This window comes from Glycomyces albidus (assembly GCF_009451885.1).
Taxonomy (GTDB): domain Bacteria; phylum Actinomycetota; class Actinomycetes; order Mycobacteriales; family Micromonosporaceae; genus Glycomyces; species Glycomyces albidus.
Genome location: NZ_WIAO01000005.1, coordinates 114,925 through 227,812 on the forward strand (window position 1 = coordinate 114,925; position 112,888 = coordinate 227,812).

Here is a 112,888-nt window from a genome sequence, read left to right on the forward strand (position 1 = left end):
TCTGGCGGTCGCAGGAGCCGGCCGAGCCGTGGACCTTGAGGACGGACTCTTCGGCGTTCACGACCACGGCGGAGGCGGCGAGGGCGGGGTCGGGCGGGTCGACGTCGCGGACCTGGGTCGGGTCGATGCCGTAGAAGATGTTGGGCATCCCCGAGGTGTTCAAGGACTCCTGGAGCCGGTCGTAGACGCCGCGGACCGCTTCGGGCATGTTGTCGTCGATACCGCCGACGATGCTGGAGTTGCGGATCGCGGCCGAGATCGCCGGCAGCGGCAGGCTCGCCAGGGGCGCGGCCGACATCCACGTCACGAGCAGGACCGCGGCGACGGAGATGATCGGGCCCAGGAAGCGGTCGATCCGCCTGGAGCCGTTGGTCTTGAGCCGCTTGCGCATCCGGTAGCCGATCGCGGTCATGAGGGCCTGGCCGCCGAGGGCGAGCGCGAAGACGATGACGAGCGCGACGACGAGCTTCGCGATCGGCTCGCGGTAGAAGTCGGCGGCCCACGGGGCGATCTGGATGCCCAGGAGCGCGCCGCCGAGGAAGCCGAGGAACGTCGCGGCCGAGAGGATGAAGCCCTGGCGGTAGCCGTTGATGGCGAACAGAAGTGCCAGCAGCACGATGACGACGTCGACCAGGAGTCCCGCACCACTCGCGCTCATCCGCCACACCCCGCAATCGGTCGAGAGCCGCCGGCGCCGTCCGCGTCTTCCTTAGCGCCCTTCGAGTTTCATCGTGCGGCCGCGGTCCCAGGGGCGGGACCAGCCGCCCAGGTCCAGTAGCCAAGACAGTACCCCGGCGGTGAAGCCCCAAATCAGGGGTACGCCGGCGACTTCGAAGCCCGGGCCGCTGCGCCCGGACGGGTAGTCGACGGTGCCGCGCGAGGCGGGGTCGGCGAGGACCGGCAGCGGGACCTGGTGCGCGGCGGCGACTTCGGAGGCGGCCTGCGGGGCGACCGTGTGCGGGCGCGTCCACAGGGCGAGCACCGGCGTGACCGCGAAGCCGGACACCGGGATCCACAGGGGCGGGAGGGTCGCGCCGACCGCGACCGAGCCCGGGTCGACCGCGAGTTCCTCGGCGGCCTCGCGCAGGGCGGTGGCGGGCGCGTCGGCGTCGCCGGGTTCGGTGGCGCCGCCGGGGAACGCGACCTCGCCGGGGTGGTGGCGCAGGGTCGCGGCCCGCTGCTGGAGCAGGACCGACGGGCCGGATTCGGTGTCGCACAACAGGACCAGGACGGCCGCGGTCCGGGCGTCCTCTTCGGCGTACGGGAGGAGGTGGCCGCTGACGACGCGTTCGGCCATCGGGCCCTCCGCTTCGGCGGCCGCCTTCAGGAGCGGGCCCCACCAGGCCGGCCGGTCGCCGTTCACGCGAGCTCCAGACCGAACGCGGCCTCGGCGGCCTCGGTCAGGCTCTCGGTGGTGACGCCGGGTTCGACGATGAGCCGCTCGACGGCGCCGTCCGGTGCGACGAGCGCGATCCCGGGGAGGGCCGGGACGCCGAGGCCGGTCCGGACCGCCTCGTCGGGGTCGGCCACGGAGGGGAAGGTCATGCCGAAGTCGTCGGCGAACCAGCGGCCGCGGTCGTCGGTGTCGGCGGTGTCGACGCCGAGGACGTCGACCTGGTCGCCGTGGGCGGTGTGGAACGCCTCGATCTCGGGGGCCTCGGCCTGGCAGGGGACGCACCAGCTCGCCCACAGGACGACGACGAGGGGCTTCCCGGTGGTGCCGACGGCGGTCGCGGCGCCGTCGCCGAGGCAGTCGAGTTCGAGGCCGCCGACGCCTTCGATCGGGGTGGAGCCGGCGGTGCACGGGACCGACCAGGTCGGTTCGCCGGCGTCGCGCGGGGTCTGGGCGTCCGTCGACTGGCCCGAGCAGGCCGCCAGGGCCAGGAGCGGCAGCGCCGCCAGGAGCCGCCTCATGCGCCCACCGCCGGCTCGCCGAGCCCGTCCCGGCCGCCGCCGGCGGCGGCCGCCAGGCGGATCAGCTCCTCGACGTTGTCGCCCTTGAGGAGTTTCGCGGCCTCGGCCGGGTCGGTCGGGCCCTCGCCGAACGAGGGGCAGAGCGGGGCGAGCGTGCAGGCGCCGCACGCAGGCTTGCGGGCGATGCAGACGCGGCGGCCGTGGAAGATGATCCGGTGGGAGAACATGGTCCACTCGCGCGGCTCGATGAGCCGCTGGAGCTGGAACTCGAGCTTGACCGGGTCTTTGCCGTCGGTGAGCCCGAGCCGGTTCGTGATCCGGATCATGTGGGTGTCGACGGTGATGCCGGGGACGCCGAACGCGTTGCCGCGGATGACGTTCGCGGTCTTGCGGCCGATGCCCGGGAGCTTCACGAGCGCGTCCATGTCCTCGGGGAGCCTGCCGTCGTGGTCGGCGACGAGGGCCTTGCCGAGGCCGATGATCGATCGGGCCTTGTTGCGGTAGAAGCCGGTGGGCCGGATGATCTCCTCGACGTCCTCGGGATTCGCCTCGGCGTAGTCGCCGGCGTCGCGGTACTTCGCGAACAGCGCGGGAGTGGTGAGGTTGACGCGGACGTCGGTGCACTGCGCGGAGAGGATCGTGGCGACGGCCAGTTCGAGCGGGTTCCCGTAGTCGAGTTCGCAGTGGGCGTCGGGGTGGGCCGCGGCGAGGAGCCGGTTGATCCGGCGGGCCCGGCGCTTCTTGGCGAGGTCGCTCTCGGTGCCGTCTCGGCGGGACTTGCGAGCCATCAATTGATCCTGCGGGCGTCGGCGGCGTTCACCCCGCCATGGTACGCGGACCGGCCGGTCCGGCCGCCTCGGCCGCGGAGCGCCTCGGGCCGGTCGCGGCGCCGCCAGGAGCGGGGGTCCGCGGGCCCGGTTCGCACGTCATCGCCACGGTTGCGCGGCGGCGCGCCTGCGGCCGCGCATGAGCAGGGCGGTGACGCCGATCAGGCCGCCGCCGGCCGCGGTCGCCGCGGCGCTCCAGGCGGCCGGCACCGGTTCGGCCGCCTCGGTCGGCGCGATGTCGGCGGCCACGGCCGCGCCGGCGTCGACGATCCCGGCCCCGAGGTCCCCGCCCCCCGGGGAGGCGGTCGAGACCAGGGCCCGCCGGACCTGGTCGGCGGACCAGTCCGGGTGCGCGGAGCGGACCAGGGCCGCCGCGCCCGAGACGAGCGCCGACGCGAACGAGGTGCCGGTCACGGTCTTGTGGCCGCCGCGGGCGTCGGCCGCGGTCAGCTCCGCGCCCGGTGCGGCGAGGTCGGTGCCCTCGCCGGCGACCGCGGTGCGCCACCGCTCGCCGTCCCGGTCGGTGCCGGTGACCGCAAGGACCTCGTCCATGCGGGCGGGGAACCACACCTCTTCATCTTCGCTGCCCTGCGCACCGTCGCGGCTCCGGTTGCCCGTGCAGGCCACCACGACCACGTCGTGGTGCTCGGCGTAGGCGATCGCCTCGGCGAACGGCGCGGAGTCGTACTGGCCGCCGAGTGAGAGATTGACGACGTCGGCGCCGTTGTCGACGGCCCAGCGGACGGCCGCGCCGACCATCGCCGAATCGTGGTACCGGTTGTCGTCGTCGAGGACGCGGATCGGGAGGATCTGGGCCTCCGGGGCCATGCCGGGATGGCCGCCGCCGGGGCGGCCGGCGATGAGGCTCGCCACGGCCGTGCCGTGGCCGACCGGGTCGGCCTGTCCGAACGCCCGCTCGTAGACCGGGCCCTCCTCGGCGCCGACGGCGAGCAGGCGCGGCTCGGCGCCCGAGTCGGGGTCGACGTAGCTGCGGCCGGGGAGCACGGCTCCGCGGAGGTCCGGGTGGTCGGCGTCGACCCCGGAGTCGATCACCGCGACGACGACCCCCTCGCCGGAGGCGACCGGCCAGGCCCGAGGCGCCCCGGCCGCGGACACGTGCCACGGGACCGGCGCGGCGGCCTGGCCGGGCGCGGACAGCAAGAGCGCCAACAGCGTCGAGCAGACGCAGGCCATCATGAATCGAGCAGCGCGGTTCCCCATAAGAGCGGGATCGTTACACAGCGACAGGTCCGCAGTGTGGGAACGACACGCGTTCTCCTTTATGATTTCGTTATTGTCAGCCTACTGAACGAAGCTTGACAACGCCCTCGCGTTACGGTGACCATCGCGAGGGGACGCCGCGTTCGCTCGACACCGCCCCATCCAAGACCGGTAGGGGGGAAGGGCTGAGTGGGATCGATGTGGGAACCCAGTAACGAGATCGAGCACCGCCTCCGAGAAGCGCTGCGAGCCGAGGACCAGGACGGATACTTCCGCATCCTGGCGCAGATCGAACTCGTGCTCCCACTGTCCTATGAGGGCGTGAACGGCACGGGGGCGGACACGTGGGCCACGTGGACCACGGACGACCGCACTCATATCCTCGCGTTCACGTCGGAGTCGGCGCTGCAGATCTGCCTTCGGGACAACGCCGGATCGTCGCGCCGGGTGACGTTCCAGTCGCTCGCCGAGGCGTGGCCCGACGAGGAGTGGTGGCTCGCGGTCAACCCGGGCCTCCCGATCGAGGGCTACCTGCCGGCGTGGTTCGTGCTGCAGGTCGCGCAGGGCATGACGACCGTGCCGGCCGACCCGGCGCCCGCGGAGCCGTACCAGGACGACCGCTTCGCGTCGGCGACCCGCAGCGACCCGTTCGCCGAGGGCCAGTCCGACCCGTTCGCGAACCCGATGGCGCAGTCCGCGCCCCCGCAGCGGGAGAGCTTCATGCCCCCGCCGCCGCCGGTCCCCGACGTCCCGCCCGCGCCGCGCCGGTCCTCGGACCTCAACGGCTCGTCGTCCCTCAACAGCTCGTCCCTCAACGGCTCGTCGTCGACCGTCGCCGGGACGACCCCCGCGGGCCTGCCGCTGCGCCAGCCGCCGCGCGAGGACGCCGAGCCGCAGGGCTTCGGCGACCAGTTCCAGTCGCAGCCGCCGGCGCAGTCGTACCAGCCCGAGCAGTCGTTCCAGCCGCCGCAGGGCTTCACGCCCCAGCGGGGCCTCGGATCCCAGTCGCAGGGGTTCGGTTCGCAGCCGCAGGGCTTCGGGTCCCAGCCGCGGCACCAGTCGCAGCCGCAGGGATACGGCACTCCGCCGCAGGCCCACGACTCGCAGCCGCAGGGCTTCGGGTCGCAGCCGGGCGCGGCGGCCTTCCCGGCCGAGCCGAACTGGCCGTCCCCGCAGGACCAGTGGCCCGACGCCCCGGACTGGCTGCGCGAGCAGCAGTCCGACCCGATGGTGCTCCCGACCCGCGAGCCGGGCCCGGTGGCCGACCCGGGCGGCTACACGTCCGGCGACGCGTTCGGCACGCCGCCGGCGCAGGAGGAGCCCCCGCGCACGGCCGAGGCGTTCGCGTCCATGTCGAGCGCGTTCGGGCGCCGGCCCACCGGCGGGGCCGAGCCCGAGCCGGTCAGGTCCGCGCCCCAGCCGGTGGAGCTCACCGGCGAGGAGGCCGAGCCGCTCCTGGCCGAGGCCGCGTCCCGCGGCGACACCGCCGGGTTCCTCCAGACGCTGCTCTGCGCCAGCGTCGTCCTCCCGGTCGGCGACCCGGCCGCCGCGCACATCCGCGTGGGCGACCCGGCGTTCCGCTGGGCAGACGACGTCGTCGACGGGAACATCGGGATCACGGTGTACACCACCGAGGCCCGGATGGCCGCGCGCGCCGGCGAGGACACCCCGCACACGACCGTCCCGTTCGGCTGGCTCATCCAGCACTGGCCGTCCCCGGACTACGCGCTCTACGTCAACCCCGGCACCGAGGTCGGCGCGAACATGTCCGGTCCCGAGATCGAGCCGCTCCTGAAGTGGGCCGAGGCCAAGGACCTGCTCGTGTTCGCCCGCGAGATGGAGAAGCGCCACGCCGCCGCCGCGCGGGCGGCCTCGCCCGCGCACCGCGTGCAGCCGATCCTGTGGCAGAAGACCATCCCGCACCACCAGGTGTCGTTCTACCTCGAACGCGGCTACGACCGGGTCGGCGGCTTCGTCCACCCGGCCGAGGCCGTCGACCACCTGCGCACGCCCGCGCAGCTCTACCTCGCGCTCGGGCTCATCCGCTCCAGCGAGGACTTCAGCCCCACCGACGACTCGGTGCACGTGCTCCGCTGGATCGGGTACCGCACCGACCTGTACCCGGCCGCGATCGGCGGGAACGACTTCCCGAGCGCCGAGGCCCGCGGCGGCACCGTCGTCGAGCCCGGACCGTTCCGCGGGGACGGCTTCGCGCCGTCGGAGTCCCCCGACGAGCGGATCCCCGAGCACAAGGTCCACTCGGTGCGCCTCCCGCACGGCGCGAAGATCCTCCGGATCGACTCGCGCGGCGAGGTCGCCGAGATCGCCGTGTACGACTCGGACACCCGCGAGTGGACGCCGGTCGACGGCGCCTACGGCGGCCCGGCCGCGATCGAGGCGCCCTCCACGCCGGCGCTGCCGCCCGCGCCGCCGGCCGACGGGCCCCCGCCGGCCGGACCGATGGGCGAGGCGTTCGGGTACGACAGCGCGCTCGGCGACGCCTGGGGCGACGCCGACGGCCACTACGACCTGGTGCGGCCCAACCCCGAGGACCGGGCCGCGTCCGTCCTCGACCACCGCACGAGCGATTGGAAGGACGCCTGATGCGCGACGGCTACATCGCCCGCTGGAAGGGCGCCGAATACGACTCCAGCCCCGACGGCGCCCACGTGCGGCTCTACTCGCCCACCGGCGGCGACGGGTTCGTGCAGGTCGCCGAGGGGCGGTACCGCCGCGGCGTGCCGATCGGCGAGCTCGAGGACTTCTTCTACGTGCGCACCGTCTGCACCTGGCGCGGGCAGCCGTTCCTGCTGCTCGGCGCCTCCGGCGAGTGGTACCGGCTCGAGTACAGCGGCGGGCGCTCCGACGTGGCCCGCTCGCTGGGCCTGGAGCCGTACGACAACGGGGTGTACCAGATCTGGGCCCCGGCCGAAGAGGTCACCGACATCAGCGAGCAGTACCTCTAGGCACGCGAGCGGACCCCGGCCCGGGCGGCCGGGGTCTCGTGCTGTCCGGACGCTGGACGGGACGCATTCACGTGTGTAAATCTGTTTAGGAACCGCTTTCAAACCAGTGCGCGTGTGCTGTATGCTTCACAAGACTGTATGAAAGCGCTTGCCTAATCACCTGGAGCAGATCCCTATGGCAGAGAGAATCACCGTCGGCATCGCCCTCAACGGGGTGACCGGGCGCATGGGCTACCGCCAGCACCTCGTGCGCTCGCTCCTGGCCATCCGCGCGCAGGGCGGCGTCGAGCGCGCCGACGGCAGCGTCATCTGGCCCGAGCTGACCCTGGTCGGCCGCAGCGCCGACAAGCTCGCCGCGGTCGCCGAGCGCCACGGCCTCGACAAGTACACGACCAGCCTCGACGAGGCCCTGGGCGACGAGTCGATCGACGTCTACTTCGACGCGCTCACCACCCAGCACCGCCTCGCCGCCGTCAACGCCGCCATCAAGGCCGGCAAGCACGTGTACACCGAGAAGCCCATCGCGACCAACCTCGAGGACGCGCTCGCCCTCGCCCGGACCGCCCGCGACGCCGGCGTCAAGAACGGCGCGGTCGCCGACAAGCTCTACCTGCCCGGCCTGCGCAAGCTCAAGCGCCTCGTCGACTCCGGCTTCTTCGGCCGGGTCCTGTCCGTGCGCGGCGAGTTCGGCTACTGGGTCTTCGAAGGCGACTGGCAGGAGGCCCAGCGCCCCTCGTGGAACTACCGCGCCGAAGACGGCGGCGGCATGGTCCTGGACATGTTCCCCCACTGGTCCTACCTGCTCGAAGGCACGTTCGGGTCCCCGATCACCTCGGTCATCGCGAACGTCGTCACCCACATCCCCGAGCGCTTCGACGAGCAGGGCCGGCCGTACGCGGCGACCGCCGACGACGCCGCGTACGCGATCTTCGAACTCCAGGACGGCACCGTCGTCCAGATGAACTCCTCCTGGGCCACCCGCGTCGACCGCGAGGAGCTCGTCGAGTTCCACGTCGACGGCGTCGAGGGCTCGGCCATCGCCGGGCTCCGCAAGGCCCGCGCCCAGCACCGCGCCCACACCCCCAAGCCGGTCTGGAACCCCGACATCGACCAGCCGATCCCGTTCCGGCAGCAGTGGCACGAGGTCCCCGACAACGAGGTGTTCGACAACGGCTTCAAGCTGCAGTGGGAGGAGTTCCTCCGCCACGTGGTGGACGACGAGCCGTGGCACCATGACTTCATGGCCGCCGCCCGCGGCGTCCAGCTCGCCGAGGCCGGCTACCGGTCGGCCCGCGAGGGCCGCCGCATCGAACTCGAGGAGCTGGTCCTGTGAGCCGGGAGTTCACCTCACGCGTCATCTACTCCGCCGCGCACGTCGTCGCCGACCCCCTCGCGGACAACGGCCCCGGGCGCCCGGCCGCGGTCGACTGGGATGCCACCATCGCGTTCCGCCGCCACCTGTGGGACCTCGGCCTCGGGGTCGCCGACGCCATGGACACCGCCCAGCGCGGCATGGGCCTCGACTGGGAGGCCACCAAGCAGCTCATCCGCCGCTCGGCCGAGGCCGCCGGGCCGGACGACCTGCTCGCGTGCGGCGTCGGCACGGACCAGCTCGGCGCCGGCCCCGCGACGCTCGACGAGATCCGCGCGACCTACCTGGAGCAGCTCGCCGTCGTCGAGGACGCGGGCGCGGGAACGATCCTCATGTGCTCGCGCGCGCTCGCCGCGAGCGCGAAGGGCCCCGACGAGTACAAGGCGCTGTACGCCGAACTCCTCGGCGAGGTCAGCGGCAAGGCGATCCTGCACTGGCTCGGTCCGATGTTCGACCCGGCGCTCGAGGGCTACTGGGGCTCGTCGGACCTCGAGGAGGCCGCCGACACGTTCGTCGAGATCATCGCTGAGAACGCCTCCAAGGTGGACGGCATCAAGATGAGCCTGCTCGACGCCGAGGCCGAGATCGCCCTACGCCGCAGGCTCCCTGAAGGGGTCCGCTGCTACACCGGCGACGACTTCAACTACCCGCGCCTCATCGCCGGCGACGAGTTCGGCTACTCCGACGCGCTGCTGGGGATCTTCGACCCGCTGGCGCCGCTGGCCTCGCAGGCGGCCAAGCGCCTCGACGACGGCGACGTGGCCGGGTTCCACGCGATCCTCGACCCGACGGTGCCGCTGGCGCGCAAGGTGTTCGAGGCGCCGACGTTCAACTACAAGACCGGCGTGGTGTTCCTGGCGTGGCTCTCGGGCTACCAGGACCACTTCAAGATGGTCGGGGGCCTCGAGTCGGCCCGGTCGATCGAGCACTTCGGGCAGATCGTCGACCTCGCGCTCGAAGTGCGGCTCTTCCCCGACGAGAACCTCGCCATCGACCGGTTCAACGCCCTGCTCAAGACCGCGGGCCAGCCGCCGAGGACGCTCGCATGAGGGCCGCGGACCGCTTCTCGTTCAACCATGCGACCGCGAAGTTCTGGGACCAGCGCGAAGCCGTCGAGGCGTGCGCGCGCGCCGGCGTCGGGATCGGGCTGTGGCGCGAACCGGTGCAGGAGATGGGACTCGAGGCGAGCGCGAAGCTCGTGCAGGACGCGGGCGTGGCGGTGACGAGCCTGTGCCGGGGCGGCTTCTTCACCGACCCGACGCCGGCCGCGATCGACGACAACCGGAGGGCGATCGACGAGGCGGCCGCGCTCGGTGCGCCCGCGCTCGTGCTCGTGTCGGGCGGGATCCCGGCGGGCGGCACCATCGACGGCGCCCGCGAAGGCGTCCAGGAGGCCCTGTCGGTCCTTGCGCCGTACGCGGGGGAGCGGGGCGTGACGCTGGCGATCGAGCCGCTGCACCCGATGTTCGCGAGCGACCGGTGCGTCGTGACGACCATCGGCGAGGCGCTCGACCTGGCCGCGCCGTTCCCGGCCGAGCAGGTCGGCGTCGTGGTCGACACCTACCACATCTGGTGGGACCCCCAGGTGTGGCAAGGGATCGCGCGCGCCGGCCGGGAAGGCCGCATCGCGTCGTTCCAGTTCGCCGACTGGGTCACGCCGCTCCCGGCGGGCGTCCTCACCGGGCGCGGCCAGCTCGGCGACGGCTGCATCGACTTCAAGCGGTACCTCGCCGAGGTCGACGCGGCGGGCTTCACCGGCCCGATCGAGGTCGAGCTGTTCAACGACGCGCTGTGGGCCCGGCCGGGCGCCGAGGTGCTCGCGGAGACCAAGGCCGCGTTCGAACGCGTCGTGTCCTGACGTCCGGAGACGAGAAACAGGGCCGCCCGGACGGGCGGCCCTGTGTTCGCTGTACGGGCTGGTAAGGCGATCTCGCCGGTCTTGATGGCGGCGATCAGGCCGGTCCAGGTCGCGGTGTCCACAAGGAGGTGCGGGAAGTCGCCCTCGGTGGGCAGCTTCGAGTCCCGGACCGCGACCGTGGAGGCCACCGGGGCGACCTCGATGCAGTTGCCGTTCCCACCGCTCCGGCTGGACTTGCGCCACGGCGCATCGTGGACGCACGCGACCTCGACGCAGTTGCCTGTGCCGCTGCGGCTGGATTTGCGCCATTGAAGTGAAGGAATCATGTCAGCACCCTCAAATCTTCCTCGGTTGATTCTCAGCCGATGGTACTGATCAGCACGCGGATGCGGTCCAGTGACTCCTCGGGGGAAAGGGAGAGCTTGCGAAGTCTGGAGTGAACGTCCTGGTAGGCGGTGAAGTGCTCGGGTTCCTCCAGAACCTGTCCGCGGGTGAAGTTGTCGAGGTAGACGATCGGCTCGTCGAGGGCGTCGGGGAACTTGATGACCATGAACGGGCCGGTCATCGCGGCGTGGCCGCCGGCGGCGAACGGCAGGACCTGGATGGAGACGTTCGGCAGCTCGAACAGCCCGGCCAAGTGCTCGAGCTGGGCGCGGAACTGCGCGGCGGTGCCGACGGGCCGCAGGAGCACGGCCTCGTTGAGGACGGCGGTGACCTCGACCGGGTCGGCGCGGGTGAGGATCTCCTGGCGGCGCAGGCGGGCGGCGACCTTCGGTTCGATGTCGCTGTCCTGAGTGGTCAGACGGAAGATCTCGCGGGCGTAGTCGGCGGTCTGGAACAGGCCGGGGACGATCTCCGACTCGTAGGTGGCGATCGAGGCGGCCTCCTCCTCGAGTCCGACGTAGAACCCGAACCAGTCGGGGAGGACGTCGCCGTAGTTCTGCCACCAGCCGCGTTCGGTTGCGCCGCGGGCGAGTTCGACGAGGGCTTCGGCGTCGTCGCCGGTGACGCCGTACAGGGCGAGGGCGGCCCGGACGACGACGGGACGGGCGGTGATCTCGCGGTTCTCGATGCGGCCGAGGTTGCCCGGGCTCATGTCGAGCGCTTTCGCCGCGGCGGCCCGGGTCAGGCCCGCCCGCTCGCGGAGGGTGGCCAGCTCCTTGGCGATCCGGCGTCGCTTGACCGTGGGGCTGCGAAGCTCGTACATGCGCAGAGTATTCCACGCTAGGTATGGGCAAGCAAATCTCGCTCACTCGATCGAGTGTGGTGCAACTTGCATGGGTTTGGGGTGGCATGTATGGTCTATGTCACGGCCAGTGAGGCCGCAGGCTTGAAGCGGGCCGTTCGCGGGCGTTGCTGACTCGCAGGCCGCCCGGTCACGGTGGAGGACCGGTCGGCGCAGCCGCCGGGCGGCCGCGGCCCGCTCCTTCGGAGGCTACGACCGAAGGAGCGGGCCGCATGAGCAGTCTTCCACCGGCACAACCGCATAGGTCGCACAGGCGGCGGCCCACCGGGATGTCTCGGCGGAGATGCCGGCGGGCCGCCTCAACCAAGAGAGGCGCGCTCTCATGGCAGCTCTGACCCTATCCCGAGATCAGGTCCCCGCCTGGGCCGCGATCACCGTCCGCGACCTCCGGTTTCCGCCGCGGGGGCGCCGGGATGGATGAGGGCGAATGGATCTACCTCGGGGAGTTCACCCGCGGCATCGGCATGCGCACCTGGGTCCGGTTCCTGGTCGAGCGCTCGACCGCCGACCATGCCCTGCACCGGATCCGCTACGACGAAGGGTTCGGCAGGGAGCCGTCGCCGGTCGCGACGTTCACCGAGCCGGCGGGAACCGGGACGGCGTGGACGCCCGCCTGGGACGGCGACCAGCTCAGCCCCGGCATCGAGAGCGACGCCAGGGCGATCGCCAAGCGCAAGTAGCGGTCCCGGGGTCAGTGGCCCGCGAACACGCAGAACTCGTTGCCGTCCGGGTCGGCCAGGGTCGTCCACGTGAGGTCGTCGACCCCGCGGTCCGCGACGTGCTTCGCGCCGTCCGCGACCAGGCGCGCGACCGCGCCGGGCACGTCGTCCGTCACGATGTCCATGTGGACCCGGCCCGGGGCGGGGTTCTCCACGTACTGGAAGCCCATGCCGGGGCCCTCGCCCGCGCTGATGAAGACGTACTGGCCCCAGTCGGCGGTGACCTCGCCGTCCAGGGCGGCGGCCCACCACTGGGCCAGCTCCTTCGGGCGCTCGGTGTTCACGGTGATGTTCGCGATCTTCAAAGCCATGCCGGAACGCTACCGGCGGGGTCCGACATCCGCCGGCGGAACCGCTCAGCCGCCGAACGCGTCCCGACCGTTCAGCGGGCGCGCGAGGTCCGCCCCGGTGGCCCGCCGCCGGCCCGCGTAGTCGGCGAAGACCACCGTGTTCTCGGTGTAGTCGCCGGTCCCGCGGTCAAACACGCCGCCGCAGGTGATCAGCCGCAGTCCCGGCTCGGGCCCGACCCCGAAGACCTCCTCATAGGGCAGGCGCCCCTTCGGGAACGACTCGACGGCCGCGACCTCGTAGACCACGACGATGCCGTCCTCGCGCGTCACCTCGATCGCGTCGCCCTCCTCGAGGCGCTCCACCGCGAAGAAGACGGCCGGGCCGCGCGCGGTGTCCACATGGCCCAGCAGGACCGCCGGGCCGAACTCGCCCGGGGTCGGGCCCGGCTCGAACCAGCCGGCCTCGTGCGGGCGCCGCATCGACGGGACCTCGAAGTCCCCGTCCGAGTCCAGGCCGAGCGGGGTGAGCGGGGCGTGGACGCCGAGGCGGTCGATGTCGACCCGGACCGGCTCGGACCGGTCGAGCCAGTCGCCGCCCGCCGGATCGGCGACCGCGAACGGGTCGCCGGCGAACGGGTTGCGGAACTCGGGCCAGTGCAGCGAGGGGACCGGGGTGACGCTTCCGAGCATGAGACCCAGGCCCCCGGCGAGAACGAACGCGAGCGCAGCGGTGGCCACCGGCCGGAACGCCGGCTCCGGCCGGTGGGGCCCGCGTCCGTTCAGGCGGTCGCGCCGCGGCGCTTCAGCAGCCACATGCCCGCCGCAGCGGCCAGGACGAGCGCCGCACCCGACCAGAGGACGACCGTCGCCGCGTCCGAGGCGGCCGCGCCGCCGCCGGTCGCCGGGGCCGCACCCGACGTCACGATGAACTTCGCCGACGCCGTGTCGCCGCCGCAGGTGACCGCCACCGTGTACGTGCCCGGCTCCAACTCGTCGGTGACGGTGAACGTCCCGGCCGCGTTGTTGTTGCGCTGCAGCAGGTCGAAACCGACCGCGGTCCCCTCGACCTCGCCGGTCGCGTCCTCGGCGCAGTTCGCCGCGAGCACGTCCACCGGGGTGCCGATCAGGCCCGCCGTCGGCGAGAGCGTGACGGTGACGGCCGCGTTCGCCGGGGCGGCGGACAGCGCGACCGCGGCACCGAGCGCGATCGCCGCGACCACCCCCCGGATGAGCATTCGTATGGGCACGGTTCCTCCCCGATCGACACCGGGACCGCCCCGGCGTTCGCGACGTGTCAAGTGCTCACGGTAACGGCTGCCGCCGGCGGTGCAGGCGCGATCGACGGAACCCGCGGGGCCCAGGGGAGTCGGGAACCGGACAGGCGACCGGGCGAAGCGCCCGTCGGGGCTGGAAAACCGCGGTGGCATCTGCCACGATGAGGACATGAGGGTTCCCGGAAGCGGTCTGGTCAGCGGTCTCGCCGCGACCGCGCGTACCGCCACGCGCCGCGCCGTCACCCGCCAGTACCCCGAGCGCGAACCCGATCTGCCCGAGCGCACCCGCGGCGTCATCGCCCTCCACGAGGGCAACTGCACCTCGTGCATGCTCTGCGCCCGCGAATGCCCCGACTGGTGCATCTACATCGACTCGCACAAGGAGACCGTCGAAGCCGAAGGCGCCGCCCGGCCCCGCCAGGTCAACGTCCTCGACCGCTTCGACATCGACTTCTCACTGTGCATGTACTGCGGGATCTGCGTCGACGTCTGCCCGTTCGACGCCCTCTTCTGGGCCCCCGACTTCGCGTACGCCGAAGGCGACATCCGGGACCTGCTCCACGACAAGGAGCACCTGGGGGAGTGGCTGGGGCACGTGCCCCCGGGCGCACTGCCCCCGGGAGAGCGGTCCGAGGAGGACTCGTGACCCTCGCGGACGTACTGCTCGCCGCGTTCGGCCTCCTGGCGCTCGGCGCCGCCCTCGCGGTGGTCACCACCGACCGGATCGTCCGGGCCGGGCTGTGGCTCGCCGTCGCGTTCGCCGGGATCGCCGGGGCCGCGCTCGTGCTCGCCGCCGAGTTCCTCGCGTGGGTGCTCGTCCTCGTCTACGTCGGCGCGATCGTGGTGCTCCTGCTGTTCGCGACCATGCTCACCAAGGCGCCCACCGACCCGTCGGACGACCTCGACCGGTCGCGCTGGCCCGGGGCGGTCGTCGCCGGCGGGGTCGGGCTCGGGCTCGGGGCCGTCATGGTCGGGGCGTTCGGCTGGACCGAGGCCGACGTGCGCGGCCCGGGCGACGCGGCGGCCATGGGGGAGGCGGTCTTCGCCGAGTGGGTGCTGCCGTTCGAGGTGCTGTCGCTGCTGCTGCTGGCCGCGCTCGTCGGCGCGGTGGCGGTGTCCACGCGGGCGAAGTGAGGCAGGATCTTGAAACGAATCCTTCCTAGCCGGGCGGTAAGCTAACCGGCATGACCTCACCGATTTTCGCTCTCGCCGACGAGTACATCACCTCGTACGCGCAGCTCGACCCCATGTTCGCCGGCTCCGTCGGCATCAAGGGCGACTTCGGCGTCGCCACCGACTTCGGCCCCGACGCCGAGGCCGAGCGCGCGAAGCTCTACCGCGACACCCTCGCCCGCCTGAACGCCCTGGAGTCGACCGGGCCCGCCGACGACCTCGCCCGGATGCACATGGCCGAGCGGCTCCAGGTCTTCATCGACAAGCACGAGACCGGTGAGTGGCGCCGGGCCCTGCGGGTCCCGTACGGCCTGCTCCAGAGCCTGGTCGGCTACATCGACATCGCGCCGCGCGCGACCGAGAACGACTGGCGGCTCAACGTCGCGCGCATGCGGGCGATCCCCGAGATGCTCGCGACCTGGCGCCAGACCATGAACGCCGGCATCGACGCGGGCACCACCGTCGCGGTCCGCCAGGCCGTCGAAGGCGCCAAGCAGGCCCGCCGCAACGTCGAGTCCCGCGTGTTCGACAAGCACCTCAAGACCTACGGCGACGGCCCGCAGGCCGGGGACCTCCGCGAGGCCGCCGAGGCCGCGTACGCCGCGTTCGCGGCCGCCGCCGACTACCTCGAGCACACGTACGCCCCGCACGCCGCCCCGGGCGACGGCGTCGGCGCGGAGCGGTACCAGCTCGCCGCCAGGGCCTCGCTCGGCGCGGTGCTCGACCCGCACGACGCGTACGCGTGGGCGTGGGACGAGCTGCACCGCATCGAGGACGAGATGGAGGCCGAGGCCGCGCGGATCCTCCCCGGCGCCGGGCTCGCCGAGGTCATCGCGCACCTCGACGCGACACAGGCCGTCGAGACCTCCGAGGAGTACCTCGCGTGGCTCGAGGCGAAGCACCAGGGCGCGCTCGAAGCGCTCAACGGCGTCCACTTCGACATCGACCCGCTGCTGATGAACCTCGACGTGCAGCTGGTGCACGGCTCCTCGGCCGGGTCGGCGTACTACACCGGCCCCAGCGAGGACCTGACGCGGCCGGGCCGCACCTGGTGGCCCGTCGCCGACCGGGAGCGGTTCCGCACCTGGGCCGAGCTGACCACGGTGTTCCACGAGGGCGTCCCCGGCCACCACCTCCAGATCGGGCAGGCGAAGGTCGCCGGCGACGGTATCTCGCGGTTCTCCAAGGTCTTCGGCTCGGTCTCCGGCCACGCCGAGGGCTGGGCCCTGTACGCCGAGCGGCTCTCCGACGACCTCGGCTGGTTCACCGAGCCCGGCACGCGCCTGGGCATGCTGAAGGGCTCGGCGCTGCGCGCCGCCCGCGTCGTCATCGACATCGGCTGGCACCTCGACCTGCCGCTCCCGGCCGCCGAGGCGAAGCGCCACGGCGACCGGTGGAACTTCGACGTGGCCCTCGACGTGCTCACCGGTCGCGGCCGCATCGCCGAGCACCGCGCCCACCCGGAGATCGTCCGCTACGCGGGCTGGCCGGGCCAGGCGATCTGCTACAAGCTCGGCGAGCGCGCCTGGATCGGCGCCCGCGACGAGGCGAAGGCCGCCGCCGGCTCCGCCTTCGACCTGAAGGCATGGCACACCGCGGCGCTGAACCTGGGCCCGATCGGCCTCGACAACCTCGCGTCGGTGCTCCGCGCACAGTAGGAATGCGACAGGGCCGGTTCCGGCCCGCAGACCGCGGCGGGCGCCCGACTGGCGCCCGCCGCGGTCGTCCCAGAGCTACCGCCAGCGCTCCGACATCTCGGTGATCGCGGCGTCGATCTGCTCGCCGAGCTGGCGCAAGTGCTCCTTCTCGAGGTCGGCGAGGCTCGCGGTGAGCCGGTCGGCGCGGTCGGCTCCGGGGAGTCGCAGGAGCCAGTTGCGGGCCACGATGGTCTGCCGGTACTCGACGAGGAGATGGCCGAGAGCGGACACCGGCTCGATGATCTCCTCGGCGGCGCGGCCGAGTGCGGGCGCGGCGGCCTCGGCGAGGAGGTGCGTCTCGCGGGCCGCGGTGCGGGTCGCGTCCCGGGCCGCGACGAGGTCCGTGGCCTGGCTCAGCTTCGCGTAGGTGTCGAGCAGGTGGAGCCTCGACTTCGAGAGGACGTCCATGAGCGAGGACGCGGGCTTGTCGCCGTCGCGGGTGAACCGGGCGTGCTCGGCGAACAGCCGGACCTGCTCGAGCAGGACGGCGACCCACGCCTGGGAGTGGACCCGCTCGATCTGCTCATACGACTCCTCGACCTCGCGATCGAGGGCCGCATACCATTTCGGGTACTCCGCGGCGGTGAGGCCGAGCTGTTCGAAGCGGTCGGCGAAGTGCACCTCGAGGCGTTCGAGGTCCTCGGTGTGCTTGAGGGACGCCAGGAGCTGGTCGAGCTGCGGGCCGCCGTGCGGGGTCTCGGTGAACAGGTGCGCGTATCCGCGGATGGCGGTGCGCAGGCGGTGGATGACGCCGCGGACCTCGGCGGCGGAGCCCGGAGCGTGGCGTTCGGCGGCGGCGATCGCGCGGTTGAGCGCGTCGACCTGGCTGGAGATGTAGTGCTGGATGACGGCGCCGGCCCGCGTGGACGCGGTCATCGGCTCTGACGCGGCTCTCATGGGGGCCGCTGCGGCTGCTGACATGGTTCCTCCCCCCGGAAGACCTGCTGGGTTCGAGTATTCCAGCGGGTTCCCGGAGGGAGGAGCGGAAGCGGCGATTTTTCGACGATTATTCAGGTTTCGGTCGGGTCGGCGCCGCCTGACCGATCACCGGGGCGTCACCCGGGGATGCAGTCCATGGTCGGCATCGTCGTCAGGTTGCCCGTGACGTTGAAGCCGAAGGTGGCCGTGCCGTTCGCGTTGATGGTGCCGTTCCAGGCGGCCGGTCCGGCCATCTGCATGTCGCCCATCACGGAGATCGTCGAGCTCCAGCTGTCCCTGATCGTGATCCCCGAGTTCGGGGGCCACATCCAGTGGATCATCCAGTTGCTCACCGGCGTGGTGCCGTTGTTCTTCACCGTGACGTTGACCGTCGCGCCGCCGTTCCAGGACGAGATGGAGGCCGTCGCCGAGCAGGCGCCGGTCGGGTTGCCCGTCGGGTCGTCGCTGGTCGGGTCGTCGGTGGGGTCGTCGCTCGTCGGCGGGTCGACGACGCCGCCGTCGTTGCCCGGGAGGTCGGCGCCGGGGCGGATCCCGGAGATCTCGCCGTTGCCGCCGTCGAAGACGACGTCGGAGCAGGCGTAGAAGTTCTCGGTGGAGTCCGAGCGCACCCAGTGCGTGAAGACCACGTGGTAACCGGACTTCTGCGGGAGCGTCAGGTTCCCGTAGTAGTAGTGGTCGTTGCTGCCGGGCCCGCCGTTGGAGGCCGGGTTGGTGAAGGTGTGGAACTTCTCGAGGTCGTCCCACGCGATCGGCTGGTTCGGGTCCCACCCGTTCTTGGTGATGTACAGGTCGAACCGGCCGGGGTGGTGGGCCCAGTTGTTGTAGCGCCACTGGACGGTGTCGCCGGCGGTCACGTGGGTCTTGGGCCAGTTGCCCGGGTCGTTGAACGCCGAGAAGTCGTACGGGCCGCGGCCGCCGCCGTCGCAGATCTGCCCGTCGGGGACGTACCCGACGGTCCGGCCCGCGCCGTTGGAGTCGAGGTTGCCGAACCAGTTGTAGAACGGGGTCGGGCCTCCCTGGTCGAACGCGGCCTGGCACGCCTCGTTGTACGGGTCGAGTGCGCCGTTGGCGCTGACCGCGTCGAAGTAGCACAGGTACTGGCGCGACCCCGGGAACACCGTGGCGCCGTGGGCCTCTGCCTCGGATTCAGTGAACAGCGTCGAAATCGTCATGGCCGCGACGGCGGCCAGGACCATCGACATGACGACGGCGATGCGGCGGCGTCTGCCGCCGAGAGCCGCCGTGGCGGTGGTGGACATGGAGTTACTCCTCTGCCGGACATGGAGCGCTCCCAACCTGGCCCTGCGAGCCTGCGCGATCTTGTGGACTGCTGCTGACGCGAATTGCTACATTCAAGTGTATCTATCTTGTGGGGCGGAATGCAATCGGCCCCCCTCGTAGCGTTCGGCCAGGGACTCCGCGCCCGGGCGCGGATAGACTGGGCGTCATGGACATCGGAGACATCGCCCCGGCATTCACGCTCCCCGACGAGACGGGAGCGCCGCGCAGCCTCGACGACCTCGTCGCGGACGGGCCTGTGGTGCTGTTCTTCTACCCGCTCGCCATGTCAGCAGGCTGCACCGCCGAGGCGTGCCACTTCCGTGACCTCGTCGCCGAGTTCAAGGCCCTCGGCGCTACCCCGGTCGGCATCTCGCGCGACGCCGTCGAGCGCCAGGCGCAGTTCGCCGGCAAGCACTCCCTGGGCTACCCGCTCCTGTCCGACCCGGACGGCGCCGTCGCCGAGCAGTTCGGCGTCCGCCGCAAGATCGCCGTCGTCGCGACCAGGCGCAAGTCCTTCGTCATCGGCGAAGGCCGCAAGATCATCGGCGTCGTCAAGAGCGAGCTCAACATGAACGCCCACGCGGACAAGGCACTCGAGATCCTCCGCGGGCAATGAGAGAGGCGGCCTCCGGCCGCCTCTGAAACCAATCGCGGCCGCTGGGAAGGGGCGCGCGGACGGCGCAAGTGACCGTCCCGCTACGCTCGCAAGCTCGGGACCGCTACTTGATCCTGATCGCGGTCGTGCGGCTGAGTTCCGCTCGCAAGCTCCCGGCTGCGCTACCCGATCCCGCTCGCAGGCTCGCGACGGTGCTACCCGATCCCGCTCGCAAGCTCGCGACCGTGCTACTTGATCCCGCTCGCAAGCTCGCGACCGTGCTACTTGATCCCGCTCGCAAGCTCACGGAATGCCTTCCCGCGGTGCGAGATGGCGTTCTTCTCGGCGGCGGTCAGCTCGGCGCTGGTGCGGTCGTGGCCGTCGGGGACGAACAGCGGGTCGTAGCCGAAGCCGTTGGCGCCGCGGGGTTCGCGGATGACGCGGCCGGGCATCTCGCCGTGGACGACGAGTTCGCGCCCGTCGGGCCAGACGATCGCGGCGGCGCAGACGAACCGGGCCGTGCGCTGGTCGTCGGCGACGTCCGAGAGCTGGTCGAGGAGCAGGGCGTTGTTCGCGGCGTCGTCCTTCTTGGCGCCGGCCCAGCGGGCGGAGAGCACGCCGGGCATGCCGTTGAGGGCGTCCACGGCGAGACCGGAGTCGTCGGCGATGGTGGGGAGGCCGGTGTGCTTGACGCCGTCGCGGGCCTTCAGGAGGGCGTTGCCAGCGAAGGTCAGCTCGGTCTCGGGGGTCTCGGGGTACGCGTCGACCGCGTCGAGTCCGACGAGTTCGACGTGGGGGGCGGCTTCGGCCAGGATCTGGCGCAGCTCGTCGACCTTGCCCGCGTTGCGGGTCGCCAGGAGCACCCTCATGGGCTCAGGAGGGTCCGGGCCTGGAGGCCGGCGAGCTCCTTGCAGCCCTTGAGGGCCAGGTCCAGGAGCTGGTCCAGCTCGGTGCGGTTGAAGACCGCCTCCTCGCCGGTGCCCTGCACCTCGACGAAGTCGCCTTCGCCGGTGCACACGACGTTCATGTCGACCGAGGCGGCGACGTCCTCCTCGTAGGGGAGGTCGAGGACCGGGACGCCGTTCACGACGCCGACGCTGATCGCCGAGACAGAGGTGGTGAGGACCTTGTCGGGCTTGCGGGCGAGCTTCTGCTCCTTGAGCCAGTCGACGGCGTCGTGGAGGGCGACGTAGGCGCCGGTGATCGACGCGGTGCGGGTCCCGCCGTCGGCCTGGAGGACGTCGCAGTCGAGGGTGATCGTGTTCTCGCCGAGGGCCTTGAAGTCGACGCAGGCGCGAAGGCTCCGGCCGATGAGGCGCGAGATCTCGTGCGTCCGGCCGCCGATCTTGCCGCGGATGGACTCGCGGTCGGATCGCGAGTGCGTGGAACGCGGCAGCATCGAGTACTCGGCGGTCACCCACCCCTCGCCCGAACCGCGCCGCCAGCGGGGGACGCCCGGCGTCACCGACGCCGTGCAGAGCACGCGGGTGCGACCGAATTCGACCAGCACCGACCCTTCCGGGTGGTCGGTCCAGGAGCGGGTGAACTTCACGGGGCGCAGCTCGTCGGCCGCGCGCTTGTCAGGTCGAGTCATCCCCACCAGCCTACGGCAGCGTACAGGCGTGTGACACACTAGTTGCTGCTCAAATGAGAGCGTCGGCACGCGACCCGACCGGCCCCCATCCCCGGCGGACCACGTGCCCCGCGCGAACGGCGGCCGACCCTCCGGCCGGCCGGCATCGCGCACGCGCGAGTGGCGGAATTGGCAGACGCGCAGGATTTAGGTTCCTGTGTCCTCGGACGTGTGGGTTCAAGTCCCACCTCGCGCACGGAATTTCCTATCCGGACCCGGCATGTTGTCCTGCCGGGTCCGGTGTTCTCGTTACCAGTCCTGTTCGAAGCTGTCTTCGTCGTCTCGGGGTCGGCCGTTGTCGATGATGAGCATGTCACTGAGGAAACAGGTCACGGCTCCGGTGTCGTCTCGGCCGATCCAGGTCGGGTAGGAGCCGTCCCCGTAGTAGCAGCTGTAGGCATAGAGATTGTGGTCGGTTCCGGGGATCGCGAACTCTTCGCGGAGCGGCAATTCGTCGTGCAGCTGGTAAAGGTCGCCGTCGAAATGTGCGATGAGTGGCTCTTGGGCGGCGTCGTCCATGAGGCAGCCCAGACCTGCGTCGACTCCGAAGCCGTAGAAGTGGCCCTCTTCGAGAAGGCTCATGTCCTGCCCTGGGCGGAGAGCCATCTCCCAGGTCGAGGTCGGCTGGTCGGAGATCCTGAGCAGGTACCCGGCGCCGGCCCAGTGGTCGCCCGTTTCGTCGTGGATTTGGATCTCCACGACGGGGTAGTCGGCGGGCTCGACGGATACGGTGAAGGGTTCGAGCCTCTTGAGCCAGGTCGGATCACACGCGACCAGCTTCCCTGTGGGAAGGCCGAGAAGACCCAGGTATTCATGTCGGACCCGCATGCGTGAGCCGGAATCTTCGTGGACGACGCCGGCCCCCTCGACCAGCAGTTGGTCGAGGTAGGGGGCTTGGAGAGGCATTGGTGGGTTCCAGGGTCGTTTCGCGTGCTCGTCGAAGGGAAGGTGCTGGATTGGCGTGCCGAAGGTGAGGGGCAGCGAGTCTGCACCTCCCAGCACGGCGCCCCAGCGTTCGAAGGACACAGTTGGGCGGACGAACTGTTCGAACGGCTCTTGCTTTGAAGTGTGCCTGCCTCCACCTCCTCGGGAGCGGTGGTAGATCTGGGTAAGCCCATTGAACTGCCGCTTGAAGGTTGTGCGAGGGACAGATGGCGTCCCGTCTGGTTCACCGTCGTCGTACTGCCATTCGGTGAGTTTCCGCTCGAAGAGCGAGCCGCTACCCAACCGGACGTAGACCGCCCGGGTGCTGCGTCGTCCATGGTCATCGAACGTCCATCGGGCCAGGTAGTTCTGCCGCCAGGCGATGTCGAGGATGAATTGCGGACGGTCGTCGTCGACGATCAGCACCGAGTAGGGATGGCCCATCTCGTTTCTGCTTCGTGCTTCCTCACGGTTGAGGAGACCGACCGGCCTCGATTTCCCACCGTCCCAGCCTTCGCAGTACATCGCCGTCCAAGTGTCACTCATGTGAGGGATGTTATGGAAGAGGTCCGACACTCCTCCTGTGGGCAACTGGTCGAGGTTCGATCTCTTCCCGTGCTCGGAGGACTCCGGCTGCTGGGCTTAGAGAGAAGGGACCCTCGGCCACAGTTCCGTTGCCCTGGTTCTGAATTCTGGATGGTTTGTGGATCTGTTGCGATGCTTGGCGAGATGTCAGACTCACTTGCATGGGTCTTGCGGATCGAATCTTCAGCAGCGGAGATCGCCGACAGTCGAGGGAGCCTGGTCCCCTCTTCGCATCGAGTACTCCGTTGCGCCGATTTCGCAGTGTCTTGACTATGTGAGGCGTGTTAGGGCCGGCGGAATCCGGACCGCCTCCGGCGTCCAATGAAGTGATGATCTTCGATCGGCTCATCAATATGGCCACGGAATGGAACCGAGCGTTCTTCGACAAGCTCGGACTGCCTTCGAGCTAGCGACCGGCCCTCATTTGAAGAGGCCGGCGACGACTCCGACGGCCGAGACGATCAAGGCCAGAGTCGCGACCTGCTGCTGCGCGCCGCTGAACCAGCCCCGGAGGGCATCGCCGAGGGTGCCCAATCGAGTGAGCGCCTTGAACCGCTGCCACTTGTGCTGGCGAAGTTTGCAGCCGCCGAGGAGTCCGGAGGAGTTGTTCCGGCAATAGCCCTCGCCCCGGTTCTTCGCCCCGCACCATGTCGGCGCTGCCACGAGCATCCATGTGAAGCACAACGCGAACGCTCCCGAGACGACGAGCGGTCCGACATCCCGCGCGAAGAGCAGGATTACTGCGGCGACGAGCAGCAGGTAGCCCCAATAGCGATACAGTGGGGATTTCTTTCTTACCATGGCAACGGAACGTAGCGAAATCGGTATGTCTGGTAAAGATCCTTGTCGCCTTTCGGACATTGCGGCGGGCGAACCAGCGCCGTGAAAACGCCAGGGTCGGTCATCTGTCGGCCGGTTTCCCGTGTCGGCTGCCGGACGCGCTCGTTGTTCAGAGGACGGAAAGGCACGGGGGAACATGCGCATTCAGATCATCACGGCGGGCACGACAGGGTCGGTGCTGCCGTACACCGGGCTCGGGCACCGGCTGCTCGCGGAGGGGCACGACGTGGAGCTGGTGGTGCACGCGAAGTTCGCGGCATCGGCGGGCTGCTGCGGGCTTCGGGTGCGGCCGATGGAGACCGATCCGTTCGAGGCGCTGATGGGCGTCCACAGCCGCCTCCGGAAAGCGGGCCGGTCGCCAGGAGCCCTGCTCGAGTTCACCCGCGCCGCCGGGCGGGCCGCCGTGTCCCTGGCCGACGCGATCATCGACGCGGCCGACCCGAAGGCCGACCTCATGCTCCTCTCCTCGATCGCGGCGCCCGCCGGTCGGGCCGTGGCCCGGTACCACGGCGTCGACAGCATGGGCGTGTTCCTCCAACCCGAGACCCCTACGGCCGCGTTCTCGCCCTGCCTGACGGCGCTCCGCGGCCCGAGCCGCCTCAACCGGCAGCGCGGCAGGGCCGTCAACGCCGCCCTCGACCTGCTGTCTGCGGGCGTCTACCGGCACCTCGGCCGCAAGCTCGGCTTCCCCGGCCTGAGCGGCGGGCGCGAGCGCCGCGACCGGGAGCGCGAGCGCTGGCCGATCTGGCACGGCTTCAGCCCTTCCGTGGTGGCCCGGCCGAGGGACTGGCGGCCCGGTCTCGAGGTGGCCGGGTACTGGTGGCCGCACGAATGCCCGTCCTGGGAACCGCCCGCCCGCCTGCGGGACTTCCTCGCGTCGGGCCCGCCGCCGGTGTTCGTCGGATTCGGGAGCATGATGCCCGGCGATCCCGAGCGGCTGGCGGACCTCACCGTGCGCGCGCTGCGCCTGGCGGGCGTGCGCGGCGTCGTCCAGTCCGGCTGGGCCGGGCTCGACGCGAAGGACGACGACGTCATCACCATCGGGTCCGTCCCGCACCACTGGCTCATGCCGTGGACGGCCGCAGCGGTCCACCACGCGGGCGCCGGGACGACCGCGGCGGGCCTGCGGGCCGGGGTCCCGGCCGTACCGGTACCGGTCTTCACCGACCAGCCCTGGTGGGCAGCCCATCTGGTCCGGCTGGGAGCGGCCCCCGCGGCGCTGTCGTACCGCGACCTGACCGCCGAGCGCCTCGCGTCCGCGCTGCGCCAGGCCGTCGGCGAGTCCGCGTTCGCGCACCGCTCGGCCGCACTGGCCCGGCGACTGGCCAAAGAGGACGGAGCGGGCGTCGTGGCCCGAGCCATCGCCGCCAGGTGATCCCGCACGGCGGTCATTCGGTCGGGGAGAGGCACACGACCGGGACCGTCTGGATCATGTTGTTGGCGAAGCCGCCCCGGTTCCAGGGCTGGCTCGAGGGCTGGGTGGTGCCTTCGGCGTCGGTGGCCCTGGCGCTCAGGAGGTGGCGTCCCGGTTCGGCGGTCCACTCGAAGCGCCAGGCGCGCCAGGCCCACGGGTGCGGTAGTTCGTCGCGGAGAACGGCGCCGTTCCAGGTGCGTCCGCCGTCGGTCGAGACCTCCACGGACGTGATCGGCGCCCGCCCGGACCAGGCCCGGCCTTCGAGCACCACCGGGCCCGGCCGGACCACTCGTTCGCGGGACATGAAGTCGGGGAACCCGGGAGGGATCATCAGGGCGCGCGGGGCGATGCGCGTGACCGGCTCGCCGAGTTCGTCGGGATGCCGCCTGAACCGGTACGCCACGTCCTGCTGGAACCCGGTGAAGCGCTCCGGTGCCACATGAATGTCGCTGAGCCACTTGACATGCGCCATGCCGTACCAGCCGGGGACGACGAGGCGGAGCGGGTAGCCGTGCTGCGGCGGCAGCGGTGCGCCGTTCATCTCGTAGGCGACCAGCACTTCGGGTTCATCGCCCGACGCGACGCCGACGGGGAGCGCCCGCTGGTAGTCCTGTTCGACGCCCCGTTCGGCGCCGTGGTCCGCGCCGGTGAAGACCACGTCGACGGCTCCGGCCTCGACGCCGGCCTCCTCGAGGAGGATGCGGAGGGGCACGCCGGTCCAGTCGGCGGTGCCGACGGCTTCGAGCAGCCACGGCTGGCTCACCGGCCGGGGATCCAGCCGGGCGCGCCCGTTGCCGGCGCACTCCATCGTGACGCGGACGGTGGCGGTCGGGTAGGTGCGGAGGTCGTCGGCGCCGAGGGCGAGCGGCCGGCGGACGGCTCCGCGGACGGTCAGCGTCCAGTCGGCGTCGTCCGCGACATAGGGGATGTCGTAGTGGGTCAGGACGTAGTGCAGCCCGGGCGGGGTGACGTCGTAGCGCAGCGCCTCCAGCGGCAGGCCATGGTTGCGGGCGGCGAGCGCCAGCTCGTCCTCGCCGATGCCCGATCCCGGGTCGGCCAGCCGGGCGGGCCGGCTCGCGTCGCCGATTCGAGGGCTCATCAAGGGATGGTATCGCCGGGCGGGCCGGGCCGGGATCGAAGCGGCCGGAATCCGTCGGAGGACGCGGGCAACCCGGCGGGTCCCTCCGCGCGTAGGACAATGGACGCCATTGTGGGCGGTTGCGGTTGCTCCGATGCGGGAAATAGGATGTATTGCACATGTTCATGTACTTGTGAGCATGGATCTCCTATAAAGGTAGAGCAGTGAATGGTTCTACCGAAAGGTGATCTTCATGTCCGCTCTCAAGAGCACCGCCAAGCGCACCGCAGTCGCCGCCTTGGCGATGGCCGCGGTGTTCCTTCCGGCCACCGCCGCTTCCGCTGAGGGGAAGAAGGAGATCCCCAAGAAGGGCTGGGAGTACTCGGCCGACTGGGACTTCGTCCGGGACGAGTACACCGAGTCGTTCCAGGCCGACGTCGAGGAGGCCCTCGAATCGCAGTTCGGCGACTGGACCTTCGACAACAGCCTGGAGGCCGTGCGGCTCCAGAACTACTACATCGACGGCGAGAACGAGACGCCCGTGCAGCGCAAGTTCCGCGCCGACTTCTGGGTCGAGGAGACCGGCGAGGGCTTCGAGACGGCGATCTACCTGCCCGGCGGCCTCGAGCCCGGCATTCAGGAGGTCGAGGACAGCGAGTTCGACATGCACTACCTCCTGCACTGCACGGAGAACGACACCGAGTGCGAGTCGACCGAGCTCGAGGACGGCACCGTGGTCGCGTACACGACCGACGGCACCTACGTCGAGGCCGCGGCGTTCTACCCCGACGGCTCGGCGAGCTGGTCCTGGTGGGGCGCCTTCGAAGGCCCGCTCCAGGTGACCCCTGAGGACGTCACCGCGCTGGTGCTCGACCTCGACACCGAGCCGGTCTGGCACGCGCTCGAGAACGACTAGCGAACCGAGGACGACGGCCCCCGCCACCCTCCCGGCGGGGGCCGTTCTCATTGCGGCAGACGGGACCGCACCGCGAGCGCCGCGCAGGCGACCACGGTGAGGCCGCCGAGGACCGTCGGCAGGCCGAGGGGTTCGCCGAGGAGGAGCGCGGCCCAGGCGATGCTCATGACCGGCTGCACGAGCTGGACCTGGCTGACCTGGGCCATCGGGCCGAGGGCGAGGCCGCGGTACCAGGCGAAGAAGCCGAGGTACATGCTCACGGCCGCAAGGTAGGCGAACGCCCCCCACTGCACCGGGGTCGCGGACACCGGCTCGTCCGCGACGGCGAACGCGGTCGCCGCGGTCATTACCGGGGCGCCGAGGACGAGCGCCCACGAGATCGTCTGCCAGGCGCCGAGTTCGCGGGCGAGGAGACCGCCCTCGGTGTAGCCGACCGCGGCCGCGGCGACGGCGGCGAACAGGAGCAGATCGGGCCAGCCGAGCCGGCCGAGGCCCCCGTTCCCCAAGGCCGCGAACGCGACTGCGGCGACGGCACCCGCGCCGGCGGCGAGCCAGAAGCGGGACGGCGGGTGCTCGCGGGTGCGGAGCACCGTCGTCGCGGCGGTGGCGGCGGGCAGCAGCGCGACCACGACCGCGCCGTGGCTCGCCGAAGTGTGCTCCAGGGCGAACGAGGTCAGGAGGCCGAAGCCCGCGACGACGCCGGCGGCGACGAGCGCGAGGCGGCGCCACTGGCTCCACGTCGGCGGCCGCTGGCGCGTGACGGCGAGCGCGGTGGCCGCGAGCGCCGCCGCGATCACCGCGCGGCCGGCGCCGATGAACAGCGGGGACATGCCTTCGACGGCGATTCGGGTCAGCGGCAGGGTGAACGAGAACGCCGCCACGCCGAGCAGCCCCCACCAGAGCCCCGTGCGAATGCGCGATAGCGGTGGCGTCGCGAGCGCGGTAGCGCTACTGTGGTCTCTCATGTTCAACGATAGCAGTGCGCGGATCGTCGCGGCCCTCCGCGAACGCATCGACCGGTCGCCGCCCGGGACCAGGCTGCCGTCGACCAGGGAACTCGTCGCCGAATTCGCGGCCGGCCCGGTGACGGTGCAGAAGGCGCTGCGCACGCTCGCCTCCCAAGGGCTGCTGGAGAGCCGGCCCGGCGTCGGCACGTTCGTGCGGGCGGTGCGCACCGCCCGGCCCAGGGACTACCGGTGGCAGACCTCCGCGCTCGGGGCGCCCCCGGTGCGCGTCCCGCGCCTGCCGACCGCGCTCAAGACCGCCCCGAACGACGTCATCGCGCTCCACTCGGGCTACCCGGACCGGGAACTGCTGCCCGAGCGCCTGGTCCGCGCCGCGTTCACGCGGGCCGCGCGCGGCGACGCGGCCATGAGCCGCCCGCCCGCCGCGGGCCTGCCCGAACTGCAGCACTGGTTCGCCGCCGAACTCGGCGAGACCGCCCCGGCGGGCGTCACGCCGCCCGCGCCGAGCGACGTCATCGTGGTGCCCGGCAGCCAGACCGGCCTGTGCTCGCTGTTCCGCGTCCTCGTCGGGCCCGGCCGGCCGCTCCTGGTCGAATCGCCCACGTTCTGGGGCGCGATCGTCGCCGCCGCAAGGGAGCACGTCGACCTCGTCCCGATCCCGGTCGGCCCGGACGGGCCCGACCCCGAGGTCCTCGCCGAAGCGTTCGAGCGCACCGGCGCCCGCGCGTTCTACGCCCAGCCGAACTTCGCGAACCCGACCGGCGTCCGCTGGACCACGGGCCTCGCCGAGCAGATCCTCGGGGTCGTGCGCGCCCACGGCGCGTTCCTCATCGAGGACGACTGGGCCCACGAATTCGGCATCGGCGCCGACGCCGCCCCGGTCGCCGCCCGCGACGACGGCGGGCACGTCGTCTACGTCCGCTCCCTTACCAAGAGCGTCTCCACCGCCGTCCGCGTCGCCGCCGTCATCGCCCGCGGACCCGCCCGCGACCGCATCCTCGCCGACGCCCAGGCCGAATCGATGTACGTCAGCGGGCTCCTCCAGGCCGTCGCCGTCGACGTAGTCACCCAGCCCGGCTGGCGCGCCCACCTGCGCGGCCTGCGCCACCAGCTCGCCGCCCGCCGCGACCTCATGGTGCAGAGCCTGCGCGAACACGCGCCGCTCGCGCATCTCGAAGCGATCCCCCAAGGGGGCCTGAACCTCTGGGCCCGCCTGCCCGACGCCACGGACCTGCCCGCGCTCGCCCGCGCCTGCGAGGACGCCGGCGTCCTCGTCGTCCCCGGCGACGAATGGTTCCCCGCCGAGCCCACCGGCGCCTACCTGCGGCTCAACTACTCCGGACCGAACCCGGGGGCCTTCCCCGACGCCGCCCGCACCATCGGCCGGGCGCTCGGCGGAGGATGACGCCGCGATCGAGTCCGCCCCGTGCGCCGTCGTTCACCTCCGGTTCGCCTTGCGGCCCATTCGGTCGCGGAGGTTCGGGGTATGAGTGCTGTCAATGAGGTGGACCGGGTCGCGGACCGGGTCGCGGCCCTGGCGCTGGCGGTGCAGCGGTCGGGGCTGCTGCCGCTGGAGGAGCAGGCCGCGCTGCTCGACACGTACCGCAGGGCCCGAGAGCGGGTGCTGCGGCAGGGGACCGACGAGGACCTGCGGCGCCTGCGCGAAGTCGACGAGGCCATGGGTCCGGGGATGGTCCTGAGCCGGCTCTGAGACGGTCGGCGGACGAATCGGAGCCCGGCGGCGCCCGCATGGTCGCCGGGCCGGGCCGCGGCATCGGGTCTGAGGGCCGCCGGGTGGGGCGGGCGTCCAGGCAGCGGGTGCCGACTCCGCTGCTCATCCGATCGTGTGCGAGTTCGCCTCGGCCGGGCCGCGCGGCGGGTACGCCTCAGCCGGCCGCGCGGAGGACGGGCCCCGGCACCTGTGCCGGAGCCGTCAGCCGTCGAGGCCGAGGTGCTTCTTCAGGCGGGCGACGTGGCCGGTGGCCTTCACGTTGTACTGCGCCGTCTCGATCTTGCCCGACTCGTCGATGACGAAGGTCGAGCGGATGACGCCCTGGATCGTGCGGCCGTAGTTCTTCTTCTCGCCCCAGGCGCCGTACTCCTCGAGCACCTTGTGCTCGGGGTCGGACAGCAGCGGGAAGGTCAGGCCGTCACGCTCGACGAACTTCGCGAGCTCCTCGGGTTCGTCGGGGGAGATCCCCAGCACCGCGTACCCGGCGGCCTGCAGGCTCGCCAGGCTGTCGCGGAAGTCGCAGGCCTCCTTCGTGCAGCCGGGGGTCATCGCCCGCGGGTACGCGTAGAGGATCACCTTGCGGCCCTGGAGGCTCGACAGGGTCATCGTGTCGCCGGTGTCCGTGGCGAGCGTGAAATCCGGTGCCGTCTCACCGGCCTGAAGTCGTACGTTCACAGATCGCAACCTTACATTCCGTCCCTGACAATCGCCTGGGAGCACGCTTGACGCTCGCTGTTCGCAGCGGCGCGTCCCACATGGCGCCGATCGGGTTGACGATAAGGCCACGCTATTGCAAAATGATTGCAATAGCCCAACGGTGGGTTGTTGATTCCAGCGTGGGCGCCTTGCAGCCGGCAGGGCGGCCGCCAAAAATCCTCCCGGACACATAACCGAAAGGCGCGCTCCCTGTGGAAGCCCTCGCGCTGCACATCCCGACCGACGTGATCGACGGCCCCACGTCGCTCGTCTTCGCCCTCATCGCCGTCCTCGCCGTCGGCTGGTGCACCGTCGCCGCCCGGCGCGGACTCGACGACCGGCTCGTGCCCCTCGCCGGCCTCGCCACCGCGTTCGTCTTCGCCGCCCAGATGCTCAACTTCCCGGTCGCCGCGGGCGTCTCCGGGCACCTGCTCGGCGGTGCCCTCGCCGCCGCGCTCCTCGGCCCCTGGCTCGGGGTCCTGTGCGTGACGGTCGTCATCGCGATCCAGGCGCTCCTGTTCGCCGACGGCGCCGTCACCGCGCTCGGCCTGAACGTCGTGAACATGGCGGTCATCGCCACCTTCACCGCGTACGGCGTGCTCGCCCTGGCGCTCAAGGTCCTCCCGCGGACCCGCGTCGGCGTCGGCGCCGCGGTCTTCGCGGCCGCGATCGTCAGCGTCGTCGCCGCCTCCGCCGGGTTCGTGCTCCAGTTCTGGCTCGGCGGCGAAGAGGTCGGCCAGTCCCTCGGGGCCATGACCGCCGCGATCCTCGGCACCCACGTGCTCATCGGCATCGGCGAAGGCGTCATCACCGCCGGAGCCGTCACCGCGGTCGCGGTCGCCCGCCCCGACCTCGTCCACGCCCTCCGGGGCACCGCGCTCGCCCGGCCCGCCGCCGCACGATAGGACGCCAGCATGAAGAAGTTCCTGATCACCGGTACCGTCGTCACGCTCGTCCTCGCCGGATTCGTGTCCCTGTTCGCCTCCGCCTCGCCCGACGGCCTCGAATCGGTGCTCCTCACCGGCTGCGAGACCACCGACGGCGAGATCACCGGCGGCTCCTGCGTGCTCCAAGCCGCCGGCGAGCACGAGATCGGCGGCGCGTTCGCCGACTACGGCATGTCCTTCCTCGACAACGAGATCCTCGGCGCGTCCCTGGCGGGCATCCTCGGCGCGCTCTTCACGCTCGCCGCCTCCACCGGCCTGTTCTGGCTCCTCGCCCGCGGCAGGAAGGCCCCCGAGACCGCCGACGACGGCACCGCGTGAACACCGGCACGCGTCCGGCCGGCCGCCCGGTGCGGCCGAAAGGAAGCGCGAACTCCGTCGTCGACGGGCTCTACCGGCCCGGGGACTCGCCGCTCCACCGGCTCCGGCCGCAGGTGAAGATCGTCGGCCTCGTCGTCTTCACGTGCGCGATCGCCGCGACCCCGCGGGAGGCGGTGTGGGCCTTCGGGGTCCACGCGGCCGTCCTCGCGGGGCTGTTCGCGCTCGCGCGCATCCCCGCGGCCTGGGTGCTCACCCGGAGCCTCGTCGAATCGCCGTTCCTGGTGCTCGCGCTCGCGTTCCCGTTCATGGTCGAAGGCCCGGCCGTCCACATCGGCGTCCTCACCGTCTCCGAACCGGGCCTGTGGGCCGGATGGAACCTCCTCGCGAAGGCAACGCTCGGCGTGTGGGCCGCACTGCTCCTCGCCGCGACCACGCCAGTCGCCGGCGTCCTCGCCGGGCTCTCCCGGCTGCGCTGCCCCGAGATCCTGCTCCAGATCACCGCGTTCGCGATCCGCTACGCGCACCTGACGGTCGCGGAGGTGACCCAGATGCGGCTCGCCCGCCTCGCCCGCTGCGACGACCCGCGGTTCCTGTGGCAGGCCGGGGCCCTCGCACGCAGCCTCGGCACGGTCTTCATCCGGTCCTTCGAACGCGGCGAACGCGTCTGGCAGGCGATGGCCGCCCGCGGCTACACCGGGCGGCTCCCGCTCGAAGTCGGGCCCCGGCCCGCGAGCGCACTTCAGTGGACCGCCGCGATGACCGCTCCCGCGGTCGCGGTGGCGGTCGCGGCATGGACGGCGGCGACCCTGTGAGCGCGTTGACGATCCGCGGCCTCAAGCATGCCTACCCGGACGGGCACCGGGCGCTCGACGGCGTCGACCTGGACGTGGAGGAAGGCGAACGCGTCGCGATCCTCGGCCCCAACGGCGCTGGCAAGACCACGCTCATGCTGCATCTCGCCGGGCTCCTGACGGCGACCGAAGGGGAAGTGTCGGTGGGCGGTGTCAGAGTGGAGCGGAAGACGCTCACCGAGATCCGACGCCGCGTCGGCATCGTCTTCCAGAGCCCGGACGACCAGCTGTTCATGCCCACCGTCGCCGACGACGTCGGCTTCGGGCCCGCGAACCTCGGCCTGCGCGGCCCCGAACTCGCCGAGCGGGTCGCCGCCGCGCTGAACGACGTCGATCTCGCCGATCTCGCCGACCGGCCGCCGCACCACCTGTCGGTGGGCCAGCAGCGCCGCGCCGCGCTCGCCGGCGTCCTCGCCATGCGGCCCGACATCGTCGTCTGCGACGAGCCGAGCGCGAACCTCGACCCCGCCAGCCGCCGCGACCTCGCCGCGATCCTCCAGCGGACCGCGCCGACGCTCCTGCTCGTCACCCACGACCTGCCGTACGCGCTCCAACTGTGCGAACGCGCGGTGATCCTCGACGCGGGCCGCGTCGCCGCCGACGCGCCCACCGCCGAGATCCTCGCCGACACCGAACTGCTCGAACGACACCGCCTCGAGCTGCCCTTCGGCTTCTCGCTGGAGACGGCCCTGGCCGCGCTCCGGACCTGACCGCACCCAGGCGGCGAACCGGCCTGCGGCCGGGGGCAGGGCGCCGCCCAAGCGGTCGAATCGGGGCGACGCTGACCGGCCCGGTCGGCGAGCCCTGCCCGGGAACCGGTCGTCTCCCTGAACGCCTCCCCGGACGCCGTTGGGGCGCGGCCGGTCGGCCGCGCCCCAACGCTCCGTCCGTGGTCAGCCGGCGTTGATCGCGGCCTCCACCTCGTCGGCGAAGGCGGCGTTGTCGACGACCTCGCCGTTGACCATCGCCGTCGGGGTGCCCGAGACGCCGCCGTCGCCGGTGGCCCATTCGGTGCCCTGCTGGACCCAGCCCTTGTACGTCCCGTCCTCGACACAGGACTGCCAGGAATCGTCGAGGCCGATATTGGTTCCGATCGATATCAGCTCGTCATCGGACAGGCCCGTCGTGTTCTCGGCGGGCTGGTTCTCGTACAGCGCCAGCGTGTAGTCGAGGAACTGCTGCTGACCGGCGTCGGCCGCGCAGACCGCGGCCGCGGCCGCGCGCGTCGAGTACTCGGTGCCCTGGCTGAGGCGGTCGAGAATGGTGATCGGGTGGTAGTTCACCGTGACCGAGCCGGCGTCGACCCACGACTGGATGTCCGCCGCGTACGCCGCCTCGAACTGGTTGCACGCCGGGCACATGTAGTCGATGAACAGATCGACCTCGACCGGCCCGTCCCCGATCCGCACCCCGTACGTGTCGCTGACCGCCGCGGACGGCTCGTTCACCTCGAAGTCGCCGCCCCGGCCGTTGTACCAGATGCCCCACCCCAGGAGCCCTCCGATCAGCAGCACCGCGGCGCCGATCGAGACCCACAGGAGGGTCTTGCGGCGCCTGGCCTCCGCGGCCTGCTGCCGCCTCAGGGCCTCGGCGGCCTTCCTGCGCTCGGTCTTCCGCTCTGATGAGCCCATGTGCCTCGCTCAGCCTTTCTCAGGTCCAATACTCGATTCACGAAGCGGTTTCGAGTACGCTCAGCGGCGATGCTGTGCCGTCCGACCACCCAAAGCCGTCTGGCCACGCCGCCGAGCACCCGACGCCGCACCTCCGCCCCGGACCCCCGCACCTCCCGGCATGGCGCGGCCCCCGGGCGGCGGCTCGCCGTCCGCTCCGCCTGGTCCTCGCTCGCGGCGGCCCTCATCGGGGTGCTGTGGGCCTCGGCGGCCTCAGCGCACGCAGCCGCCACCGAGACCGACCCGGCGTCCGGAGCGGTCCTGGACGCGGCCCCGAGCGAAGTCGTCGTCGAGTTCAACGAACCAGTCACCCCCGTAGACGCGGGCACCGGCGTGGTCGCTCCCGATGGTGACCGAGCAGACACCGGCGTCGCCCAAAGCGAGGACGGCACCGCGATCACCATCGCCGTCGACGCCGACCTCGAAGGCACCTACCTCGTCGGATACCGCGTCGTCTCCGACGACGGCCACCCCGTCTCCGGCACCTTCACGTACTCCGTCGTCACCGAGACCGAACCGCCCGGCGCCGAGGCGCTCACCGCCGCCGGCACCGACCCGTTCGTCCAGGCCCTCCTCTACGGCAACCGCTGGTTCGGCTACGCCGCCTTGGCACTCGCGCTCGGCGCGGGCATCCTGCTGGTCGCCGGCGCCCGGCCCCGCGAGGCCGCCGCGAAACTCGTCGCCTCCGGCCTCGCCGTCGTCGCGATGACCGCGGTCCTCGGCCTGCCGCTCCAAGCGGCCTACGAGACCGGGACCGGCATCGCCGACCTCGACGCCGCCGGGCTCCAATCGGTGATGCAGTCGAACATCGGCCTCGCCGCGCTCCTGCGGCTCCTCCTCGTGCTCCTCGCGCTGCCGCTCATGCGCACCGTCGTCACCGGCGAGGACGAACCGGGACGGCCCCTCACCGCAGGGCTCGCCGGCATCGGCCTCGCACTCGGCGCGACCTGGCCGCTCGCCGGGCACCCCATGGCGTCCGACCCGGTCGTGGTCGCGTTCGTCGCCGACTGGGTCCACCTCGTGACCGCGCTGGCCTGGGGCGGCGGCGTGTTCGCGCTCCTGATCCTGGCCCTGCGCAAGGACACCGAGATCCCCGACCGCACCGCGGAGCTGTGGATCGCCCTGGTGCCGTGGCTCCTCGCGAACCTCATCGTCGCCGGGATCGCCTCGTCGCTGCTCCACATCGACTCGATCGAGGCGCTGACCCAGACCCGGTACGGGCGCCTCGTGCTCCTCAAAGCCGGGATCCTGATCGTGCTCGTCGCCGTCGGCCTGCTCACGCGGCGCGCGATGGTGCGCGGCGCCGAAGGGCGCGGGCGCCTGCGGCTCATGGCGGGCGTCGAGACCGTGTTCCTCGCGGTCGTGCTCGGCGCCGTGGCGGTGCTCGTGCAGGCCGTGCCGGCGAAGACCGCGCTGCTCGAGGCCGAGACGACCGAGTCGGCGTCGACCGAGACCGCGACGCTCGTGGCCACCGAGGCGTACACCGCGCAGGTCGTGCTCGAACCGGGCCGCCCCGGCGCGAACAGCGTCCGGATCCTCGCCGACGACCTCGAAGGCGCCGCGTTCGCGGCCGTCGAATGGGAGGCGACCTACGGCCTCGAAGGCGAAGAACCCGAAGAGCTGCGGCTCATCGAACTGCGCACCGGCATCCTCGCGGGCGAGGCGAACCTCGGCGAAGCCGGCAGATGGGTCTTCACGTTCACGCTCACCGACGACGCCGGGAACACCGCCACGGCTGAAGCGGTCGTCGACATCTCCTGACGCACGGGTCCGCAGCCCTCGGACCGGCGCCGTGACCCGTCGGGCGTCCTGCGGCCCGGCCGCACCGGCGCTCGACCGGGTCGCGGTTCCGCCCGGCCCGCTACCAGTCGCCGAACGCGGCCTCGGTGTTCCTCCACAGCCGCTCGCACCACGCCTCGAGGTCGCGCTCGAGGTACTCGGCGAGGAACCGGGCCGTGTAGTTCGTCAGCGCCGGATGGTTCCGGTGGCCGCGCACCGGGATCGGGGCCATGAACGGCGCGTCGGTCTCGACCAGGACGAGTTCGGGCGGGGCCACCGAGGCGGCGTCGCGGAGGTGCTGCGCGTTCTTGAACGTGACGTTCCCGGCGAAGCTCATGAAGAAGCCGCGCCGCGCGCATTCCTTCGCGAACGCGAAGTCCCCCGAGAAGCAGTGGAGCACGACCCGGTCGGGCGCGCCGTCCCCGTCGAGGATCGACAGGACGTCCTCGTGGGCGTCGCGGTCGTGGATGACGAGCGTCTTGCCGCGGCGCTTCGCGATCTCGATGTGGGCCCGGAACGACCGCTGCTGCGCGGCGCGGCCGGCCTCGTCGGTGCGGAAGTAGTCGAGCCCGGTCTCGCCGAGGGCCGCCACGCGCGGGAGCGCCGCCAACTCGTCGATCGCGGCGAGGGCCGCGTCGAGGTCGGCCAGGCGCGGCGCGTCGTTCGGGTGGAGCGCGGCGGCGGCCAGCACGCGCGGATCGGCGGCGGCCAGTTCGGCGGCCCAGCGGGACGAGTCGACGTCGGTGCCGACCTGCACGACCCGCGCCACCCCGGCGGCCTCGGCCTCGGCGAGGCGCGCGAGGACCTCGGGCGCGCCGGGCGCGGGGACCGGGAGCTCCTCCTCGGCGCCGAACGTGTCGACGAGATCGAGATGGGTGTGGCTGTCGGCGATGGGGAACGGGAGCGGCTCGGGCGGCGGCGCGGGTTCGGATCGGTACACGGCTCAACGATGCCACGGACCGCCCGACCGCGTCCGGCGACCGGGCGCGGCCTCCGCGAACGACGACCCGGGCGTGCCGCTCCGACCGCGCACGCAGCCGCGTGTGCCGCCCGTAACACTGTCTTCACATGTCGGACACGAGGGCCTGACAGGACCGGCCTACGTTGGCGGGCAGTCGACTCACTGGCAGTAGAGCGACCGCTACGAATACAAGCCTTTCGATACCTTCGATATCAGGCGACATCGCCGTCGCACCAGCGCAGACGAATCGAGCCGCACATGACCCGCGATCTCGCGTCCCGCCGCAACCGCGCCGCAGCGCTCCAGCAACGCCGCCCCGCCGTCCCGGCCGACCAGGACCAGCCCCTCCCGATCAGTACCGTCGAATGGCAAGGTGAGAAGTACCCCGGCGCACCCTACGCGGACGGCGCCGCCTGGGAGCTGTTCTCTGCGCTCCCGCGCCCCGACTTCCTCCCCAACCACCGGCAGGGCAGCGAATACCCGTACCGGCAGATCGTGCACTGCAGCGAGATCCTCCGCGACGGCGTGCCGGTCGCGGTCGCCGACGACCGGTCCCTCACGGTGCCGCTCGCCCCCGGCGTCGACCTCGAATACGTGCGCCGCCTCACCCAGACCCCGCACCTCGAACCGTCCTCCAGGGTCCTGCTCGACCGCGTCCGCGGCTCCGCGGCCCCCGCCGCCGGCGAGGTCATGGAGCGGCCCGTCACCGCCGCGCAGGTCGCGCGGCTCATGGAGACCGCCGCCATCCCCGGCGGGTTCTGCTACCGCCGCTGGGACATCGCCCACCTGTGCACGCCGTCCGCGCGGTCCGCGCTCGGCGGCGAGGTCGACCCGGGCGAGCCGTGGGCGCTCGCGCTGCGCTGGCCCGCCGCCGACCCGGCCGACTACGAGGCGCCCGTCGCGCCCGACTACGAAGGGCTCACCGCGATGCCGTCCTCGGACCGGCGCGGGACGCCCGTGCTCGGCACCGGGTTCGCGATCTCGGCCTCGCACCTGCTGCCCGAGCACGTCACCGCCGACCTCACCGACCTGCCGCTCCCGGAAGGCGCGCAGATCATCGCGTACACCGCGAACGGCACCGAGACCGCGCTGTTCTCCTACTCCGGGCAGCAGTGGACGCCGCTGACGCTCGAACGCCGCGTCGACATCCCCGGCGTCGAGATCGGCCGCGCCTACCAGGTGCGGCGGGTCCTCCGGGAGGCCACGCGCGTGGTGTGGAACGGCATCACCGGGTCCCTCGTGGATGCCGATGACGACTGGGCGCGGTTCCGGCTGTCGCGGCCCAGCCCCGAGGTGCTCTCGCGCACCGGCGCCGAAGCCGTGCGGCGCGGGATCTACGAGAAGTGGGTGTCCCGCGCCGAGGTCGCCGCGGCGGTCTGAAACGGCGGCGGTCTGAGACGGCACCGTCCGGCTCGAACGCGCAGCGGCCCCCGGCGTCGAGCCGGGGGCCGCTGCGTTCGCGTCAGGAGTTCAGGCGCTCGATCTCCTCGTCGACGATCGACGGGTCGAGCTTCGTGAACACCGGAACCGGCTTCTCGAGCGGCGTGCCCGGCGCCAGCGGCACGGACTCCCACTTCGGGACGTCCGAGTAGTCGCCGGTGAGGATCGGGTACGGACCGCCGGTCACGCCGCCCTCGTCGAGGTCGGCGACCTCCTCGATCCGCGGCATCGGCGCGAACACGCCCTCGCCGCCGAGGAGCTCGTGCACGCGCTGCGACGAGTGCGGCAGGAACGGGCTCATCACCGTCTTCAGGTCGGAGACCGCCTGGAGGACGGTGAACAGGACCGTGCCCTGGCGCTTCGGGTCCTCCTTCATCTTCCACGGCGCGGTGTCCGCGAGGTACTTGTTCGCGGCGCCGACGGTCTTCATCGCCTCGCCGATCGCGGCGCGGATCTTGTTCTGCCCGATGAGGTCCCCGACCGCGTCGAACGACGCCCGGGTGGCCTCCAGCAGCTCGCGGTCGACCGCCTCGAGCTCACCGGGCTCGGGGACGGCGCCGAAGTTCTTGGCCGCCATCGCGATCGACCGGTTCACCAGGTTGCCCCAGCCGGCGACGAGCTCGTCGTTGTTGCGGCGCAGGAACTCCGCCCACGTGAAGTCCGAGTCCTGGTTCTCCGGGCCGGCCGCGCAGATGTAGTACCGCAGCGCGTCGGGGGAGTACCGCTCCAGGAAGTCCCGCACGTAGATCACCACGCGGCGCGACGACGAGAACTGCCTGCCCTCCATCGTCAGGAACTCCGAGGAGACGACCTCGGTCGGCAGGTTCAGCTTCCCGAGCCCGCCCGGCTCGCCGCCCTTCGCGCCCTCGCCGTTGGCGCCCAGGAGCATCGCCGGCCAGATCTCGGAGTGGAAGACGATGTTGTCCTTGCCCATGAAGTAGTACGAGACCGCCTCCGGGTCCTGCCACCAGCGCTTCCACGCGTCCGGGTCGCCCGAGCGGCGCGCCCACTCGATCGTGGCGCTCAGATACCCGATGACGGCGTCGAACCACACGTACAGGCGCTTGTCGGGGCGCTCCCGCCACCCTTCGAGCGGGATCGGCACGCCCCAGTCGAGGTCGCGCGAGATCGGGCGCGGCTGCATGTCGTCGAGGAGGTTCCTGGTGAACCGCAGGACGTTCGTGCGCCACCCGGTGCGGGTGTCGAGCCACGCGTTCAGCGCGTCGGCGAACGCCGGCAGGTCGAGGAAGAAGTGGTCCTCCTCCACGAACTTCGGGGTCTCGCCGTTGATCCGCGACTTCGGGTCGATCAGGTCGACCGGGTCGAGCTGGCGGCCGCAGTTGTCGCACTGGTCGCCGCGCGCCGAGTCGAACCCGCAGTGCGGGCACGTGCCCTCGATGTAGCGGTCCGGCAGCGTGCGGCCCGTCGACGGGCTGATCGCCCCGAGCGTCTTCTTCTGCAGGATGTACCCGTTGCCGTAGAGCGTCGTGAACAGCTCCTGCACGGTCTTGTAGTGGTTCCCGGTCGTCGTGCGCGTGAACAGGTCGTACGACAGGCCCAGGGCGTCCAGGTCCTCGACGATGATCCGGTTGTACTTCGCCGCGGCCTCGGCGGCCGTCAGGCCCTCCGAGTCGGCCTGCACGAGGATCGGCGTGCCGTGCTCGTCGGTCCCGGACACCATGAGCACGTCGTGACCGCGCATGCGCATGTAGCGGGCGAAGACGTCGGCGGGTACCCCGAATCCTGCTACATGTCCGATGTGCCGAGGGCCGTTGGCGTAAGGCCAGGCCAACGCGGTCAGTACGTGAGTCATGCGCCCCATGGTATCCGTCCCGGAATCTGGGCGGACGGCGTCCGATGGGCACCGACCGCCAGGTCGCGGCCGGTGGTCCCGCATCCGGCGGACGACGACACACTATCCCTGCGCGATTGCGCCCGGCTTCGGCGATTCGGTGATGCAATAACCGGTATGTCTGGAACGAACCGAGCGGCGGATCCCCAGCCCCAGCCCGCCGGCCGCGACGCGGGCCGCGAGCGCCCCGTACCCGAGGTCCCGGCCGCCTACGGCGCGATCGAGCGCCCCGAGCCGACCGGCGTCGAACCGATCGGACCCGTCGACTGGGAGCCGGCCGCCGAGCCGCCGCCCGTGCCGCACCCGGTGCCGCAGCGCAGCCCGCTCGGCTCCCAGTACGAAGGCATGGCCGCGATCCGGGCCGTATGGGAACGCGCCGCCGAGACCGAGAAGCGCCGCCCCGCCCGCCCCGGCCGGCCCGAGCCCCGCCGCGAACCCAAGCGCTACGCGCCCGCGCTCCTCGGCGTCCTCGTCTGCGCGTGCCTGCTCATGTTCTTCGCCTGGACCGCCGCCCCCGCACTCTGGATCAGCGTCGGCCACGCCGACGAAGGAACCGTGACCGTGGCCTCCTGCCAGGAGGGCTTCGCGCCCTCGTGCACCGGACTGTTCACAGCGGACGGCTGGTCGAAGGCCCTCTCGCTCACCGGCGACGTCACCGCCGCCGACGTCGGCACCGAACTGCCCGCGCGCGCGACCGGCCCCGGCGCCCACAGCGCCTACGTCGGCGGCGCCGGCGGGCTGCTGCTGCGCTGGGCCCCCGCGCTGGTGCTCTTCATGGCCTCGGCGTTCGCGCTCGTCGCCGCCTCCGGCGCCACCCGCCTGTACGACCACCGCGCCGGCGCGGTCGGCCTCTGCTGGGCCTTCGCCGGCGCCGTCCTCGCCGCCGCCCTCGCCTTCGCGTGGTGACCGGCGACGCACCACCGGTCCGTCCCCTTCCCGTAGCAGCGGGTGCATGATCGCCGCTGACGGCGCGCCCGCGGGCGCGATGAGCTGTAATCGCCCCCACCCGCACCGGGCTGCGTCAGAACCGCCCCCCTCGCGCGTCGTAGAGTTGGGGCGCCCCCGGACTCCGCCTGACTCGGCGCTGCGACGCGCCCAACTGAATTGACCGACCGTTCCTTCCCCGTTGCGGGGCTCCTCGGGAGACAGCGTGAGTGATTCCTCGAAACCGGTGGCGCAGACCTGGTTCGGACCCATCACCGCCGTGCAGCGACGCGCCATGTTCGCGCTCGTGCCGGTGGCGGTCGCGTTCGGCCTCGTCGTCGGACTGGCGTTCCTGCCGGTGACCAGCGGCATCGGCGGCCTGGCCAAGGTCGGGTCCGAGGCCGTCCTCGACCTCCCCGACGAACTCGTGCTGCCGCCGGCGCCCGAATCGTCCACCCTGTACGCCGCCGACGGCACCACCGAGATCGCGACCTTCGGCGACCAGTACCGGGTCCAGCTCGAATACGACCAGATCCCCGACTCCGTGACCGAGGCGCTCATCGCCACCGAGGACTCGAACTTCTTCGAGCACAACGGGGTCGACCCCGAAGGCGTCATGCGCGCCCTGGTCACCAACATCGCCGCGGGCAGCACCTCCGAGGGCGCCTCGACGATCACCATGCAGTACGTGCGGCAGGTGCTCTCCTACACCGCGACCACGCCCGAAGAGGTCGCCGCGGCCAGCGAGGTCACCATCGACCGCAAGGTCAAGGAGATGGGGTACGCGCTGGCCCTCGAAGAGGAGATGTCGAAAGAGGATATCCTCACGAACTACCTGAACACCGTCTACTTCGGCAACGGCGCGTATGGGATCGGCGCGGCCGCCCAGGTGTACTACGGGAAGGTCCCCGCGGACCTGACGGTCGCCGAGTCGGCGATGCTGGTGGGCCTCATCCAGTCCCCGAGCGTCTACGACCCGATCAACGGCTCCTCCGAGGCGGCCCTGGCCCGCCGCGACCACGTGATCAACCGGATGGTCGACGTCGGCTACCTCACCTCCGACGAGGGCGAGGCCGCCCGGGCCGAGGGCCTGAACCTGAACCCGCAGGAGGCCAACAACACCTCCGGCGGCGCGATCGACTCCCCGTACGGCTTCTTCGTCGACTACTTCGAGAAGTGGTGGGAGCAGCAGGAGGACTTCGGCGAGACCGAGGAGATCCGCAAGGCCCGCCTCTACCGCGGCGGCTACGAGATCGTCTCGACCCTGGACGTCGACCTCCAGGAGGCGTCGCAGGACGCGATCGAGAAGCAGCTCGAGACCGGCTCGGAGTACGCGCTCGGCTCGGTCGTCGTGCAGCCGGGGACCGGCGCCATCCAGGTCATGGCCGTCAACCGCAACTACTCGAACGACGTGTCCGACAACGGGCCCAACACCGCGAACGACGAGTACAAGGGCTCGTACCCGAACACCACGAACCCGCTGCTGAGCGGGAACTCGGACGTGCCCGGGTACCAGGCCGGCTCGTCGTTCAAGATGTTCACGATGCTCGCGGCCCTCGAAGAGGGCATGCCGCTGGACACCACGATCTACTCGCCGTACCAGTACACGTCGCAGTACGTCGTCGGCGACGGCGCGGCCGCGTGCGGGGACTACTGGTGCCCGAAGAACGCCTCCGAGTCCGAGGTCGGCAACTACAACATGTGGACCGGCTTCGGCGAATCGGTGAACACGTACTTCGTGCAACTCGCCGAGCGCGTCGGCGTCGACAAGGCCATCGACGTGGCCAAGCGCCTCGGCATCAAGTTCCGCAACGCGACGGACCTGAGCCACGTCGAGAACTACCCGGAGACCTACGGGCCCTTCGTCCTCGGCGTCACCCAGACCACGCCGCTCGACATGGCCGCCGCGTACGCGGCGCTCCCGGCCGACGGCCTCTACTGCGCGCCGATCCCGGTGACCTCCGCGACCACCAACACGGGCGGGACGATCGCGTTCGGCAGCGAGTGCAACCAGGCGATCAGCGTGGAGGTGGCGCGCGCGGCCGTGGACGCGGCCCGCTGCCCGACCGGGGACGGCGCCGTCGCCGGCAACTGCACCTGGGGCACCGCCGAGCAGGTCGGCGACGCCGTCGACGGCCCCGTCGCGGGCAAGACCGGCACCACCGACTCGAACTCCACCAACTGGTTCGTGGGCTTCACTCCGAACGCCGCCGCGGCCGCGTTCGTCGCCGACCCCGACAGCCCGCAGAACTTCGTGGGCCGCTCGAACCTCGGCAAGCCCGCTAACGCGGTCGCCGACATCCTTGCGGCCCAATGGGAGATGAACGGCGAAGGGGACTTCACGCCCCCGACGGAACTCGTGCACTGACGCCTGTCGGAAGGCTCCGCCAGGTCCTGTTCTGCGGGCCGGAACGGCCGACATCCGGCCCGTTCGCGCGCTCGCCGCGTCGCCGGGGCCTCCAGATGCAACACCGGTACCTGCAGCCCCTCCGCCTTGCGAGCGAGCGAACGGACCCGGACACCGCCTCGCCCTGGCCCACAGGGCAGGCCCTAGACTCGGGCCGGTGAGCGCCACCGCAGTCCGGCCCGAGCAGCCGCCCGCCGCCTGGCGGCCGACACCGCTCCCCGGCCCCCTCCCCGCCGTCCGGGCGCGCCTGCAGAGCACCCTCCCGGACGACCGCCGCCGCGCCCTGTGGGTGACCGTCACGGTCACCGGGATCGCCGCGGTCCTGCGCCTGATCGGCCTGAACCACCCCAAGGGCCTGATCTTCGACGAGGTCTACTACGCGCAGGACGCGCACTCGATGCTGTCCCACGGCGTCGAATGGGACCCGGGCACGACCGGGTCGGCGTACGTCGCGCACCCGCCGTTCGGCAAGTGGCTCATCAGCCTCGGGGAGCTGGCGTTCGGCTACGACGAGGTCGGCTGGCGCATCAGCGCGGCCGTCGCCGGCGTCGTCGGCGTCGCGGTCCTCATCCGGCTCATGCGCCGCCTCACCGGCTCGACGCTCCTCGGCGGGACCGCCGGTCTCCTGCTCGCCGTCGAAGGCAGCCACTTCGTGCTCTCGCGGACCTCGCTGCTCGACATCTTCATCGCGACGCTCCTGCTCGGCGCCATGTACTGCGTCGTGCGCGACCGCGACTGGCGCCGCGCCGGGTGGCTCGCCGCCGTCGACGACGGCCTCGACGTCCTGCGCCGCCGCCCGCGGCTCGGCGTCCCGTGGTGGCGCATCGCGTGCGCGGTCCTCCTCGGACTCGCCATGGCCACCAAGTGGTCCGCGCTGTGGTACATCCTCGCCGCGATCCTGCTCTTCGTCGTCTGGGACTGGCGGCTGCGCGCCGACGCCGGCGCCCGGAAGCCGTTCCGCGACACCGTCATCTACGAGTTCGGGCAGAACCTGTGGTTCGGGCTCCTCGCGATCGGCGTGTACCTCCTGTCGTGGACCGGCTGGTTCCTCAACGACACCGGTTCCTACCGGCACTGGCTCGCCGACCAGGGCGAGAGCGAGCCGCCGGTGATCGGCGCGCTGCGCAACTGGTGGGAGTACCACCTGAGCGTCCTCAACTTCCACGAGACGCTCTCGTCGGAGCACGCCTACCAGTCGTGGCCGTGGCAGTGGCTGTTCGACCTGCGGCCGGTCGTCTTCTACTGGAGCTCCGACGTCAACTGCGGCGCCGCCGACTGCGCCGCCGAGATCCTCCTCCTCGGGACGCCGCTGCTGTGGTGGACGTTCGTGCCCGCCGCCCTCGCCCTCCTGCTGTGGGCGGTCGCCAAGCGCGACTGGCGGGCCTGGTTCCTCCTCACCGGCATCGGCGCGGGCATCATCCCCTGGTTCTTCTACCCGGAGCGGACGATGTTCTTCTTCTACACCGCTCCCGCCGTCCCGTTCTTCATCGGCGCGGTCACGTGGTGCCTCGGCCTCATCGTCGGCCGCCACCGCCGCGGCGAACCGGCGCTCGGCTCCCCCGAGCGCCGCCTCACCGGGGCCTTGATCGCCGGCGCCTTCGTCGCCGTCGTCGTCCTGTGCTTCGCCTACTTCTGGCCGATCTACACCGGCGAGGCCCTTCCCCGCGACGAATGGCAGGCCCGCATGTGGCTCGACTCCTGGATCTAGCGCGCAGGGTCCCCGGACCTCCGCCCGCCCCTGATGCGAGACGCGGCCCACACCGCTCCCTCGCAGCCGCCTCCGGGCGCCGTGCTAATCTTGTCGCCGCAAGGGGCTTTGGCGCAGTTGGTAGCGCGTCTCGTTCGCAATGAGAAGGTCAGGGGTTCGAATCCCCTAAGCTCCACCATGGGGTTCAGACTTGAACTCCGACACATTTGAACATCGTTGTCGTCAGCGGTACCAGCCTCCGGGTTGGTGCCGCTTTCGCGTGTCCGGTCGCGGTAGGCCAGGAGCGGGGCGATGGTCGCTGTCGTGGCGGTGGTGGTGACGACTGGCTGGTGGGTCTCGTCGGCGTCGAGGGTGAGCTTGGTGAAGCAGATCGAGTTGAGGGTCTTCCGCTCCTCGTCCAGCAAGCCTTCGTAGAGCCCGCGGGGGTCGGCCAGGAGGTCGAGGAGGGGTGCGACGATTCCGGCGGCCTTGTCCAGGTGTGGTCGGTGGTCGGTGGCGAGTTGGGCGTCGATGGCGTCGCGCTGGGTGCGGATGTCGCTGATGCGGGAGGTGAGTTTCTCGGTGGGCCAGTCGGGGTGGCCGAGGAGTTCGACGATCTGGCTCTCAAGCGCGTCGAGGCGGGTGCGTTCGCGTTTGAGGTTGCGGCGCAGCGTTGCGGTGGTCGCTCGGTTTGAGGAGGCCACGTCTGCGAGGCCCTGTTTCGCCTCTGCGGCCTCGGCGGGGCTGAAGGCGATGGTCGCGTAGTGCGCGGCGACGGTTCGTTCGACGGTGGCGGTGGCGAACCGGGGCAGGTTGCAGCCGCTTCGTTCGTTGCGGCCCATGCATAGGAAGTAGAAGTAGAGGCGGCCGGTCTTTGACTTGGCGCGCTCGATGATGAGTCGTCTGCCGCAGCGTCCGCACCAGACGAGGCCCTTGAGGTAGTGGTCCCATTTGCGGTCGCGGGTGCCTGCGCCGTGCTGCTCGTAGAGCACGGTCTGCACCTTGTCGAACAGCTCGGGGGTGATGAGGGGTTCGTGGCGGCCGGGGTACTCGGTGCCGTTGAAGGTGACGTATCCGAGGTAGTAGCGGTCGCGGAGCATCTGGCCGATCTTGTTGATCGAGACGGCGGTGCCCGCCGGATACCTGCGAGTGGGCCGGGTGCGCAGGCCCGCGCTAGCGGCGAGTTTGCGGAGTTGGGGAAACGAGTGCTGTCCGGTGGCGTACCGCTCGAAGAGCATCTTCACCAGCGGGGCCCTGTCGGGGTCGAGGGCGACGGTGCGGACCTCGTGGCCGTCGACGCTCTCGCGGACGTTCAGGTACCCCAGCGGGGCTCTGCCGGGGGTGCCGCCTCGGGCGGCTTTGGCTTCCATCTTGTAGGCGATGTCCTGGCCGGAGACGCGGGACTGGTACTCGTTGAAGCCGTCGACCATGTGCGCCATGAGGTCGCCGGTCGGGGTGTCGTCGGTCGGGTCCTTGACCGACAGGATCGACACCCCGAGGCTGCGGAGTTCGCGCTTGGTGAGCCCGGCGTCGGTGGCGTCGCGGAACAGTCGCGAGCGCATGTAGACCACGACGTGGTCGACGTCGTGCTGGTTGCGGATGCGGCCCATCATCCGGCGGAACGCGGGCCTGCCGTCGATCGAGCGGCCAGACTTCCCCGGCTCGACGTACTCCTCCACCACGGTCAGCCCCAGGCGCTCGGCCAACTGCAGGCAGGCTTTCCGCTGGGCGGGGATCGAGTTCCCTTCAGAGTCGTAGTCGGTCTCCACCTGCCCCTTGGAGGACACCCGCAGATAGATCACGGCCCTGCCACCGCCCTGCGGGCCCGTCTGGTCGTTCATGTCGCTGCTTCCCCTTCAACGTCGTCTGCATGGCTGTCAGGGGCCGCTGGACCTGCCGTCGCCTGGTCGGTGTCGTTGTCGGCGATGCGTCGAAGCGCGACACGCAGCAGCAGCGCGGCCAGACGATCGGTATCGATGACATCGCGCCGTTTCCCGGTCACACGGATGTGCCGACTGGCCCGGCTCATCGCACCCACCGCCCGGTGAATGCGCAGGTAGAGACCCCTGTGGGGACGGTAGCGCGGACTCGTGGCGAATACGAGCGTTCAACACGGACGGGTGACGGGACTCGGATTGCGCGCTGAGCGAGGACCTGCCGAGCGAGTGCGGTGCATGCGGACGGGCACGACCCGACTGTCCATGTGTGCTGCGGGAAGAGAGTTGACCAGTGCAAGGGAGGCGACGTGCCGTCACCCGTGGTCTCAGATGCACTCTAGGTTAGCGGAGCATCACTCAAGACACAAGAGGCCGGAGTGGCAATCGGTGCTGATGTGGAGGGACCCGCGGAGCGGGGCGGGTACCGCTTGGTGTGGTCGTAAGACGCTTTGGGGGGAAATCAGAATGTATTTAGTAGGACCCGCACAGCGGAGACACTCTATTCACAGCGAGCTGGGGAAACGCGGCGGTGCGGGTACCGGAGGCGTCTCGGGGGCGCTCGCGGAAGTGGGCACGGGGCCGTTCCCGGAGCTCCTTCCGGGACTCCTCGGGCGCATCCTGGCCCGAGCCGTCACAAGTGGCGGAACGTGTAGACCTCGTCGAGGCAGCGCATCTCGGCAGGCGAATCCCCGGCGCACCACCAGACCGGGCCGAGTGGATCGCTGCTCCTCGCCGTGTTGGTGGTGGCGACCAAATCGCGTCCGCCCGCGGCAGTGAGCCGGTCGTGGAGGTTCGCCTCCCGTCCGGGTTTGGTGAACTCGATGAGCATCATCCGCGGCGACGCCAGGGCGAGGACCTGCTCACGGCTGTACTTGCCCTCGTTGATGTCCCTGCTCCGGATGCCCTGCCGCCGCGCGACCTCTTGGTTGTACCAGTCGACTTTGCGCACCAGGCGCTCCAACGGCTCGGTCCCGGTGTCGTACTCAAAGGTGAACTCGCGCTTTTGCCCGGCGAAAGCGAGGTCGAAGCAGCCGTCCGGGCGCTGGCCCATAGCGGGGGAGACTTTCTCGGCCTCGTGCTCGACGTACCAGTACCGCAGCACCGCCTCGATATCGCCGCGGCACGAGGAGGCCAGGCGGGTGTAGAAGTCGTTGACGCCTTCGAGGTGCGAGCGGTGCGAGGAGAAGAACAGCGTGTCCGCGTGCTGCCGTGCCTTCAGCTTGGTCGGAGCCCTGCCGGGCTTCGGCTTCTCTGATTTGCCGAAGAGATCAATCCCCGGATCGTGTTCGAAGTCGGCAACGGCGATCGCATGCACCAGGCACAGACCGAGCCAGCCCAGGAAGTACCGGTACGCCTCGTGCGTCGAGGGACGCCGGCGGTCGAGCAGGCCCTTCTCGCACAGCGTCTTGATCCGGTCGTACGCCGAGGAGGCCGAATCGAAGAACACCCGCTCCAACTGCACGATCGTGAGCAGACGGAACCGGCTCAAGTGATCGACGATCGCGAGATCCCGCTCCGTCAACTGGTGCGCGACCTCGCCCAGGGATGCCGCCGCCCGCGCAGGTTTGCGCCATGAACTCATTGACCCACCTCCGCCTCACAGCGGCGGGTACTCCTCTGAGCGACGCCGCTTCCGCGGGGCCGCTTCACTCTCACCTCGTACTGGATCGTTTGAGCTCCTCTCGTCGCATGGGACAGTCCGGCACAACCGCTCGTACTGCGAGCGCGAGCATGACTCGAAAACCTCATCAAGGCAAGCGTTCGTGCGGGTCTGTGCGGGTGCTCCACCCTCACAGACCCGCACCGCACCCGCACCGCTCAACTGTTCGTGCCAAGATGTCCGAAACTTGAGGCGGGCTAGGATCGTCGGGTGCAACCGGGCATGGCTGATCGCGCATGGGGTATCGCGGAGCTGAAGTTGAGCGAGGTGCTGCCTCGTCGGTGGCGTCATGTTCAAGCGGTTGCTGCTCGCGCTGATCGGGTGGCCTCGATCCTGGCAGAATCGAATGACCGCGAGCTGCTCGTGTCGGCGGCGGTGCTGCACGACATCGGCTACGCCCCCTCGATCGCCAAGACTGGATTTCATCCCCTCGACGGGGCGCGCTGGCTCCGGGACGTCGAGTTCGATGACCGCGTGGCAGGGCTGGTCGCGCACCACACCAATGCCGTGGTCGAAGCGGAGCTTCGCGGCCTCGACCGGGAGCTCTCCGGCGAGTTCGATCGTGAGGAGTCTCAGGTTGCTGATCTGCTCTGGTACTGCGACCTGACCACCGGGCCGGACGGGCAGGAGTTCACGGTTGGGGAGCGCCTCGCCGAGATTCGGGAGCGCTACGAGCCGGGCTCGGTTGTTGCCGAGTTCATCGACCGCAGCGCTGGGGAGTTCTTCGAGGTTGTGAAACGAGTCGAGGACGAGTTCTCTCCGACTTAGCCAATGTAGGGCTCACTGCGGTTTGCGAGGCCGTGCTCGATCCGCAAGCGCATCGAAGGGTTGATGGGCAGATCGCCGAGTTCGTCCGATCCCACCCAGGCGACCTGCGTCGATTCGGAGCTCGTGCGCAACCGCCCACCGATCGGCTTGGCTCGGAATGCGATCGAGAACTGCTGGCGTACTTCGCCGTCGCTGTACTCGATGAGGTGTCCGGGATCGGTGTAGAGGCCGATGACGCCGGTGATCTCGATGTTGAGGCCGGTCTCCTCCTGCGTCTCGCGGATCGCGGTGTCGGCGATGCGCTCGCCCAGGTCATGCCCGCCGCCGGGGAGTGCCCAATCGCCGTTGTCCGAGCGCTGGATCAACAGCACTCGGCCCTGGTCGTCGGTCACGAACGCGACCGTCGAGGGCACGACGCTGTTGGGGGCCGGGGCGTCGGGGTTGTTGATGTGGTCGATGCGGCTCATGGCCTCACCTTGCCATGATCGCCGCCCCAGGCGTTGCGTGAAGCGGTCCAGACTCGGTCGAAACTGTCGGCGTAGGAGTTGAACAGTGTGCCTCCGGCCAGGCGGCGCAGATGCAGGACCGGGGCGTGCGCGGCGGGGAAGCCGTAGACGTGGGTGTTGACCAGCATCTCGTCGTCGTACCGGTAGATGCTGTTGTACAGCGTCGTCGAGTGGTAGCCGACGAAGACGCCCTCGGTGCCCCGCAGCTTCTCGTAGAACGACAAGACGTTGCGGACCTTCGCGGCAAGCGCATCGCCGATCCCCTCTTCCCGTCCCCGCACAGCCACGGCCTCGCTGTCGGGGTCGCCGAGCAGGATCGTGATCCTGGTGCCGGCGGCGGCCTTCTGCTGCAGCGCCTCGATCAGGCCCGGATCGTGCTCGGGCAGGAACAGCCCGGAGTACACGAGGATGCCGATCCGCTCGGTGGCGTTGTCGAAGAGCCGTCGCCACAGCTCCGGTGGCACTTGGAACCGTCGTGGGTAGGTCCGGATCACCTCGGACTGGGAGACGCGGGCTTGGCGTTCGGCGGTGTCGATGTTCGGCCACAGGTATTCCTCGGTCTCATCGAGCATCGTGGCGACCGCCGAGCGGTGCCGCGGATACGGCACCCGCCCATTGCTGATCCAGCGCCGCACCGTCTTCGCATCGACTTCGAGCTCCTCAGCCAGCCCCTCTGGTGTCAGTCCCGCCACCTGCATGGCTTCCTTCAATCGCTCATTCGGCATAAGGGCTCCCGTCGGGGACGACTTCGGATCTGGAGGACGTCTCTTCGCGTCCCATTGTGTAGTTCAGTCGTCCCGCTCTGTCAACCACCCTGTAGATACACCGCTTCTTAGACGGCACCAAGCCGAAGCGAACGACCGCGCAACAGGGGGACACGCATGACGCAGGCACAGGCGCCCAACCAGACCGCCAAGTCGGAAGTGCTGGGCGAGTGGACGACCGACTACGGCAACCGCCTCACCCTCATGGCCCGCCGCGCCACCGGCTACGCCTCGATCTGGCTGACCCACCTCGGCAAACCCGCCAAGATCGGCTCGGTCGCACACGCAGGCGGTGTCCTACGCGAAGTCCGCTGGGAAGAGCCCTGGCGCGAGCAGACCGACGCGTGGAAGAACCAACAACGCCACCACATCGCCTCGCTCATCGCCACCTGGTACGCCGAGGGACACGAACCTCCGAGACAAGCCGCCATGCCCTCGACCGTGATCGGCACCTTCGACTGCTTCGGCTTCCGCTTCGCCGTCGAACCGACCGCCACCTCCGAGCACGCCATCCTCAGCGTCATCAACGTCGCAGGCACCCTCACCCCCGTCGCGGACCTCCTCCACGACCGAGGCCGCATTTGCGGCATCAGCACCCGCCCCGGCTGGAAGAGCACCCCCGACGACCGCAAACGAACCTGGCGCCACGAAGCCGAAACCATCCTGACGCGAGCAGCCCAACAAGGCCGACTCTAAGACCTTCCTCCAACAGGTGGGGCTCGCTGGGTGGAGCGAGCCCCACCTTCAACACTATTTGTAGATCAAGGCTGAAAACTGCCGTCTATTGCCAAGATTGGTCGCTATCGAGTGAAGTCATTGGCGCGGATGGGGCAAGACGAAGTCTATGTTGCGAGGTATAGCACCTGGTTTGAAAAATACCTCTGATGGTCTTCAGGCGGAAGAACACAATTTGGCAGGAAAACACAGCATTCAGCTGGTAGCCAATTTTCAACCTAATGGTTAGTTGGATGTCGACCTTTAGTCTCAAGCCAATCGTGATCGCCGCCAGCATCCTGTCCGTGGTGTAGGCTTCCTCCATTCATCCTCGCGGAGACGGAGGCAAGCTGTTGCGGGTAACCACAGTCAAGGTCAAAAATTTTCGCCTGCTTCTCGACACAGACCTAGTTCTGTGTGATTCCGCAACTCTACTAGTGGGTAGGAACAACACCGGCAAGACTTCGCTCGCAGAGCTTATCGAGCGGTTTTTGAACCCAAGCGAGTCCCGGTTTCGGATCGCCGACTTCTCCGAGGATTCTTATTCAAAATTCCTTGATGCATACCAACATTTCCAAGCTGGAGACATTGATCTTGCTTATGCAGCTCTTCCGTCTATTTCGATGGAAATGACAATCAAATACGATCCCGAACTATACGAATACGGCCCACTTGCTCCGCTAATCCTGAACTTTGAATCCGACAGCGACGAGGCTCTGGTTAAGTTTGAGTATGCGATCCTGAACGGCAAACTGGGAGACTTGTTTGCAAGTGTCCCAGCGTCATCGGATCAGGAAAGTATCACTGATATTGCCGGTTTGCTGAAACATGTAATGGATCGAATCAAAGTTGCATATCGAAGAAAGATCACGGCAGTAGACCCCTTGGATGAAGCTAACACCAGGAAGCTCACGATAGAGCAAGTCCGCGAGTTGATCACGTTCGACTTCCTCAAGGCGCAGCGAGGCCTCGATGATGACAAAGAAAAACCAAAAGATCTGATCGCGCGCATTTTTGAATCGCTGTTCGCAGCCGCTGCTAAATCTGACGATGAGTCTGCTCATCGCCAAGTAATGGAAGGTCTAACTACTTCTGTCAAACGAATCGAGGCGGAGCTCGAAGTCCACGTTAAGAAGATGGTGGACAGTCTTGTTCCCACATTGAAGAAGCTAGGCTATCCTGGCCTTGGAAACCAGGAGCTCTCTACCCAAACTCGACTCAATGTCGAAAGGATTCTGACCAACTATACCAGTGTGCATTATAAGGGCTCTACCGGAGTTTCGTTGCCAGAAAGTTACAGTGGGCTTGGCTCCCGAAGCTTGGTGTACATTCTTCTGGCATTGCTTGGATTTTATCGAGAGTTCACCTGCCGTGGAAACTTGCCCGGCATCCATCTAGTGTTCATTGAAGAGCCTGAAGTTCACTTGCATCCACAAATGCAAGAGGTTTTCATAGACCAGATAACAAACTTGAAGGCACTCTTTGCGGAGCTGGACAAGGAGTCGATTCCTTGGGCAGTCCAGTTCCTCGTCTCAACCCATTCTTCACACATTGCAAATAAGTCTTCATTTGAGAACGTACGCTACTTTAGAGTGCGTATGGATGAAAAAGTCAACATCCGGTCACATGCTGAGATTCTGGATGTTAGCAAAGCACCTAATCTTGACGAGGAATTTCTGCACCAGTACCTTACGCTTACGAGAGCCGACTTGTTCTTCGCTGATAAGGCGATCTTGGTGGAAGGAACTAGCGAGCGCCTTCTCATTCCGAAAATGATAGCTGCTCTCGATGAAGAGGAGGGGACGGATCTCTCAAGTCAATACATCACGCTAATGGAAGTCGGCGGTGCATACGCAAATCTCTTCTTTCCTCTCCTGGATTTCATCGGACTTCCAAGTCTGGTGATAACGGACATCGACGCTGTTCGGAAATCGGAGGGGGACACAAAATTCAGAAAATGCCGCGTTCACCAGGGTGAAAAGACTAGCAATACGACCATTAAAACCTGGTTCGGCAAGAAAGATGCCTCGATTTCGAGCATCCAAGCACTTGCTGAAACTGGCGAAATTGTTCAAGGGATTCGTTATCTCGCGTATCAAACACCGGAGCTTGATAGATCGGAGTGTGGAAGAACCTTTGAGGACGCCTTTATTCTAGCCAACCGCGCTAGGTTCGAGCTCGATGCTGAGGCGACTCGTGAAGAACTAGAAGAGAGGGCATTCGAACTGGCCTCTGGGCGAAGCAAGAGTGAATTCGCGCTTTACTATGCAATTCACGATCAAGACTGGAATATACCGAGGTATATTCACCGAGGGCTAGTTTGGCTCAGCTCAATTTCTGTCAACCGTGATAGCAAGTCTGGTAGTGAAATCATGGAGGCGGGAAAGTTATGGACCGGAACACCTCTAACTTGACAGCCGAGCACCAGCTAACTTCAGCGCTAGATGATGTACTTGAAGCAGTCCGTAGCAAGAGAAGTTTCAAACTCGAAGCCGGGGCGGGCTCTGGAAAGACGCACGCCCTCATTATTGCACTCCAGGAGGTCTTGGACAATCGAAGCTCATACCTGGATCGCCGAGATCAGAAAATTGCATGCATAACTTATACTAATACGGCCAAAGATGAAATTGTAGAGAGGCTCGGCGAAAACGATTCCGTTTTTGTTGATACCCTCCATGGGTTTCTTTGGGAACTTATCTCTCCGTATCAAAAAGTTCTGTCAAGGCTGGTCCTTGCAATGGAAAAATGGCAGAGCTTGATAGAACCTGGAACTACCTCCGACAAGATTCAAGTTAAGTACTCGTTGGGAATTAGGCGGCTGACTGACGATGTCGCCTACCTGCATCATGACGACATTCCTTTGCTTGCGAAGGAGATGTTTAAAATTAAGAGATTTCGCGCGTTGACTACTGATCGCTATCCGATCATTTTTATTGATGAGTACCAGGATACACCCAAAGGACTTATTGAAACCATGCTTACTAGCATGGCTGATGACCTCCGCAAACCTGTATTTGGATTTTTCGGAGATGACTGGCAGCAAATCTATGATAATACCTGTGGTACTGTCAGTGACCCCATGCTGCTCAATATCAGTAATCAAGCAAACTTTCGGTCGTCGCGATCAGTCGTAGCGTTTCTCAATCGCCTCAGGCCAGAGTTGCCGCAGTTTCCATCTTCTGAGGCAACTGAAGGATCTGTACTTGCATTCCATACAAATGGATGGAACGGCGAGAGGCTAAAAGGCCAGTGGAAAGGGCAAGTCCCTCATGACGTGAGTAGAGCGGCTCTACGGTTGGTGTTGGAAGAGCTAAGCGAATGTTGGGGTTCAGGCAGTCTCGCCGACACGAAGGTTTTGATGCTAACCCACACTGGTATCGCGAATGAACTTGGATATGGTTCCCTGCCATCCATTTTCAAGTACAATGATTCATTTGCGAAGAAGGAGAATGATGTAGTCGCGTTCCTAGTTGATGTGCTGGAACCTGCGCTAGCCGCGTACCGTTCGCGACAGTATGGAAAGCTTTTCGATATCATCGGAGGAACGAAGCCTTTGATCTCGAATAAGAACGAGAGAACCGCATGGTCCAGCCTTTTGGCGCATCTGGATGACTTGCGTAGCACGGGATCTGTCGGCGACATAATTGATATCCTCCTGACGCAGCGACTATTTTCAACCCCGGATGCTCTCGTCAGGTTGCAACGAGGCCTAACGGAACTTCTGGATTCTTCTGGCGATCAAGAAGCCCAGGAGTGGCCTCGAAGAATCCTCGAGTATCAGCAGTTCCGAGACGTCGACTACTCTGAAGTCGTCGCGCTTTCGAACTTCATCTCGAGTAGTACAGTTTTTTCAACCCAACATAACGTAAAGGGAGATGAATTTTCCAATGTTGTAGTTGTGGTGGGGCGCGGGTGGAGTAAGTATGATTTCGCGGATATGTTGCTTTCGTACTCGAACGGGCCCGGTTCAAAATCTGTAGTGAAACCTAGTTTTGTACGCTCTCGGAACCTGTTCTATGTGGCAAGTTCTCGTGCTAGGGTCAACTTGGCTTTCCTTTTTGCTCAGGAGCTGTCGAATGAAGTGGTAGATTTGCTCTCGGCATGGATTGGTGAAAAACGAGTTAGATCAGTCAATTTCTGAGCCACAGTTTGCAAGCGGTTAGGGCTGCTGCTTGCAAACTCGACTGCATCATACTGTGCGCGATCTCTATGGCGGGCGTCTGTGCGCTTGCACAGGAGTGATCATTTCGATAGCCCCAGGCAATTAATCAGCGTAGGTTGCACGGAAAGCTTTGCCTGGCCGGTGCCATTCAACCGGATGTCGATCATGACATTATGCAGGTCGTGCGTAATCATTCGAAGCACGAGTCCTCAAGGCACATTGCTCGTGGCTACAGGCCGTCAAGTTGGTCCTGGATGATCAGCGGCGGAAGTCCGGCGGGCAGGTAGGGCTCGGCGATCTGCACACCTTCGTACTTCCCGATGGACAGCAATTGCCGGTCGCTGGTCAAGAACACGTCGCTGTGCGCGTACGCTGCGGAAGCGATTTGACCGGCGTCGAAGTTCTTGAGCTGAGGGTATTTCGACAGCAGATCTCGGCCGATGCGACCAACGGCCAAGTTGAACTCGACCGGGATGCAGTATGGACGCGTGATCAGGCTCAAGGCTTCGCGGTCGCGGTCGTCGTCATAGGCGCCGCTGGGCCAACCGCGCACCTCGAGGAAGCAAAGAGTCGGCACGTGGATCTCAAGGCGGCCAGCCTCGGCGTGGCGCAGTAGTGACTCGACGATTAGATGGGGGCCGGCACCGTTGAGGAAGTTGATGTAGAGATTGGCGTCGAAGCACACCGTGTCGGGATTGTCAGGAAGCGTCACGCATCCGCCTCACGAGTTCGATGGGGTCCGCGCCACCAGTGAAATCGGGGTAGCGGCCGTGGTAGTAGTTGAGGCCGGGAAGCTCTTCGAGCTCAGGGAGCGGGGTCAACTCCCCCACCTTGATCTCGACCGGTAGGTCGAGCCAGTTCCTGGTAACCCGCCCGTGCGCCTCGACCCGGCGTCCAAGCGATTTTCTGATGCTGTCCACCAGTGTCTTGTCGAATCGCAGTTTCACCGGGGTGTCGCCCAAGTCCGTCCACAGGGTGGCGCTGAGCTTCTTGTGAAGGCTTGCAGTGCCCAACTGGCCGACGACCGATCCGATCGACACTTGCTTGACGTCGACTAGCGCTTCGAGGTGGTCGCGGACCCGGCCGGTGATAGCCGCTTCCTTGATCTTGACGCCGTCAACTATCCACGTGAACCGCGCTCCGCTGAAATCGTCGCTGATGAGACTCTTCGCCAAGGCGTACGCGTCTTCGACGAGCTTGCGTTCGCGCCAGGCCTTGGGTACCCCTTCGCGACGGTCGGCTTCGATGAGTCCATCGATCACTGCCTCGACCGAGCGCTCTGCCGAGCCGTCAGGCACTGCGTCGATGACGAGACTTCCGCTTTCGGCACCCTCGAACAGCCACTTCACGGGCCGTTCGTCCGAGGCCATCTCGACCCGGTGAACGAACCTAAGCATCTTGGCGGCTGCGTCCAACGAGCTGCGCGCGTCCATGCCGCCTTCAGGGCCAGGCAGGAAGATGCGCAGAGTACTTGGCATGCCACGATAATCCCACACTCGCGCCGCTTATGGCTCCCCCAAACAGTCATCACAGCGATGGTGATTCTGATGGTCTCTCTTGGCCTGAACATCGCCATGAAGGTGGATCAGTGAACTACACGAACGAGACGTTTGATGCTAGAGAGACTGATTCCATAACGATCGGCCAGTGTTCGTTGGCGGGTCCCCGTCCGGTATGCGACAACGATGGCTGTTCTGGTTTCTTCGGTTAGGCGGCGGTTCATCGCCCAAGGCGTACTGGTCTGGTTGGTGGTCCTGGGATCAGGATTATGGTTGAGTCGGGATGTCAGGTCAGGGAGTTCCTTTGTGTGCTGCTTAACCTGGGTTGACGTGTTCAAGTATGCCGTTGCAAGCTCCACCAGCACAGGGCCGGTTTCCCATCACGGGGAACCGGCCCTGAACGTTTTCGCGGCGGCGATTCACCGCATGGCCGGCCGCTGCTCCACCGGTGTCAGCGGCTCCGCCTCGCGCCGGTTTCGGCGCCCGCGGCGACCGGGCGTCCGGACCGTTGGCGCTGAATGCGGCGGGCCTGTCGGTCCCCGTGCGTAGGGTGTGGCTGTGGAACTCGTGGAGTTGGCGACCGCGCTGCTCGGCGCCGGGTACATGGGGATCGGGATCACCGGCGTGGTCTCGCCGGAGAAGGCCGCCGGCGGGTACGGGGTCGCGGTGGGGGATCCGGACGCGAAGGCGTGGGCCGGCGCGGCCGCCTGGCGGGACATCGTGATCGGGGCCGTGATGGTCGTGGCGGCGTTCTGGGTCGGCGGCGGCGCGGCCGCGGCGATCCTGTTCGCGGTGGCGCTGGTGCCCGTCGGCGACGTCGTGACCGTGCTGCGGCGCGGGGTGCGCGAGCCGCGGGTGTACCTGCCGCACGCCGCGGGGGCGGCGATCACGCTGGCCGTCGCGGTCTGGATGCTCGTCGCCGGCTGAGGGACTCGACCCGTCCCCGGTCCAGTGCCGCCCTATGCGGCGACGGGGAGGCGGCGGAGGTCTTCGACGGCCGTCGCGTACGGGAGGTCGCCGAGCTCCTCGCCGGAGAAGAAGCGCGTCATGAGGTCGACGAGCTGGGCCGGGCGCTCGAGGTGGATCAGGTGGTCGGCCCGGGCGATCTCGACGTACCAGCTTTCGGGGCAGGTGAACGCGAGCTCGCGGCAGAGCGCGGGCGGGGTGAGGGTGTCGTGCTCGCCGGTGGTGAACAGCATCGGCGCGGCGGGCGGGATCGACGGGTCGATGAGGTCGCGGGTCAGCAGCCGGTTCGTGTTGGCGATGAACTTGGCGAGGTCGCCCTCGTCGCAGGAGCCGAAGCGCATCGACATGATGCGGCGGACCACGGCCTTGCCGGCGATGTCGGGCTCGGGGCTCATGAGCGCCTCGATCGCGGCCGGGCCGAAGCGCTCGCGCGGGCCCGACTCGGCGAGTGCGACGGCCGCGCGCATCATCGGGCGCGACTCGCGCGGGATGCCGCCCATCGTGCCGGCCAGGACCATGCGGCCGATCCGGTCCGGGTGGGTCTGCGCGAGGCGGTAGCCCACCGAGGAGCCGTAGGAGCCCGCGAAGACGTTCGCGCGCTCGATGCCGAGGTCGTCGAGGAGGCGCACGAGCGCCTCGACCGGGACGTCCGGGCCGAGGTACGGCGGCAGCAGGTCCGCCTCGCCCCAGCCGGGCAGGTCCGGGCAGAGGACGTCGGCGGCGTCGAGCATGCCCTGCTCGACGCGGCCCCAGTCCTCCTTCCGGTGCATCGCCCCGCCGATGAGGACGACCGGGTCGAGGCGCGGGGCCTCGGCGCAGGTCAGGCGCGACCAGTACGTGTAGCCGGCCCAGCGGTGCTTGCGGACGTGCGGGGGGAAGGTCGTGCGCGGCATGGAGGCTCCCGTTCCAGATTCGCGGCTCGGGCGCCGCGGGTACGGGGGACCACCTTAATGTCGGAAATACGAATTACCGGTATTTTGTGGCGCGCCTAGGCGTATGTCCTTTAGGCGGCGACGCCCTTCCATGCGGTCCACAGCTTCGCGTACACGCCGCCGGAGGCGAGCAGGTCGGCGTGCGTGCCCTCTTCGGCGATGCGGCCGTCCTGGACGACCGCGATCCGGTCGGCCGACTCGGCGGCCTGGAGCTGGTGCGCGATCGCGATCACGGTGCGCCCGTGGAGGGCCGCCGCGAGGGACGCCTCGACGTTGCCGGCGCTGCCCGGGTCGATCCCCGCGGTGGCCTCGTCGAGGATCACGACGTCCGGGTCGGCGAGGATGACCCGCGCGAGCGCGAGCTGCTGTGCTTCGGCCAGGTTGAGCTCGTGGTGCTCCTCGCCGAGCATGGTGTCCAGGCCGTCCGGCAGGTCGGCGACCCAGCGGGCGTCGACGGTGGCGAGCGCGTCGAGGAGCGCCTCGTCGCCGGCGTCGGGGGCGGCGAGGTCGAGGTTCTCGCGCAGGCTCGCGGTGAACACGTAGTGCTCCTGGGTCACGAGGATGACCTTGCGGCGCAGGACTTCCAGTGGGACGTCGGCGACGGGCACGCCGCCGAGGGTCACCGAACCCGAACGCGGGCGGTCGATCCCGGCGACGAGGCGCGCGATCGTGGACTTGCCGGCGCCGGACGGGCCGACGACGACGAGGCGCTCGCCGCGCTCGGGGTGGAGGCTGAGCCGGTGCAGGACGTCGGGGCCGTCGCCGTACCCGAAGGTCACGTCGTCGAGGCGGACCTCGCCGCCCTCGGGCCGGGCGTCGCGGGTCTCGTCGGGCATGAGGTGGACGCCTTCGACGCGGGCCATGGCGGCGCCGCCCATCTGGAACTCGCTGAGCGCCATGGTGGTCCGGAAGACCGGGCCGTCGAGCCGGAGCGTCAGCATCGCGACCGCGACGACCTGCCCGACGGTGACCCATCCCTCGAGGTACCACAGGCTGCCGACCACGGTGACGAACACGGCCGGGAGCAGGAACGTCAGGTCCACGGACGGGAAGAACCAGGTCTGGAGGCGGATGATGCCGCGCAGGCGCTCCATGTGGGTCGCGGCGCGCGCGTACCCGGCGGCGCCGCGCTCCTCCTGCATCCGGTAGGCGGCGACCGTGGTGGCGCCGGCGGCCGAGGCGGTGAGGGTCTCGGCGATCTCGCTCATCGCGGCGCGCTCGCTCAGGAACACGGGGCTCGCCAGGCGCAGGTACCGGCGCGCGGTGAGGATCAGGGTCGGCACGCCGACGAGGAACAGGACGCCCAGGAGCGGGCTGACGACGAAGGCGGCGGCGATGAGCACGACCGCTTCGATCGAGGACACCGCGACTTCGGGGCCGGTCTTGCGCAGCAGCTCGGCGACGGCGCCGACGTCGCCGGAGGTGCGGGTGGCGAGGTCGCCGGTGCCGGCGCGCTCGACCGTGCCGAGCGGCAGCCGCAGGACCCGGTCGATGAACGACTCGCGCAGCCGCGCGGCGGCCCGCTCGCCGAGCCGGTAGCCGAGCTTGCGGCCGGTGCGCATGAGCACGAGCTGCACGAGGACGAGCGCGACGATGACGCCGCAGACGAGGTCGACGCGGGCGGCGGTCCAGCCGCCGCCGATGCCGTCGATCACGCGGCCGAGCATGACCGGGAGCGCGGCGCCCGCGCCCGCGGCGGCCGCGTAGAGGGCCACGACGCCGGCGAACGCGGCCTTGTCGTCGAGGACGAGGCGCTTGATCGCCGTGAACATGGCGGCGCGGTCGGCGACGGGCAGGCGGCCCGGGGCGGTCGTCAGGTCGCTCATCGGGACTCCTGTCGCGAGGTGAGGGCGCGGTACTCGTCGTGGCGGGAGAGTTCGGCGTGGGTGCCGGCGGCGCGGACCTTGCCGTCCCACATCCATACGACCGTGTCGGCGCGGGCGAGCCACAGCGGGGAGGCGGTCAGGACGGCGGTGGTGCGGCCCTGCCGGGCGGCGCGGACGCGCGAGGCGATGAGGTTCTCGGTGTGGGCGTCCACGGCGCTCGTGGGCTCGACGGCGAGGAGCACTTCGGCGTCGGCGGCGAGGGCCCGGGCGAGGCGCAGGCGCTGCCGCTGGCCGCCCGAGAGGTTCCGGCCGCCGTTGTGGACCTCGCCGTCGAGGTCGGAGCCGAGGCTGGAGTGGACGTCGCCGGCGCACGCGGTCTCGATCGCCGCGAGGGCCCGCTCCGGGTCGACGCGGAGGGTCTCGCCGAGGGTCTGGGCGAACAGGTAGTCGTCGCGCAGCAGGAGGATCCGCTCGCGGACCTCGTCGAGGGCGAGCGCGTCGAGGCGGGTGCCGCCCCATTCGGCGCCGGACTCGCGGTAGCGGGCGAGGCGCTCCATGGCGGCTTCGGCGGGTTTGCCCTCGGCGCTGACGACGACGGTGAGCCGGCCGGGTTCGATCGCGAGCGCGGACTCGGGGTCGCGGAGGGTCCCGTGCGCGCCGCGGCCGGTGCCGTGGTCGGCGATGTCGCTGCGGGTGCCGAAGAACGCGGTGAGGCGCCGGGCCGCGACCTGCGCGGCGATCACGGCCTGGGCCATGCCGATCATGGCGCCGGAGTGCTGGGCGACGAGCGCGGTCATGCCGAAGGAGGCGGAGAGCTCGCCGACGGTGATGGTCCCGGTGAGCGCCAGGCGGGCCGCGACCCAGGTGATGGCGGCCATGAGCGCGAGTGGGAGGCTGGTGCGCAGGCCCTGGACCCACGAGTCGGCGCGGGCCACGCCGTACCCGGCTTCGCGCAGGTCCCTGGAGGCGGCGCGGTAGCGGCGGGAGAACTGGTCCTCGCCGCCGACGCCGCGCAGGACGCGCAGGCCCCCGACGACGTCGGACGCCTGCCCGGTGAGGGTGGCGACGGAGGACCGGTAGGCGATCTGGTGGTGCTGGAGTCGGCCGAGGACGGGGCCGACGACGAAGCCGATGAACAGGACGCCGCCGAGGATCACCGCCCCGAGCGCGGGGGCGATGTTCCAGAGCATCCCGGTGCCGACGCCGAGCATGACCACGCCCATCCAGCCGAAGCCGAGCTGGAAGATGAACGACCCCGTCTTGTGGGCGTCCTCAGTGGACAGGTTGACCATCTCGCCGGGGGAGATCGCGCCGCGCACGCCCGTCCCGGCGCGGTTGAGGTGGTCGGTGAGGTTCCGGACGGTGCGCACGCGCGCGTGCGACTCGGCCATGAACAGCGCCCGGTACCCGGCGATGAAGACCCACGACGACGCGAACGCGACCGCGAGGAGCACGAGGGTCCAGCGCAGCAGGGGCTCGGCGCTCCCGGCGGAGATCACCTCGTCGATCACCTTCGCGATCGCCCACGGCAGCAGCACCCACGCCGTGCCCGAGACGCTCAGGCCGACGAAGCCGAGCGCGACCAGGCCCGTCTGGGCCCGCGCGACGTAGAGCAGGTACCGCCACGGGTCGGCGGGGATGTCGGTCGAGGACAGCCTCGGGGGGCGCAGCGGGTTCACAACTCTCAAACGTAAGGGCGCGCCTTGCCGGGCGGCAAGGCCATTTGCGGTGGGGGCCGGTGTGATCCCCAGCCCATCTCGACCGCGGCTACCGCTGGACCCTGACCAGGGCCTCCGCCGCCGCGTGGAGGCCCGCGGTGAACCGCGGGTTCTGCGACATCACCGGCTCGGCGCGGGCGATCGCCCGCCACGCGTCGTCCTTGTACGTCTCGTCGCCGGTCACCTGGTACGCCTCCAGCAGCGCGGCCGCCGCCAGCGCCCAGCCCGACGCGGTCGGCCCGTCGTGGACGTCCGCCGGCCGGGTGACGAGCTCCTCGGCGTCGGCGGCCGTGTCGTAGAAGCCGCCGAGGCCGTCCCCGAAGTGGCGGCGGACCTGCTCGAGCAGCGCCTGCGCCCGGCCGGTCCAGTCGCCGCCCAGGCGCAGGAACCCGAGCGCGACCGCCGCGTAGTCCTCCAGGATGCCCGGCGCCTCCGACGCCGTCCCGCCGAGCGAGGCCCGCGCCAGCCGCCCGTCCGCGCCGATGTGCGCGTCCGCGAGGAACGCCGCGGCCCGCTCGGCCGCCAGGAGCGAGTCCCGGTGCCCGGTCCGGGACGAGTACTCGGCGAGCGCCGCGATCGCGAGCCCGTTCCAGGCCGCCACGACCTTGTCGTCGCGACCCGGCTGCGGGCGCTTGCGGCGCGCCTCCAGGAGCCGGTGCCTCACCGCCGCGAACCGGGCCCCGTCGTCGGGGTCGCGCGGCAGCTCGAGCACGTTCGCGCCATGCTCGAAGTTCGGGTTCTCCGGGTCGATTCCGAACGCCTCCGCGGCCCAGGCCGCGTCCTCGCCGAGAACGGCCTCCAGCTCCGCGAACGTCCACACGTACGTCTTGCCTTCGACGCCCTCGGTGTCGGCGTCGAACGCCGCCGCGAACGCGCCCTCGGGGGTCGTGAACCGCTCCAGCAGGAACGCCGCGGTCTCGTCGGCGACCCGCGCGAACAGCTCGCCCTCGCCCGCCAGGCGCGCGTACAGCCACAGCAGCTCGGCGTTGTCGTACAGCATCTTCTCGAAGTGCGGCACCGTCCACGACGCGTCGACGCTGTAGCGCGCGAACCCGCCTTCGAGCTGGTCGTAGATCCCGCCGCGCGCCATCCGCTCCGCCGACAGCCGCACGTGGCCCAGCAGCCGCTCGTCGCCGGTGCGCACGTACGCGTCGCACAGGAACCGCAGCGAGGGCACACCCGGGAACTTCGGCGCCGACCCGAACCCGCCGTTCACGGTGTCGGCCGACGCGAGGATCGTCTCGGCGGCCCGGTCGAGCATCGCCTCCCGGACCGGCGGCGCCGGCGGGCACGGCCCGTCCAGCGGGCACGCCACCGTCACGTCCGCGAACGCCGGCCCGCCCTTCGCGGACGCCTCGACGATCGCCGCACCCTGGTGCCGCAGCTCCTCGCGCTGGTCGGTCCACGCGGTGTGCACCGCGTCGAGCAGCCGCAGGAAGTGCGGCTTCGGGAAGTACGTGCCCGCGAAGAACGGCGTCCCGTCCGGGAACGCGAACACCGTCATCGGCCAGCCGCCCTGCCCGGTGATCGCCATCGTCGCCTGCATGTACACCGCGTCCAGGTCCGGGCGCTCCTCCCGGTCGACCTTGACCGGCACGAACCGGTCGTTGATCGCGGCCGCCACGGTCCGGTCCTCGAACGACTCGTGCGCCATCACATGGCACCAGTGGCACGTCGAGTACCCGATCGAGATGAGCAGCGGGACGTCCCGCGCGGCGGCGTCCGCGAGGGCCGCCGGCCCCCACTGGCGCCACGCCACCGGGTTCCCGGCGTGCTGGCGAAGGTACGGGGACAGCGCTCCGGCCAACTCGTTCACCCCCCAAGCCTCGCACACCCCGCGGCCCGGGGAGGAGGGTCCGCGGTAGGGCTGGCGGTACCGCCCCCCGGGTGCTGGCGGGGGGAGCGATTCGGGTGTCCGCGTCACTGATTCCGCGGCCCGAAATCGCGAGGCTTTACTACATGGTTTCTTTTGCCCCCGCAGCGAACCGGACCGCCGCAGCATCGGTCCCCAATGGATTCATCGGCGTCGGGAACGCGTCCCTCGCGGCCGGCCTCGCCGCCATGGTCGTCCTCCACGCCACCTCGGGACTCAACCCGCTCTACAAGGTCATCAGCATCCACCTCTACACCCCGCTCGGCTGGCTCCTGCCGGTCGCGCTCGGCCTGTTCGCGCTCGGCGCCTCCGCGTTCGCGCTCCAGGCCCGCACCGTCGGGGCCCCGCGCTGGCTGTCGTGGTCGCTGTTCGCCTGGGCCGCGTTCATCGCCGTCGTCGCCATCGTCCCCTCCGACCGCGACGGCGTCACGGAGTTCTCCACCCCGCACCTGATCCACCGCTACGCCGCGTTCGTCGCCTTCTGCATCATGGCCGGCCTCGGCATCGCCTTCGGCCGCTGGCTGCACCGCCGCGAACCCGACCGGGCCCGCCGCGCGAACACCGTCGTCGCCTGCGCCTGGTTCTCGGTCGCGGCCCTCTCGTTCACATCGGCGCCGTACGTCCTCGAATGGTTCGGCATGGGCCGCCCGCAGTGGCTCGAGATGGCCGGCCTGCTCCAGCGGCTCACCATCGCCTCCGGCATCGTCGCCCTGCTCGTCATCGGCGGCTACCTCAAGACCCGCGCCTCGTCAGTAGAAGCCCTCGGCCTCGGAGTACGCCCAGGCGTCGCACGGGGTCCCGTACTTGCCCTCGATGTAGCCCAGGCCCCACAGGATCTGGGTGACCGGGTTGGTGCGCCAGTCGTCCCCTTCGCCGGACATCTTGGAACCGGGGTAGGCCTGGGGGATGCCGTAGGCGCCGATCGAGTTCTCGGCCAGCTCGTTCCAGCCGGACTCCTTGCTCCAGAGCAGCTCCAGGCACGCGAACTGCTCCAGGTCGAAGCCCCGCTCGAGCGTGAGCGCGCAGCCGGTGGCGCGGTTCCCGGAGAACTCGCCGCAGTCGGACGGGACGTCCACTGAGGTCGGGTTGGTGTCCATCGCGGCCTCTTCGGCGGCCTGGTCGGCGTCCGCTTGGGCGTCGTCCAGGCCCTGCGCCTTGTCCGCCGCGTACTCGGCCACGGCCTCGGCCTTCACGGTCACGTCGGCACCCGCGGTCGCCGCGATGTAGTCCAGGTGGTGCGAGCGGGCCTCCTCGTACGCCTCCTGCGCGTCGGCGAGCTGCTCGGCGGCGAGGGTGCCCGGATGGTCCGCGTCCTCGTCGGCCGGCCGGTCCGAGGCGGCCATGACGGCGATGACGGCGCCGAGCGCGAGCACGAGGACCGCGGCGATCCGGGCCGCGTGGCGGGTCAGCTTCGGGATCAAGGGGACTCCTGGGGGGAGGAAGCAGGGGGAGTGACGGAACGGGGCGGGCGCTCGAGCGCCCGCCCCGTGTTCGATCGCTAGTACCAGCCGACGTCTTCGGAGTGGGCCCACGCCTCGCACGGGGTGCCGTAGCGGCCCTCGATGTAGCCGAGGCCCCACTTGATCTGGGTGACGGGGTTGGTCTCCCAGTCCGAGCCCGCGCTGGCCATCTTGTCGCCGGGGAGGGCCTGAGGGATGCCGTACGCGCCGATGCCGTTGGCGGCGTACTCGTTCCAACCGGACTCGCGGTCCCACAGGGCCACGAGGCAGCCGACCTGCTCGAGGTCGTGGCCGTTCTCCAGCGCCATGGCGCAGCCGGTGGCCTTGTTCCCGGAGTACTCCTCGCAGCTCGCGGGGATGTCGACCGAGGTGGGGTTGGCGTTCGCCTCGGCTTCGGCCTCGGCCTCCGCGGCGGCCTGGTCGGCGTCCTCCTGGGCGCTGTTCAGGCTCGCGGCCCGGTCGGCCGCGAAGTCGGCGAGCGCGTCGACCTTGGTCGCGACGTCGGCGCCGGCCGTCTCCTCGATGTAGTTGACGTGCAGGTAGCGGACTTCCTCGTACGCCTCTTCGGCTTCGGCCTGCTGTTCGGCCGCGGCCTGGCTGGGGTGCTGGGCGTCCTGCTCCGATGGGTCGTCGGTCACGGCGTTGACGGCTATGACGGCCCCGAGTGCCAGAACGAGCACGGCGGCCAGACGGGCGCCGTAGCGGGTCAGCAGTGGGATCATTCGCTCTACTCCTGTGTCCCGGGCGTCTGTCCACAGACGCCCGGGACACAGCATGCCAGAGCAGGCCGGTCAGCCTTCGAGCAGGTTGGTGACCATTTCCGCGATCTCCGAACGCTCACTGCGCGTAAGCGTCACGTGCGCGAAGAGTGGGTGGCCCTTCAGCACGTCGATGACGCTGGCGACCCCGTCGAAGCGGCCCACCCGCAGGTTGTCGCGCTGGGCGACGTCGTGGGTGAGCACCACTTTGGAGCCCTGGCCGATGCGGGAGAGCACCGTCAGCAGCACGCCGCGCTCGAGCGACTGCGCTTCGTCGACGATGACGAACGCGTCGTGGAGGCTGCGGCCCCGGATGTGGGTCAGCGGCAGGACCTCGAGCAGCCCGCGCTCGACGACCTCGGAGATCACGTTGTCGTTCGTGACCGCGCCGAGCGTGTCGAACACCGCCTGCGCCCAGGGGCTCATCTTCTCGCCCTCGGACCCGGGCAGGTAGCCGAGCTGCTGGCCGCCGACCGCATACAGCGGGCGGAACACGATGACCTTCTTGAAGAGCTCGCGCTCCAGCGACTGCTCCAGGCCCGCGCACAGCGCCATCGCGGACTTGCCGGTGCCGGCCTTGCCGCCGAGGGAGACGATCCCGATCTCGGGGTCGAGCAGCAGGTCGATGGCGACGCGCTGCTCTGCGGAGCGGCCGTGGATCCCGAAGGCCTCCCGGCCGCGCACGAGGCGGATCTTCTTGTCGACGGTGACGCGGCCCAGCGCCTTCGAACTCGTGCCGTTGAGCACGAGCCCGGTGTGGCAGGGCAGTTCCACGTCGTGGGGGAGGTCCACGTCGCCGCCGTCGAAGAGGGCGTCGATCACCTCGTCGGCCACCGCGAGCTCGGCCATGCCCGACCAGGTCGGGTCGACCGCCTGGCCGTGCCGGTACTCCTCGGTGGGGATGCCGACCGCGGAGGCCTTCACCCGCAGCGGCATGTCCTTGGTGACGAGTACGGCGTCGGCGCCTTCGAGTCCGAGGGCGCGCGTGACGGCGATGATCCGCGAATCGTTCGTGTCCACGGCGAAGCCGGCCGGAAGGCCGGAGGTGTCGACGTGGTTGAGTTCGACCCGGATGGAACCGCCGTGGTCCCCGATGTCGATGGGCTGGTCGAGACGGCCGTGCTTGATGCGCAGTTCGTCGAGGCGCCGGAGGCACTCCCGGGCGAACCAGCCCAGCTCGGGATGGTGGCGTTTGGCTTCCAGCTCGCTGACTACGACGAGCGGGATGACCACGTGGTGTTCGTCGAACCGTGAGAACGCTCCTGGGTCTGACAGCAGAACCGAAGTGTCGAGGACGTAAGTGCGTTGCACTGGCACGGTCGCCTCCCGGGTGTCGATGTGTGGGGGACGGCCTCGGCGAAGCCTGCGAGCCGAAGCTCCGGCCCTACCCCGTTGGTACTCACACTCTAGTTGGGAGGTACGTCACTCCGCCACCGTTAAATGCAACGAAAGCAACACTGGTTGTCACTGGACAGTCGGGAATCCGACAAACCAGACACGCCGGGTTGCGACGTGATCACTGAAAGTGGGCCACGTCTCCGCGAGAATAGGCACGTGTCCACCGTGAGCGTCGCCGAACTCAAGTCCGCCATCGCCGCCGCCCTCCAGCAGGTCCGCGACGGGCAGGCCGCCATCACGTCCGCCATCCAGAACATCGAAGCGGCCCAAGGCGGCCTGACCGCGGTCACCGCCGGCTCCGGCCACGACTCCGTCGCCACCGCCCAGGCCGCGCTCGCCCAGGCCTCCGCGGAACTCGAGCAGTCCCTGGCGGCGACCTTCGCCGCCGCCGAGCAGGCCGAGGCGTACGCCGCGACCCTCTAGAACGGAGACCCCTGTGGACGTCGCCGCCCTCGCCGGGAGCCTCAAGTCCCTCGCCGCCGACCTCCCGTTCCTCGTGCTCGACACCGCCGACGGGCATTTCGAGGCCGCCCAGGCCGAACTGAAGGAATCCTCGCGCGAGTCCAATGCCGAGATCGGCCTCCACAAGCTCGGCGCCGCCCGCGAACGCCTCGGCGCGGCCCGCACCCGCCTCGGCGAGGCCGCCGAGGCGATCGACGACTACCTCGCGGCGATCGGCGCCGGCACCACGCCCGCCCCGGCCGCGACCGCCGCCCCGGGCGCCCCCGCCGCAGCGCCGGCCCCAGTGGACCCTCGACAGTGGTGGACCGACCGCGTCAACCAGCTCTGCGACCGCGACGGCGACCCCGAACCCGAGAAGGTCCCGCCGACCCGCCTGTTCAACGAGCTGCTCAAGGCCGCCGGCGACGGCAACGCCGACGCCTACTGCAAGCGCTTGCGCGACGCGGGTCCCGAGACCGGCGTGAAACTCCCGGGCCTGGCCTGGCCGCTCGTGCGCAGCCTCGCGGCCGAGCACCTGGGCCGCAACCCGAACGCGAGCGACGTCCCCGCCCTGCGCGACAAGTGCGTCGCGAAGGTCCGCTCGCTCGTGCCCAAGGCCGAACCGGTCCACGTGGCCGAGGCGCTCGCCTCGGCCTGCACCCTCGGATGCGGCGCCGGCGACGACGCCGCCCGCACCGCCGCGATCGGCCCCGCGCTGGTCGCCGCGCTGCACCGCCTGCCGCGGCAGCGCCCGCAAGACGTGCACGACCGCAAGACCGAGCGGAGGGCCTGACCATGAGCAGCTGGCGCAGACGACTGGTGGCCGCCATGGGCGACGAACTCGGCCGCGCCCGCGGCGAGGCCCGCCTCCTCGCCGAACGCACCGCCGCCCGGGCCGAGGCCGAACACGCCCGCGCCGAACTCGTCATCGGCGACGCGGACCGCAAGCAGACCCAGCTCCGCAACATCCACAAGAAGATGATCGCCACCCTCGAGGCCCGCAAGGCCGCCGCCGTCGAACGCGCCCACGAAGCCGCCGCGCAGGCGGCGGCGGACGCCGCCCCGGCCGCGGCCGGGGCACAGTGGACCCACTGGAAACCCGAATCCGGGCTCACCCGCGGCCCCGCGCCACTCCTGCGCATCGGCCGCATCGCCGGCAGCGCCGTCCGGCGCGCCGACCTGTCCTCTTCTTCCCCTTCCCCGTGCCCACCCGCCACCGCCACCTCCGTTTCGAGCACCGCAGGCGACCGGCACGCCGGCCGGGTCGTCGACAGCGGGCCGGCTGCCGCAGGCGCGGGGAGTCTGTCCCTTTCCCCATCCCCGCCCGCCGCCACCGCCCACGTTTCGAGCAGCGCTGAAGACCTGAGCGCAGGGAGCGGGCCCGCTGCCGCCGGGGCAGGGATCTCCTTCCCATCCCCCTACCCACCCGCCGCCACCGCCTCCGTTTCGAGCAGCTCAGGGGAGTGGGGCGCCGACCGGGGCGCCGGCAGCCGGTCCGACGCCGCCGCCGGGGGTCTATCCCTTTCCCCTTCCCCGTGCCCACCCGCCACCACCACCTCCTTGAGCAGCAATGAAACAAGCGGGACCGGGGCGGAAGCGGGACGCGCCGCAGCTTCCGGTGGGTCGGGGTCGGTCGCGGGTTCCGGCTCGGCCGCTGCCGGAGCCGTTGACGTCGCCCTCGCCTCCGCCGGTCCCGTCGTGCGGGCCCGCGGTGTGGATGCCGGTGATGCTGCTCGACTCACCGATCCCGGTGGCGCGGTTGCCGTCTCCTCTCTCTCGTGCGCCGAGACCGGTGAGGCGAGTGTGACAGGGGGGTACGACAATTCCGGACTCTCGGTGACCGACACCTCACTCCCTGCTCTGATTCCGTTGCTCGACCGGTCGCATCTGCGGATCGATTCCTCTGCGGCCCATGCGCTTCCGGGGATCCTGCTGCGCGCGGTCGGGTCCGCGCCCGCCGGGCTCGTGCGGCTCCATGTGTACGACCCCGAGCACCTCGGCGGGTCGCTGTCGGCGTTCGCCGCGCTCGGCAAAGCCGGGCTGCTCTCGTTCGTCGGCCCCTCGGGCCTGCGGGAAGAGCTCGACTCGCTGGTGGAGACCGTCCGGCGCGTCAACGCCGACGTGCTCGCCGGCGAGCACGCCTCACTCGCCGCGCTCGCCGCCGCGACCGGTCGCCGGCCCGAGCCGTGGCGCGTGCTGGTGCTCCTCAACGCCGACCTCGCCTCCTGGCCCGCCCACGACCAGGCCCAGCTCGCTCGGCTGCGCCGCACCGGCGTCGCCGCCGGGGTGCACCTCGTCATCGTCGGCGACGACGACGCCGGGCCCGCCGACCTGCCGCGCCTGACCGCGACCTTCGCGACCGCGCTCCCCGGCGCCCCGATCGAACTCGACCCGCCCCCGCCCGCGACCGCGATCACCAACGCCGCCAAGCTCATCGCCGAGAAGCACCGCGCCGGCAGGGAACCCGCCCGCCTGGTCGACCTCCTCCCGCAGCGGCTGTGGACCGCCTCCTCCGCCGCCGGACTCCAGGCCCCCATCGGCGAGACCGCCGCCGGCGACGTGGCGAAGATCAGCCTCGGCGACAACCCGCCCCACGCCCTCGTCGGCGGCCCCTCCGGCTCCGGCAAGACCAACCTCCTCTACGCCTGGATCGCCGGACTCGCCTCCAACTACAGCCCCGACGAACTCGCGCTGTACCTTCTCGACTTCAAAGAGGGCGTCTCCTTCGCGCGCTTCGCCTCCGGCCGCCGCGACCCCACCTGGCTCCCGCACGTGCGCCTCGTCGGCGTCAACATCAACGACGACCGCGAATTCGGCCTCGCCCTCCTGCGCCACCTCAAAGACGAGCTGCGCCGCCGCGCCGAGGCCGCCAAAGCCCACGAGGCCACCAAGCTCGAAGAGCTCCGCGCCGCCGACCCCGACGGCCACTGGCCCCGCATAGTAGCCATAGTGGACGAATTCCAGGTGCTCCTCGAAGCCCGCGACTCCGTCACCGACGAAGCCGTGCAGCTCCTCGAAGACCTCGCCCGCCGCGGCCGCAGCCAAGGCATCCACCTCGTCCTCGCCTCCCAGGACGTCGCCGGCATCGAGGCCCTGTGGGGCCGGCCCAGCCTCGTCGCCCAGTTCACCCTCCGCATCGCCCTCCCCAAGGCCCGCAGGGTCCTCGCCGAGACCAACCACGCCGCCGACACCGTCCCGCGCTTCCACGCCGTCGTCAACGACGAGTCCGGCCACACCGGCGCCGACCGGATCGTCGCCGTCCCCAACGCCGGCCACGCCGACGCCTGGGAACCCCTCCAGCAGCGCCTCTGGGAGGCCCGCCCGGCCGGCAACGAGCCGCCCGCGCTCTTCGACGGCGACATCGTCCCCGAACTCCACGTCGACGCGCCCGCCGGCGAGACCGCGCTCCTCGGCCAGACCATCGACGTCGCCTCGCGCGGCGCCGAACTCGCCCTCCACCGCGCCCCCGGACGCAACCTCGCCGTCCTCGGCACCCGCACCGGCGAAGCCGCCGACATCCTCGCCGCCGCAGCCCTCACCGCGGCCCGCGGCCGCCGCATCTGCGTCGACATCTGCTGCCTCGAACCCGACGCCGCCGCCTCCGCGCTCGCCCTCGCCGCCGCCCTCGAGACCGAAGGCGCCGACGTCGACTGGCACGACGACCTCGACTCCGCCTGCAAGGACTGGGAGACCCGCTGCGACGGGACGCTCCGCCTCAACCTCGTCTACGCCGTCGACGCAGGCTCGGCCCGGCTCGACGCCGCCGGCACGGCCCGCCTGCGCCGCATGCTCATCGACGGCCCCGAACGGCACCTCCACACGCTCGGCTGGTGGCGCTCGGTCCCGCGCCTCCGCGACGACCTCGGCGGCTTCTCGGCCCGGTTCGACGCCGTCGACGCCTGGCTCGCCCTCGACGTCCAGGGCCCCGAGCTCGCGCCGCTCTCGCCCGGCAGCGGCGGCCCCGCCTGGTACCCGCGCGTGCGCCGCGGCCTCTACTTCGACCGGGCCCGGCACCGCGCCCCGCAGGTCGTCATCCCCTACCGGACCACCGCGCTGCTGCCGAACCCGTCGGCCGTACTCGACCTGCCCGGAGGAACGCCATGACCGACAGCGCCGCCACCACCGCCTACGCCGACGCCGTCGCCGCGTACCTGAAGGACCGCGCCGACGCCGACGCCGAGATCCGCGCCGCGAACACCGCGTACCGCGACGAGTCCGACCGGGTCGCCGCCGCCGTCGAAGCCGCCCGCACCGCCCGCGACGAGGCCGAGCGCGCCCGCATCGAAGCCGCCGCGCTCGTCGCCGAGACCGACAAGACCGTCGCGATCCTCTGGCGCTCCCTCGGCGACTTCGTCGGCCACCGCCGCACCGGCCCGACCCCGCCGGCCGGCGAGCCCGACCCCGAGCCGGACGCCGACCGCGTCCGGATGCGCCTGGAGCGCTCCGGGCGCCTCCTCTCCCTCGCCCGGCAGGGTGAACTCCCGATCGAGGCGCCCCGCCACACCGAGGCCACCGCCGCGGCCATCGGCGCCTCGACCGGCGCGCTCGCCGTCGCCGTCGCACTCGGCGTCCTCCGCGCGGACGACGGCGCGCTCCGGGAGGCGCTTGCCGCACTCACCCTGTTCCTGGGCATCGCCACCGGTCCGATCGCCCTCGGCGTCTGGCTGTCGTGGCAGTACCGCGTGCGCCCGCGCCCCGGGCAGACCCTCGCGTGCGTGGGCGCGGCGGTGGCCGCGGTGTGCGCGCTGGCGGGCCTCTTCTTGCGGGGCCTGTGACGAGCGCTTGACTCGATGGGGTACACCTGGAGCGTTCCTGAAACGTGAGGAGACCCGTCAATGGCCGCCATCGACGACACCGGCTCGTGGCAATACGGCCCGCTGCCGTCCACTGACGACGCTCCGGCCTGGATCTACGGGATCGTCCCGGACGGCTGGATAGCCGGGATGCCGGAGGTCACCGTCGACCGCGACGAGATGATCATCATCTGCCCGCTGCCGACCCCGGACCACCCGGCGGACGCGACCGAGTCCGACCGCGCCGCCACCGAGGAGGGCCGGATCTCCCGGTTCCGGGAGGCCACCCGCGACATGCGGGTGCAGATCGCGCAGCAGCTCCAGTACCGCTACCACCGGCAGGCGTCGTGGGGGGCGCGCTGCGGGTCGACCACCATGGTCTTCACCCACCAGTCGATGCCGGTGACGACCCGGCTGCGCCAGCCCGAGCGGCTGGTCCTCGACACGCTCGTCGGCTCCGGCGTGGCCGCGTCCCGCCAGGACGCGCTCGCCTGGTGCGTGCGCCTGGTCGAGCAGCACGCCGAGGACTGGCTCAAGGAGCTGCGCGAGGCGATGCTCAGCGTCGACGAGCTGCGCCGCCGCGGCCCCGCCGTCTGACCGAGATGCCGAAGGGGCGGAGACGCGTGCGTCTCCGCCCCTTTCCTCATGCTCGTTTCACGCTTCCGGGTGACAGGTCGGCGGCCGGGGCCGGGATGGTCGGACCCTCGGGCCACGCTGGTGGGGCGGGCCCGGATCGCGGCGCCGATCTGCTCTCGGTGCTCGCACCCGCTATGTGATCGCGAGATAGACCAGGACGATCGCCAGCACGAGCGCGAGCGCGACCGCGAAGGCGATGACTCCGGTCCTGGTGCGGTCCGGCTGCGGTTCCGGTTCTCGGTGCGCCATCGGCGTCTCCAACGGTTCGTCTCACTGTGATGCTGCTGTGCATCTTCGCCCAAGACGCCCTGCTGTGGGCTGATTCACGCCAAAAGAGTCCACAGCGTGTCCGTAACCGGTTTGCGATCGCGATCTAACGCGCTCGTTCCATGATCGAAACCGATCGCATTAGTTGAGAGCAATAGTCAAATTCCTGCTCAGATGATCGGTGCTGCTCGGTAAAGCAGAAAGTGCAAGTAGTTGTGATCGTTTCGAGCTTGAATGCGCACGCGGACGAGGGTCGCATACGGAACACCTGTTCAAGGACCGCTCAATCACGCACGAGTCCCTGCGCGTTCGCTCCGGTTCCCGTAGCGTCCGAAGGACCGGGCATCGCGCCGGCCGCGCCCGCGCCGTGCCCAGAAGCCGACCGAAGGAGCCACCGTGAGCATCGAAGTCGCCACCGGCGATCGCGCCGCCGCACATGCAGCCGAGACCGCCGCCGACAGCGCCGTCGACACCGCCGACCCCGCCGTCGGACTCACCCATCCGCCCACCCGCCACCACCGGCTGCTCGCCTGGGTCGGCGAGGTCGCCGAGCTGACCGACCCCGACCAGATCGTCTGGTGCGACGGCAGCAGGGCCGAATGGGAGCGGCTCACCGCCGAGCTCGTCGCCTTCGGGACCCTCGTCCCGGTCCCGGCCAAGCCGGACTCGTTCCTCGCCCGCACCGACCCCACCGACGTCGCCCGGGTCGAAGAGCGCACCTTCATCTGCTCGGAGGACCCCGAGGACGCCGGCCCCACCAACAACTGGACCGCGCCCGACTACATGCGCGAGACCATGACCGGCCTGTACCGCGGCTCCATGCGCGGACGCACCATGTACGTCGTCCCCTTCTGCATGGGCTCCCTCGACGCCGACGAGCCGATGTTCGGCGTCGAGCTCACCGACTCCGCCTACGTCGCCGCGTCGATGCACATCATGACCCGCATGGGCACCGAAGTCCTCGCGAAGATGGGCAGCAGCGCCGACTTCGTCAAGTGCCTCCACTCCGTCGGCGCGCCGCTCGAACCCGGCCAGTCCGACGTCCCGTGGCCCTGCAACGAGACGAAGTACATCTCCCACTTCCCCGGCGACCGCGAGATCTGGTCCTTCGGGTCCGGCTACGGCGGCAACTCCCTGCTCGGCAAGAAGTGCTACGCCCTGCGCATCGCCTCCGCAATCGGCCGCGACGAGGGCTGGATGGCCGAGCACATGCTCATCCTGCGCCTCACCAGCCCCGAAGGCCGCGTCTACCACGTGACCGGCGCGTTCCCCTCCGCGTGCGGCAAGACCAACCTCGCCATGCTCGAACCCACCATCCCCGGATGGAAGGTCGAGACCCTCGGCGACGACATCGCCTGGCTCCGCTTCGGCGAGGACGGGCGCCTGTGGGCCTCCAACCCCGAGTACGGCTTCTTCGGCGTCGCACCCGGCACGGACTACCACACCAACCCGAACGCCATGCGCACCATCGCGAAAGGCCACACGCTCTTCACCAACGTCGCCCTCACCGACGACGGCGACGTCTGGTGGGAGGGCATGGGCGAGGCGCCCGCCCACCTGATCGACTGGAAGGGCCGCGACTGGACCCCGGACTCCGAGGAGCCCTCCAGCCACCCGAACAGCCGCTTCTGCACACCGATCAAGCAGTGCCCGGTCCTCGCCGAGCAGTACGACGACCCGCGCGGGGTCCCGATCGACGCCATCCTCTTCGGCGGCCGCCGCGCCACCACGATCCCGCTCGTCACCCAGGCCCGCGACTGGGTCCACGGCGTCTACATGGGCGCCACCCTCTCGTCCGAGACCACCGCCGCCGCCACCGGCGAAGTCGGCGTCGTCCGCCGCGACCCGATGGCGATGCTGCCGTTCATCGGCTACAACGCCGCCGACTACTTCGGCCACTGGATCGCCATGGGCAAGGCCGCCACCGACGAGGCCCTCATGCCGCAGGTGTTCTACGTCAACTGGTTCCGCCGCTCCGAGGACGGCCGCTTCCTGTGGCCCGGATTCGGCGAGAACTCCCGCGTCCTCAAATGGGTCGTCGAGCGCCTCGAAGGCCGCGCCGAAGCCGTCGAGACCCCCATCGGGTACTGCCCGACCCCCGCGGCCCTCGACGTCGACGGCCTCGACCTGACCGAAGCCGACCTCGAAGCCGTCCTCAAGGTCGACCCCGCCGAATGGGCCGAGGAGGTCCCGCTCGTCGAAAGCTGGTTCGCGCGCTTCGGCGACCGCCTCCCCACCGTCCTGTGGGCCGAGCTCGACGCCCTCAAGCAGCGCCTCGGAACGCAGTAGCCGAGGGCCGCCCGAAGCGGCCAGGGCCGGAGCCCCCAGGGCTCCGGCCTACAATTGCCGGTTGTGGCGATCTCGAACCTGCTTTACCGGATATACGAGCGTCGGCTCGCACGCGAGCTGACCGGACAGCCGCTGCCCAGGCACATCGGCGTCATGGTCGACGGCAACCGGCGCTGGGCCCGCGACATGGGCCTGACCGACCCCAACGACGGCCACCGCGCCGGCGCCAAGCACATCGAGCGCTTCCTCGGCTGGTGCGACGAACTCGGCGTCGAGCACGTGACCATCTGGCTCCTCTCCACCGAGAACCTCTCCCGGCCCAAGAACGAGCTCGACCCCCTCCTCGACATCATCGACGAGCTCGCCGGCGAACTCGCCGACGACGACCAGCCCTGGCAGCTGCGCATGGTCGGCGCCCTCGACCTCCTCCCCGAAGAGCACCAGAACGCCCTCAAGCACGCCCAGCAGCGCACCGCCGAGAAACGCGGCATGCAGGTCAACCTCGCCGTCTGCTACGGCGGCCAGCGCGAGATCGCCGACGCCGTGCGCTCCTTCATGCTCGAGCAGGCCGCCGCCGGCGCGACCCTCGAGCAGGCCGCCGAAGCCGTCGACGCCGACTCCATCGCCCGCCACCTCTACATGACCGGCCAGCCCGACCCCGACCTCGTCATCCGCACCTCCGGCGAGCAGCGCATCTCCGGGTTCCTGCTGTGGCAGTCCGCGTACTCCGAGTTCTACTTCTGCGACTCCAACTGGCCCGACTTCCGCCGCGTCGACTTCCTCCGCGCCGTCCGCTCCTTCGCCACCCGCGACCGCCGCTACGGCAAATGACCGCCCGCTGAAGAAAACCCCGATCCGGGTGGGACGCCCCCGGGCCCTCGTTCGTGTGGAGGGTGCGATCACTACGACGCACCGAGCCCCGACCACGAGGAACCGCATGGACACCGCAGTCGCCGCCGAGGCCGCCGCCATGGAGCGGACCAGGGCCGCGCCCGACCGCCGCGCCGAATTCGACGCGTTCTACGCCGCCAACATCGGCCGGATCACCGCGCAGATCCGGGCATACGTCGGCGACCACGCCGAAGCCGAAGACCTCGTCGCCGAGGCGTTCACGCGGGCCCTCACCCGCTGGAGGACCCTGAGCACGTACGACAACCCGGCGGTCTGGGTCCGCCGCGTCGCCTGGAACCTGGCCACCTCGAGGCACCGGAGCGGCGCCTTCCTGCGGCGGTTCCTGCGCCGCCAGCGCATCACCGACGTCGAAGGGCCCGGGCCCGACCGCGTCGACCTCGAACGCGCGCTCGCGGAACTCAACGAGCGCCACCGCAGGGCGATCATCCTCCACTACATCGCCGGCATGACCGGCGCGGAGATCGCCGACCAGGAGGGCGTCGCCGAGTCGACCGTCCGCACCTGGCTCGCCAGAGGCAGGGCCGCGCTCGCCGACCGCCTGCGCATCGACGACTTGAAGGAGCAGCAGTGAGCGACCGCGACCCGATGGCATCGATCTTCGTCGAGTACACCGACGACACCACCGCCGAAGTCAAGGAGCGCAGCACCGACCCCTTGTGGCGCAAGGCGAGACGCCGCCGCATCGGCCGCACCGCCGCCGCCGCTGCCGCCGCGCTGGCCCTCGTCGCCCCCGCTTCCTGGCTGCTGGCGGGCGCCGCCGGCTCCGACGGGCAGGTGGAGGAGTCGGCGCAGGAGCAGTCGTTCGAGATCGTCGAGGGCGGGCCGGACGACGGGGGCGTCACCCTGGTGTTCGGGCAGGTCGAGCTCGTGGGCGCGACGATCGACCTGCCGTCCTTCGCGCCGGGGAACGCCGGAGTGGACCGGGTCTGCACGGTCGACGGCGCGGTCGTCGCCGACGGCCGGCTCGAGGCGCCCGAAGCGACCGGCACGGTCTTCCTCAAGCAGTTCGTGCAGCTGCCCGTGATCGACGAGGACGACGAGACCCAGGCGCTGTTCTCGCCCCAGGTGGCGCTCTTCGGATGCGACACCGGCGATGAGACGCTCTTCCAGGCCGTGGTCGTCGAGCAGGTCGACGGCGAGTGGACCGCGACCCAGGAGGCCGTCCGCTCCGAGCCCGGCGGCGAGTCGCCGCAGTACCTCTCGAGCGACGCCGACGGGGACCTGCTCGTCGTGTTCGCCGAGCGGTTCGACCCCGGCGCGGACGACGTCGCCCACTGGGTCGAGCGCGTCGTGCTCGACTCCGACGAGGCCCCCGTGCGGGAGCCGGTCGGCGACCTCGAAGCGGACGGCTACGCCGACCTGGCGGTCGACGCGGCGGTGACCGAGACCGACGAGGCCGACGTCTGGACCATCGCCGTGACCGTGCGCAACACGGGGCCCTGGGTCGTGTCCGACCAGATCGTGGCCGCCGGCCGCAACGAAGGCGTGGAGGTCCTCAGCGGCGCCCCCGTCGTCGTCCCCGCAGGCGAGGACTTGAGCGCCGTCGAGGAGATCGACGGGCTCGCGGTCGGGCAGAGCCGCACCCTGGAGTGGACCGTGGCCGTCGACGCGGACGCCCTGCCGGAGTCCGAGCTGTCGCCGCTGTTCGTCGTCCAAGTCCAGTCGGCCGCTCCGTGGCAGGAGGCGCCAGAGCTCGTGCGCGAACTCGACTGGTACAGCAGCGGTGTCATGATCCAGTGGGACGGCGAAAGCGAGACGGTCGAGTACATCGGGTGACGCGGCCTACGGCGCCCCCGCGAGAGCGGCTCGCGGGGGCGCCGCCGTTCCCGCGAGCCCGGCGGCGCGGACGACGCAGGGCCGACCGCATCGCAGCCGCGCCGGTGTTCGCGCAGCCGATGCGGCTCCGAAGCCTCTCGCCCGCAGCCGGCAGCCGGGAGCCGGGAGCCTCGCGACCGATGCGGCCCAGAAGCGTCCGGCGAGCAGCGGGGGCCCGCAACCGATGCGGCCGCGAAGCCTCCGGCCGACACCGGGGAGCCCCTGCGGCGCCCGCTCCGGCAGATCGTCTGAAAAACTGCTCATGCCGCTGCGTCACGACACCTCCTTCATTCGTGTGGAGGGCGCAGTCAACCCGACCGCGCCGTGAACCCCACACCGAGGAGCTCTATGGCGACGACGACCATGGCCAGGATCGCTTTGGAGAGAGATGATCCGGCGGCCGCCCGCCGGGCCGAATTCGACGCCTTCTACGCCAACAACGTCCGACAGATCACCGCGCAGATCCGCGCCTACACCGGCGATCTCGCCGAAGCCGAAGACCTCGTGGCCGATGCGTTCACGAAGGCGTTCGTCCGCTGGAAGACCATCAGCGAGTACGACAACCCGGCGGTCTGGGTGCGGCGCGTGGCCTGGAACCTCGCCACCTCCCGTCTGCGGCGCGGCGCGTTCGCCCGGCGTTTTCTGCGCCGCCAGCGCGCCCGCGACGTCGCCGGTCCGGCGCCCGACCGCATCGATCTCGAACGCGCGCTCGCGAACCTCAAAGAGCGCCACCGCAAGGCGATCATCCTCCGCTACATGGCCGACATGACCGTCCAGGAGATCGCCGACCAGGAAGGCGTCGCCGAGTCGACCGTCCGCTCCTGGATCACCCGCGGCCGAGCCGTGCTCGCCGAGCACCTGCGAATCGACGACGACCCCACCGAGGAGTAGCGATGACCAATCCCGAACAGCGCGACCCGATCTACGGCCTCTTCGACGAGTATGAATCCGCCACGGCCGCCGAGACCCGTCCGAGGAGCGCAGATCAGCTGCGGCGCAAAGCCGTTCACCTCCGTATGCGCCGCACCGCCGTTGCCGGAGCCGCCGCCCTCGCCCTCATCGCACCCGCGACCTGGGTTCTGGCCAATGTCGCCGGAGCCGACGGGCAGGAGCAGCCGCAGGCCGGAGCGCCCGGAGGAGTCGACCAGGAGAGTCCCACCGCACCCGCCGACCCCGACCCCGCCTCCTCGGGGACGCCGGGGGCTGAGGACGACTCCATCGACGCCACCGACATCGTGGGCGCGACGGTCGACATGCCGTCCTTTGTTCCAGGGGACACCGCCGTCGAGGACGTGTGCGGCTCCGGCGACACGGTCGTCGTGGACGGCACGTACCACGGCGCAGGCGTGAGCGGGGAGGTAGAGGAAGGCGAGACGTTTCTCCTGGTGCTCACCAACGCCGCCGTCACCGAGGAGGACCGCGTCGCCTACGCGGACGGCACCGCCGCCCTGTCGGACCTCAGCCTCGTGGGGTACTTCGGATGCGACTTCGGCGACGAGTTCGTCTTCCAGACCGTGGTCCTCGAGAACACCGGCGAGGGCACGTGGACGGCCGAGCAGCTCGTCCACTCCGAACCCGGAGGCGAGGTGATCAAGGGCGTCATCACCGGCAACGACGGCGAGCTGCTGGTGGGATTCGCAGAGCGATGGGATCCCGGCGCTGTGTCCGGGACCGACACCGAGCACTGGATCGACACCGTCCGGGTGGACGGGAACGGGACGGTGGTCCGGGAGCCGTCGGAGCACGACTACTGGTCCATCGTGATCGACAGCAGCCCGATGTTCTCCGCCGAGTAGTCGAAAGGGGCACCGCCCCCGCGAGCCTCGGCTCGCGGGGGCCTCGCCGTCCCGGGACATGACCTGGATTACCCGACCGCCGCTGCATCAGAACCGCAGCGGCGCTCGTGTATCCAGTGCGGACCCCCGAGCCGCCGTCCCGTAGCGAGGAGCCCTTATGACGCCCACCCGCGACAGCTCTGCTCCACCAGGAGGAGAGCCAGGCGCCGTGGCCGAGCTGCTGCCCATGAGGCCCAGCCTCGAGTTCGACGACTTCTACGCGGCCAACGTCCGCGTCATCACCGGCCAGATCTACGCCTACACCGGCGACCGGGCCGAAGCCGAGGACCTGGTGGCCGAGGCGTTCTGCCGGGCGCTGGCGCGCTGGCGGAAGGTCCGCGAGTACGAGAACCCCACCGCCTGGGTGCGCCGCGTGGCCTGGAACCTGGCGACCAGCCATCTGCGCCGCCGCGGGGTCGTCCAGCGCTTCCTCAACCGGCAGCGCGAGACTCACGAGCAGGCGCCGGACGGCGACCGCGTCGACCTCATGCGCGCGCTCGCCGGCATCGGCCCGCACCACCGCAAGGCGGTGATCCTCCGGTACATGGCGGGACTGACCGTCGCCGAGATCGCCGAGCAGGAAGGCGTCGCCGAGGCCACCGTCCGCTCCTGGCTGACCAGGGGGAAGGCCGCGCTCGCCGGTCGACTCGCCGTCGAAGACGAGAGGGGCAGCGATGAGCACGCCTGACGAGACGCAGTTCGAGGAGGCGTTCGCGGAGTTCGCCCACGCCGCCGAGCTCATGGTCGACCCGGTCGACTCCGCCGTGATCCACGGCAGGGTCCGCCGCCGCCGCACTACGAAGGGCGCCATGGCGGCGGCGCTCGCCGCGCTGATCGTGGCCGTGCCCGCCGCCTGGTGGCTTCAGGAGTCCAAGGGCGACGAGGTCGACCTGCCGCCCGCGGACGAGACCACGGCCGAGACGACCGAGGAGGAGACCGCCTCCACCGGTTCGGACCAGCCGGGCGAGGTGCCCGAGGGACAGGAGTCGGGCGGCGACGAACCGGTCCTGCCGACCTTCGCCGACCTCGTCGGCGCCGAACTCGAGCTGCCGCAGTTCCTTCCCGGAAGCGGGGAGTTCAACGACGCCTGCCCGGTCGGGCCCGCGGTGCTCGCCGACGGGACCCCCGACTGGGAGTCCGGCGAGTGGTCCATGCCCGACGGGCCGGTGTGGGTGCTGAAGGTGGTGCACACCGCGCTCGAGGAGGGCGGGCCGGTCCAGGCGGTCGCGCTGCTCGGCTGCCGGCCGGGCGAGGGCCTGGTCCGGCAGGCGGTGGTCGTCGCCGGCGACGGCGACGGCGGCTGGGAGGTGACCGACGAGATCCTGGTCGGCGACCCGGACGGCTTCGCGCTGTACGACATCGCCCCCGCCGCGACCACCGGCGTGCTGCTCATGGTGCTCGACCACGAGCCGACCGGCGGCGGCGACGGCCCGGTCGGCTACGAGATCCACCGGTACCGCACCGGCCAGGACCTCGAAGTGGTCACCGACTCGGCGTACTTGTGGGGCGTCACCGACATCGCGGCGTCGATGGAGACGGCCGACAACGGGGACGGGACCTGGACCGCGACGCTGACGGTCACCAACGCGGGCGACCACGAGTCGCACCGGCTCCAGGTGGCGGCCTGCCGCGACTCGGAGCTGCTGGACGTCGAGGAGGTCACGATGCCGCTGTGCTCGGAGGACTACGCCGGCGTGGACCTCCTCGATCCGCTGGAACCGGGGGAGTCGGTCACGGTGGAGTGGACGCTGACGCCGGCGCCGGTCGAGGAGTGGTCGGAAGACCAGAACGCCGCCGGACTGTACTTGAACGGGTCGGTGCGGCAGATGGTGTACAGCGTCGACGGGTTCGTGTACGACTACGACCCGACGAACTCCGGCTTCGCCGGGTCCGTCACCGCCGAGGACATGGCGTAGGAATCGGCGACCGGGCCGGGGCGCGAAGCCCCGGCCCGGTCCGTGTCCCGGCTATTTGACGGCGACGCCCGCCTGCTCGAAGTCCTCGAGGGCCTTCGCCTTCGTCTCCTCGGCGACGGCCGCCGTGTAGTCGAGCAGGACCGTCGTCTTGAAGCCCGCGGCGGCGGCGTCGAGGGCGGTGGCGCGCACGCAGTGGTCGGTGGCGATGCCGACGACGTCGACCGCGTCCACGTCGCGGGTGCGCAGCCACTCGGTGAGGCCGGTCTCGCCCGAGGAGCCCTCGAACCCGGAGTAGGCGGCCTCGTAGGCGCCCTTGTCGAAGACCGCTTCGGCCAGCGTGTGGTCGAAGTCGGGGTGGAACGCCGACCCGGCGGTGCCGACGACGCAGTGCGGCGGCCACGAGTCGCGGAAGTCGGGCTCGGCCGAGAAGTGCAGGCCCGGGTCGATGTGCCAGTCCCGGGTGGCGACCACGTGGTCCCAGCGGCCGGGGGCGGCCTTGATGAGTTCGGTGACGGCCGCCGCGACGGCCGCGCCGCCCGCGACGGGCAGCGACCCGCCCTCACAGAAGTCGTTCTGGACGTCTACCACGATCAGTGCCCGGCTCATGTCACCGATCCTAGTGACGCGGGGCCGGTACCGGTAGTGCAGGCGCCACAACCGGCCCGGTTTTCCGCTCCCGCGGGCAACGCGAAAGCCCGCCGGCCGGAGCCGACGGGCTGTCGCACGAGGTCCGACCTAGTGGCCCTTGACCTCTTTGACCAGGTGTCCCCACTTCTCGTCGAAGACGGGGCGCTCCGAGCGGATGCGCGGGAGGCGGTCGAAGTTGCGCAGCGGCGGCGGGCAGCTCGTCGCCCATTCGAGCGAGCCGCCGTAGCCCCACGGGTCGTTCGTCTCGACCACGCGGCCGGCCTTCCAGGACTTGAACAGGTTCCAGATGAACGGCAGGGTCGACAGGCCCAGGACGAACGCGCCGATCGTCGACACCATGTTCAGCGTCGTGAAGCCGTCCGACTCCAGGTAGTCGGCGTACCGGCGGGGCATGCCCTCGGCGCCGAGCCAGTGCTGGACCAGGAACGTGGTGTGGAAGCCGATGAAGGTCAGCCAGAAGTGGACCTTCGCGAGGCGCTCGTCGTACATGCGCCCGGCGACCTTCGGGAACCAGAAGTACACGCCGGCGTAGACCGCGAACACGATCGTGCCGAACAGCACGTAGTGGAAGTGCGCGACCACGAAGTACGAGTCGGAGACGTGGAAGTCGACCGGCGGGCTCGCGAGCAGGACGCCCGACAGGCCGCCGAGGAGGAACGTGACCAGGAACCCGAGGCTGAACATCATCGGCGCCTCGAAGGTGAGCTGGCCCTTCCACATGGTGCCGATCCAGTTGAAGAACTTCACGCCGGTCGGGACCGCGATCAGGAACGTCATCAGCGAGAAGAACGGCAGCATGACCGCGCCGGTCGCGTACATGTGGTGCGCCCACACCGCCATCGACAGGCCCGCGATCGCCAGCGTCGCGGCGACGAGGGTCTTGTAGCCGAAGATCGGCTTGCGGCTGAACACCGGGAAGATCTCCGAGACGATGCCGAAGAACGGCAGCGCCACGATGTACACCTCGGGGTGGCCGAAGAACCAGAACAGGTGCTGCCACAGGATCGCGCCCCCGGTCTCCGAGTCGAAGACGTGCGCGCCGAGCTGGCGGTCGGCCATGACGGCGAGGAGCGCGGCGAACAGGATCGGGAACACCAGGATCATCAGCAGGCTCGTGATGAGGATGTTCCACGTGAAGATCGGCATCCGGAACATGAGCATGCCCGGCGCGCGCATCGTCACGATCGTGGTGATCATGTTGACGGCGCCGAGGATCGTGCCCGCACCCGAGATGCCCAGGCCGACGAACCACATGTCCGCGCCGATCCCGGGGGAGTTCACGGCGTTCGACAGCGGCTGGTACGCGAACCAGCCGAAGGACGCCGCGCCGCCCGGGGTGATGAACCCGGCGACCGCGAGGGTCGAGCCGAGCAGGTACAGCCAGTACGCGAACGCGTTCAGGCGCGGGAACGCGACGTCGGGCGCGCCGATCTGCAGGGGCACCAGGTAGTTGCCGAACGCGAACACGATGGGCGTCGCGAACATGAGCAGCATGATGGTGCCGTGCATCGTGAACAGCTGGTTGAACTGCTCAGAGGACACGATCTGGAGTCCGGGCTGGAACAGCTCCGCGCGGATCAGCAGGGCCAGGATGCCGCCGATCGCGAAGAACGCGAACGACGTCACGAAGTAGAGCAGGCCGATCTGCTTGGCGTCGGTCGTGCGGAGTGTGCGGGCGAGCCAGGAGCCCTTCGGCTCGCGGCGCACCGGCCAGGGACGCGCGACGATAGGCGTTGGCTCAAGCTTCGGCTCAACCGTGGTCACCTGTGGGCCTCCAGATTCATTTCCAGGTAGCGAACGCAGCATAGCCCCGCGAGAGGCCGCCCACGCGGAGGGGCGCAGCCGGAGCGACGTGGCGGAGCGTGAGCGTTCGATGGGCGCTCAGTGGTTGTCGCAGGTCGCATACACGACCCGTCATGTGGGGGAGCAGCACCGCGCGGGCCGTCGCCGGGCGCGGCCGCACGCGGGTGAGGAATCTCCTACGGGACGGTCAGACGCCGCCGCGCGCATCCGGTTCGAGCGCGGCGTAGACCCGCTTCACCAGCAGGGCGGTCTCGTAGCCGACCTGGCCGAGGTCGCAGCCGGCGTTCGCGAGGACCGCGAGCTGGGCCCGGTCGCCGACGGCCATGAGCAGCAGCACGCCCTCGTCCATGTCGATGACCGACTGGCGGATCCGGCCCGCGTCGAGGACCTTCGCCGCACCCGTCGTCAGGCTCGCGAGCCCGGAGGTGATGGCGGCGAGCTGGTCGGCCCGGTCGGTCGACAGCCCTCGGGAGGCGGCGATGGCGAGGCCGTCGACGGAGACCGTGAGCGCCTCTGACACATCCGGGACCTTCTCCACGAAGGAGGTCAGGAGCCAGTCGAGTTCACCGACGTTCTTGTCCTTGCTATCCATCTCGCTGCTTTCTATTGGCGTTGTTCGTGCGCGGCGGCCGCCGCGATGCCGGAGGCGAAACCGGCGAGCCGGTCCCGGATCTCCGCCGGGTCGAGATCGGCTCCGCCGCCCTGGCGGGCACTGGGGACGGAACCGGGGAGCAGTCGGGAACCCGGCGCGCGACGGGGCAGTTCGGCGCCGTTGGTCCTGCCGGAGTCTTCCAGTGCTCGGTTCACCTTCCTGAAGGTAACATCCAGCATCTCGGGAGCGGGGCCCGCAGGTGCCTGCGCCGGCTTCCCTCCGTTGAGTGTTCCGCCAGCTACAGGCCGTGGCGCGGGGGCCGGACCGGCCTTGCGCGGGCGCGGCACGATCGGCTCGACCGCGCTCGGCGCGGACGCCTCGGCGCCCGTCCCGGTCACCGGCAGGTTCGCCGCCCGGGCCGACAGCGCCAGCCGCGCGGCCGAACCCGACATGTCCGGCGACAGCCCCACCGGGTCCTCAGCGTGGGCGCTCGCCGGGATGCGCACCAGCGCGAGCGTGCCCTTGCCCATCGTCGAGTGGAGCTGGACGCTGATGGAGTGCTCGGCGGCGAGCCGCCCGACCACCAGGAGGCCCATCGTCGCGGTCAGCTCCGAGTTCAACTGGGTCGGCTCGGCCAGGCGGCGGTTGATCGCGGCCATCGGCTCGGGCGCGAGCCCGATGCCGTCGTCGGCGATCGAGATGACGATCTCCGAACCCGAGCGGCGCGTGGTCACCCGCACCGACTGGGTCGGCGGCGAGTACGCGGCCGCGTTGTCGAGCAGCTCCGCGAGGATCCGCACCAGGTCGCCGGCGGGCTTCGTCTCGAGGCGGGCCGACACCTGGTTCTCGACCACGACGCGGCCGGCGTCCTCGATCTCGGCGACCGCGTCGCGGATGATCGTGTCCAGGTTCGCCGGGTGGTTGTACCGGCGCTGCGGGTCCCCGCCCGCGAGCAGGAGCAGGTTCTCCTCGTTGCGGCGCATGCGCGCGAGCAGGTGGTAGACGCTGCGCCACTCCTCCGGGACCGCGTGGTCCGGGGACTGCTCGACCAGGGACTCCATGACCTGCTGCTGGCGGCGGATGAGGCTCTGGCCGCGGCGGGCGAGCGTCTTCATCATCGCCTCGACGTCGATGCGCAGCAGCGCCTGGTTCGCGGTCTGGCGCAGCGCCTGGTGGTGGGCGGCGCTGAACGCCTCGGCGAGGCTGTCGAGCTCGTCGGAGTAGCGCGAATCGGACGACATGGCGGTCTGGCGCTTCGCGGTCTGCAGCAGCCGGTCGACCTCGTCGGCGTTGGCCGCCTGCGAGACGGCGGCCACGGTCTTCGGCAGCGTGTCGTACGCGGCGGTCAGCGTCGCCTCGCGGACGCCGTCGACGCGGAGGCTGATGCGCCGCGCCAGCATCGCCGCGGAGATGATCGACGTCAGCGCCAGCACGATCACCAGCGCGAACGTCGTGAGCAGTGTCCGCGAGGACGCGTCGCGGATGAGCTCCACATCGTCCTGCATGGAGTCCAGGACCGACTGCTGGCTGGTGTCGAGGGCCGCGACGATCGCGCCCTGCGCCTCCGTGAACTCCTCGGGGCTGATCGTCGGCACGTTCCCGCGCACGTAGACCCCGAGCGCCTCCTGCGCGGTCTCGATCTGCTCGGAGGCCATCGCCTCCCGGTAGACCGCGGCGGTGTCCGCCGACGCGTTCGCCTGGAACTCGGTGATCTGCCGGTCGAAGTTCCCCGACAGGTACGCCGCGTTCGACAGCTCCGCGCGCCCGACCACGACCGCCTGCGCCTCGTCGAGGCTCACCAGGTCGGTCGAGACGCTGAACTGGATCTCCGCGGCGAACCGGCTGGCCTGCATGAGGGCCGCGAGCGAGTCCAGGTGCGCGGCGACCTCGGCGTCGTCGACCAGGCGCGGGAGGATCGCGGCGATCCCGACGATCTTGTTGGCCACGTCCCGGTACACCAGGTACGCGTCGGCGACGTCGTCGTCGGTGAGGGACGCCTCGCCGGCGGCCAGCCGGTCGAAGGCCGCGCGGGCCGTCTCCAGGTCCCCGGCTTTCGCGAACAGGGACTCGAGGTCGTCCGCGAGATCGGGGAAGCGCGCGGTCACCGACGCCGCGTTGCCCTCGAGCCGCCCGAACGCCTCATCGGTCTCGCGGCGGGCCACCGCCGAGTCGACCCGGCCGCCGCCGCCGTTGATCACCGACGCCACCAGCGGTCCCGCCTCGAGCCGGTGCGCCTCCAGCGCGCCGTTGAGATCCCCGGAGAGTCCGGCGAGCACCTCCGCGTCCGTCGCGTTCTGGTACTCGTCCCAGACGCTGACCGTCTGGAACAGCCCGAGCACCAGCATCCCCATGAGCGCCGCGGCGATCGGAAGCATCAACTGCATCCGGATGGGGAGACGGCTGGTGCGCTGCCGGGCTTTACGGGACATCTCGGGGGGCGTCCTTTCTGGGGGCGACGGTCCGCGCTGCGGCGTGCTGGACACCATCTTCGCTTGTCGCCGGAGGGGCAGTTGAGGCGGGGCTCACCCCACGAGCGGGCGCGCCGAAGGGTACCGGTATAGCCGTTTTCGTGCACGAAGAGCCAGCGAAGCGGCGAAGAGCACCGGTCCGACACGGCCCGTGTACATGGCGATCGTCAGCAGCCACTTGGACGGGTCCGACAGGTCGTAGGTGATGCCCGTCGACTGGCCCATCGTCGCGAACGCGCTGGTCACCTCGAACATGATCGACGTGATGTCGATGTGCGGCTCGAAGCGCTGCATGAGGAACACGCCGAACGCGTTGCACGCCACGTACACCAGCGCCACGGTGAGCGCCTCGCGCACGACCGGCGGGTCGATGCGGTGGCGGAACGCGGTCACGTCGGGCTCGCCGCGGACCTCGGCCCAGATGACCAGGAGCAGCAGGAAGAACGTGGTGACCTTGATGCCGCCCGCGGTCGAGGCGGAGCCGCCGCCGATGAAGGCCAGGATGATCGACGCCAGCTGCGAGTCGTCCTGCATCGCGCCGATGTCGACCGAGTTGAAGCCGCTGGCGCGGACCATCGCCGACTGGAAGAACGCCGGGAGGATCCGGTCGTACCAGGCCCATTGGCCGAACGTCGCGGGGTTCGCCCACTCGATCGCCAGGAACGCCGCCCAGCCGCCGACGATGAGGATCGCCGAACCGACGAGCGTGAGCTTGGTGTGGACCGACCACTGCCGCCGGCCCCAGTGGCGGCGGGTCACCTCGTAGATCACGGGCATGCCGAGCGCACCGAGGATCGACCCCAGCGCGATCGGCACGCAGATCCACGGGTCGGTCGCGAACTGCATGAGCGAGTCCGAGAACAGCGCGAAGCCGGCGTTGTTGAAGGCGCTCACCGAGTGGTAGATCCCGTACCAGACCGCGTCGCCGAGCCCGTAGCCGATCACGGAGAACCGCGCCGTGAGCGCCAGCGCCATCAGCGCCTCCACGATGAGGCTGAAGGCGATGGTGCGCAGCAGGATCGCCCGGAAGTCGCCGAGGCTGAGCGCCTGGCTGACCTCCATGCGGGTCGCCAGCTTCGTGCGCAGGCCGAGCCGGTGCGTGACGAGCAGCGCCATGAGGACGGCGCTCGTCATGATGCCGAAGCCGCCGATCTGGAAGCACAGCATGATGACGAACTGGCCGAACCAGGTCCAGTGGACGGGCGTGTCCACGGTGACCAGTCCCGTCACCGAGACGGCGGAGGTCGCGGTGAACAGGGCGTCGCTGAAGTGCGTCGGGCGCGCCCCCGCGCTCGCGACCGGGAGCATGAGCAGCAGCGCCCCGGACAGGATCACCGCCATGAACAGGAACGGGATCAGGCGGCCGGGGTGGCGGAAGAACGCTTTGACTTTGGCCATGTCAGGTGGTGGAGGCGAACGCTTCGACCTTGGTGGTCGCCCCGGAGACGATGAGGGTGTCCCCCTGGGAGACCACGGTGTCCGGGGTCGCGTACGTGAAGTCCTCGCCGGGCTGCTTGACGCCGACGACGGTGACGCCGTACTTCGAGCGCAGCTTCGACTCGCCGAGGGTCTTCCCGACCGCCTCCGCGGGGGCCTTGGTCTTGACGATCGCGAAGCCGTCGTCGAACTCGATGAAGTCGAGCATCTTGCCGCTCACCAGGTGCGCGACCCGCTCGCCCATCGCCGCCTCGGGGTAGACCACGTGGTGGGCGCCGGTGCGGTGGAGGATCTGGCCGTGCTTGGCGTTGATGGCCTTCGCCCAGATCTCGCGGACGCCGGCCTCCTCGCAGGCGAGGACGGTGAGGACGCTCGCCTCGATGTCGGTGCCGATCGCGACGACGACGTGGTCGAACTCGCCGATGCCGAGCTGCGCGAGGACCGCCGACTCGGTCGAGTCGGCCTGCACCACGTGCGTGAGGGTCTCGGAGGCGCGCTGGACGATCTCGGGGCGCTCGTCGATGGCGAGGACCTCGTGGCCCAGCCGCGTGAGCGACTCGGCGACGGCGGACCCGAACCGGCCCAGGCCGATCACCGCGATGGTCTCCTCCGGGAGCCGTTCGCTTCTGCCGAACAGGTTCATCCGCTCATCCCTTGGCCTGGCTCAGGTGCTGACACGAGACCTGATTGTGCCACCCGGCCCGGCGCCGCGGGCGAGGCGGCCGTCACGTGCGTTCGGGCTGGGGGCGAAAGAATGAGGAGGGCGGTCGATAACCCCTCATGACCGCCCCCCTCGAACACCCCTAACACTCTCCAAGGATGGAGGAGTCTTCAAGTCTACTCTGCGAGCACGGCGCGAAGGAAGTCCTGAGTGCGGGCTTCTTGGGGTTCGGAGAACATCGCCTCGGGGGGTCCCTGCTCGACGATCCGGCCGCTGTCGAACATCATCACGCGGTCCGAGACGTCTCGGGCGAAGCCCATCTCGTGGGTCACGCACAGCATGGTGATGCTCGTGGTGTCGGCGATGTCGCGCAGGACCGCGAGGACGTCGGCGACGAGCTCCGGGTCCAGGGCGCTGGTGACCTCGTCGAGCAGGAGGATGTCCGGGTCCATCGCCAGGGCGCGGGCGATCGCGACGCGCTGCTGCTGGCCGCCGGACAGGTGCGACGGGTACGCGTCGGTCTTGTCGGACAGGCCGACGAGCTCGAGCAGGTCACGGGCCTTCGCCTCGGCCTCCTCTTTGGAGCGCCCGGCGACGTGGACCTGCGCCTCGGTGACGTTGCGCAGGACCCGCATGTTGGGGAACAGGTTGAACTGCTGGAAGACCATGCCGACGCTCGAGCGGCGCCGGCGCAGCCACCGCTCGTTGGCGGGCACGAGCCGGCCGCGCTTCTCCATGTGCGAGTAGGGCTGCCCCTCGACCCAGACGACGCCGCCGTCCCGCTCGGGGTCGGCCTTGGGCGTCACCTTCTCGAGGGTCATCAGGAGCCGGAGGATCGTGGTCTTCCCCGAGCCGGACGGTCCGATGAGGGTGACGCGCTCGCCGGGGTCGACCCGGAAGCTCAGCTCGTCGAGCACCTTGAGAGCGCCGAAGGACTTGTCCACCCGGTCGAACTCAATAATTGGACTTGGCAAAGCGAATCTCCAATCTCCGCATAGCGACCGCCACGGGGTAGGAGGCGGCGAGGAACAGCAGGCCGGCGATGGTGTAGCCCTCGACGGCGCCGGTGTAGTGCTGGCCCTGGAAGGCCCGGGCCTGGGCGACCATCTCCATGACGCCGATGACGAACAGGGTCGGCACCTCCTTGAACATGGCGATGATCCAGTTGCCGACGGCGGCCGCGGAGCGGCGGAACATCTGCGGGAGGACCACCGCGCCCCAGACCCGGCGGGTCGGGAGGTTCAGGGCCGTCGCGGCCTCCCACTGGCCCTGGGGGATCGCGTCGATCCCGGCCCGGAAGGACTCCGACGTGTAGGACGCGTAGTGGACGCCGAGGACGGCCGAGCCGACGGCGAACGCGCTCCAGTCGGGGTTGATGTAGAGACTCGTCGCCGTCCAGACGATGAGCACCTGCACCAGCAGCGGCGTGTTGCGGATGAACTGGAAGGCCAGGCTCAGCGGCCGGCGCAGCCACACCGGCCCGCCGCGCTCGCCGATCGCCACGAACAGGCCCAGGACGACCGCGATGATCCCGGCCACGAGCGTGACCTGGAGGACGACGAGGAAGCCGTCCCACATCGCCGGGAAGATCTCCCGGACGGTCTCGTTGCTCCATCCGGTCTGCATCAGCCGACACCTCCCGCCGCGACGGCCGGGTCGAGGCGGCCCTTGACGGGTTTCGCGTCGACCCCCAGGCCGCGCTTGGCCCTGCGTTCGAGCGCCCGCATGCCCGTCCAGATGAGCCAGGCGAGCACGAAGTAGATGACCAGGACGACGCCGTAGTGCAGCAGCCGGTCCTGCCCGGGCTGCTTGCCGATGAGCCCGGCCAGCCAGGTGATGTCGAGGATCCCGATCACCGACACCAGCGCGGACGCCTTGAGCAGCATGATCGCGAACGCGCACAGGGAGGGGATCATCTCGGGCCACGCCTGGGGGAGCACCACGAGCCGCATCCGCTGGAACGGCGTGAGGTTCAGGGCCGTGGACGCCTCGAGCTGCCCCTGCGGGACGGCCGCGATCGCGCCGCGCACCACCTCGGAGGAGTAGGCGCCGTAGTTGAGGCCGAGGGCGATGACGCCGGCCACGATGAGGTAGTCGAACTGGATCCCCAGCACCACCGGCATCGCGAACGCGAACCAGAACAGCTGCACCACCACCGAGGTGCCGCGGAAGAACTCCACGAACACCCGCGCCGGGGTGCGGACCGCCAGGTGCCGCGAGCCGGTCATGAGCCCGAGGGCGAACGCGAGCACGAGCGCCAGCGCCGCGGACGCGACGGTGACCCCGATCGTGACCAGGAGCGGTTCGCCGTACCGGGGGAGTGATTCGATGACCGCGTGCAGATCCATGCCGGCCTCCTACTGGTAGGTGTCCGGGCAGAGGTCCTCGGCGGTGAGGCCGTCGGGGTGGTTCTCCTCCAGGGTGAAGCCGTAGGGGCCGGTGAGCTCCTCCCACTTGGCGGTGTCGCCGAGGAGCTTCTCGAGCTCGTCGTTGACCGCGTCGCGGAAGTCGGCGTCGCTGGGCTGGAACACGGCCGCGCCGGCGCCGATGATGTCCTCGCCGGTCGCGGGGTCGACCAGCCAGAAGCCCTCGGAGACCTCGAGCTCGGGGTCGTCCGCGGCGGCGAGGCGGAGGTTGGCGCTGGTGAGCGCGATCGCGTCGCAGCGGCCGGCCTTGAGTTCGAGGATGAGCGAGTCGAGGTTGGCCTGCACGTTGATGCGGCCCTCGTCGTAGATCTGGTCGGCGATCTCGTGCTCGCTGGTGCCGTTCATGACCCCGACGACGCCGTCGGTGCCGGCCATCGAGTTGAAGTCGGTGTAGCCGCCGGGGTTGCCGGCGAGGGTCATGAGGGCGTCGGGCATGACGTAGTCGGGGTTGGCGAAGGCGACGGCCTCGCAGCGTTCGGGGGTGACGTACATGCCGGCGATCACGATGTCGTGGTTGGTGCCCAGGCCGGTGATGAGCGAGTCCCACTCGGTGAGCTTCCACTCGATCTGGTCGGCCTTGATGCCGAGCTGCTCCAGCAGGTAGAGCTGGGTGTCGACGGACTGGCCGGTGACGGCGCCGTCGTCGCCGGTGTAGGCGTAGGGGGCCTCGTCGGCGTAGGCGACGCGGATGGTGGCGCCGTCCCTGGCCTCGTCGAGCAGTCCGCCGCCGCCGGCGTCGGTCCGGGAGCAGGCCCCGAGGGCGAGCGCCGCCGCCCCGGCCGAGCCGCCGAGGAGCAGATGGCGGCGGTTCAGTTGCATTTCGTTCGACACTTCGGTCGCCTCCTGAGTCAGGTGTCTTGCCGACCCTAACGTTCTATTGTAAGTTTGTCGACAATCTGATTATCGACGTTCGGTAACGAACCTGCAAACGCGTGCCGCGGCCCGGTCGACGGCCCGGCCGCCCGGACGCAACCCGGTCCCGACATCGAACGTGGTGTACGGGTCGGCAGTAAGATGCTGCCCAGAAGCGACAGAGGGAGACAGGACAGCGTGGCGACTCGCAGCAGCGGACTGAGCGGGCTCGAAGGCGGCCGGCAGGTGGGGCGCCTCGCTCCCGTGCGCCGCGCCTCGACGGTGGACCTCATCGCCGAGCGCCTCCGCGAAGCGGTCGTCGACGGCTCCCTCCCGCCCGGCACCGTCCTCGGCGAAGCCGAGCTCGCCTACCAGCTCGGCGTCAGCCGCGGCCCCCTCCGCGAGGCCATGCAGCGCCTCACCGCCGAAGGCCTCCTGGTCATCCCGCGCCGCCGCGGCCTCGCCGTCCGCACCATGACCGCCGACGACGTCCGCGACGTCCACTGGCTCCGCGCCCAGATCGAACCCGAACTCGGCCGGCGCATCCTCACCCTGCCGGCCCCCGAGCGGCGCACCGTCCTCGCCGAACTCGGCGCCGAGGTCAAGCGCATGCAGCGCGCCCTCAAGAAGGACGACGCCCGCGCCCTCGGCGACGCCTACCTCGACTTCCACCGCGTCCTCGCCGTCTGGGGCGGGTCGATGCGCCTCGCCCGGATGCTCGGCACCCTCCTCATCGAGACGCGCCTGTGCACCTTCTCGATGTTCGAGCACTTCGAGGTCCACCGCGACCTCGTCCCCGAGCACGTCGCCTTCGTCGAGGCGCTGGCCGCCGACGACGGCGAGCGGTTCGCGGCCCTGGTCCGGGTCCACCTCGAGGCCGAGGTCCGGCGGCTCCTCGCCGAGCCCGAGGGCCCCGGGAAGGGCGAAGCGGACCGCCTGCTGGCCGAGACCCCGGACGAGCCGCAGCCGCTCGACCGGCTCGACCTGCCCGAAGGGCTCTGAGAACCGGTGGCGCCCAGCGGGTGTCGGCACCGGTAAATTTCCCGACTCGGCACATTCCGTTGGTGGACTGTGCGTTATGCAACCGATATAAAGAAGGCTCCCCCAGTCCGGACAAAATTCGAGACGGAGCCCAAAATGTCCTACCCCCGACGAATCTCCACAATGGCGGCGGCTCTGGCCGCCGCCGTCGTGTCGATACTGGCGCTGACCAGCGGTGCGGCCCAAGCCCAGACCATCGAGTACGTCGCCCTCGGCGACTCCTACGCCTCCGGCGTCGGCACCCGCTCCTACCTCGACGACGGCAGCGACTGCTCCCGCTCGGCGGCCGCCTACCCGTCCCTGATCGCCGAGGAGATCGGCGCCGACCTCGACTTCGCGGCCTGCTCGGGCGCCCGGACCGGCGACGTCCTCGACGAGCAGCTCGGCGGGCTCTCCGACTCCACCGACCTGGTCACGATCACCGTGGGCGGCAACGACACCGGCTGGTCCGGCGTGGTGCAGCAGTGCGCCTACCCGTACCCGTGGACCTGCGACCGCCAGATCGACGCGGCCGAGGACTTCATCCGGAACCAGCTCCCCGCCCGGCTCCACAGCGTCTACGACGCCGTCGAAGCGGCCGCCCCGAACGCCGAGATCATCGTCCTGGGCTATCCGCGCCTGTTCAACGGCGAGCAGTGCAACGCCATCACCCGCATCAGCCCCGGTGAGCAGTCCCGGCTCAACGCCGCCGCCGACCTCCTCGCCACCACCATCGGCCAGGTCGCCACCGGCCACGGCTTCGACTACATCGACGTCCGCGACGCCTTCGACGGCCACGCCGTCTGCGACGACACCGAGTGGATCAACGGCCTCTCCTACCCGATCGCCGAGTCCTACCACCCCAACACCGCCGGCCAGCGCGACGGCTACTTCCCGCTGCTGAACGCGCTCGTCTGAACCGCTTCTCTGCGCACGCGCAAGGGCCCCGGCGCAACCCGCCGGGGCCCTTCGACGTCAGTCCGCTACGCGGGGATCACGCCGGACGCGTCGCTGTCGCAGATCAGCCACACGCCCTCCTCCTGGACCAGGTCCAGGCTCATCGTCTCGTCGACCGGGATCGAGCCGAACTCCGGCATCGAGACCTCTCCGGTCATGGACACGTCCACAGTGGCGTCGGTGCCGTCGATGGTCTCGTTCGTGACCTCGTAGTCCAAGGCCACCTCCATCGCGGAGAGGTCGATGCCCTCCATGCCCTCGGCGCTGCCGCTGGAGTACTCCTCCAGGGTCGCGTCCAGTTCGGCCTGGATGTCCGAGCACAGGTACGGGCGCACGTCCTCGGCGAGGGACTCGATGTCGGAGAACCCGCCGCTCTCCATGCCGCTGATCGAGGCCTCCATGTAGCCCTCGACGACCTGGGTGGGGGAGTCGCCCGAACCGGGGGCGCCGCCGCCCCACGGCTGGAGCACGAGGAGGACGATCGCGACGATCAGGACCACCGCGCCGCCGCCGATGCCGAGGATCAGCGGGGTCTTCGACTTCGGCGCCGGCGGCAGCGGGCCGCCGCCCGGCGCGCCGTAGCCCGGCTGGGCCCCGTACCCCGGCTGCTGCGGCTGGCCGTACCCCGGCTGCTGGCCGTAGCCCGGCTGGGAGGGCTGCCCGTATCCGGGCTGCTGGCCGTAGCCCGGCTGCTGGCCGTAACCGGGCTGCTGGCCGTACCCGGGCTGCTGCGGCTGCTGGCCGTAACCGGGCTGCTGGCCGTACGGGGGTTGTTGATTGGGGTCGTACCCCGGCTGCTGCGGCGGGTAGGCCATGACGCTTCCTCGTTTTGTCGGGAGTGTGTCGCGCCAGGCTAACACGTGTGCCCCATCCCTGAATCCCCAGAAAACGCCAAGGCCGCCGGGAACCGTCGAGCCCCCGGCGGCCGCAGACGTCACCCGGCGTCAGCCGCCGGACTCCGGTTGCGCGCTCTCCTCTTCGCCGGTCTCGAAGCGCGGCGCCTCGCTGTCGTCGATCGTCAGCTGCTTGCGCGCCTCCCACGGGCTCAGGTCGTTGCCACTGGGGATCATGCTGATCATCGTGTGGGGCACCGACACTGCGGACACCCCCTGGTACCCGAGGAGGTTCTGGGTCCGGTTGGTCTCGCCCTCGTCCACGATCCCGAACTGGAACCCGAGGCTGTCCACCAGGAACGTGTTGCTCTGGATGGTCGCCCCCTCGTTCGTGCGGGAGTCGGCGAGGACCGCCCGGCCCGGCGGCAGCACCGTCTGGGCATCCAGGCCCGGGACGCTGGAGTGGATGTCGCCCGCCTCGGTGAACTCGACCGCCTTCGCCGCCTCCGTCAGCGTCGACGGCGCCGAGTCGTACAGGGCGACCTCGATCCTGGTCTGGCCGTCCTCCTGCGAGGTCGGGTCGTACACCGCGCACAGCGCCGGCCGCTCGCTCTCGGGACGCCACACCTCTTCGCTGAGGACGTCCGTCAGGAAGCCGTCCGGGCCGTACGTCGCCTGCGCCCCGGTCGCATCGCGCACCGTGGGGCTCACGGTCACCGGCGTGCCGTACTTCGACTGGAGCAGGTCCTTCTGCGTCTCGGTGATCGGCGCGAACTCATCGCCCTTGTCACTGGTCTTGAGCAGCACGTAGAACGCGCCAGCGACCTCCAGCGGCTGACCGTAGGCGATCGTGGCGCCTTCGTCGGACTCGACGCCCTCTTCCGAAGTGGACTCGAAGTACGGCTCGATGTCGACCTGCAGCGGGGAGCCCGGCAGGATCGTCTCCATGAAGTTCGCGTTGACCGGGATCGCCTCGTCCGCGTTCAGCGCCAGCGAGTTGAGCACGCCGAGGTCGTCGATCCGGAACTTGCGGTCGTTCCACAGTAGGTAGAACAGGTCCCCGCCGTCCGCGCCGCCGCCGGCGACCTTCGTCAGCACCCACTGGTCCTCGCCGAGCCACGACGTGGGCGCCTGCATGTCCTCGATGACGAGCTGGGTCAACTGGTGGGTGTCGACGCTGCCGGCCTCGCGCGGCATCGAGCAGGCGTTCCAGTCCTGGTCCTGGAGGAGCTCCTCCTTCGTCGGCGGCTGGGCCGGCACGTCGTCGATGCCGACCATGAAGCCGCGGGGGATGTCCTTCAACGACGTCGCCTTCAGTGTCTGCACCGGCGGGTCGCCCTCGTACGGCTGGAGGAGGAGGAGCGCCGACGTGAAGTTCGTGACCGGCCAGAGCTTCGCCTCATTGCCCTCGGACGGCTGCTGGCCGTCCGCCGTCGTGTACACGTAGATCGCGCTGGTGCCCTTGACCTGGATGATGTGGTTGAACTCGGGCAGGTCGTTGCCCTTGCCGAACAGCGTCGCGACCGCGAAGCCGCCGAACACGAGCGCCAGGACCATCACCGACACGAAGATCGACAGGCCGATGCGCCGCAGCGGCCGCTCGATCGAGTCGGGGTTGGCCAGCACCAGCGCCTGGTTCATCCGCGAGGTGATGAACTTGTGGGCTTCCACCTGCTCGCGGCGGGAACGCATCTGGGGCATCGGAATTCGCCTCTCGGATCGAAGGGGGAGTGGGGGCTAGCCCCGCAGCGACAGCGCGATGTCGTACAGGTTGCAGACCCAGCCGACCAGCGGCAGGATCGACACGATGAGCAGCGCCTCGATGATGTCGAGGCTGCGGCCCCACGTCGGGGCGATCTTCTTGCCGGCCACGGCCAGGCCGTAGACCATCGCGATGAGCGTCAGGAGCGTCAGCGCGCCGAGGATCACCGTGAGCCGCACCAGGATGTTGCCCTCGCTGGCCACGAAGATCGCCGCGAGGGTCGCGGCCAGGCCGCCCATGCCGCCGGTGAGCATCACGATGCGCGCCGGGCGGTCCTCGATCGTGCGGGCGCGGCTGAGCAGCACCAGCGACAGGATCGTCGACAGGAGGATGCCCGGAAGCGTCCCCGAGAACGCCAGCGCGATCGCGGAGACCAGCCCGGTGACGGCCGCGAACGAGTACAGCGCCTCCAGGTAGTTCCCGGCGTGCTCCGAGAGCTTCAGGATCCGCTTGCCGTCGATGGCCTCGGTGTCCCCCTCCTTCAGCTCCTCGGTGGTCGTCGGCAGCGTCGGCGTGGGCACCATCGCCATCGTCAGGGACAGGCGCGGCGCGGCGGGAAGGAGCACCAGCGCCAGCGGCGCCGCGATCCCCGCGGCCGTGGCGGCGGTCCCGTCCGGGATGATCAGCATCAGCGCGGTGGAGACGCCGAGCACCACCGATCCGAGGATCGTCACGATGAAGACCGGGGCCGAGGCCAGGTCGCCCACGGCCACCATCGCGAGCACGCTGAACAGCAGGATCGCGGCGGCGGCGATGAGCACATGCGGTCCGGCCAGCTCGAACAGGTCCCGCTCGCCGGCGGCGATGAGCAGGCCGCCCACCCCTGAGTACAGGACGGCGGTGACCCCGAAGTACGTCGCGGCCCGGGCGTCGCCCACGGCGCGCGAGAGCAGCGCCGAGGCCCCGACGAGGACCGCGGCGATCGACAGGCCGACGATCGCGCTCGCGAGGTGCCCGGTCAGGAGGAGCGCGAGCGCCCCCACGCAGAGCGCGGCCGTGCCGACCCCGACGCTGAAGCGCTTGGTGGCGAGGTGGTCCCAGCGGTTGCCGCGCTGTTCGGTGGCGGTGGCGACCGCGTCGATCACGTCGTCGAACACGATCTCGGGCTTGGCCGCGTCCGCCGGGTTGAGGTACAGCATCTCGCCGTCGGCGATCGCGAGCTGCGAGCACGAGTGCCCGGTGTCGAGCGGGGCGTCGCCGAGCCGGGCCAGGATCCAGCCGCCGTTGTCTCCCGCCTCGTCGATGTAGTACTCGCCGGCCTGGTGCAGGATCGTCGGCAGCAGGTCGGAGAGGGGGATGTCTGAGGGGAGTGCGAGGTCGATCCTGGTGCGTGGACTGACGATCGTCACCCTGGAGAGAGTGGCCGACTTGGTGCTCACCGCGCGAACCTCCGGGTCAGGTCGAAATCGGGGGGACGGTAAAAGGATAAATCCCGCATGCAACGGCGGGTGTACCGCCCGTGTGGCGATGCGGCTCTACCCTGTTAGTGCGATACTCGACAGAGCGCGCTTATGTCTTTTATACGGCAGGGTGCATCCCCCGGTGAGTACAAGGACCCTCTGTGACGACGAAACTCTTCCGCAGGCCTCCGCGTAAGCGCGGACCTCAGGCCCCCCGCGGCGACATCCTCCTGGAGTCGCCGCCGGACATGCCCGACCCGCAGCCGAAGAACATCTCGCAGTATCTGATGATCCTGCCGATGCTCGCCGGGGCCGCCGCCATGGCCATGATGATGATGAGCCGGACGACCGGCGGGAGCGGCGGCAACAACACGCTCCGCATCGCCATGGGCGCCATGATGGGCATCTCCATGGTCGGCATGATGGCCACCAACCTGGGCGGCAACCGGGCCCAGAAGAAGGCCGAGTTCAACGCCGACCGGCGCGACTACATGCGCTACCTCAACCAGGTGCGGCGCCGCGCGCGGAAGGGCGCCGAGCGCCAGTGGCGCGCGGCCCGGTGGCGCCACCCCGACCCGAAGGCCCTGTGGTCGCTGGTGGGCTCCCGCCGCATGTGGGAGCGGCGCGCGAAGGACGACGACGCGCTCGACGTGCGCGTCGGCATCGGCAAGCAGCGCATGACGATGAAACTGGTGCCTCCCGAGACCAAACCGGTCGAGGACCTGGAGCCGATGACCTCGATGGCGCTCAGACGCTTCGTCGCCGCCCACTCGAACGTCATCGACATACCCCGGTCGATGAAGTACACCGAGGCCGCTCGGGTGGTGCTGCGCGGCGAGCGGGCCACGGTCATGAACAACCTGCGGGCCCAGATCGCCCAGCTCGCGGTGCTCCACTCGCCCGACGACGTGATGATCGCGGTCGTCGCCGACAACGAGCGGATGCCCGAGTGGCACTGGATGAAGTGGCTGCCGCACCTCCAGCACCCCACCGCGGAGGACGGCGCCGGACCGGTCCGGATGTTCTTCAACACCACCACGCAGCTCGAGAACTCGCTGCGCGACCAGCTCTCCAGCCGCGGCGCGTGGTCGCCCGGCGCCACCGCCGGCGAGGGCCAGGCGCACCTGGTCGTCATCCTCGACGGCGGCGAGGTCGACCCGACCGGCATCATCGCCGCCGACGGCATGGCCGGCGTGACCGTGTTCGACTTCTCCGGCTACCTGCCGCGCAAGCCCGGACCGCAGATCAAGCTCTTCGACGTCACCGCGGAGGAGATCTACACGGACCAGGCCGGCCGGCGCCGCGTGCTCGGCAAGCCGGACGCGCTGTCGTACAACCAGGCCGAGGGCATCGCGCGCTCGCTGGCGCCGTGGCGGCTCACGCTCAAGGGCGCATCGGGCTCGACCGAGTCCGGCGACGAGGACGCCTCGCCGATGGCCGCGCCCTCGAGCCTGCCGGAGATGCTCGGCTTCAACGACGCCGCGGCGCTCGACCCGGCCGTGCACTGGCGCGAGAAGCCGATCAAGGACTACCTGAAGGTCCCGATCGGGCCCGGCCCGGACGGCGCCATCGTCGACATCGACTTCAAGGAGTCCGCGGTCGGCGGGATGGGCCCGCACGGGCTCCTCATCGGCGCCACCGGTTCCGGCAAGTCGGAGGTGCTCCGCACCATCGTCGGCTCGCTGATCGCCACGCACTCCTCCGAGGAGCTCAACTTCATCCTCGTCGACTTCAAGGGCGGCGCGACCTTCGCGGCCCTCGACGAGCTGCCGCACGTCTCCGCGGTCATCACCAACCTCGCCGACGAGATCGAGCTGGTCGACCGCATGGCCGACGCGCTCGAAGGCGAACTGGTGCGCCGCCAGGAGGTGCTGCGCGCGACGGGCAACTTCACCAACCGGTGGGAGTACGAGAAGGCCCGCAAGGCCGGGCAGCCGCTCGACCCGATGCCGACGCTGCTGATCATCGCCGACGAGTTCTCCGAGATGCTCGTCGCCAAGCCCGAGTTCATCAACCTGTTCCTCCAGATCGGCCGCATCGGCCGCTCGATCGGCGTGCATATGCTGCTCGCCTCGCAGCGGCTCGAGGAGGGCAAGCTCAAGGGCCTGGACACGTTCCTGTCGTACCGGGTCGCGCTCCGCACCTTCTCGGCGCAGGAGTCGCGCACCGTCATCGGCTCCGGCGCCGCCTACGAGCTGCCGCAGGCCCCCGGCCACGGCTACCTCCAGGTCGGCACCCAGGACCTGGTGCGCTTCCGCGCCGCGTACGTCGGCGGCGCGTACAAGCCGCCGAAGCGGGTCGCCTCGCGCGCCGAGCGCATCGCGGCCGTCCAGCACAAGGTGCAGCGTTTCCTGCCCGGCTTCGTCGAGCTCCCCCCGGAGCCCGAGGTCGAAGAGGAGGAGCCGGAGGAGGACCTGACCACTCCCGCCGAGGCCGCGGAGGACGAGGAGAACGAGAAGCTCTCCGAGCTCGAGGTCATGGTGAACAACTGCATCGGGATGGGCCGCCCGGCCCACCAGGTGTGGCTGCCGCCGCTGGCCGAACCGCCGACCCTCGACCAGCTGCTCCCGCCGCTGGAGGCCGACCCGGTTCGGGGCCTGCACCCGAAGGGCTTCTCGCTCAACGGGAAGCTGCACGCCGTCCTCGGCGAGGAGGACCGGCCGTTCGAGCAGAAGCGCAGCCCGTTCATCGTCGACCTCTCCGGCGCCCAGGGCACCGTGGCGATCGCCGGCGGCGCCCAGTCGGGCAAGTCGACGATGCTCCGGTCGATGATCGGCTCGCTCGCGCTCCTGCACACCCCGCGCGAAGTGCAGTTCTACTGCCTCGACTTCGGCGGTGGCACCCTGCGCGGCCTCGAAGACCTCCCGCACGTCGCGGGCGTCTTCGGCCGGCAGGAGGAAGAGGGCGTGCGGCGCACCATCCAGGAGGTCAACTCCATCCTGGACGAGCGCGAGGCGTTCTTCACCGCCAACAAGATCGACGGCATGGGCTCGTACCGGCGCATGAAGGAGCAGGGCCGGTTCGCCGAGGACCCGTACGGCGACGTGTTCCTGGTGGTCGACAACTGGATGACCCTGCGCGAGGACTTCGAGCCGTTCGTGGACCAGATCCGCGCCATCGGCAACCGGGGCCTGGCGTACGGCGTCCACGTCATGGTCACCTGCACCCGCTGGGGCGACATCCGCATGAACATGCGGGACATGTTCGGCTTGAAGCTGGAGCTGAAGCTCTCGGACAACATGGAGTCCGAGATCGACCGCAAGGCGGCGGCGAACGTGCCGAAGAACCGGCCCGGCCGGGGGCTCTCGCTCGCCAAGCTCCACATCCTGGCCGCGGTGCCGCGCATCGACTCGATCCGGGACGGCGACGACCTCCAGCCCGGCGTCGAGGACTTCGTCAAGAAGGTCAAGCAGGCGTGGCGCGGCCAGCCGTGCCCGCCGGTGCGCCTGCTGCCGAAGCAGCTCCACGTGGCCGACTTCCTCAAGGCGGTCGACCGCTCCAAGCCGGGCATCCCGATCGGCCTCAACGAGGCCGGCCTCAAGCCGGTGTACCTCGACTTCCAGAACGAGCCGCACCTGCTGGTGTTCGGCGACTCGGAGTCGGGCAAGACGAACCTGCTGCGGCACATCGCCCGGCAGATCCAGGCGACGTACACCGCCGACGAGGCCAAGATCATCATGGCCGACTACCGGCGCGGCATGCTCGAGGAGATCCAGAAGCCGACCCTGCTGGACTACGCCATGTCCGGCAAGCACTTCGAGGGCTCGGTGAAGAACCTCAAGGGCCCGATCGAGAAGCGCCTGCCCGGGGACGACGTCACGCCGGCGCAGCTGCGCGACCGGTCGTGGTGGACGGGCCCGGACCTGTACCTGATCGTCGACGACTACGAGATGGTCGCCCAGCGGGTCAACCCGATGGCGGCCATCACGGAGCTCATCCCGGTCGGGCGCGACATCGGCTTCCACGTCATCATCGCCCGCCGCGCCACCGGCGCCGCGCGGGCGCTGATGGACCCCGTCGTGGGCCAGATCAAGTCGCTCGAATCCCCCGGCCTGCTCATGAGCGGCAAGCGGGAAGAGGGCGCGATCTTCGGGAAGCTCCGCCCCAGCCCGCAGCCTCCGGGCCGCGGCACCCTGGTGCGCCGCAAGGACGGCGAGCAGCTCATCCAGACGACGCTGCTCCCGCCGAACGGCCAGGGCTAGGAACGCGAGGGCAGGGCCGCCCCCCGGATGCAACCGGAGGGCGGCCCTGCGGCGTACTACGCTCGTATCGGCGCGAATCCCCCTGCGCCACCGAACACCCGAAAGCCCTGAATGAACCCACTGCTCACGCCCCCCGGCATCGACCCTGCGCCGCTCGCGGCCCGGGCCCGTCCGGCGTGGCCGCCGCCCGGCGTGCTCACCCTCCAGGTGCTGCTGCTCGCCGAGGCCGCGGCCGTCGTCGCGGTCTGGCTGTGGAGCTGGCGCGGCGTCCAGGCGTACGCGTGGCCCGGCGTCGACAACGGCCTTGCCGAGCGCGGGATCGCCTACCTGCTCGTGCTCGCCCCCTCGGTCCCCGTGAACGTGCTCGCCGCGATCTGGCTCGGCCGCGGCGGACGCCGCGCCCGCCTCTACCTCGCCGCCGCGGGAGCGCTCGCCCTCGTCCAGCTCGTGATCCTCCTGACGCCCTCGGCGCTGCCGGTGCGCGAGGCCATGACCGACGGGGCGGCCGCCGTCGGGATCGCGTTCCTCACCGCCACCGGCCCGATCCTGTTCGTCGGCGCGGTCGTCGCCGTCACCGCGAAGGCGCGCGGCTGGCTCGGCGCCGAACCGGATCGGCCGCGCAGCCGCATCGCGGGCATCGAGACCGCCGTGTGGTCCCTCGCCCTGCTCCTCGCCGTAGCCGCCGGAGCCGAAGTGCGCCAATGGGCCCTGGCCGCCGCCGAACCGGGGGAGCCGCGCGGCGAGTACACCGAGGCCGGCACCTGGGCGCGGCTCGAAGACGCCGTCGCCGAGACCACCGACGCGCTCCCGGCCTTCTCGGGGTTCGCGACCCGCACCGTCGACGTCGCCGACTGCGGCTACCGCACCCCCGCCGGGCTCGCGACCTACCGGTACACGGTCGTGTACGAGCTGCGCGCCGCGGACTTCCCCGCCTACGAGGCGGCCATCGAGACCCGCTGGGCCGAAGGCGACTACGAGCTCACCTACGACGGCGCGACGTTCGAGGGCGTCCGCCGCATCACCGCCGAACGCGCCGACGAGATCGCCCTCGGCTACACCGGCGGCGCGCAGCCGGCCCTGACGGTCGCGAGCGGCTGCGTCGAACGCGTCGACGCCGAACCCGAATGCGTTCCCGCCCAGGGCGAACCGACCACCGACCGGGTCCTCGGCATCGCCTGCCGGGACTGACTCACAGGCCCGAGTAGTCAGCCTCGCCGCCGTCCCGGCCCTCCACCGGGATGCCGTCGGGGAAGTACTCCCCGACGAGGTCGCCCTCGCCGCCCGGTGTGACGCCGCCCGCCGGCGGCACGTAGGCGATCTCGCCCGGTTCGCTGCGCTCCACGCACCCCGACTGCACCACCAGGCCGACGACCCCGGAGACGCGGTACCAGAGGTTCAGGCCGTCCTCGCGCAGCGCCTCCACGTTCCGGTCGACCCGGCCGCTCGCCAGCGCCACCTCGTCGTCCCGATGCACGTCGTACCCGTCCGCCTCCCACTGCCCGCGCAGCGCCGCCGCGTACGTCTCGCGCACCAGCGGGTCGCCCCACAGTGGCTCGGCGAACATGTACGAGATCTCAATCCCCACATGGCCGGGGTCGCCGCCGTCCCCGTGGCCGCACGGCAGCTCGTGCCAGGTGCGCGAGGCGAAACCGGGGAAGTCCGGCAGCGCCTCGACCGCCTCGGCCACGGCGGCCTCCATCGGGGCGTACATCTCGGCCTGCGCGGGCCGGTGCGGTTCGGTGTCGGTCATGGAGCATCCTGCGAGCAGTAGTGGAAGGACGAGGGCGGCGCTCGGCTTCACCGGACGCCGCTGGTCTGGCCGGTCACGATATAGGCCAGGTTGTCGCGGGCGACGTTGCGGGGATGGCCGTTGTCGCCGTCCCAGTAGGAGGAGTGGTTCTCCGCGTTGTCCTTCCACAGCTCCTCGAACCCGTCGGCGTCGCGGGTGGCGTCGCTCTGGAACGTCCGGCCGCCGAACGCGTCCGAGACCGGGTCGGTGCCGTGGACGAGGTCGTCGTGGTCCGAGGCGAAGTACCCGAGCGCGCCGCCGATGAGCCCGCCCGCGGCACCGCCGACGAGCCCGCCGGCGCCGCCGCCGGCGATCGCGCCGATCGCGTCCTCCCTGGCCCAGCCGATGATGTCCTCCTCGTTCCTGGTGGCCCACACCCGGTCCGGGTCGATCCCGAGGTCCGAAGCCGAGTCGACGCCGACGCCCGGCGAGGCGACGAACACCATGTCGTCGACGTCCAAGCCGGCGTCGCGCGCGGCGATGCCCACAGTCGTCGACCCGTACGAGTGACCGGTGACCGTGACGTGCGACGCGCCGTCCTCGTCGACCGCGCGCAGGCCCGACGCGAACGAGCTGAGGTCCTCCGCCGCATCCTCCGCATAGCCCCGGTCCATGGCGTGGGGGACGATCTCGTCGGGGGCGTCGTAGCCGAGCCACAGCACCGACGCGGTCGAGCTGCCCGGGTCGGCCCAGTACGCGTCGCCGGCCATGAGCTCGGCCCGGTCGAGGCTGCCTCCGACGTTCCCCAGGTCGGTTCCCGTGCCCGGCACCAGGACCGACACGTGGTCGGCGGTGTCGGGGTTCCCGATCGCGACGACGGCGCGCCCGTCCCCGGCCGACGAGTAGCCGAGCAGGTACCGCTCGAGCGCGGGACCGCCCGACCCGACCTGGTACGGCTCGCCCACCTCGTCCCGCAGCCGCACGAGGTCCCGCTGCGTGTCCCGCAGGCCCTCCAGTCGCCGCCGCAGGTCCTCGTCGCCGGGGTCGGCGGCGAGCCGGTCCTCGACGGCCTCGATCTCGTTCTCGCGCCGTTCGAGCTCGCCGTCGAGGAGGGTCCGGTTCGCCGAGTCCCTGACGGCCGTGGGGATCCCGTCGACCTGGGCCAGCAGCTCCGGCCTGGCCTCGAGCAGGCCCTGCTGCTCGAACGGCGAGAGCCCGTCCCACCACGCGTTCACCGCGGCGGGGTCCGCCCCGCCGTCGAGCATGTCCTGGAAGTCGTCGGCGAGCGCGACGCCGGCCGCCAGCTCCGCCCGCTCACCCGCGTCCGTCGTGCCCGCGATCGCGGCGACCGCGGCGTGCAGGGTCTCGTCGGCCTCGCCCACCGCGTCGAGGATCGCCTCGACCCGCCGCTCGAACGCGGCCGCGTCCTCGGCCGACTCGGCCGTCACGACCCCGTCGGCGTCGACCGACAGGCCCTCGGGCAGCGACGCGAGCAGCTCCTCGAGCTCCTCCTGCCGGTCCTTGAAGACCGCCACCGCGTCCTCGATCGCCGCCGCGATCCGGCGGCACTCGCCAGCCCGCTCCACGGCGTCGTCGGCGATGAGCTTCACCCGCGACCGCACTTCCTCGGCCACCGTCCCGGTCCACTCGGCCTCGCCGAGCCGCCTGCGCCGCAGGTCGTCCAGCTCGGCCTCCCGCTCCTCCAGCCGCCCGGCCTGGGCCAGCCACTGCTCCCCGACGGCCGCGAGCGGCCCGAAGTCGGCATCGCGCAACGCGCGGTACGAGACCGCCACGGCTACTCCGGCACCGGCGTCGCGCGCGAGCCCGGATCGACCGGGAACACGTCGGGGTCGGCGTACTGCGCGAACAGCTCCGCGGTCATCGCATCGAGGTCCACATGCTGCACCGCGTACACCGCCAGGAACGCCCCCAGCTCCTCCACCCGGCCCCGCAGCCCGGGCACGACCGCGCCCTCCCACCGCTCGACCGCCTGCACCACTTCACCGATCCCGCTGAAGGCACCGGTGTCCACCGACCCCTCCAGCGCGCCGGCCTCACCGGCGACCTGCTTGAAGTCCTCGTACATCCCGTCCGAGGCGGCGAACATCGCGACACCGCCCTGCTTGATCTCCTCGGGGTCCAGCGAAAGGTCAACCATGCTGCGCCCCAAGGGAACAGCAGCGGGCAAGGCGGGGCGAGACCGGTGGGGCGCTCACGGGGGGGTCCAATCTCTCGTGCGTCGATCCACACGCAGCGTACAAATCCCAGGTAAACGGGCGATAGCGGCAACACGGAGAACGTCCCGTCCGTGACCGAATCGTTATGATTCGCTGGCCGTCCTCCGTGGCTCGCAGGGCCGGAACAGGTCCGGTATGTTGTGGGGCAGAGCGGACAGCGCTGTAACGACCGGCACACGGAAGGGGTCCAACCCTATGGCCATACCTCTCACGCCACCCTCCGCCGAACCCCGATCCCCACGCCGCGGCCTCCGCACCGCCCTGGCAGCCGGCCTGACGACCCTGGCCGCCACGGCGGCGGTCACGGCGGCGCCGGGTGTCGCGCTGGCCCAGGGCGACCCGTTCTTCACCGAGAACGCTTGGGTGACCGACCAGATCCAGGCGGCGGGCGCTTGGGAGAACTCGCAGGGCGAAGGCATCACGGTCGCGGTGATGGACACCGGTGTCGGACAGCACCCGGTGTTCGACGGCAAGGACGTCCTGCCGGGCTTCTCCCTCTACTCGGATGAGCCCGACGGGCGCATTGACAATCATGGCCACGGCACTGCGATCGCGGCAGGAGTGCTGCTCGCGGCTCCGGAGGCCACGATCATGCCGGTGCGTTTCTACACAGGTGTCGAGTCGGGTTTCGGTGGCGTATGGGGTGAGGCGCAGTACGACGCGTTCCGAAGGGTCGCGGACGAAGGCGCCGACATCGTGGTGCTTCCCTGGTCACTGGAGGGAAACGAGAACCTGCTCCCCGAAGACCTCGAGGCGCTTCAATACGTCATCGACAAGGGCGCGATCGTGATCGCGGGCGCGGGCAACGACGCTGAGAGCGGTGTTGCCAACCCCGCCGCGGTGCCGGGTGTCGTCGCCGTGACCGGTACCCGGAGCGATGGGAGCGTCTGGAGCGACGTGCTTTCGACCGGTCCCGAAGTCGCGCTCGCCGCGCCGGCGGACGAAATGACCGTCCCTCTCCCTCAGACCGACTCCCTTGGAGACTCCGAACTCCATGAGCTGGTTTCCGGCGGTACGTCCATGGCGTCCGCGATTACGGCCGGAGTGGCGGCGTTGACTTGGGCCGCACACCCCGACCTCGACGCCAGCAATGTCATCCAGCGGCTGCTCCAGACCGCAGGTGACGGCAACGGTGACAGGGACGACGTGTCCGGATTCGGTCTCTTGAACGCCGACCAGGCCGTCAACGCCGAGGGCATCGAACCGGTGGAGGAGAACCCGCTCGGCTACCCGATGGGCGAGGCGGGCGCCAGCGGCGCCACTCCTGACGACACCCCGTCCGAGGGTGCCGAGGAGGAGCCGGGCGCGGCATCCCCGGGAGGCCCTTCGGCGGCCGCCGAAGGCAACAAGGAGTCGAACCTCTCGGCGATCATCGTGGTCGCGGCCGCGGTCGTGCTGCTCGGCGCCGCAGCCGCCGTCTGGCTGGTCCTTCGCGGGCGGGGCCGCAAAGCCGCTCAGTCGCAGCAACCCCCGGGCAGCGATCCGACCCAGGTCGGCTACCAGCAGCCCGCGGCCGCCACCCAGCAGTATGTGCCGCCGATGGGCGGCCAGGGGTACGGAGGACCGCCGGGACAGCAGGGCTACAGCAGCCCGCCGCAGGGGTTCAGCCAGCCGGGCAGTCCCACTGAGCCGAGCCCGCCGTGGCGCCCGGACGACCGGAACCAGCGCTAGACGTTCAGGGCCGCAGCCGTTCGGCTGCGGCCCTTCGTATTCGATATCGGTCAAGCGAGAGGGGCGAGCGGCCAAGGCCGCTCGCCCCTCATCGACTGCTCAGAGCCGTCCGTCAGTCGTCGTCGAGTTCCTCGTCCCGGACGCGGTTCCGGCTCCAGTCGACGTCGTCCTCCCGCAGCCAGGTCTCCCTGGTGTAGGTGTCCTCGTCGTCCTCGTCGTTGTAACCGGAGCGGGTGCCGCCGCGAGCGCCGGTGCCGCTGCGGCCTCCAGGGGCCCCGGCACGGTTGCCGGTTCCGCCGCCGCTGTTCAGACCGCCGCGACCGCCGGTGCCGGAACCGGACCGGCTGGTACCAGAGGAGGCGCCGGCGCGAGCCGGGCTCGTGTTGCCGGTGCCGCGACCGGGCGCGCTGCCGGCACCGCCGCCGGACGTCGCGGGACCGAACAGGCCCGCACCCCCACCCAGGAGGCTGGCGCCGCCCGCTCCGGTGCCGCCGCCGGCCGGCATGTAGCCGGTGCCGCCACCGCCGCCGGGCATGTAACCGTGGGCGAGACCACCACCGCCGACGTCGCCGTCGATGTCGTCGTACGAACCGGGCATCCAGTCGTCGGTCACCGGATCGAGGTCGTCATCCGTACCGAGGACGCCGTCGGCTCCAGCGGTGTCGGCGCCCGAGACGGCGCCAGGGGCGTCCGGGACGTCGTTGGAGTTCGTCAGGCCGTTCTCGGCGAACACCCCGCCGGTCGGCGGCTGGTATGTGCTGTTGCCGGGCATGTCGCTGGGGGGTGGAGGCGGCGGCTCGGCGAAGATCGGGTTGACCACCCGCTCGTACGCGTACTTGTCGCCGAGGTCGGCGACGATCTGGGCCATCCGGTCGTGCCGAGCATCGAGGTACTGCTGGTACTGCTGCTCGTACTGCGGCTTCTTCGTCTGGTAGTCCGGGTCCGTCTCGCTGTGGCCGTTGCTGTCCAGCCACTCCTCGTACGTCTGCGTCGAGCTCGGGTACAGGTCCTCGCTCGCTGCGTCGGTCTGCGCCGTCTTGAGCGCTTGGGCGAGCGCCGGAAGGGTCAGTTCTCCGAGGTCCTTCATACCGTCCTCAGAGGTCCGGCTGTACTCCTCGACGATCGCCATGCGATTCTCGAACTCGTCAGCCGCGGTCCCCGTCCACTGCGTCCGCAGGGACTGCACATGGACGACCATCTCCTCCCGGGCCGCCTTCATGCCGCTCGCAGCGGTGACCCAGATCGAACCGCCCTGATCGACGCCCCAGTCGTCACCTTCTTGGAGCATGTTCCAGAGCTGCTCTTGGCTATAGGTGCTCTTGTAGAAGTCTTTGCCTTTGCCGTAACCCATCCTCGGCTCCTTCCTAGGGGTTCAGGCCGTCAGCCATCTCGCCGGGGCTAGAGCATCCCGGGTTCTTCGTCCTCAGGAGCCGGCTGGTCCTGACCGCCTGTGGGATTGTCCCCGCGGGCCTCCTCGACATCGCTCTCGGTGATCCCGCCGCCGCGACTGTCGAACTCGTTCTGGATGCTGGAGACCGAAGCAGAGATCGCGCCGTCGTTCTCGAGATAGCTGGTCTTGATGTCCTCGCTGATGACCTTGCCGGTGTTGAGGCCGTGAGCGACGCGGTCGATCTGCTCGGCGCGCCCCGGGTAGGTGATGCTCTTGTACGCCTCGGCGAGCAGCTTCGCGTCCTCGAAGCCGCCGAACGGAAGGTTCACCGTGTCGACCTCGCGCAGGCTCCCGGAGTTCATGTACTCGGGGTTCGCGCCCTCGCGCAGGCGCACCACTCTGCCGCCGAGCACTTGGCTGCGGTAGTACTCCAGGTCGCTGAGCGTCAGACCCATCTGGGAAATGAACTCGTCGAAGGACTCCTCGGTCATCTGGAACCGGGTGCCGCTGGAGTCGGTCACTGTGTAGGTGCCGTCGGTGTTCTGGACCGCACCGCCACCCATGTCCTCGGGAAGCAACGTCATCACCTCGATGGGTCGAGTTTCGTCAGGGGGTATGGTCGGGGCTCCCGCGCATCGTCACGCCGTGCTGTGGGCACGCGGCCGCTCCGATCGTGCTCGCTCCAGCATACCGATGCAACGCAATCCGGGCGCCGTTGGCGGCCCGGCACGGCACGAACCGGGGAGATCGGGACACATAGGAGCATGCCAGGCTCGCGCGACCTGCGACGGCACCGGAACGCTCAGTTGCCGACCGACGTGACGCGGCGTCCCATTCGACCCGACTACCCCAGGCGTCGCCCTGGTTGCCCCGTACGCCCGACGTGGCACAAAGTGGGGATACACGGGCCTCGTCACTACTAGTAAACTCGGAGACGCACCGCCAGCCCGGTGAGTTTGCACGGACGGGTTATGGTGACTGCGGAATCGATGAAAAACTCACTGGGATACCCCTGACGGCCTAGATCTCTAGAGCCGCAGCCCCCGGTTCAACGATCAGGAGGTGTATTCGATGGTTCAGATGACAGTCGAGACAGTCCAACAGGCTGCCGTAGACACGCTGAACTGCCGCCAGGAGGTCGACGGCACGCTCGGCGAGCTCCGTACGCTCTGCGACTCGCTCATTGCTTCTTGGCAGGGCGCCGGCGCCACCGCGTTCTCCGAGACCATGGAGATCTGGGACAGGGAAGCCAAGGACCTCCTCGACGCGCTCGAGAACATCGCGAACATGCTGGACGCCAGCGCCACCGCGACCGACGAGCAGGACGCGACCAGCTCCCAGGGCTTCGAAGGCCTGCTCTAACCAACCCCCCCCCCCGAGACTTTAGGAAGAGGTGACCTGACATGCCCGGAGCGATTGCTCTTAATTACGCGGAGATGGAAGACGCGCACCAGCGCATTCTCAGCGGTTCCCAGTCCATCAACGACAACCTCGCCGACCTCGGCAGCAAGCTCGACGCCCTCGAATGGGAGGGTGACGACCGCGTTGCGTACATGGAGCAGCGGGCCGAGTGGGAAGGCTCGATGGCGAAGATCAACGAGATCCTCGAGGCCATCGGCGGCGCCGTCGACCGTGCCCGGCAGAACTACGCCGACACCGAGGCCGCCAACGCTCTGAAGTTCCGGTAAGCCGGACTTCCACACTGCCAGGCGAGCAAAGACCCGGGACGATCCCTGATCGCCCGGGTCTTTCGCCGTCCATCTGCAGACGACCGCAGCCGGCTCCGTAACAGGACCCTCGAGGGAAGCCGCACAGAACAAGAGGGGCGCAGTCCGATTGAACTGGTCCCCGATTGTTGGACTGGTGTTTGAAGGCTAGGCCATGAGGGTCTGGGCCCGGTATGCAGCCGGGGTCAGGCCCTCAAGCCGTGTGTGGATGCGTTCGGTGTTGTACCAGCGGATGTA

Annotated in this window: 102 protein-coding genes, 2 tRNA genes and 3 pseudogenes (1 of these 107 cut by a window edge); 52 read left to right on the top strand and 55 right to left on the bottom strand. The window is 70.0% G+C overall.

All coding sequences use genetic code 11. From position 1 onward, the window contains the following. The 5 genes from GFD30_RS06390 to GFD30_RS06410 form a co-directional block, all read right to left on the bottom strand. Window positions 1-658, bottom strand: the 5' portion of a protein-coding gene (locus GFD30_RS06390) for a MarP family serine protease (protein WP_153024360.1). 539 nt of this gene lie to the left of the window's left edge; only the first 658 of its 1,197 coding nucleotides appear in the window; the start codon lies at window positions 656-658; its stop codon lies beyond the left edge, outside the window. A 51-nt stretch (window positions 659-709) separates the two neighbouring features. Further along, entirely contained in the window at window positions 710-1,363 is a 654-nt protein-coding gene (locus GFD30_RS06395; protein WP_322633005.1) for an NUDIX hydrolase, read from the bottom strand. Further along, window positions 1,360-1,914, bottom strand: coding sequence for a TlpA family protein disulfide reductase (locus GFD30_RS06400; RefSeq protein WP_153024361.1), 555 nt, complete (start codon window positions 1,912-1,914; stop codon window positions 1,360-1,362). The genes GFD30_RS06395 and GFD30_RS06400 overlap by 4 nt, the downstream gene beginning before the upstream one ends. Next, a complete protein-coding gene (gene nth, locus GFD30_RS06405; protein WP_153024362.1) occupies window positions 1,911-2,702 on the bottom strand; it encodes an endonuclease III in 792 nt (263 codons plus the stop codon). Before nth ends, GFD30_RS06400 begins: the two co-directional genes overlap by 4 nt. Window positions 2,703-2,840: 138 nt before the next feature. Further along, window positions 2,841-3,962 (bottom strand): S8 family serine peptidase, encoded by a 1,122-nt coding sequence (locus tag GFD30_RS06410; RefSeq protein WP_153024363.1) that lies wholly within the window; start codon window positions 3,960-3,962, stop codon window positions 2,841-2,843. A 198-nt stretch (window positions 3,963-4,160) separates the two neighbouring features. On the opposite strand from GFD30_RS06410, the gene GFD30_RS06415 reads away from it, so the two are divergent. The 5 genes from GFD30_RS06415 (at window position 4,161) to GFD30_RS06435 (ending at window position 10,158) form a co-directional block, all read left to right on the top strand. Continuing rightward, complete coding sequence (locus tag GFD30_RS06415) at window positions 4,161-6,566, top strand: SseB family protein (protein WP_153024364.1); 2,406 nt, start codon at window positions 4,161-4,163, stop codon at window positions 6,564-6,566. Continuing rightward, a complete protein-coding gene (locus GFD30_RS06420) occupies window positions 6,563-6,928 on the top strand; it encodes a hypothetical protein (protein WP_153024465.1) in 366 nt (121 codons plus the stop codon). Before GFD30_RS06415 ends, GFD30_RS06420 begins: the two co-directional genes overlap by 4 nt. 175 nt (window positions 6,929-7,103) lie before the next feature. Then, window positions 7,104-8,261: a Gfo/Idh/MocA family protein gene (locus GFD30_RS06425; RefSeq protein ID WP_153024365.1), complete on the top strand. Its 1,158-nt coding sequence runs from the start codon at window positions 7,104-7,106 to the stop codon at window positions 8,259-8,261. Then, window positions 8,258-9,349 carry a dihydrodipicolinate synthase family protein gene (locus tag GFD30_RS06430; protein WP_322633006.1) on the top strand — a complete coding sequence of 364 codons (1,092 nt, stop codon included), beginning with the start codon at window positions 8,258-8,260 and terminating at the stop codon, window positions 9,347-9,349. The genes GFD30_RS06425 and GFD30_RS06430 overlap by 4 nt, the downstream gene beginning before the upstream one ends. Further along, window positions 9,346-10,158, top strand: coding sequence for a sugar phosphate isomerase/epimerase family protein (locus GFD30_RS06435; RefSeq protein ID WP_153024366.1), 813 nt, complete (start codon window positions 9,346-9,348; stop codon window positions 10,156-10,158). Before GFD30_RS06430 ends, GFD30_RS06435 begins: the two co-directional genes overlap by 4 nt. Window positions 10,159-10,250: 92 nt before the next feature. On the opposite strand, the pseudogene GFD30_RS06440 reads toward GFD30_RS06435, so the two are convergent. Then, window positions 10,251-10,484: pseudogene (locus tag GFD30_RS06440) on the bottom strand (DUF397 domain-containing protein); the annotation flags it as partial. 32 nt (window positions 10,485-10,516) lie between these two features. Then, window positions 10,517-11,365, bottom strand: coding sequence for a helix-turn-helix domain-containing protein (locus GFD30_RS06445; protein ID WP_153024367.1), 849 nt, complete (start codon window positions 11,363-11,365; stop codon window positions 10,517-10,519). 452 nt (window positions 11,366-11,817) lie between these two features. Here GFD30_RS06445 and GFD30_RS06450 point away from each other — a divergent pair, with 452 nt between their 5' ends. Further along, window positions 11,818-12,084, top strand: coding sequence for a hypothetical protein (locus GFD30_RS06450; protein WP_153024368.1), 267 nt, complete (start codon window positions 11,818-11,820; stop codon window positions 12,082-12,084). Between the two features lie 11 nt (window positions 12,085-12,095). On the opposite strand, the gene GFD30_RS06455 is transcribed toward GFD30_RS06450, so the two are convergent. Genes GFD30_RS06455 through GFD30_RS06465 form a run of 3 tightly spaced genes read right to left on the bottom strand, consistent with a single transcriptional unit; the run spans window position 12,096 to window position 13,660 of the window. After that, window positions 12,096-12,434, bottom strand: coding sequence for a VOC family protein (locus tag GFD30_RS06455; RefSeq protein ID WP_153024369.1), 339 nt, complete (start codon window positions 12,432-12,434; stop codon window positions 12,096-12,098). A gap of 45 nt (window positions 12,435-12,479) precedes the next feature. Further along, the gene (locus GFD30_RS06460; protein WP_153024370.1) at window positions 12,480-13,151 is read right to left on the bottom strand and encodes a class F sortase; all 672 of its coding nucleotides are present in this window, start codon (window positions 13,149-13,151) and stop codon (window positions 12,480-12,482) included. 41 nt (window positions 13,152-13,192) lie between these two features. Then, window positions 13,193-13,660: a hypothetical protein gene (locus GFD30_RS06465; protein ID WP_153024371.1), complete on the bottom strand. Its 468-nt coding sequence runs from the start codon at window positions 13,658-13,660 to the stop codon at window positions 13,193-13,195. A gap of 196 nt (window positions 13,661-13,856) precedes the next feature. Between GFD30_RS06465 and GFD30_RS06470 the strand changes: the two genes are divergently transcribed. From GFD30_RS06470 to GFD30_RS06480, 3 genes are read left to right on the top strand one after another with little or no spacing between them, the layout of a single operon-like run. Beyond that, window positions 13,857-14,333: a 4Fe-4S binding protein gene (locus GFD30_RS06470; RefSeq protein WP_153024372.1), complete on the top strand. Its 477-nt coding sequence runs from the start codon at window positions 13,857-13,859 to the stop codon at window positions 14,331-14,333. Beyond that, window positions 14,330-14,821 (top strand): NADH-quinone oxidoreductase subunit J family protein, encoded by a 492-nt coding sequence (locus GFD30_RS06475; RefSeq protein WP_322633007.1) that lies wholly within the window; start codon window positions 14,330-14,332, stop codon window positions 14,819-14,821. Before GFD30_RS06470 ends, GFD30_RS06475 begins: the two co-directional genes overlap by 4 nt. A 50-nt stretch (window positions 14,822-14,871) precedes the next feature. After that, window positions 14,872-16,518, top strand: a complete 1,647-nt coding sequence (locus tag GFD30_RS06480) for a DUF885 domain-containing protein (protein ID WP_153024373.1) — start codon at window positions 14,872-14,874, stop codon at window positions 16,516-16,518. A gap of 75 nt (window positions 16,519-16,593) precedes the next feature. Here the strand turns inward: GFD30_RS06480 and GFD30_RS06485 are convergent, their stop codons facing one another. Together GFD30_RS06485 and GFD30_RS06490 are read right to left on the bottom strand one after the other, a co-directional pair. Beyond that, window positions 16,594-17,478, bottom strand: a complete 885-nt coding sequence (locus tag GFD30_RS06485) for a CHAD domain-containing protein (RefSeq protein ID WP_153024374.1) — start codon at window positions 17,476-17,478, stop codon at window positions 16,594-16,596. A gap of 134 nt (window positions 17,479-17,612) precedes the next feature. Next, complete coding sequence (locus GFD30_RS06490; protein ID WP_153024375.1) at window positions 17,613-18,755, bottom strand: lytic polysaccharide monooxygenase auxiliary activity family 9 protein; 1,143 nt, start codon at window positions 18,753-18,755, stop codon at window positions 17,613-17,615. A gap of 188 nt (window positions 18,756-18,943) precedes the next feature. Between GFD30_RS06490 and GFD30_RS06495 the strand changes: the two genes are divergently transcribed. Continuing rightward, window positions 18,944-19,393: a peroxiredoxin gene (locus GFD30_RS06495; RefSeq protein ID WP_153024376.1), complete on the top strand. Its 450-nt coding sequence runs from the start codon at window positions 18,944-18,946 to the stop codon at window positions 19,391-19,393. A 260-nt stretch (window positions 19,394-19,653) separates the two neighbouring features. On the opposite strand, the gene rdgB is transcribed toward GFD30_RS06495, so the two are convergent. Both rdgB and rph read right to left on the bottom strand, forming a co-directional pair. After that, on the bottom strand, window positions 19,654-20,241 hold the full coding sequence (gene rdgB / locus GFD30_RS06500) for an RdgB/HAM1 family non-canonical purine NTP pyrophosphatase (protein WP_153024377.1): 588 nt from the start codon (window positions 20,239-20,241) through the stop codon (window positions 19,654-19,656). Continuing rightward, on the bottom strand, window positions 20,238-20,966 hold the full coding sequence (rph, locus tag GFD30_RS06505; protein WP_153024378.1) for a ribonuclease PH: 729 nt from the start codon (window positions 20,964-20,966) through the stop codon (window positions 20,238-20,240). Before rph ends, rdgB begins: the two co-directional genes overlap by 4 nt. A gap of 153 nt (window positions 20,967-21,119) precedes the next feature. Here rph and GFD30_RS06510 point away from each other — a divergent pair. Further along, window positions 21,120-21,201 (top strand) — tRNA-Leu (locus GFD30_RS06510). Window positions 21,202-21,254: 53 nt separating this feature from the next. On the opposite strand, the gene GFD30_RS06515 is transcribed toward GFD30_RS06510, so the two are convergent. Both GFD30_RS06515 and GFD30_RS06520 read right to left on the bottom strand, forming a co-directional pair. Then, a complete protein-coding gene (locus GFD30_RS06515; protein ID WP_153024379.1) occupies window positions 21,255-22,475 on the bottom strand; it encodes a DUF4241 domain-containing protein in 1,221 nt (406 codons plus the stop codon). Between the two features lie 459 nt (window positions 22,476-22,934). Next, complete coding sequence (locus GFD30_RS06520) at window positions 22,935-23,315, bottom strand: hypothetical protein (protein ID WP_153024380.1); 381 nt, start codon at window positions 23,313-23,315, stop codon at window positions 22,935-22,937. Between the two features lie 175 nt (window positions 23,316-23,490). On the opposite strand from GFD30_RS06520, the gene GFD30_RS06525 reads away from it, so the two are divergent. Continuing rightward, a complete protein-coding gene (locus GFD30_RS06525) occupies window positions 23,491-24,729 on the top strand; it encodes a glycosyltransferase (RefSeq protein ID WP_153024381.1) in 1,239 nt (412 codons plus the stop codon). Between the two features lie 13 nt (window positions 24,730-24,742). Here GFD30_RS06525 and GFD30_RS06530 read toward each other — a convergent pair whose 3' ends face one another. Next, on the bottom strand, window positions 24,743-25,867 hold the full coding sequence (locus GFD30_RS06530) for a sulfite oxidase (RefSeq protein WP_153024382.1): 1,125 nt from the start codon (window positions 25,865-25,867) through the stop codon (window positions 24,743-24,745). A gap of 232 nt (window positions 25,868-26,099) precedes the next feature. On the opposite strand from GFD30_RS06530, the gene GFD30_RS06535 reads away from it, so the two are divergent. Next, window positions 26,100-26,762 (top strand): hypothetical protein, encoded by a 663-nt coding sequence (locus GFD30_RS06535; protein ID WP_153024383.1) that lies wholly within the window; start codon window positions 26,100-26,102, stop codon window positions 26,760-26,762. Window positions 26,763-26,809: 47 nt separating this feature from the next. Here the strand turns inward: GFD30_RS06535 and GFD30_RS06540 are convergent, their stop codons facing one another. Further along, window positions 26,810-27,727: a DMT family transporter gene (locus GFD30_RS06540; RefSeq protein ID WP_153024384.1), complete on the bottom strand. Its 918-nt coding sequence runs from the start codon at window positions 27,725-27,727 to the stop codon at window positions 26,810-26,812. Between GFD30_RS06540 and GFD30_RS06545 the strand changes: the two genes are divergently transcribed. Continuing rightward, window positions 27,726-29,132 (top strand): aminotransferase-like domain-containing protein, encoded by a 1,407-nt coding sequence (locus GFD30_RS06545; protein WP_153024385.1) that lies wholly within the window; start codon window positions 27,726-27,728, stop codon window positions 29,130-29,132. The genes GFD30_RS06540 and GFD30_RS06545 overlap by 2 nt on opposite strands. An 81-nt stretch (window positions 29,133-29,213) precedes the next feature. Beyond that, on the top strand, window positions 29,214-29,438 hold the full coding sequence (locus GFD30_RS06550) for a hypothetical protein (protein WP_153024386.1): 225 nt from the start codon (window positions 29,214-29,216) through the stop codon (window positions 29,436-29,438). A gap of 222 nt (window positions 29,439-29,660) precedes the next feature. On the opposite strand, the gene bcp is transcribed toward GFD30_RS06550, so the two are convergent. Continuing rightward, window positions 29,661-30,134, bottom strand: coding sequence for a thioredoxin-dependent thiol peroxidase (gene bcp / locus GFD30_RS06555; protein ID WP_322633008.1), 474 nt, complete (start codon window positions 30,132-30,134; stop codon window positions 29,661-29,663). A 233-nt stretch (window positions 30,135-30,367) separates the two neighbouring features. Here bcp and GFD30_RS06560 point away from each other — a divergent pair, with 233 nt between their 5' ends. Genes GFD30_RS06560 through GFD30_RS06575 form a run of 4 tightly spaced genes read left to right on the top strand, consistent with a single transcriptional unit; the run spans window position 30,368 to window position 32,981 of the window. Next, entirely contained in the window at window positions 30,368-31,060 is a 693-nt protein-coding gene (locus GFD30_RS06560) for an energy-coupling factor ABC transporter permease (RefSeq protein WP_322633009.1), read from the top strand. 9 nt (window positions 31,061-31,069) lie between these two features. Next, the gene (locus GFD30_RS06565) at window positions 31,070-31,420 is read left to right on the top strand and encodes a PDGLE domain-containing protein (RefSeq protein WP_153024388.1); all 351 of its coding nucleotides are present in this window, start codon (window positions 31,070-31,072) and stop codon (window positions 31,418-31,420) included. A gap of 29 nt (window positions 31,421-31,449) precedes the next feature. After that, a complete protein-coding gene (gene cbiQ, locus GFD30_RS06570; RefSeq protein WP_407648984.1) occupies window positions 31,450-32,232 on the top strand; it encodes a cobalt ECF transporter T component CbiQ in 783 nt (260 codons plus the stop codon). Further along, window positions 32,211-32,981: an energy-coupling factor ABC transporter ATP-binding protein gene (locus GFD30_RS06575; protein ID WP_153024389.1), complete on the top strand. Its 771-nt coding sequence runs from the start codon at window positions 32,211-32,213 to the stop codon at window positions 32,979-32,981. The genes cbiQ and GFD30_RS06575 overlap by 22 nt, the downstream gene beginning before the upstream one ends. A 183-nt stretch (window positions 32,982-33,164) precedes the next feature. Here GFD30_RS06575 and GFD30_RS06580 read toward each other — a convergent pair whose 3' ends face one another. Further along, window positions 33,165-33,902, bottom strand: a complete 738-nt coding sequence (locus tag GFD30_RS06580; RefSeq protein WP_153024390.1) for a DsbA family protein — start codon at window positions 33,900-33,902, stop codon at window positions 33,165-33,167. A gap of 69 nt (window positions 33,903-33,971) precedes the next feature. On the opposite strand from GFD30_RS06580, the gene GFD30_RS06585 reads away from it, so the two are divergent. Beyond that, window positions 33,972-35,702, top strand: a complete 1,731-nt coding sequence (locus tag GFD30_RS06585; protein ID WP_153024391.1) for a copper resistance CopC/CopD family protein — start codon at window positions 33,972-33,974, stop codon at window positions 35,700-35,702. Between the two features lie 100 nt (window positions 35,703-35,802). On the opposite strand, the gene GFD30_RS06590 is transcribed toward GFD30_RS06585, so the two are convergent. Then, window positions 35,803-36,660, bottom strand: coding sequence for a TatD family hydrolase (locus tag GFD30_RS06590; RefSeq protein ID WP_322633012.1), 858 nt, complete (start codon window positions 36,658-36,660; stop codon window positions 35,803-35,805). A gap of 279 nt (window positions 36,661-36,939) precedes the next feature. Here GFD30_RS06590 and GFD30_RS06595 point away from each other — a divergent pair, with 279 nt between their 5' ends. Then, entirely contained in the window at window positions 36,940-38,061 is a 1,122-nt protein-coding gene (locus GFD30_RS06595; RefSeq protein WP_153024392.1) for a hypothetical protein, read from the top strand. Window positions 38,062-38,143: 82 nt separating this feature from the next. Here the strand turns inward: GFD30_RS06595 and metG are convergent, their stop codons facing one another. After that, entirely contained in the window at window positions 38,144-39,934 is a 1,791-nt protein-coding gene (gene metG, locus GFD30_RS06600) for a methionine--tRNA ligase (RefSeq protein ID WP_227995895.1), read from the bottom strand. Window positions 39,935-40,090: 156 nt separating this feature from the next. Here metG and GFD30_RS06605 point away from each other — a divergent pair, with 156 nt between their 5' ends. From GFD30_RS06605 to GFD30_RS06625, 5 genes are all read left to right on the top strand, one after another. Next, complete coding sequence (locus GFD30_RS06605) at window positions 40,091-40,879, top strand: hypothetical protein (protein ID WP_153024394.1); 789 nt, start codon at window positions 40,091-40,093, stop codon at window positions 40,877-40,879. A gap of 244 nt (window positions 40,880-41,123) precedes the next feature. Beyond that, window positions 41,124-43,265: a transglycosylase domain-containing protein gene (locus GFD30_RS06610; RefSeq protein ID WP_153024395.1), complete on the top strand. Its 2,142-nt coding sequence runs from the start codon at window positions 41,124-41,126 to the stop codon at window positions 43,263-43,265. 196 nt (window positions 43,266-43,461) lie between these two features. Continuing rightward, the gene (locus tag GFD30_RS06615; RefSeq protein ID WP_322633013.1) at window positions 43,462-45,012 is read left to right on the top strand and encodes a dolichyl-phosphate-mannose--protein mannosyltransferase; all 1,551 of its coding nucleotides are present in this window, start codon (window positions 43,462-43,464) and stop codon (window positions 45,010-45,012) included. A gap of 102 nt (window positions 45,013-45,114) precedes the next feature. Further along, a tRNA-Ala gene (locus GFD30_RS06620) sits at window positions 45,115-45,190 on the top strand. A 28-nt stretch (window positions 45,191-45,218) separates the two neighbouring features. Further along, window positions 45,219-45,686: a hypothetical protein gene (locus tag GFD30_RS06625; RefSeq protein ID WP_153024397.1), complete on the top strand. Its 468-nt coding sequence runs from the start codon at window positions 45,219-45,221 to the stop codon at window positions 45,684-45,686. Between the two features lie 81 nt (window positions 45,687-45,767). Here the strand turns inward: GFD30_RS06625 and GFD30_RS28215 are convergent. The 3 genes and pseudogenes from GFD30_RS28215 to GFD30_RS06645 form a co-directional block, all read right to left on the bottom strand. Next, window positions 45,768-46,832: pseudogene (locus tag GFD30_RS28215) on the bottom strand (recombinase family protein); the annotation flags it as partial. After that, complete coding sequence (locus tag GFD30_RS06640) at window positions 46,829-47,020, bottom strand: hypothetical protein (protein ID WP_153024398.1); 192 nt, start codon at window positions 47,018-47,020, stop codon at window positions 46,829-46,831. The gene GFD30_RS06640 and the pseudogene GFD30_RS28215, both read right to left, overlap by 4 nt. A 539-nt stretch (window positions 47,021-47,559) precedes the next feature. Next, the gene (locus tag GFD30_RS06645; protein WP_153024399.1) at window positions 47,560-48,510 is read right to left on the bottom strand and encodes a replication-relaxation family protein; all 951 of its coding nucleotides are present in this window, start codon (window positions 48,508-48,510) and stop codon (window positions 47,560-47,562) included. 288 nt (window positions 48,511-48,798) lie between these two features. Here GFD30_RS06645 and GFD30_RS06650 point away from each other — a divergent pair, with 288 nt between their 5' ends. Then, complete coding sequence (locus GFD30_RS06650) at window positions 48,799-49,356, top strand: HD domain-containing protein (protein WP_322633014.1); 558 nt, start codon at window positions 48,799-48,801, stop codon at window positions 49,354-49,356. Here the strand turns inward: GFD30_RS06650 and GFD30_RS06655 are convergent. Then, window positions 49,353-49,823 (bottom strand): NUDIX hydrolase, encoded by a 471-nt coding sequence (locus tag GFD30_RS06655; protein ID WP_153024400.1) that lies wholly within the window; start codon window positions 49,821-49,823, stop codon window positions 49,353-49,355. The genes GFD30_RS06650 and GFD30_RS06655 overlap by 4 nt on opposite strands. After that, the gene (locus GFD30_RS06660; protein ID WP_153024401.1) at window positions 49,820-50,587 is read right to left on the bottom strand and encodes an XRE family transcriptional regulator; all 768 of its coding nucleotides are present in this window, start codon (window positions 50,585-50,587) and stop codon (window positions 49,820-49,822) included. The genes GFD30_RS06655 and GFD30_RS06660 overlap by 4 nt, the downstream gene beginning before the upstream one ends. Window positions 50,588-50,743: 156 nt before the next feature. On the opposite strand from GFD30_RS06660, the gene GFD30_RS06665 reads away from it, so the two are divergent. The 3 genes from GFD30_RS06665 (at window position 50,744) to GFD30_RS06675 (ending at window position 55,481) form a co-directional block, all read left to right on the top strand. Then, window positions 50,744-51,322, top strand: a complete 579-nt coding sequence (locus GFD30_RS06665) for a hypothetical protein (RefSeq protein ID WP_153024402.1) — start codon at window positions 50,744-50,746, stop codon at window positions 51,320-51,322. A 371-nt stretch (window positions 51,323-51,693) separates the two neighbouring features. Further along, window positions 51,694-53,754 carry an ATP-dependent nuclease gene (locus GFD30_RS06670; RefSeq protein WP_194201871.1) on the top strand — a complete coding sequence of 687 codons (2,061 nt, stop codon included), beginning with the start codon at window positions 51,694-51,696 and terminating at the stop codon, window positions 53,752-53,754. After that, window positions 53,730-55,481, top strand: a complete 1,752-nt coding sequence (locus GFD30_RS06675; RefSeq protein ID WP_153024404.1) for a UvrD-helicase domain-containing protein — start codon at window positions 53,730-53,732, stop codon at window positions 55,479-55,481. The genes GFD30_RS06670 and GFD30_RS06675 overlap by 25 nt, the downstream gene beginning before the upstream one ends. A gap of 250 nt (window positions 55,482-55,731) precedes the next feature. Here GFD30_RS06675 and GFD30_RS06680 read toward each other — a convergent pair whose 3' ends face one another. Beyond that, window positions 55,732-56,214 carry a type II toxin-antitoxin system VapC family toxin gene (locus GFD30_RS06680; RefSeq protein WP_153024405.1) on the bottom strand — a complete coding sequence of 161 codons (483 nt, stop codon included), beginning with the start codon at window positions 56,212-56,214 and terminating at the stop codon, window positions 55,732-55,734. Next, complete coding sequence (locus GFD30_RS06685; RefSeq protein WP_153024406.1) at window positions 56,201-56,935, bottom strand: hypothetical protein; 735 nt, start codon at window positions 56,933-56,935, stop codon at window positions 56,201-56,203. Before GFD30_RS06685 ends, GFD30_RS06680 begins: the two co-directional genes overlap by 14 nt. A 624-nt stretch (window positions 56,936-57,559) precedes the next feature. Between GFD30_RS06685 and GFD30_RS06690 the strand changes: the two genes are divergently transcribed. Beyond that, window positions 57,560-57,928 carry a DUF4267 domain-containing protein gene (locus GFD30_RS06690; protein WP_153024407.1) on the top strand — a complete coding sequence of 123 codons (369 nt, stop codon included), beginning with the start codon at window positions 57,560-57,562 and terminating at the stop codon, window positions 57,926-57,928. Between the two features lie 32 nt (window positions 57,929-57,960). Here GFD30_RS06690 and GFD30_RS06695 read toward each other — a convergent pair whose 3' ends face one another. The 4 genes from GFD30_RS06695 to GFD30_RS06710 form a co-directional block, all read right to left on the bottom strand. Continuing rightward, window positions 57,961-58,860 (bottom strand): alpha/beta fold hydrolase, encoded by a 900-nt coding sequence (locus tag GFD30_RS06695; protein ID WP_153024408.1) that lies wholly within the window; start codon window positions 58,858-58,860, stop codon window positions 57,961-57,963. Between the two features lie 110 nt (window positions 58,861-58,970). Further along, entirely contained in the window at window positions 58,971-60,725 is a 1,755-nt protein-coding gene (locus tag GFD30_RS06700; protein WP_153024409.1) for an ABC transporter ATP-binding protein, read from the bottom strand. Continuing rightward, window positions 60,722-62,404 (bottom strand): ABC transporter transmembrane domain-containing protein, encoded by a 1,683-nt coding sequence (locus GFD30_RS06705; protein WP_153024410.1) that lies wholly within the window; start codon window positions 62,402-62,404, stop codon window positions 60,722-60,724. Before GFD30_RS06705 ends, GFD30_RS06700 begins: the two co-directional genes overlap by 4 nt. Before the next feature lie 88 nt (window positions 62,405-62,492). Continuing rightward, window positions 62,493-64,259, bottom strand: a complete 1,767-nt coding sequence (locus tag GFD30_RS06710) for a thioredoxin domain-containing protein (protein ID WP_322633015.1) — start codon at window positions 64,257-64,259, stop codon at window positions 62,493-62,495. 143 nt (window positions 64,260-64,402) lie between these two features. On the opposite strand from GFD30_RS06710, the pseudogene GFD30_RS28220 reads away from it, so the two are divergent. Next, a pseudogene (locus tag GFD30_RS28220) lies at window positions 64,403-65,029 on the top strand (DUF998 domain-containing protein); the annotation flags it as partial. Window positions 65,030-65,065: 36 nt separating this feature from the next. Here the strand turns inward: GFD30_RS28220 and GFD30_RS26745 are convergent. From GFD30_RS26745 to GFD30_RS27805, 3 genes are all read right to left on the bottom strand, one after another. Continuing rightward, complete coding sequence (locus tag GFD30_RS26745; protein ID WP_227995896.1) at window positions 65,066-65,737, bottom strand: aggregation-promoting factor C-terminal-like domain-containing protein; 672 nt, start codon at window positions 65,735-65,737, stop codon at window positions 65,066-65,068. A gap of 77 nt (window positions 65,738-65,814) precedes the next feature. Continuing rightward, the gene (locus GFD30_RS06720) at window positions 65,815-66,498 is read right to left on the bottom strand and encodes an aggregation-promoting factor C-terminal-like domain-containing protein (RefSeq protein WP_153024413.1); all 684 of its coding nucleotides are present in this window, start codon (window positions 66,496-66,498) and stop codon (window positions 65,815-65,817) included. Between the two features lie 69 nt (window positions 66,499-66,567). Next, the gene (locus GFD30_RS27805) at window positions 66,568-67,872 is read right to left on the bottom strand and encodes a PhoH family protein (protein WP_407648985.1); all 1,305 of its coding nucleotides are present in this window, start codon (window positions 67,870-67,872) and stop codon (window positions 66,568-66,570) included. Between the two features lie 216 nt (window positions 67,873-68,088). On the opposite strand from GFD30_RS27805, the gene GFD30_RS06730 reads away from it, so the two are divergent. From GFD30_RS06730 to GFD30_RS06790, 13 genes are all read left to right on the top strand, one after another. Further along, window positions 68,089-68,355 carry a hypothetical protein gene (locus GFD30_RS06730; protein WP_227995897.1) on the top strand — a complete coding sequence of 89 codons (267 nt, stop codon included), beginning with the start codon at window positions 68,089-68,091 and terminating at the stop codon, window positions 68,353-68,355. Window positions 68,356-68,368: 13 nt separating this feature from the next. Beyond that, entirely contained in the window at window positions 68,369-69,166 is a 798-nt protein-coding gene (locus GFD30_RS06735; RefSeq protein ID WP_153024414.1) for a hypothetical protein, read from the top strand. A gap of 2 nt (window positions 69,167-69,168) precedes the next feature. Continuing rightward, window positions 69,169-72,477: an FtsK/SpoIIIE domain-containing protein gene (locus tag GFD30_RS06740; RefSeq protein WP_227995898.1), complete on the top strand. Its 3,309-nt coding sequence runs from the start codon at window positions 69,169-69,171 to the stop codon at window positions 72,475-72,477. Next, a complete protein-coding gene (locus tag GFD30_RS06745) occupies window positions 72,474-73,148 on the top strand; it encodes a hypothetical protein (RefSeq protein WP_153024415.1) in 675 nt (224 codons plus the stop codon). The genes GFD30_RS06740 and GFD30_RS06745 overlap by 4 nt, the downstream gene beginning before the upstream one ends. Window positions 73,149-73,208: 60 nt before the next feature. Further along, window positions 73,209-73,763 carry a hypothetical protein gene (locus GFD30_RS06750; protein ID WP_153024416.1) on the top strand — a complete coding sequence of 185 codons (555 nt, stop codon included), beginning with the start codon at window positions 73,209-73,211 and terminating at the stop codon, window positions 73,761-73,763. 702 nt (window positions 73,764-74,465) lie between these two features. After that, a complete protein-coding gene (locus GFD30_RS06755) occupies window positions 74,466-76,358 on the top strand; it encodes a phosphoenolpyruvate carboxykinase (GTP) (RefSeq protein ID WP_322633017.1) in 1,893 nt (630 codons plus the stop codon). Window positions 76,359-76,421: 63 nt separating this feature from the next. Next, window positions 76,422-77,189 carry an isoprenyl transferase gene (locus GFD30_RS06760; RefSeq protein WP_322633018.1) on the top strand — a complete coding sequence of 256 codons (768 nt, stop codon included), beginning with the start codon at window positions 76,422-76,424 and terminating at the stop codon, window positions 77,187-77,189. 106 nt (window positions 77,190-77,295) lie between these two features. Next, on the top strand, window positions 77,296-77,841 hold the full coding sequence (locus GFD30_RS06765; RefSeq protein ID WP_227995899.1) for an RNA polymerase sigma factor: 546 nt from the start codon (window positions 77,296-77,298) through the stop codon (window positions 77,839-77,841). Further along, window positions 77,838-79,046: a hypothetical protein gene (locus GFD30_RS06770; RefSeq protein ID WP_153024418.1), complete on the top strand. Its 1,209-nt coding sequence runs from the start codon at window positions 77,838-77,840 to the stop codon at window positions 79,044-79,046. Before GFD30_RS06765 ends, GFD30_RS06770 begins: the two co-directional genes overlap by 4 nt. Window positions 79,047-79,433: 387 nt before the next feature. Further along, the gene (locus GFD30_RS06775) at window positions 79,434-79,976 is read left to right on the top strand and encodes a sigma-70 family RNA polymerase sigma factor (RefSeq protein ID WP_227995900.1); all 543 of its coding nucleotides are present in this window, start codon (window positions 79,434-79,436) and stop codon (window positions 79,974-79,976) included. A gap of 2 nt (window positions 79,977-79,978) precedes the next feature. Beyond that, window positions 79,979-80,881: a hypothetical protein gene (locus GFD30_RS06780; protein ID WP_153024419.1), complete on the top strand. Its 903-nt coding sequence runs from the start codon at window positions 79,979-79,981 to the stop codon at window positions 80,879-80,881. 157 nt (window positions 80,882-81,038) lie between these two features. Continuing rightward, entirely contained in the window at window positions 81,039-81,608 is a 570-nt protein-coding gene (locus GFD30_RS06785) for an RNA polymerase sigma factor (protein ID WP_227995901.1), read from the top strand. Further along, window positions 81,595-82,836, top strand: a complete 1,242-nt coding sequence (locus GFD30_RS06790) for a hypothetical protein (RefSeq protein WP_153024420.1) — start codon at window positions 81,595-81,597, stop codon at window positions 82,834-82,836. Before GFD30_RS06785 ends, GFD30_RS06790 begins: the two co-directional genes overlap by 14 nt. Before the next feature lie 51 nt (window positions 82,837-82,887). Here the strand turns inward: GFD30_RS06790 and GFD30_RS06795 are convergent, their stop codons facing one another. The 10 genes from GFD30_RS06795 to GFD30_RS06840 all read right to left on the bottom strand — a co-directional run bounded on the left by GFD30_RS06795 (window position 82,888) and on the right by GFD30_RS06840 (window position 93,702). Beyond that, on the bottom strand, window positions 82,888-83,442 hold the full coding sequence (locus GFD30_RS06795; RefSeq protein WP_153024421.1) for an isochorismatase family protein: 555 nt from the start codon (window positions 83,440-83,442) through the stop codon (window positions 82,888-82,890). Between the two features lie 129 nt (window positions 83,443-83,571). Continuing rightward, the gene (gene ctaD, locus GFD30_RS06800) at window positions 83,572-85,248 is read right to left on the bottom strand and encodes an aa3-type cytochrome oxidase subunit I (protein WP_407648982.1); all 1,677 of its coding nucleotides are present in this window, start codon (window positions 85,246-85,248) and stop codon (window positions 83,572-83,574) included. 226 nt (window positions 85,249-85,474) lie between these two features. Further along, complete coding sequence (locus GFD30_RS06805) at window positions 85,475-85,879, bottom strand: roadblock/LC7 domain-containing protein (protein ID WP_106366742.1); 405 nt, start codon at window positions 85,877-85,879, stop codon at window positions 85,475-85,477. Window positions 85,880-85,890: 11 nt separating this feature from the next. Further along, window positions 85,891-88,308, bottom strand: a complete 2,418-nt coding sequence (locus GFD30_RS06810) for a sensor histidine kinase (protein ID WP_153024423.1) — start codon at window positions 88,306-88,308, stop codon at window positions 85,891-85,893. A gap of 93 nt (window positions 88,309-88,401) precedes the next feature. After that, window positions 88,402-89,745 carry a TrkH family potassium uptake protein gene (locus GFD30_RS06815; protein WP_153024424.1) on the bottom strand — a complete coding sequence of 448 codons (1,344 nt, stop codon included), beginning with the start codon at window positions 89,743-89,745 and terminating at the stop codon, window positions 88,402-88,404. A gap of 1 nt (window position 89,746) precedes the next feature. Further along, on the bottom strand, window positions 89,747-90,427 hold the full coding sequence (locus GFD30_RS06820) for a potassium channel family protein (RefSeq protein ID WP_153024425.1): 681 nt from the start codon (window positions 90,425-90,427) through the stop codon (window positions 89,747-89,749). 194 nt (window positions 90,428-90,621) lie between these two features. Continuing rightward, window positions 90,622-91,419: an ectoine/hydroxyectoine ABC transporter ATP-binding protein EhuA gene (ehuA, locus tag GFD30_RS06825; protein ID WP_153024426.1), complete on the bottom strand. Its 798-nt coding sequence runs from the start codon at window positions 91,417-91,419 to the stop codon at window positions 90,622-90,624. Beyond that, a complete protein-coding gene (locus tag GFD30_RS06830; RefSeq protein ID WP_153024427.1) occupies window positions 91,400-92,071 on the bottom strand; it encodes an amino acid ABC transporter permease in 672 nt (223 codons plus the stop codon). The genes ehuA and GFD30_RS06830 overlap by 20 nt, the downstream gene beginning before the upstream one ends. Then, the gene (gene ehuC / locus GFD30_RS06835; RefSeq protein WP_153024428.1) at window positions 92,071-92,793 is read right to left on the bottom strand and encodes an ectoine/hydroxyectoine ABC transporter permease subunit EhuC; all 723 of its coding nucleotides are present in this window, start codon (window positions 92,791-92,793) and stop codon (window positions 92,071-92,073) included. The genes GFD30_RS06830 and ehuC overlap by 1 nt, the downstream gene beginning before the upstream one ends. A gap of 9 nt (window positions 92,794-92,802) precedes the next feature. Then, a complete protein-coding gene (locus GFD30_RS06840) occupies window positions 92,803-93,702 on the bottom strand; it encodes a transporter substrate-binding domain-containing protein (RefSeq protein ID WP_153024429.1) in 900 nt (299 codons plus the stop codon). Window positions 93,703-93,921: 219 nt separating this feature from the next. On the opposite strand from GFD30_RS06840, the gene GFD30_RS06845 reads away from it, so the two are divergent. Both GFD30_RS06845 and GFD30_RS06850 read left to right on the top strand, forming a co-directional pair. Next, window positions 93,922-94,725: a GntR family transcriptional regulator gene (locus tag GFD30_RS06845; RefSeq protein WP_194201872.1), complete on the top strand. Its 804-nt coding sequence runs from the start codon at window positions 93,922-93,924 to the stop codon at window positions 94,723-94,725. A 135-nt stretch (window positions 94,726-94,860) separates the two neighbouring features. Then, window positions 94,861-95,661, top strand: a complete 801-nt coding sequence (locus GFD30_RS06850) for an SGNH/GDSL hydrolase family protein (protein WP_153024431.1) — start codon at window positions 94,861-94,863, stop codon at window positions 95,659-95,661. Window positions 95,662-95,726: 65 nt separating this feature from the next. Here the strand turns inward: GFD30_RS06850 and GFD30_RS26195 are convergent, their stop codons facing one another. From GFD30_RS26195 to eccD, 3 genes are all read right to left on the bottom strand, one after another. Further along, window positions 95,727-96,515, bottom strand: coding sequence for a hypothetical protein (locus tag GFD30_RS26195; RefSeq protein ID WP_194201873.1), 789 nt, complete (start codon window positions 96,513-96,515; stop codon window positions 95,727-95,729). Window positions 96,516-96,644: 129 nt separating this feature from the next. After that, window positions 96,645-98,234, bottom strand: coding sequence for a type VII secretion protein EccB (gene eccB, locus GFD30_RS06860; RefSeq protein WP_153024432.1), 1,590 nt, complete (start codon window positions 98,232-98,234; stop codon window positions 96,645-96,647). A 36-nt stretch (window positions 98,235-98,270) separates the two neighbouring features. Next, window positions 98,271-99,674: a type VII secretion integral membrane protein EccD gene (gene eccD / locus GFD30_RS06865; RefSeq protein WP_194201874.1), complete on the bottom strand. Its 1,404-nt coding sequence runs from the start codon at window positions 99,672-99,674 to the stop codon at window positions 98,271-98,273. 182 nt (window positions 99,675-99,856) lie between these two features. Here eccD and eccCa point away from each other — a divergent pair, with 182 nt between their 5' ends. Together eccCa and GFD30_RS06875 are read left to right on the top strand one after the other, a co-directional pair. Next, entirely contained in the window at window positions 99,857-103,897 is a 4,041-nt protein-coding gene (gene eccCa / locus GFD30_RS06870; RefSeq protein WP_322633021.1) for a type VII secretion protein EccCa, read from the top strand. A gap of 111 nt (window positions 103,898-104,008) precedes the next feature. Next, window positions 104,009-105,085, top strand: a complete 1,077-nt coding sequence (locus tag GFD30_RS06875) for a hypothetical protein (RefSeq protein ID WP_153024434.1) — start codon at window positions 104,009-104,011, stop codon at window positions 105,083-105,085. Window position 105,086: 1 nt separating this feature from the next. Here the strand turns inward: GFD30_RS06875 and GFD30_RS06880 are convergent, their stop codons facing one another. Genes GFD30_RS06880 through GFD30_RS06890 form a run of 3 tightly spaced genes read right to left on the bottom strand, consistent with a single transcriptional unit; the run spans window position 105,087 to window position 107,784 of the window. Beyond that, complete coding sequence (locus tag GFD30_RS06880) at window positions 105,087-105,647, bottom strand: hypothetical protein (protein ID WP_153024435.1); 561 nt, start codon at window positions 105,645-105,647, stop codon at window positions 105,087-105,089. 47 nt (window positions 105,648-105,694) lie between these two features. Further along, window positions 105,695-107,419, bottom strand: a complete 1,725-nt coding sequence (locus GFD30_RS06885) for an alpha/beta hydrolase (protein WP_153024436.1) — start codon at window positions 107,417-107,419, stop codon at window positions 105,695-105,697. A 2-nt stretch (window positions 107,420-107,421) separates the two neighbouring features. Further along, complete coding sequence (locus GFD30_RS06890; protein WP_153024437.1) at window positions 107,422-107,784, bottom strand: hypothetical protein; 363 nt, start codon at window positions 107,782-107,784, stop codon at window positions 107,422-107,424. Between the two features lie 274 nt (window positions 107,785-108,058). Between GFD30_RS06890 and GFD30_RS06895 the strand changes: the two genes are divergently transcribed. After that, a complete protein-coding gene (locus GFD30_RS06895; protein WP_194201875.1) occupies window positions 108,059-109,534 on the top strand; it encodes a S8 family peptidase in 1,476 nt (491 codons plus the stop codon). 112 nt (window positions 109,535-109,646) lie between these two features. Here the strand turns inward: GFD30_RS06895 and GFD30_RS27490 are convergent, their stop codons facing one another. Both GFD30_RS27490 and GFD30_RS06905 read right to left on the bottom strand, forming a co-directional pair. Further along, a complete protein-coding gene (locus GFD30_RS27490) occupies window positions 109,647-110,885 on the bottom strand; it encodes a hypothetical protein (protein WP_153024439.1) in 1,239 nt (412 codons plus the stop codon). Between the two features lie 47 nt (window positions 110,886-110,932). Next, window positions 110,933-111,508: a hypothetical protein gene (locus GFD30_RS06905; RefSeq protein WP_153024440.1), complete on the bottom strand. Its 576-nt coding sequence runs from the start codon at window positions 111,506-111,508 to the stop codon at window positions 110,933-110,935. Window positions 111,509-112,004: 496 nt separating this feature from the next. Between GFD30_RS06905 and GFD30_RS06910 the strand changes: the two genes are divergently transcribed. After that, complete coding sequence (locus tag GFD30_RS06910) at window positions 112,005-112,286, top strand: WXG100 family type VII secretion target (protein WP_194201876.1); 282 nt, start codon at window positions 112,005-112,007, stop codon at window positions 112,284-112,286. Between the two features lie 41 nt (window positions 112,287-112,327). After that, window positions 112,328-112,612 (top strand): WXG100 family type VII secretion target, encoded by a 285-nt coding sequence (locus GFD30_RS06915; protein WP_153024442.1) that lies wholly within the window; start codon window positions 112,328-112,330, stop codon window positions 112,610-112,612. Between the two features lie 186 nt (window positions 112,613-112,798). Here the strand turns inward: GFD30_RS06915 and GFD30_RS06920 are convergent, their stop codons facing one another. Next, window positions 112,799-112,885: an IS3 family transposase gene (locus tag GFD30_RS06920; protein WP_322633022.1), complete on the bottom strand. Its 87-nt coding sequence runs from the start codon at window positions 112,883-112,885 to the stop codon at window positions 112,799-112,801. Between the last annotated feature and the right edge of the window lie 3 nt (window positions 112,886-112,888).

Coding starts and splice junctions, on each gene's coding strand:
- GFD30_RS06400 (WP_153024361.1), bottom strand. CDS start 1,914: ATGAGGCGGCTCCTGGCGGCGCTGCCGCTCCTGGCCCTGGCGGCCTGC.
- nth (WP_153024362.1), bottom strand. CDS start 2,702: ATGGCTCGCAAGTCCCGCCGAGACGGCACCGAGAGCGACCTCGCCAAG.
- GFD30_RS06410 (WP_153024363.1), bottom strand. CDS start 3,962: ATGGGGAACCGCGCTGCTCGATTCATGATGGCCTGCGTCTGCTCGACG.
- GFD30_RS06415 (WP_153024364.1), top strand. CDS start 4,161: ATGTGGGAACCCAGTAACGAGATCGAGCACCGCCTCCGAGAAGCGCTG.
- GFD30_RS06425 (WP_153024365.1), top strand. CDS start 7,104: ATGGCAGAGAGAATCACCGTCGGCATCGCCCTCAACGGGGTGACCGGG.
- GFD30_RS06435 (WP_153024366.1), top strand. CDS start 9,346: ATGAGGGCCGCGGACCGCTTCTCGTTCAACCATGCGACCGCGAAGTTC.
- GFD30_RS06445 (WP_153024367.1), bottom strand. CDS start 11,365: ATGTACGAGCTTCGCAGCCCCACGGTCAAGCGACGCCGGATCGCCAAG.
- GFD30_RS06450 (WP_153024368.1), top strand. CDS start 11,818: ATGGATGAGGGCGAATGGATCTACCTCGGGGAGTTCACCCGCGGCATC.
- GFD30_RS06455 (WP_153024369.1), bottom strand. CDS start 12,434: ATGGCTTTGAAGATCGCGAACATCACCGTGAACACCGAGCGCCCGAAG.
- GFD30_RS06470 (WP_153024372.1), top strand. CDS start 13,857: ATGAGGGTTCCCGGAAGCGGTCTGGTCAGCGGTCTCGCCGCGACCGCG.
- GFD30_RS06480 (WP_153024373.1), top strand. CDS start 14,872: ATGACCTCACCGATTTTCGCTCTCGCCGACGAGTACATCACCTCGTAC.
- GFD30_RS06485 (WP_153024374.1), bottom strand. CDS start 17,478: ATGTCAGCAGCCGCAGCGGCCCCCATGAGAGCCGCGTCAGAGCCGATG.
- GFD30_RS06490 (WP_153024375.1), bottom strand. CDS start 18,755: ATGTCCACCACCGCCACGGCGGCTCTCGGCGGCAGACGCCGCCGCATC.
- GFD30_RS06495 (WP_153024376.1), top strand. CDS start 18,944: ATGGACATCGGAGACATCGCCCCGGCATTCACGCTCCCCGACGAGACG.
- rdgB (WP_153024377.1), bottom strand. CDS start 20,241: ATGAGGGTGCTCCTGGCGACCCGCAACGCGGGCAAGGTCGACGAGCTG.
- rph (WP_153024378.1), bottom strand. CDS start 20,966: ATGACTCGACCTGACAAGCGCGCGGCCGACGAGCTGCGCCCCGTGAAG.
- GFD30_RS06515 (WP_153024379.1), bottom strand. CDS start 22,475: ATGAGTGACACTTGGACGGCGATGTACTGCGAAGGCTGGGACGGTGGG.
- GFD30_RS06520 (WP_153024380.1), bottom strand. CDS start 23,315: ATGGTAAGAAAGAAATCCCCACTGTATCGCTATTGGGGCTACCTGCTG.
- GFD30_RS06525 (WP_153024381.1), top strand. CDS start 23,491: ATGCGCATTCAGATCATCACGGCGGGCACGACAGGGTCGGTGCTGCCG.
- GFD30_RS06530 (WP_153024382.1), bottom strand. CDS start 25,867: ATGAGCCCTCGAATCGGCGACGCGAGCCGGCCCGCCCGGCTGGCCGAC.
- GFD30_RS06535 (WP_153024383.1), top strand. CDS start 26,100: ATGTCCGCTCTCAAGAGCACCGCCAAGCGCACCGCAGTCGCCGCCTTG.
- GFD30_RS06545 (WP_153024385.1), top strand. CDS start 27,726: ATGTTCAACGATAGCAGTGCGCGGATCGTCGCGGCCCTCCGCGAACGC.
- GFD30_RS06540 (WP_153024384.1), bottom strand. CDS start 27,727: ATGAGAGACCACAGTAGCGCTACCGCGCTCGCGACGCCACCGCTATCG.
- GFD30_RS06550 (WP_153024386.1), top strand. CDS start 29,214: ATGAGTGCTGTCAATGAGGTGGACCGGGTCGCGGACCGGGTCGCGGCC.
- GFD30_RS06565 (WP_153024388.1), top strand. CDS start 31,070: ATGAAGAAGTTCCTGATCACCGGTACCGTCGTCACGCTCGTCCTCGCC.
- GFD30_RS06575 (WP_153024389.1), top strand. CDS start 32,211: ATGGACGGCGGCGACCCTGTGAGCGCGTTGACGATCCGCGGCCTCAAG.
- GFD30_RS06580 (WP_153024390.1), bottom strand. CDS start 33,902: ATGGGCTCATCAGAGCGGAAGACCGAGCGCAGGAAGGCCGCCGAGGCC.
- GFD30_RS06585 (WP_153024391.1), top strand. CDS start 33,972: ATGCTGTGCCGTCCGACCACCCAAAGCCGTCTGGCCACGCCGCCGAGC.
- GFD30_RS06595 (WP_153024392.1), top strand. CDS start 36,940: ATGACCCGCGATCTCGCGTCCCGCCGCAACCGCGCCGCAGCGCTCCAG.
- metG (WP_227995895.1), bottom strand. CDS start 39,934: ATGACTCACGTACTGACCGCGTTGGCCTGGCCTTACGCCAACGGCCCT.
- GFD30_RS06605 (WP_153024394.1), top strand. CDS start 40,091: ATGTCTGGAACGAACCGAGCGGCGGATCCCCAGCCCCAGCCCGCCGGC.
- GFD30_RS06640 (WP_153024398.1), bottom strand. CDS start 47,020: ATGAGCCGGGCCAGTCGGCACATCCGTGTGACCGGGAAACGGCGCGAT.
- GFD30_RS06645 (WP_153024399.1), bottom strand. CDS start 48,510: ATGAGTTCATGGCGCAAACCTGCGCGGGCGGCGGCATCCCTGGGCGAG.
- GFD30_RS06655 (WP_153024400.1), bottom strand. CDS start 49,823: ATGAGCCGCATCGACCACATCAACAACCCCGACGCCCCGGCCCCCAAC.
- GFD30_RS06660 (WP_153024401.1), bottom strand. CDS start 50,587: ATGCCGAATGAGCGATTGAAGGAAGCCATGCAGGTGGCGGGACTGACA.
- GFD30_RS06665 (WP_153024402.1), top strand. CDS start 50,744: ATGACGCAGGCACAGGCGCCCAACCAGACCGCCAAGTCGGAAGTGCTG.
- GFD30_RS06675 (WP_153024404.1), top strand. CDS start 53,730: ATGGACCGGAACACCTCTAACTTGACAGCCGAGCACCAGCTAACTTCA.
- GFD30_RS06685 (WP_153024406.1), bottom strand. CDS start 56,935: ATGGACGCGCGCAGCTCGTTGGACGCAGCCGCCAAGATGCTTAGGTTC.
- GFD30_RS06695 (WP_153024408.1), bottom strand. CDS start 58,860: ATGCCGCGCACGACCTTCCCCCCGCACGTCCGCAAGCACCGCTGGGCC.
- GFD30_RS06700 (WP_153024409.1), bottom strand. CDS start 60,725: ATGAGCGACCTGACGACCGCCCCGGGCCGCCTGCCCGTCGCCGACCGC.
- GFD30_RS06720 (WP_153024413.1), bottom strand. CDS start 66,498: ATGATCCCACTGCTGACCCGCTACGGCGCCCGTCTGGCCGCCGTGCTC.
- GFD30_RS06740 (WP_227995898.1), top strand. CDS start 69,169: ATGAGCAGCTGGCGCAGACGACTGGTGGCCGCCATGGGCGACGAACTC.
- GFD30_RS06745 (WP_153024415.1), top strand. CDS start 72,474: ATGACCGACAGCGCCGCCACCACCGCCTACGCCGACGCCGTCGCCGCG.
- GFD30_RS06750 (WP_153024416.1), top strand. CDS start 73,209: ATGGCCGCCATCGACGACACCGGCTCGTGGCAATACGGCCCGCTGCCG.
- GFD30_RS06765 (WP_227995899.1), top strand. CDS start 77,296: ATGGACACCGCAGTCGCCGCCGAGGCCGCCGCCATGGAGCGGACCAGG.
- GFD30_RS06775 (WP_227995900.1), top strand. CDS start 79,434: ATGGCGACGACGACCATGGCCAGGATCGCTTTGGAGAGAGATGATCCG.
- GFD30_RS06780 (WP_153024419.1), top strand. CDS start 79,979: ATGACCAATCCCGAACAGCGCGACCCGATCTACGGCCTCTTCGACGAG.
- GFD30_RS06785 (WP_227995901.1), top strand. CDS start 81,039: ATGACGCCCACCCGCGACAGCTCTGCTCCACCAGGAGGAGAGCCAGGC.
- GFD30_RS06790 (WP_153024420.1), top strand. CDS start 81,595: ATGAGCACGCCTGACGAGACGCAGTTCGAGGAGGCGTTCGCGGAGTTC.
- GFD30_RS06795 (WP_153024421.1), bottom strand. CDS start 83,442: ATGAGCCGGGCACTGATCGTGGTAGACGTCCAGAACGACTTCTGTGAG.
- GFD30_RS06805 (WP_106366742.1), bottom strand. CDS start 85,879: ATGGATAGCAAGGACAAGAACGTCGGTGAACTCGACTGGCTCCTGACC.
- GFD30_RS06810 (WP_153024423.1), bottom strand. CDS start 88,308: ATGTCCCGTAAAGCCCGGCAGCGCACCAGCCGTCTCCCCATCCGGATG.
- GFD30_RS06815 (WP_153024424.1), bottom strand. CDS start 89,745: ATGGCCAAAGTCAAAGCGTTCTTCCGCCACCCCGGCCGCCTGATCCCG.
- GFD30_RS06820 (WP_153024425.1), bottom strand. CDS start 90,427: ATGAACCTGTTCGGCAGAAGCGAACGGCTCCCGGAGGAGACCATCGCG.
- GFD30_RS06830 (WP_153024427.1), bottom strand. CDS start 92,071: ATGCAGACCGGATGGAGCAACGAGACCGTCCGGGAGATCTTCCCGGCG.
- ehuC (WP_153024428.1), bottom strand. CDS start 92,793: ATGGATCTGCACGCGGTCATCGAATCACTCCCCCGGTACGGCGAACCG.
- GFD30_RS06850 (WP_153024431.1), top strand. CDS start 94,861: ATGTCCTACCCCCGACGAATCTCCACAATGGCGGCGGCTCTGGCCGCC.
- GFD30_RS26195 (WP_194201873.1), bottom strand. CDS start 96,515: ATGGCCTACCCGCCGCAGCAGCCGGGGTACGACCCCAATCAACAACCC.
- eccB (WP_153024432.1), bottom strand. CDS start 98,234: ATGCCCCAGATGCGTTCCCGCCGCGAGCAGGTGGAAGCCCACAAGTTC.
- GFD30_RS06875 (WP_153024434.1), top strand. CDS start 104,009: ATGAACCCACTGCTCACGCCCCCCGGCATCGACCCTGCGCCGCTCGCG.
- GFD30_RS06880 (WP_153024435.1), bottom strand. CDS start 105,647: ATGACCGACACCGAACCGCACCGGCCCGCGCAGGCCGAGATGTACGCC.
- GFD30_RS06890 (WP_153024437.1), bottom strand. CDS start 107,784: ATGGTTGACCTTTCGCTGGACCCCGAGGAGATCAAGCAGGGCGGTGTC.
- GFD30_RS06895 (WP_194201875.1), top strand. CDS start 108,059: ATGGCCATACCTCTCACGCCACCCTCCGCCGAACCCCGATCCCCACGC.
- GFD30_RS27490 (WP_153024439.1), bottom strand. CDS start 110,885: ATGGGTTACGGCAAAGGCAAAGACTTCTACAAGAGCACCTATAGCCAA.
- GFD30_RS06905 (WP_153024440.1), bottom strand. CDS start 111,508: ATGACGTTGCTTCCCGAGGACATGGGTGGCGGTGCGGTCCAGAACACC.
- GFD30_RS06910 (WP_194201876.1), top strand. CDS start 112,005: ATGACAGTCGAGACAGTCCAACAGGCTGCCGTAGACACGCTGAACTGC.
- GFD30_RS06915 (WP_153024442.1), top strand. CDS start 112,328: ATGCCCGGAGCGATTGCTCTTAATTACGCGGAGATGGAAGACGCGCAC.